The following is a 115,343-nucleotide window of genomic DNA, read 5'->3' on the forward strand; positions in this document are numbered from 1 at the left end:
AACTATACTATAGAATATCGATAATGAGCACCACCTCTATTCATTATCCTGGAAAAGTATAGCGCGATTTCTTTCGTTATATTAAAATAGTATTACCTGATTTTGTTGTTCGTGTGACACGGACAACAAAGACGCTCCCTGGTATCATCCTCTTTTTGCCACCCCGGCATACAAAAGCATTAAAAAAAGCCTGCAGTTTCCGCAGGCTGTAAATCTTAATTTTTTTTAATGTTGGGAAAAGATTGATCTAACTCTTTTAAAATATGGACAATAATAGAAAAGTTTTTGCCCCAATCCCCGGATTTTTTGCGAATGGACGAGACGATATCGATAGCGGTTTCATTCGGTCCCACCTGAACGATAGTCATAATAACATCAAACAAGTCCTTACCGTTGGTCGCCTCGACAAACAGCTCCCCCCGTTCTTCATCTGCTTTAATGACTTTATTAATTTTCCCGCTGGTTTCCTGGAGCTTTTCTGCTTTTCTGAAAACACGGGTGAAACTTGCTGCATAGTACCTTGTTTTTAATTCCTGATGTTTGGGGTTCTCGGATGTTTCTTCTCTTGGTTTAAAGACTCTGCTTATACTGTACCAGACACTCATGTACACCAACCTTTATCCTTTTTTTAAAAGTATACGTGTCTTTCCTGTAAACATCCAGATATTTCTTCGATTATACCTCTTCAAAATAATCCTTTTTGAACCCGCCGATTTTACCGGTATCATCTAGGACAAAGTAAAATTCCTCTGTTTCATTTTTCACATCATAAACGTTTCCGGGTGTGAGAACATTATCTACTTTATATTTTTCAGCATTGGCATGTATACATTTTAATTGCTTTAACGTACTGGTCTCCGTCCAATTTAAATGAATCATGAACGGTCCCTCCTTTTTATAATGATTGGGAAGAAAAAACATAGCTTTTTTTAAAATAGTTCATTTTGTCTTCATAAAACGAATGGGCCTCTGCCCTTTTTAATCCGGAGGATAAAACGACCTTTTGGGCGCCACTCTGCTTGGCGAACCTTTCAATATCGGAAAGAGCCTGTCTCCCTATTCCCCGGGAACGTTTCTTCTCATCTGTGACAAAATCGTCCAGCCAGAGATGAAAGCCGTCATATAAGTTTTCCTGAAATTTTAATCCAGCTGCTGCTGTGTAATGACCGGAATCCTTCCATGCATACAACCGATATCCGTATTCCTGCATCCGCCGGACGGTGTTTATGTATTCCTGTTCTACCAAATACGGACGGAGCTGCTTTATTAAAAAAAATACTTCACGTATCTGCCCTTCTTCGTTCAGCTCTTCCATTGTATGTCCCCCCTCCCCTTATCTTCTAAAAGCATATCAAGAAGATGGGAAGTTCGCAAGAAAAGCAAAAACAACACTATAGAAGTGCTGTTTTTGCTCAGCCGTTTAGACAAACATTCCAGCAATCGACGCACTCAGTAGAGAAGCCAACGCTCCGGCAGCGACTGCTTTTAAGCCGAGCTGGGCCAATTCTCTCCTTCTTTCAGGGACAAGCGATCCGAAACCGCCTAGAATAATGGCCATCGAAGACAGGTTGGCAAATCCGCAAAGAGCGAATGTAATAACGACCTGTGATTTTTCTGTAAATGAATCAATTTCAGGAGCAAAGTTAGCGTAGGCAACAAATTCATTGACTACAAGCTTCTGGCCGATAAAACTTCCAGCCTGCAAAGCTTCCACCCATGGCACCCCGATCATAAAAGCAACAGGGGCAAAGATATAGCCCAGAATCATTTCAAGAGTCAGGTTGTCAACACCAATAGCATTTCCGACGAGACCAAATAAAGAATTAATCACAGCAATCAGCCCGATAAACGCGAGCAGCATCGCCCCTACGTTGAGCGCAAGCTGCACCCCGGTTGACGCTCCCCGTGCGGCAGCGTCAATGACATTCTGGGATTCTGTATCTTTTTCAATTTTGATAGAATCACTCGTGGCAGAGATTTCCGTTTCCGGCATCATCATTTTTGCCATAATCAAGCCGGCGGGAGCAGCCATGAAACTTGCTGCCAGCAGGTTATCCAAAGGAATGCCTAACTGATGATAACCAAACAATACAGAACCGGCAACCGATGCCAGTCCCCCGGTCATAACCGCAAATATTTCAGAACGGGTCATATCCGCGAGATACGGACGCACCACAAGTGGAGCCTCTGTCTGCCCTACAAATATGTTTGCTGCTGCCGACATCGACTCTGCCTTACTTGTCCCTAATACGAAAGATAAAAATCCTCCGATAATTTTGATTAATATCTGCATGATTCCTATATAGTAAAGGACAGCAATTAACGAAGAAAAGAAAATAATGACCGGCAGAACTTCAAAAGCAAAGACGCTGCCTACATTTTCTAAAGCCAGTAAGTCTCCCACAAGAAAGTTAATTCCTTCATAAGCATTGTCAATAATGCTTTGGACCCCGCGCGTTAATTGTTCCAAGGCCCATCGTCCCCATTCCCACTGCAGCACAATAAAAGCAAATAATACCTGGAATCCCAGTCCCCCCAGAATGGTACGGGGATTAATTGCTTTTTTGCGGTTGGACAGAAGAAATGCCAGAAATAAAATAAAAACAATCCCCATCAAACCCCACAAAAAGTTCATACTTACACTCCTTATAATAATTTCGTCTTCCATATGAAAACGCTTTCCGTCCTGTTATAAAAGGACATTGATAACTTATCAAATATCCAGTAAAAAGTAAATATAATTTATAAAAATATGAAGGAGAAAATCTTCCAATTGTTCAAAAATTATTAGGTAATTAGTAAAAAGAGCGAAAGAAAATAAAGCAATTCGTAAAAAATATCATAAAAAGGCCTCCGAATCCTGCACCGGAGGCCTGCCTTTTATTCTACACTTAAACGTAAATCGGGGAGATGGTTTAAAATAAATTGGGATTTATCCGAATCTGATTTTACCGCAAACTGCCGATAATATTTCAACGCTGTTTCAAAATGAGCCGGCATGTTTTCATATTCTTCCAATACTTTGTCAAACGCATTGTAAGCCAGCATTAAAGAAGAAACAAGGTCCGTAAACGGCAGGATATACGTATTGGAATCATGATGCGGGGCGGTGCAGAGAGTCATCTGCTCGACCTGTTCATCAAAAAAGGAAGCTGCTTCTTCAATATAAGGGCGGTAAAGCGGGTGTACATTTCTGGAGGCGTCTTTGAAAAATGTACGCCATTCCCTGCAGAAACTAATTAAATACGGCAGATCACCTTTTGACACTGTCAGATCAAAACCCGCCTGTCTGATTCGATCCATGCTCATTGGTTCTAACGTTTCATTATTTATTCCTAAATAGAAAAACTTGCGACGATACGCTTTCATTCCGCACCCCGTCTTTCAATTATTGTCTAAATATCGAGTTTAAATAATTGTAACATGGATAAAAGCTGTTTCCTACTCTTTTCATGAAAAAAGGCGTTTTCGAGGATAAAAAATAAGCGCACCCTGGAAAGGGTGACGCCTGGTGCGGTATTTGTTTTTTTAGAGGCAGGCCCACCGGCGCACATCACTGACGAGTTCCATAATTTCACTGTTCCGAAATTCAATGGTCTGCAGCTCTTTTGTAAAAAGATAGATCACAATGGTATCTCTATCTCTGTTGTCAATTACTTCCACGGAGCTGGCGTTACCCAAGTCATCCGCGACCGGGAGATCCAGTCGGTGACTAATTTCCGCCTCCTCCACTCTCCCTCTGGGTACATCCAGAACAATTTTGAGGTGGTCGTTCATATCATCGCATATCATGCCCCAGCGCTTTCCAAACCACGCCCGGCATCCTGTCATACTCACCAGTGTATAACCATAAGGAGGAGTTGGTACAAACTTAGTACTTGCCCATCCTCTAAGCTCCATTGCACTGCAGAGCTCTTTCGCTTTCGTACGTACCAGCGTTTCTTGATTCTCCTTAACAGGCATGTTATCCCTCCTTAAAAATTACTTTACACCGTTTCATGAACCATCTCCTCGAGTCAATGTAGAAAATTCTGAACATTACTCCACAAATGTAATATTAGCACAAAATCCATCCATTGTCGAATAATTGAAACAAAATTCTAACTTTTGTCACAGAATAAACGGTGGCAAGTATCTCTTTCTAACATAATAATGTAATTTCCTGACAAGGTCAATGAATATTTAGTGACAGGAAATATATCCGTCATCAGGTTGTTTATTTTCCCCAGATATATTACCCTGTTTTTATAATATTAAACATTTGATTACGATTTTTTATTCGTTTTGACTAATGAAGAGAGGTGACCCTCGATGTCTGCCCATATCCATGGGACTAAGGTTCACGGTGTTAAACCTGATGACAGCAGCAGATGCGCCCACTATCACCAGTCCAATGACATTATTGCCATTCAATTTTATTGCTGCCGTCAATTTTATTGCTGCTATAAGTGTCATGAAGAACTATGCAGCCACCCTCCTTCCCGGTGGCCCGAAGAGCAATTCCATGAAAAAGCCATTTTATGCGGAAATTGCGGAACATTTTTATCCATCAGGGAATACCTGCAGAGTGGATACATCTGCCCCTGCTGCCAGGCTTTGTTCAACCCTGCATGTAAGTATCACTATTCCCTTTACTTTCAAGATCCATCCTGCTAGAAAAAACCAATAAAGCTTCTTACTAAAGAAATCAGAAGGATAATTCCTATAATAATACAAAGAAGGGCAAGTCTTTTTTCGAGCTTATCGTTTTTCAAAGTCGTATACCCTCCTTTTCTATGCGGCTAAAAAAACCAGGTCATAGCAATCATCAACAGTAAACCGCCGGTAAAAGAATACGTGGCGCTTAAGGCAAAGCCGTCTCCGTGACTTTCCGGAATCAATTCTTTGTAGACAATATAAATCATTGAACCAGCGGCAAATGCCAGACCTACCGGGACAAGAGTGCTGGCAAAAGATGTGAGCCAAAATCCCAGAAAAGCTGCTATCCACTCCATGAGACCAGTACATGCCGCAATGACAAATGCGCTTGTTTTCCGAACGCCCTGCTGAACGAGGAAGAATGCAACAATAAACCCTTCTGGAGCATTCTGCACACCGATGGCCAGGGCAATTAAGAAGCCCAGGCCTTCTATTCCGCTGTTGTAACTGACTCCCACCGATAAACCTTCCGGGATATTATGAAGCGTAATTGCCGTAATAACAAGTAATGCTTTTCGATCAATCATATTCATTTCCATACGCCGTCTCGTGTGATTCTGTTCAATATGCTCATGCGGAATGTTCTGTTCTAACATAGTTAACACAAACATCCCGAGAAATATACCAAAAATAACCGCGGAATAGCCTCCAAGCGTTAAGCTTTCAGGAATCAGTTCAAATGTAGAGGCGGCCATCATCATCCCGGCGCTGAAGGCAAGCAGCATGTCTTTAGCCTGGTGAGTCGTATTTTTCAAAATGACAGCCGGAATCGCGCCTATTGCTGTAGCCAAAGCGGAAAGCCCACTCGCTGTAATAAATTCTTCCATGCCGTTCACCTTACCCCTTTGTACCGCTCTGCAGATTTACCAAGCCAGCTGGTTTACATAATTATATTATTTGTAAGAAAAGAAATTTACGAATGAGCTTTTTGGATCCTGCTGCCTCTGCCGCCGGCTTCTGCCTCCGTGACTATGATTTTATTTCCCAGTCGTTCCTGAATATCAGGGACATGGCTGATAATTCCCACGGCTAAATTATCCATTTGCAGTTTCTCCAGCGATGTCATGACTGTATCCAGCAGTTCTTGATCCAGCGTGCCAAACCCTTCATCTAAAAAGAAAAACTCGAGCGGGTACTGCCCTTTTAATTGAATGGAGGACGATAGAGCTAAGGCCAGAGCAAGACTCGTTAAAAATGTTTCGCCGCCCGATAAGGAGGAGACTGGTCTTTTGTAACCGGCATTGGCATTATCTCTAATAATAAACCCGCCTTGGGAATTGACTTCAATTGCATACCTGCCCCGTGTCAAGCCCCGCAGCCATTCCGATGCCGTACGTGTCACCTGAAGCAGCTGCTCTTCCGCTAAAAATTCAATGAACCCCCTGCCTCGAAAGACCTGATCTAATTTATAATACTGAACGGCCTTGCTGTCCCATTCTTTTCGCGTCTTTTCCAGAAATTGATACCGTTCCTGCTTTTTTTGTATTTCCTTAAAGGTTTCAGCAGCGGCTGCCCGTTTTTCCCTTGCCTCGTTTACGATCTCGTGGACTTTTTGTCTTTTTTCCTCAATGTTTGCCCATTCCTCTTCCGATATATGCTGATCTTCGAGCTTCTGTTCCAAATTTTCTTTTGTATTGTGCCATTTAGTTATCAAGTTTTCATGTTCTTCGATCCCTTTCCGGTACTCTTCTTTTTGCGTTTGCGATAACACTATTTCTTTTAAAACGGCGGGATCTTCCGGCATGTCCCTGCATTTTGACAGCTGTTCGTACCATTTTTGAGCCGCACTGTGTACTCGTTTTTCCGCTTCCGCCAGCGCATGTACCGCCACGGAATGTTGATTCTCCGCTTCTTGTTTTTCTTTAGCTGTTTGATCGTTTTCCTTAACGATGTTCTGTTCTTTTGTATCCCATTCTTTCTGCAACTCTTTGACATCCGCCTTTAATTTTTCTACGGAACTGCCGTTAAGCATCTTAGAAAGGTACTTTTGTTTTTCTTCCCGCTGAGCAGATATCTGGTCTAATGTTGCTTTTGTTTCTGTTTGTTCCATTGTTATTGTATACCGCTCATTCCCCAGCTGCTCCAGCTGTCTTTGCAGCTCTTGTATATGGTTGGTGCCTTCTTCTATTCTTTTTTGCAGCTGTTCTTTTTGTTCTTCTTCTTCCCGCATTTTTTTATAATTCTCTTCCAAGGTGTTAAAAGATAAATCAGGATAGGATGTTTTCCAGGCTTCTACAGCCCGCTCGATTTGCTGTTTTAGGTTCCTGCTCTGTTCCTGCTTTTCTTCCCATGCTTTAGCCGCTGCATCCAATTGATAATCGAGTTCTGTTTTCTCGTTTATTAATTGATGATAATATTTTTTTTCTTTTTCTACCTGTTCCTGTAAGTAGGTAATAGTGGGTCTTTCCCGTTCCAACTCTTGATGTTTATGCTGGAGGGTTTTTTCCCATTCCTCTTTATTCCCTATTTCCGGAACATGGCTGTCCTCCTCTTCTGCCAGGGAGGCGGATGCAGAACGAATCGCTTCCTCTGCTTCTTCGGCCAATGAATCAGCAATCTGCTGAAGCAGCCATTCCCGTTGTTTTGCTGCCAGTTCATCTTCTCTTAACGTATGCAGCCAATCTTCCAGCTTCTGTCTTTTCTCTGCAGTTTTCTCCACATTAGAACCTGCTTTTATCTTGCGGGGATAAGGATGATGGTCGGAACCGCAGACAGGACAGGCTTCTCCGTCCGTCAGCTGTACGGCCAGATAGGCAGCCATTTCTTCCCCTTTTAAGCGGTGTTCTTCCTTTTTGCGTTCCTCTGCCCAGTGGTCAAGAAAATCGATTTGCCGCTGTATCCAGCGCAAATCATCCGCCCCTTTGTTATACCAGTACATCAGCTGGCGAAATCGTTCAGAGAGAAGCTGCTGAGACTGGGTTAATTCGGAATCTTTCTCTTTTACTTGCGCAGACAAATGTTCGGTATTCGTTCGATTCTGCCTTTCCTCCTCTTGGATTTGATGGTAGTGATGTTGAAGATGGAGGATATGCTGTTTCTCTTCTTTTGCTGAAAACATTGTATATTTATCTTTTAATGTCTGGGAAAACTCGGACAGCTGATTTTGAAAACGTTGCACGGCTTCTTGATACGTATGCAGATCGGCTTTTAATTTTTCTTCTTTTTGTAAATAATGATCAACACGGGCCTTTATTTTCTCTAATTTTTCCTGGAGAGGGGCCTGCTGTTTGCTGTATTTTTCGATCTCTTGCTTCATCTCCTCCGCTTTTTCCACCACATGCTGCTTTTCCTGCCAAGTTTTTTCCGCTTCCTGTTTCTTTTTTTTAAATTGTTCAAGCCGCTCGGAAGCTTCTTCTTGTTTCGATGCAGCCGTACTCAGCCGCGCTCTGGCTTCTGCTTCTTTTTTATACCAGGTCTGCTGTTCCGACTGAGATTCTAAATAGGTGTCGGCGAAAGGCAGCAATCCTTCGGCCTGTTCAGAAAGAAGAAGAGAATTTTTCCAATCGTTCACAGAACCTTTCTCCTCTTCCAGCTTTTCCAGCTGCCGAACGGCTTCCTTCCATTCTTTCTGCCAGGTTCTCTGTTGTTTCGCATTTTCCCAGCTGTGATCGATTTCTTCTTTATCAGATAGCGCTTTTGTCAGCTGCTTTTCCCAATAATGAACGTCTTTCTCTGCCGTGTGTACGGCTTCGGCAGTGGCTTCCCCCAGCCCCTGCTGTTCTGCTTCCAGCCGCTCTTTTTCGTGGGTCGCTTTCTGCAGTTTGGCCTTTACATTTTTAATTAATCGGTCTCCATACTTTTCTAATTGAAAAATGCGCTGAAGCATTTGTCTCCGCTCATTACCGCGCAGGGTAAGAAACTCTGAAAATTTACCCTGAGGCAGTACGACGGCCCTGGTAAAATCCTCAATAGATAGTCCAAGCATTGTCTCGATTTTTTTGTTGACGTCACTGGCTTTATCAGCAAGCACCACTGGTTGAGCGGTAAGATCATGAAGACGGGTCACGGCTGTTTTAACGTGATTTTCTCCGGATCGTTTATAGGTGCGTTCTACCTTAAACGTAGAATAATTCCCGTCTCCGCCCAGCTTAAAAGTAAAGGCAACAAATAATTCATTTTCCGCCTGATTAATAATTCCTTGTGTATTGTTTGGAGCCCGTTCCACTTTTCCATACAAGGCTAATGTCATCGCATCCAGAAGGGAGGATTTGCCGCTTCCCGTGGGACCGAAAATTCCAAATACTCCATTTTTACATAGATCAGAGAAGTCAACCGTCTGTTCCTCTCTAAAGCTGTGCAGGCCCTTTAATGACAATTCGATCGGGCGCATTATTCATCCTCTCCTTCCTCTGCAATCAATTCCATAAATCGATCGATCAGCTCTTGTTCCGGTTCAGCCCCGCCTGTCTGTTTTTCATAGAATCTTTGAAACAATTCATCAATAGGAAGCTGGTTTCTGTTGGCGGCTGCCGGCTGGGTTTCCTGTTCCGGAAAGACAGGATAAATATGGACAATACCGGGATGGTGTTTCCTTAAGTAATGAATGTCCTCCATGGAGGGAGTTTCGTTCAGGTGAAGATACAGCTCGACCCATGCTTCCCTGTCCCGCTTTGCTTCCAGCCACTGTTTGACCTGGTTCATTCCATGTTCAGCTTCCCACCGAACCAGTGGTTTCCCGCAGGATAACGGAATTTCACGAATAACAGGCTGCTCTTGTTCGGGTGTGATATCGAGTAGCGTGACAGATTTTGCATACCCTGCTTCTGAAAAACTGAAGGCCAGCGGGGAGCCGGCATAACGAATCGTGCGATCGCCATGATGAACAGCTTGCGGACGATGAAGATGACCAAGAGCTGTATATTGTACGTTTTCCGGAAACGCCTCTCCCGTCAGAGAATAAGCGCCCCCCACTTCTATCGGACGTTCCGATTCGCTGGCTGTACCGCCGGCAGCAAAAACATGAGTCATCGCCAGGCGGACATGTTGTTTTTCAAATGAACGGGTCATCATGTGAAATAGAGATTTTATTCTTTCATTATAAGCATTTCGAATAGCTGACTCGTCTGCGGATCTGCTGAATACCGCCTGCAGCCTTGATTCAGAAGGGTATGGAAGCGCAGCTAATTGTAACAGATCCCCGTTCACTGGAATAAATAATGGGCTGGTTTGGGGGTATCCAAGAATATAGATATCGTGCGCTTCAGCCAGTTGGCTGGGAGCTGCCAGGCGTTCAGGATGATCATGATTTCCTGCAATAAGGACGATCGGTATCCGGCAGCGGCTGTTGATTTTCACCATGCTTTCATAGAACAATGATTCTGCATCTGCAGGAGGATTGACCGAATCAAATACATCACCGGCCATGACTAAAACATCAGCTTCCTCTTCTTGTATAATCCTTTCCAGCTCGTCGAAAAAAGCGATGTGTTCCGGAAAACGGCTCCTTCCCTCTAATGTTCTTCCAAGGTGCCAATCAGCTGTGTGTATTATTCGCATTGGACCACTCCTAATTGATCATATCGATGCAGAATCTCCCATCGAATGCATAAATGTACGCTTCTTGTATCTCCCGATTCCATATCGAAGAGATGGCTTCCCGATAAAGATCAATCTGGGTCTGATACCTTTCTTTCATCATCGAAACCGCCTTCCCGCTGTCGTCAGGAAACCGCGATAGAAAAGCATCCGTTTTGTAATCGATCAGTACAAGCGAATGGTCTTTTTCTTGGAAAATACAGTCCACCGCTCCCTGAAGGATTACTATATCCTGTTCGGGATTATCCCGCTTACCGTAACTGAATGGGATTTCTCGATATACTTGAACTGCTTTTTTCATCCTCTCACCTACCGGTGATTGAAAAAAAGCAGCGACTTCAGCTGTATCAATCATTTCCGCCTGTTCCTCGGTTAACAGTTCTTTTTCCACCAGCTCGAAGGCAAAGGCTTCACAAACCGAGGCCGTTATTTTCTGATCCAAAGGCAGGTGTTCCATAAACGTATGAAGAGCGGTCCCTTTTTCTTCTGGCTTTGCCAAGGTTTCCTGCATAAAAAGAGGTCTTTGGGCATATTGGGAACGAAAAGAAGGCTGATAGACAGATTCGCTGTACTCATCCTGCAAGGTTCTTTTATATTCACTTACGGTCTGTTTGGATCGCGTTTGCACGGCCTGGTCATAAGGATACTGCCAGGACATCCGTTCGGAAATGTTATCAAACCTGCCGGAAGCAAGTTCTATTATATCTCTGTTTATCAACTCTTGTTCTGTCTGTTCATTATTCTCCGTTTCCTCTTCTTCTCCTTCTTTCAATTCGGCATGCTCTACCACCTGAATCTGCCAGGGAGCTGCATCTTCATGGACGCGTGGATGACCGGCTGCCTTATTCTCTGGATGCCAGGCCCTGGCTGCCTTATGACGAAAGACAGCCGGCCCCACCCAATCTAAAAATGATTTAGCCTTCCGGCGGTTCCATTCAGGAAGAACCCATTCCGTATGTTCATAAAATGACGCCCATTCCTCCAGTTTTTTCTCCGCCTTGCTTAACGTGCCTACCATAAATAATTTTTCCTTAGCCCTGGTCATAGCAACATATAAAATCCGCATTTCTTCTGCAATGCTTTCCTTGTGATTTCTGACTTTCAGTGCTAAATGAGGAATAGATTCTTTTACCACTCTGTGAGAAGGATCGATATATTTACTTCCCAGTCCCAGATCTTTATGCAACAGGACATGATGGTTGAGATCCTGAAAATTAAACATCTTGTTCATTCCGGCTAAAAATACAACGGGAAACTCCAGTCCTTTGCTTTTATGAATCGTCATTAACCGAATAACGTCTTCTTGTTCTCCAAGGGCCCGGGCGGTCCCTAAATCGTCTCCTCTTTCTTGGATTCTTTCCACGAATCGCAGGAAACGGAAAAGTCCGCGGAAGGACGTTTTTTCATAGGTGCGGGCCCGATCATATAAAGCCAGGAGATTGGCCTGCCGCTGTTTCCCTCCAGGAAGGCCTCCAGCGAAATCATAATATCCTGTTTCCTGCAGAAGATCCCATATAAACTCGGATAAAGCTTCACTACGGGCTCTTTCCCTCCATGCCTTTAATTTCCCGAAAAAATAGAAGGATTTTTCCTGCCAGCTGGCAGCGGCATCACTGATTGCGGCAGCTTTGAAGGCATCATAAAAGGAACCGTGCTTATCCATCGTTCGTATTGCTGCCAATTCTTCTTCATTCATCCCGACAATGGGAGAGCGCAATACCGCTGCCAGCGGAATATCCTGCCTGGGATTATCAATAACTTTTAATAAAGAGAGCATAATATTGATTTCGACTGCTTCAAAATACCCTCCGCTTAATTCTGCATATACCGGCAGTCCTTCTTTTTTACATTCCTCCATAAAAGTAGAGGCCCATGTCATGGAACGCATAAGAATGGTGATATCACGAAATGTAATCTGCCTCATTTGGTTTGTTTCTTTGTCCAGTACTTGATATTTGTCATGAATAAGTTGTTTTATTTTTTGTGCCGTCCATCTTGCTTCCAGCTGAGCCGTCTCCAGCTCGTCCATCTCTTCATTTTCGCCGGGGTCCCCGGCAAGAGGCGCCCCTTTATTAATAAGGATAAGCTCAGGTCCTTGTATGGTATCTGGATAGATATCACTGCCGGTTTTTAGTTCAGCAGTTTTATCATAGGTTATTTCTCCAGTAGAGTCGTCCATCAGCTGTCTAAAAATAAAATTGGCAGCCTGAATAATTTCTTTACGGCTTCTGAAATTCTTATCCAGATGGATCAGCCAGCCGGGAATTCCTTCTGTGCGATTGTATTTCCTGAATTTGTCTAAAAACAGTCCCGGATCTGCCAGGCGGAACCGGTAAACACTCTGTTTCACGTCTCCAACCAGAAACAAATTCTCTTTCCTTGAGATCGTCTGAAGTATGGCCTCCTGGGCATGGTTGGTGTCCTGGTATTCATCTACCATAATTTCTGCAAACCGGCGGCGGTATTCTGCAGCTGCTTCCGATCCTTCAGCGTTTAATATCGCAAGACAAAAATGTTCTAAATCGGAAAAGTCGACTACTCCCTTTTCCTCTTTGGCAGCCTGGTACCGCTTTGAAAATATTTCCACCGTCTCTGCTAAAACGCCGATAGAATCCGCCATGTCCCTGATATCCTGCAGCAGCAAGGACGGCTCTTGATGAAAGGCTTCGGTCTGCAGGGCAGTGATTTCCTTTTTAACCGTATCACGGAGATTTTTCACCCGTTCCTGCAGTGCTTCATCCACATGGTCTTTCTTTTTTATAGATTGCAGCTTACCGAATGTTAACGATTGGAACCGTTCATATAAACTGCCCCAATCCGGGGCCTCCTGTAAATACTGCAGAATCAATTGATCTTCTTCCATATTTTTCAAATACGGATGAGGACCATCAGGGTCAAGGCAAATAGAAGCTGCCTGCTCCACTTTCTGCAGGGCAGCCTTTATTCGTAATTTCGCATCTTTCCAGACTTCTTTCCCCCACTGGGTATTTTCCAGCGGCGAATCTGGAGCCAACTGATAGGCAGATGCCACTCTCTGCAGCCATTCCCCAGGGTCCGGATGCGATCTGGAAAACCGAAATAAACTGCGGAGTACCTGTCTCAATCCTTCGTCGCTGCGATCCCCGCTGAAACGTTCAGCTGCCTCCAGAAAATTATCGTTATTCTGCCTGCTGTATCTTTCTTCCAATACTTCTTCCAAAATTTCTTCCCGCATTAATTCCCCTTCTGTTTCATCTAAAATACGAAATTGAGGATCTATCTCTATTTTGTAATAATATTTTCGTATCACCGTCATACAGAAGGCATGCAGGGTGGAAATCTGAGCTCTGTTTACAAGGGAAAGCTGGCGCTGCAGGTGAAGGGAGCCGGGATGCTTATTAATCTCGCGTACCAAAGCGGCGGAGATCCTGTTTTTCATCTCAGCAGCTGCCGCTTTCGTGAAAGTCACCACCAGCAGTTGATCCACATCTATGTTACGGGAAGGGTCCGTAATGATATGAATGATCCGCTCGACCAGCACTGCGGTTTTCCCGCTTCCTGCTGCAGCGGAAACGAGCAGGTTGTTCCCTGAAACAGAAACCGCTTCCCATTGGGCCTCTGTCCAGCCTGAGTTCTTTGGTTTTTCCGGATGCTGCATGGATTAGTCTTCCTCCTTCCGGCTGGAGAACATGTCAGATAAAATCTCTTCCTTGTTCTTCGTTAATAAACGATATTCATTAGAATCAAACGATGGATCAAATTGACATACAGGCTTAAACGAACAATACGTACAGGCTGTTACTGCTCCGTTTTTAAACGGTCTGATATCCGTCGTTCCCTGCATGATTTTTTCCCCGTCTTTCTGCAATTTCTCCCGAATAAAATGACGCATCGACTCAAACTGGTGATTGGGAAGAACAGACGAGCTGGCGTAAAACGAACCGTCTTTTTTAATAGCGGCCGGCACAATATTTGAATGTCCCGTAGTCAGACCGGCATCCATTAACCGTACGGGCTCCTCTTCTGCCATCAATAAACCTTTCATTTTAAATCGTTTGAAAAATTCATGTTCCATTTCTGCTGCATCCATCTGCTGGTTTGCCTGAATAAATGGATTATGCACATGAAAATACAGAACCCCTGCCGGCTTCACTTCTTTTCCAATCCATTCCTCCGAAAACGACAGGACTACATCTAAATAGACAAGCATTTGCAGAGCGAGTCCAAAATAAACCTCAGAAATGCGGATATCTTTCATACTCGATTTGTAGTCAATAATACGGACAAATACTCCTTCTGATCCTTCGGCTCCATCGACGCGATCAATGCGGCCGGCCACTTCCATGGTGGTTCCGTCAGCCAGTGTGAACTGTAAAGGAGGAAGCGTTTCTCCGGGACCAAATCCCAGTTCCAGTCCCATTGGTGTAAAACCAGCTGCTCCGGCTTGTTTTCTCAGCATTTCAGAAGCACGAACGACAGTGTCCTCCAGCTTTTGTTGGAGATAGCGGTAACGGCTGCTGCTTAATAAGATCTGCCTTTGAATGGTAGGAACTATCCGCCCGACTGATTGTTTAGCATAAGAGCTGCATTCTTCCGGAGAAAGAGAGGACCATTGTCTGCCCTGCTTCTGAATTTGCTCGGTCATGTCTTTCAGGGCACCATGAAACAGCTGGCCGATATCCGGTGCCTCCAGTTTATATATATCTCTTTCCTTCAGGCGGAGACCATAAGAAGCAAATTGAGCAAAGGCACAGGATTCAAACTGTTCTATTCTTGATACACTGGCTTTTAATGTGGGTCCATATAATTGCCGCGAAAGTTCTGAAGAAATGGGAGCCGGCTTGTTTTTATAAAACAAACTGTTCAGCAGCAGGTTTAAAGAAACAGTCTGCTTGTTCAGGACATACCAATTATAAACCTCCCACCACATTGGAGCTACCGGGTAGCCCTGCTTCCAGCGCTGGAGCTGATAGATTAAGAAAGAAAGGGTCTTCCGGTGCCCTCCAATAAATGCTTCCTGCTCTCTTTCTGAGTATTCCTGAGGTTCATTAAACAATAGTTTTTCTTGTATGGAAGGAAACACTTCTTGCAATTGATTAATAACAATGGAAGGCTGCAGGCTTCCTCCTTCTTCATCTGCCAATGGATAACTGACATAGAGTTTTTCTTTTGGAAGCGTCATAGCCCTGTAAATAAGAAATTGTTCATTTACTAAACGGGTTCCGGCATCATCTGCCAATTCTATTCCCTGTTGATAGAACCAGTTTCTGTCTTCATCATCAAGAATGCCGTCCTCTTCAAAGGAGGCCGGGAGTATCCCTTCATTCACCCCCAGTATAAATGCCACGCGGATATTGTCCAGCCGCGAACGTTCCATATCGGCCGCGGTAACCTGATCCACAGCTGGGGGAACGATGGAAAAACTCATGGAACTTAAGCCGGTTTCCACAATGTGATAAAAATGTTCGAACGAGACCGATTCGCTGCCTGCCATTTCAACCATCTGCTCCAGCAGCTCGACAACAGCCCCCCATACTTGTTCATGCTCCCGCGCTTTGGATAGATCATTCCGATCTAACGCTTCATCCCGTATCCTTTCAATTTTTTGTGGAATGTTCAGCTCTTCCAGGAATTCAAAAAGAACAACGCTGTATTCTTTGATCGTGAAAGCTTTCTTCATGCGTTTTTCCAAATGCAGCAGCGGACCGGCCAGTTTGGTCCGTGTTTGATTCAGCTGTCTTTCCGTTTCTGCATCTTCTACCTGTTTCTTATCCGTTTCTGTCTCCGAACGACTTTTCGAGTAGGACCAATCTTCTTTTTGTTTCCAATGTTTTTCCGTCACGCCAAATCCGAGCACGTAATTCTCTAACCGGTCTACCTCTTCTTTCGCTTCTTCCCAGTTTTCGGATAAAGAAAAAAACATATCCGTTTTCCATGCGCGGAACAACGGCTCATATCTCCACCGCTCTGTCAAAGCTTCCAGCGCAGATCTGATGCACTCTACTACTGGATGGTTTAACATGGGTCGTTTCTGGTCCATAAACAAAGGGATATCATAATCAAGAAAAACCGTATGCAGCATCTCCCGATAATCATCCATATTACGTGATACCACGGCAATATCTTTGTAACGGTACCCCTGCCGGACCAGCTCATTCATCTGCCGCGCCACTGCTTCGATTTCTGTTCTTCTGTTAACCGCTGCGTTGATTTGTATATCCTGCCCGGGCTCCCCCTCAAGAACAGGACGTTTTTCAAAATGTTGTTCTAAATGAAGCAATGCACTGCTTTCGTATTTTTTACTTTCCTGAAATAGTACAATCTCCTCTGTACCTTGGGCTGTACTGCTGCTGTAGGTTTTCAATTTTCTATAGGTGCACGCCGGCTGATAAAATAAATCCAGCATGGAAGGCGGCTCCTCCTGATAAGGTTGGTCCAGAGTAAGGGCAACCGTCAGCTGTTCTGCTCTTTCCATCAACATCTCAAGGATATGGAGTTCCTGGGGCGTAAAGGCGTGAAAGCCATCCACATAAACATCCGCTTGTAAAAGAAATGCAGAATCCGGTATTTTTTCAGATAACAGCCGCAAATAATCTTCAGCACCGGCATAACGATCCGCCAACACGTCTTCCATTCTGTCCCATATTATTATCAGGTCATGCAGCTTATCATGCAGTACGTGTTCCTGTCCCGATTTTTCCTCTTTTTCATCCAACTGCTCCCTTTGCTGCTTGATCTGTTCGATAGTTACCGCCTGTCGTTTACATTCAGTAATCAGACGCTGGATCTGTTCGATAAATCCTGTTTTGGAAGATGCTTTATTGTACAAACGAAAGGCGTCTTTGTTTTCTTCTATAATTTTACGGAGCAGCATCTGAATTCCATTTTGCTGCAAATATGTTTTTGTCATACCGCCCGTTTCCTGTAAGACTTTCCAGGCCATTCTGGAAAAGCTTAATACTTGGGCCCGGGTTAGTCCACTGCCTGTTCTTTTCACAAGATCCTGTTCTGCCTGAAACGTCATTTGATCTGGAACCAGATAAATAATTGGCCTGGTATCTGCTGGATCTGCTTGTAATTTACGGGCGATTTCTTTTCGTATGGTATTTGTTTTTCCGGTTCCGGTTCTGCCGAGAAAAAATCTGATCCCCATTTTATTCCTCCCCATGGTTGAGGTCCTCATTTGGTTACAAATCATATGTTCGCCTTTTATTCATTTTATACAAAAACCTTGGAAAGTTAAAGTCTTGACTATGAGGAAACTCATGGCTGCCGGGTTCAGGCCGCTTCCTAAAGCTCCAAACTCTGCTGAAAAATAAAAAGATTGTTAATCCAACAAATGGCTAACAATCTTTTCCATGGAGGACTCATACGAGCCGACCCTCCTTAAAATTATTCTTTTTTATCTGATTTAAATTCCCTTATTTTCAGAAAATTTAAACGGCTGATTTTTTGCCGAAATGCTTAATACCGCTGCAGCTAAGGTGTTGAAATGGCCCAAACCCACTAATACGAAGGCTGAGTTGTCTTTTTATTCGAAGATGACGGTGCACGTAGATAGTTATACCGTTATGGAAAACCGCCTCAAACTCCCCTTCATTTTCTGGAACATCAAAGGATAACATGACATCGACCGGACCCCGCTGTTTATTCTGATTTAATGGATAGAAGGGATTTAAAGTGACCACTCCGCCATTTTTGTTAATCCATGCTGTAGTTCTTCTGTCCATATTGATGTTAGTCATATTTACTGGAACCCCCTTAATAAATATTCACTTTTATCAAGTGCATACCGATTATACCATAAAGATATAGTTACTTATCAATAGATATAACGAGAAATTTATATTTATTTTTATTTTATTTATATTCATGCTTTTATATGGACGTTCATTAAATTATATGACGATTTTTGACGATTTATTCTTTTCAAAATGAATAAGAAAAACGGAGTGTGGAATATTCGTCCAGCTCCGTCCCTGTAAAAGAAGTTTAGATGCTTCCGCTGCAGGGGGAACGGATCGGACAGGGACCTTTCCGGATATTTTTTCCGCTATCCGGGCGCTGGACTATTTTTTTATGCTCAAAAGGAGAAATAACGGAGCAGAGGTCCGAACCTCCCTTCAAAAACGGAATAAATGTCCTCCCCTGAACGAAAAGATGACGCTCAGCCCGTTTTTACGTCACCGGCTCCAGCGAAGATATTTCGTAGAGAAAGGCCCGCTCCTTCAGAACGATTTAACCTGGGTGGGGCTTCCCGTTAAGCCCTTTTAACATAGGTGCGCTTTGATAACGCGGCCGTTGCAAACGAGAGGTGTTGTGCCCTGATAGTTAAAAAAAGGCTGCCCGTTTGGACAGCCTTTTGTTTTACCCTTCTAAAAGCAGGGATTCCGGATCTTCGAGCAGTTCTTTTATTTTGACAAGAAAGCTTACCGCCTCTTTTCCGTCCACGATGCGGTGGTCATAAGAAAGAGCGATATACATCATCGGACGGTTTTCCATGTTTTCCTGATTGACAGCTACCGGACGCCATTGAATTTTATGCATTCCCAGAATACCTACCTGCGGTCCGTTTAGAATCGGTGTGGAAAGAAGCGAACCAAAAACACCGCCGTTGGTAATAGTAAAGGAACCGCCCTGGAGGTCTTTCAAGGTTAATTTATTGTCCCGTGCTTTTAACGACAAATCAATGACTTCCTGTTCTAATTCCGCAAAAGATTTTCTGTCGGCATCACGAACAACAGGAACCACAAGACCATCGTCGGTCGATACGGCCATGCCGATATCATAAAATTGCTTTTGAATAATTTCATTGCCATCGATTTCTGCATTCAGCAGCGGGAAGTGTTTGAGTGCAGCGATAACAGCTTTGGTGAAAAAGGACATAAATCCTAACCGTACATCATGCTGCTCTTGAAATGTCTCTTTCCAGCGCTTGCGGACATCCATGACAGCAGTCATATCAATTTCGTTGAACGTTGTCAGCATAGCTGATGTCTGCTGAACATCAACAAGCCGGTTGGCGATCGTCTGACGGCGTCTGGACATCTTAATCCGCTCAACCGGTTTTCCTTCAAATTCATCCTTTGGAGCCGGAGCACTTTCTTTTTTAGCTTCTTTGCCTTGAGACGAAGCAGCAGCTTTATTTTTTTCGTAATCTTCCACGTCTTCTTTTCTCACTCGACCCATTGGATCTTTCGTTGGAACCTGCGTAAGGTCAAGTCCCTTCTCCCGGGCAAGTTTCCGCGCTGAAGGAGAAGCAACAGGCCGGCCCTCTGAAGTCTCTTCGGAGTCAGATGTCTGCGATTCAGAGGCTTCCTCGGATGTCTTCGGAGCGGTTTCCTGTTTATCTTCTGCCGCACTCTCTTGTTGTTTTTCTTCTGATGAGGCTCCGTCTCCGGCGGCTTGTCCGTTTTCGTCTATATGACCGATAACATCTCCTACTTCCACGGTGTCACCGGCTTCTTTTGATAAATCCTGAATGACACCGGAATGTTCGGATGTGATCTCTACATTAATTTTATCTGTTTCGAGTTCCGCAATATTTTCGCCTTTTTCCACTGCATCACCCGGCTGTTTCAGCCATTCCGCAATGGTCCCTTCGGTAATAGATTCCGCAAGCTCTGGTACTTTGATTTCCGCCATGAATGAGTCCTCCTTATTCTTTTCCTGTCAATGCATTGTTTAAGATACGGCTCTGTTCCTTTTTGTGCGCTTTTGGATCCCCTTCTGATGGACTGGAACGCCGTTTTCTTCCAATATACTCTGTCTTCACTTTTTCCGGCGCGATGCTGCGCAGCAGCGGCTGGATATAACTCCATGCCCCCATATTTTTAGGTTCTTCCTGGACCCACTTAAACTCATTAACATTAGGATAATCTTTTATTATAGTTTGGATCTCCTCCCCTGGAAACGGATATAATTCCTCTACCCGTATAATGTGAAGCCAATCCGGTACATTTTCTTCATCAAGTGCTTCATGTAAATCTACAGCAACTTTGCCGGAAGCAAAAATGAAGCGTGTGACGTTCTCTTTATTGAAACCGGTTAAGGGTTCTTCCAAGACGGCATGAAAATGGTCGTTTGTTAATTCGTCTGGAGAGGATGCCACATTTTGGTTCCGCAGTAGACTTTTCGGAGTCATTAATACGAGCGGACGCATTTCTTCTGTCCCTAAAGTTGCCGCCTGTCTGCGCAAAAGATGGAAATACTGGGCAGAGCTAGTCAGGTTGGCCACATTCCAGTTATTCTCCGCTGCGAGGGTTAAGAAACGTTCCAGTCGCGCGCTGGAATGCTCCGGCCCCTGTCCTTCATAAGCATGAGGAAGCAGGAAGACAATCCCTGATTTCTGTCCCCATTTGGCACGCCCGGCTGAAACAAACTGATCAAAGATAACCTGGGCCGCATTGGCAAAATCACCAAACTGGGCTTCCCATAATACAAGAGTTGTCGGTTCATGAACATTATATCCGTATTCGAATCCAACAATGGAAGCTTCCGATAACGGACTGTTATAAATAGCAAAAGAAGCCTGCGCACTTGATAATGTGTGAAGCGGAGAATAAATATCCCCGTTCTGGTAATCATGGAGGACTAGATGACGGTGGGCAAATGTTCCTCTTTGAGTATCCTGCCCGGTTAGACGAACTGGCGTTCCTTCTGAAATAACCGTTGCGTAGGCAAGTGTTTCGGCGTGGGCCCAGTCTATTTTTCCACCCTCTTCAAGCGCACCTTCTCTTCGTTCCAGAATCTTTTTTAGTTTAGGAAATACACTGAAACCTTCCGGCCACGTAATTAACTCCTGGTTAATCTGTTTTAACCGGCCGGCATCAAAGGAGGTGTCGACGACAGGAAGTCTTCTTTCCACTTCTTCCGGAATTTCTTCTTCCGCCGGTTCTTCCTTATCAATATCAGCCACTTTTTCATACTGGGAGGACAATAGTTGATCTGCATTTTCTTTCATTTCCGAAGCTTCGTCTTCACTCAGTACATTGTCTTTCACCAGTTCATTGGCATATACTTCCCTGACCCTGGAGTGTTGTTTAATAACATCATACATATAAGGCTGAGTAGCTACCGGTTCATCCATTTCGTTATGCCCAAACCTGCGGTACCCAATCAAATCAATCAAGAAGTCCTTACTAAAACGAGTGCGGTATTCATAGGCAAGTTTGACCGCTGCCATACAGGCATCCGGATCATCCGCATTCACATGAACAATCGGGATTTCATAACCTTTTGCGGGATCGCTGGCATAAGTAGTGGATCTGGAATCATGGGTGTCGGTCGTAAAACCAAGCTGATTATTGGCAATAACATGCAGCGTTCCGCCGGTTTGATACCCTTTCAGCCGGCTCATATTCAGGGTTTCCGTTACAATGCCTTCGCCGGGAAATGCTGCATCCCCATGAATAAGAACGGCAACCGCTTTCGATGTATCCTGCTGCGGAAATCCCGCATTCGAACTGTCATCTTGTGCTGCTCTCGCATATCCTTCGACTACGGGGTTCACATACTCAAGATGGCTCGGGTTGTTTGCAAGGGTAATACGAGAGTCAAACGATTCGTGTTCTACTTTTTTATGAGCGCCAAGGTGATATTTTACGTCTCCTGTCCAGCCATAGTTAATCCCGATGGACCCTTCCGAAGGAACCAGGTCTTTGTTTGGAGCATGTTGAAATTCAGAGAAAATCAGATCGTATGGTTTGCCCAGTACATGGGCCAATACACTCAGTCGTCCGCGGTGGGCCATGCCGATCATGACATGGCGCGCCCCGTCCTGAATAGCATCCTGGGAGAAATCATCCAGCATTGGGACAAGGGTATCGACCCCTTCAATCGAAAATCGTTTCTGTCCTACAAATGTTTTATGGACAAACTGTTCAAAACTTTCCACATCCGTTAGACTCTGCAGTGCTTTTTTCCGTTTTTCATCCGACAGCGAACGATAAATATGCCCGGTCTCCACTTGTTTGTTCAACCATTGATGTTCTTCCACATCATGAACGTGATCAAACTCAAAAGCAATGGAGCGGGTATACATTTCCTTTAAATGATTAATTGCTTCGAAACCGTCTTTAATATCATCAGGCGCATCCGGACAAATCATTTCTACAGGAAGCTGTCTCAAATCTTCTTCCGTCAATCCGTATTCGTCAATCTTTAAAAACGAAGTTTCTCCTCCCGGCTCTTGCAAGGGATTAACGTCGGCAGACAGATGGCCGTGAATTCTAATATTATCTGTCAGCTTCACGGCAGCTGCCACTTTTTTAGCCATGTCCATCTCGCCTGAAGCACTAGGGAGTGGAGCTGCAGCGCCATTCGTATGCGTTTTTCCGATTTCCGGCGCCCCGTATTGGTCAAACCACTCCCGCGTTTCTTCATCCAAAGTTTCCGGATTATTTTTGTATTCTTCATAAAGGTCCATTAAATAGCCAAGGTTTGGACCAAAAAATTCCTGCCATGGTTCTTGCTTGGCTGTGTTTTTGCTCATCTGGCTATACCTCCAAATGGTAAGTGATAGTTGGATTTTGGAAAAAATATGTAATTCCCCGAAGACATCGTATGCAATTTACGCTATTTTTCCACTCACCCCTCTCACCATTTACACCTGATTTTTGACAATTTGTTTACGTTCCATTGTATTTTAACATGAGGATACATGCTTCTCAAAAGCTCCGCACATAAATATAACACGTAATCCAGATACATATAAATATGTAGAAACCAGGTATAAAAATAGTTTAAAAAATTTTTGGGGTCTTCTGGATGCTGAAATGAAATACTAATGTTATTGTACAACAATTCCACCATAATAAAAGTGTAAGTTTAAAATTCTTTAATGCTTCCTGACCTATAGAGAGGTATAATAACGGGGAGAAAATGAGAAAGGAGAAAAAGTATGATTAAGGCTCTAATGTTTGATCTTGACGATACCCTTCTGTGGGACAAAAAAAGTGTCAAAGAAGCGTTAAGGGCAGTATGCCTGGAAGCGGAACAAGCGGCTGGTATCCCGGCGGAATCCTTTGAAAATACTGTACGGAAAACAGCTGCTGCGTTATATCAGAACTATGAATCTTACCCATTCACAAAAAAAATCGGGATTAATCCCTTTGAAGGCCTATGGGGAACATTTCCGGATAAAATCAACGTTGGTTTCCAAACTATGCATCAAGAAATGCCTGCTTATCAAGAACAGACCTGGATACAAGCACTGCGAGAACACGGGGTGGAAAATAAAGACCTGGGAAAACAGCTGGCCGTTCGTTTCCCTTATCACCGGAAAAAGCTTCCTTTTATTTATCCCGAGACGTTTGAGGTTTTATCCGAGTTGAAAGATGACTATCAGCTGCTGCTTTTAACAAACGGGGCTCCGTCGCTGCAGAATACAAAACTTGACATGACCCCGCAGCTTGTCCCGTACTTTGACTACATAGTAATATCCGGGGCTTTTGGGTTTGGAAAACCAGATCCGTCCATCTTTTACCATGCATTAAAGCTGTTGGATATCGATGCCTCGGAGGCAGTGATGATCGGGGACAATTTGTTTACAGATATAGACGGGGCAAACCGGTCCGGTGTTTCAAGTATTTGGCTTAATCGGGAGGGGAAAGAAGCTGCGGCTGATATTTCCTTTCACCAGGAAATTTCTAATTTAAATGAGCTGCGAAATGGTCTAAATAGTATTGTTTCCTCATAATTATTTGAAAATAATTTATTTTATTGTTTCCTGCTTTTATCTATTTTATAATTAGCTTTGAAAATTTATACAAAGAATTATGTATTTATGCGTTTAGCATTGGGTTTGTATAATTTTTTGAAAGTAAATTTATCGAACGAGGTGGGACAATGAATGATCAATTAAACAACTCTGAGGAACGCTCCATTCCCCGTTTTCTTTTGTTTTCCTTTATCGGAATATTCCTGTTTATGATTCCGATACAAGTGGACGGAGAAATTACGATTCCGGTAGCTGTCCTGGCAAATACGCTTGAAGGATTGGCCGGTCCTATTCTCCCTGGCGCTGCCGCGCTGTTTATGGGTGTTGCCGTAGCTGGTTCGTTTCGTGCCAGAAGCCGACCGCCCTCTTCTGATCTGCTTCAATCCTTGTTTGAAGTGAATACAGCCTGGCTGATTATTCGTATCCTGGGATTCATTTTTTCCATCCTGGTCTTGTTTAACATAGGACCGGAATGGCTTATCTCCGGTGCAACCGGAGGGTTATTGCTGGAGTCTCTCATCCCTTTGTTGATCACGGTATTTTTATTTGCAGGGCTGTTTCTTCCCTTTTTATTGAACTTTGGATTGCTGGAATTCTGCGGGGCTGTATTTTCCCCCATCATGCGTCCTCTTTTCACTCTTCCGGGACGATCTTCCATTGATTGTGCTGCCTCCTGGCTCGGAGACGGTACAATAGGGGTTTTATTAACCAATCAGCAGTATGAGCAGGGGTATTATTCCAAACGAGAGGCTGCCGTGATTGGGACTACTTTTTCCGTGGTGTCGATTACTTTCAGCATTGTTATTCTATCGGATTTGGGACTGACATCATACATTCTTCCTTATTACGGGACCATTGTAGCTGCCGGTTTTATAGCTGCTCTGATTATTCCAAGAATACCGCCATTATTATGGAAAAAAGATGAGTATTATGAATCCTCTGCCAAAGAAGTTGAACGATCCCGTCCGTCTTCCATGAATGTTTTTCAATGGGGGCTGCAGGAAGCATCTAAAAAAGCTGTCCGGCACGACGTTCTTTCTGTCCTGCGTGGAGGCTTGAAAAACGTTCTCGATATGTGGGTTGGAGTGATTCCGGTGGTGATGGCATTGGGGACCATCGCCGTCGTAATTGCTGAACATACGCCGTTTTTCGCACTCATTGGAACTCCTTTTGTCCCGCTGCTACAACTGCTGCAGGTACCTGAGGCAGTAGAAGCTTCTCAGACGATGCTGGTTGGCTTTGCTGATATGCTGCTGCCTTCCATCTTAGGCGGAGATATTGAAAGTGAACTGACCCGTTTCGTGATAGCGGCTTTATCTGTCACCCAGCTCATTTATATGTCCGAAGTTGGAGGATTGCTGCTTGCTTCGAAGCTCCCGATCAAATTTTCAGATCTGGTCCTTATCTTTTTGGAACGAACTATTATTACACTGCCTGTTATTATAGGCTGTGCTCATCTTATATTTTAAAACCCGGTCTTTCCCGGGTATAAAAAACCGGGTGGCCTTCACCCGGTTTTTTACGCCTCTGTCCGTTTTTTCCCGTACCATTCATCCAGTACTTTTGCATCGAGCACCTTATTTTCAATAAATGTGATTTGGGAGCTTTGGAATTCCTCCCGCCAATCCACTTCCAATTCTTCAGCAAGTCTTATCGTCGTAAGCAGCTCCTGCCAGGCTACATATCGTTTGTACCAGAAAAATTGGGGCTGTTCGTTCATATACGGGTAAAGGTCATCAAATTCTGTGTGTTTACAGTCAATGGTCCGCTCAAACTGTTCTTTGGCTTCCTGGATTTTCTCTATAAAGAAAGCGGGCATTTCTTTCTTCATCTCTCTCCCTCCAGACATATAATAACCGCTGTTTTTATTTTCCCACAGGGGACCCCATACGAAAAGTATTTTGTATCCATATTTTCCGTCCAATGCGCGAAAAAAAGGCAGCGCCTGGATGTCTCCAGCGTCCTGCCTTTTTTATCAGCCGATTTCTCCCATTCTTTTCTCCAAACGGGTGACTTTATAATCTTCCGCATGCTTTTTCTCTAAAGATTTCACCAGCTTTTTCACTTGCTTTTTAGTGCAGTCAGGGGCCAGCAATTCTTTATTAATCAAGTATTTGATAAGAAAATCGAATCGGCCGCTTTCATATTTTTTCTTGTCCTCTGCTTTTTCTAAATATTTGCAGACAGCGTCTTCCAATGTATCTGCATTATTTACAAAATCCCCGTAGCGTTCCAGATAGAAACGGTAATTGTTTTCACTCAATTTATTTAACAGGGCTGTCAAAAACCGTTCTTCGTTTCCTTTCAGCTGAAAGCCTTTTTTCTCTAATAGACGAATAAAAATGGATAAATCCGAATGATAAAAATCAAGGGCAAGGCGGATTTCACTAGTGACATGCAGCGAAAAAGAAAACTTCTCTTCAGAGCGGGCAAGCAATCTATTATGAAGAGCCCGGGCCACATCAGGATTTAATAAAAAGGAAGGATGAATGGTGTGCAAATATTTTTCAATTTCTTGATGCAGTAAATGGTTGGTTTCCTCTTCTCTTTTCATTTTTCTTATAGATTCCTGACGTTCCTTTTCTGCATATTCTTCTATTCGCTGCGCTGTTCCTTCAGCCCAGAGTACTCTTTTTTGGTCCAGCTTTTGTTTCATTGCCTTCAACATTTGAAAGCCTCCCTCCACTTCTTTTTTTCTACTCCCGCCACAGCGGTCATGAAACCGTTCTGTCGATTTCCAATGAGTAGTGTATCACATGATAATTAAAAAGAAAATAGAGTAATTAAAAGTTTTTGCATTTATTTTCGATGTATATGGGTCTCTTTCCATCTGAAAACGTTTCAGGCTTATATATGGACTGTAATGCTTAATATTTGTGTTATAATCACACCCTGTTCCTTTGTTAAACCAACATCAGGAAGATTGCTGCCTAAGAACCGTCTGATGCATTTACCTTTGAGAACCTTCCTCGCCTTTCATTAAAAAGAATTTGGGACAAAACCATCAAAAGATGAAAAAACCCCGAACGATTCTTGGGAAGCTCGTTCGGGGTTTTTGGATCCCCATAAACTCTTTCTATTTCATCATTCTATTAAATGTGCTTTTGCCGACCAGAAATGCCCCTATCGCAAATGCTTCCGCTTCCTCTTTGAAACGGGAAAAACCTGACGGGCCGTTTTGGATGGTTACGTTGTACTCTTTTTTTGCTTTCACTGACGTCGTGTCTGCTTCTTGTAAAAATTCCGCGGAATTCTGCAGTGCGCTGTTTCCACTGGTCATTATTTCAAAGAAAGAGACAAAACCATGCATGACCCCCTTATACCGCACTGTTTCCACCGGAGTGCCTGCTTCGTGAAGTTTTTCCCCGTATAATTCTCCTTCGTCGCGCAGCGGATCGTATTCCGCCGTAATAATCAACGCCGGAGGTAAATCGCTTAGATCTCGGGCGTTCAACGGAGACGTGTAAGGGTTCTGCCACATGCTCTGCTCCGGGGTATAGGCTTCCCTTGCCTTTAACATGACCTGACGGGATAGTAAATAATAGCCGCTGTCATACATTGTTCGTGACTCAAAGTTAGTATCCTTAAACGTAGTAAGCGGATAAAACAGCAGTTGAGCGAATAATTCCGGGCCGTTTTGATCTCTCGATTTTAAGGCAGTAACAGCCGCAAGATTTCCTCCGGCACTATCACCGGCTACCGCGATTTTTTCCGGATTCCCTCCAAATTTTTCAACATGATGGAAGGCCCATTCCAACGCTTTATAACTGTCTTCTACCGCAGCAGGAAAAACATACTCCGGAGCTACCCGGTAGCCTGGGCTGACTACAACGGCTCCAGTCTTTGCCGCAAGGGATCGAATAACATTATCATGGGACTCCAGGTTTCCGTATCCTTCCAGAAAAGCTCCTCCGTGATAATACATAATAACCGGGGCATTTTCGACATTGGAATACCTGTAAATCCGGACAGGAATGTCGTTATTTTTTCCAACATCTATCGTTGTGTCCGTTCTTTTCATTGTTACTTTTTTATCTTTAGCAGCATCCGGCGATAAAAACTCCGGAGCCTTTATATCTGTATCGAGTGTCACTAAATTATTGTTGATGGCATGCAGCACCACCGCTGTTTTAGATGGAAGTTCTCCGTGTGCTGTCTGCGACCAGTTTTCAATGGACCACACTGTAATAAGACTAAATAGTAACGAGGCAATAACGATAAACTTTATTACCTTTTTCCACATCATTGGTTCCTCCCCTTTGCCCGCCAGTGCCTCTATATCTCCATTATAACAGAATTTTTGATAATTTATTTAAAATAACTCATATTTTTTCATATTTTCACACAATTAGAAGAGAGGTCTCCACTCTAAAATGGATTTATCCATACTTTTCCGGAGGGAATTGGATTTTCCCCTCTGTAGGCACAGGACGTGTGCGGTTTTAGGAGATGTCCCTCTCTCTGAGCCGAATCCCCTGTTAACTAAGCGGTCCCTACGCCAAGCGGGGTATTTGACGAAGAGCAGCTGGATGGATAAAAAAATCCCGAACGACTTTTCCATGTATCGTTCGGAACTTTTATTTTAGGGGGTGAAGTTATTTCATAAATCCTTTTTGTGGGACGAATTTGTTTAAATACAGACGTTTGCTTTTTGCCAGGGCAGAAGAAACCTGACTGGTCCACGTTATCTCTTTTTTTGTATTGGCCCGGCTGCGATAGTAGTTGAAAATAGTTTGATCATACGCTCTGAGCTGGGCATGTTTAATTTCATTGTATTCATTCTCATGGAAAATGACGGTTTGAGGTAATCTTGGTTTCTGTTCCTGATAGGAGTCCGGCCATCCGACCGCCATACCGAATAATGGAAGCACATTGTCCGGTGTCTGCAGAAGAGAACTTACGGCTTCCAGGTTATTTCGGAGGCCGCCGATATAACATATTCCAAGACCCATGGATTCCGCGGCGATAGCTGCATTTTGGGCTGCCAGGGCAGCGTCAATCACCGCCACCATAAAACCTTCCGTGCTCTCCACGGAAGCAGAAATATCCTGCTCATGGACGGAGGCCGCCGTTAGATGCCGTGACAAATCTGCGCAAAATACAAAGAAATAACCATTTTCCGAGACATACGTCTGTCCTCCGGCTAATGCAGCAAGCCTGTCCTTTTTTTCTTGACTGGTGACCCCGATAATAGAATAAGCCTGCAAAAAACTTGAGGTCGAAGCCGACTGTGCGGCACGGATTATTTCATTAATATTTGATTCAGGAATCGGATCATTTTTAAAATTACGTACGGAACGGTGGTTAAGAATGGTTTCTATTGCAGGATTCACTCGCGCTCACTTCCTTTGCCTCGATTGTATAAAATATTGTACCAAAATAAGCATGCCTTCCAAAAACAGAAGGCATGCTCTGTGTTAAATATGTATGACTGATTCATGAAGCTGTCCTATTTATAATTCTTCCACCCCGAGACTAATAGCCAGCCCCTTTTTCACCCGTTCCATCGTATCATCATCCAGGTGTGTAATCTTGTCGGTTAACCGCTGTTTGTCGATGGTTCGGATCTGTTCAAGCAGAATAACACTGTCGCGGTCAAACCGGTGTTTGTCCGCATCGATTTCCACGTGGGTTGGCAGTTTTGCTTTCTTTATCTGAGCTGTAATGGCGGCCACAATGACGGTTGGACTAAACCTGTTGCCGATGTCATTTTGTATAATCAGCACAGGTCTCACACCGCCTTGTTCCGACCCAACCACCGGTGAAAGATCAGCAAAAAAAACGTCTCCACGCTTTACAACTTTTTTGGTTTGGTGATGATTATGACTCGTATCGCTCAAATCATCCATTCACCTCCTTCACCGGTCCCAATAACAGGATATGCCGAACAGGAGAGCTTTATTCATATGTTGGAGAATGAATTAATCTTTCTCCTTCCCTTAAAGCTTCCTCTTCTGCATCTTCAAATTCCTTACATAGCTGCATATTAATTTGAGCCATTTCTAAATAACCTTGTTTCATTTGATTATGAAAATCAGATGTTTTTCTTTGATCAATCTGCTCTTGTAACACTTCACGAAATAGAGAATCCTTCTCTTCTTCCGTTAGGTGCTCAATTTCAGAATATAAGTCTTCTGGAAGTTCTAGTGCAATCTGCTGAAATTGAGACATTTCCAGACAGCCCCCCATGCATGGTTTATTCCCAATCACCATTATAAAGGAAAAAGCTCTTAAAATAAAATGGATTTTAAAAAAAATTAATGACAGAGGTCATATATTCTGCACTCCCGCCTAATTTTTACGAGAAATAGGAAAAATAAATTGCATTCCGGGCTGTCCTTTGATAAAGTTATACGTAACAACAATTATATATCCTGCTTCTATTTAGAAGTGAGGTTAGAGGTGCAGTGACCATTAGTAGGCAGTAGGAGGAGCATGAGATCCTTTGAATACTGCGGAAAGGGGAAACTGCCGAAGCAGAAAGCTTCTCATAAGCTTGAAGCTGGTTTCGTATTGAACAAATGCGAAACTGTCATATAACGTTATCGCGATGTGACGTTATATGGAGGGCTATCTCACGCATAAACGGTTCTGTTTATAACTGAAACGTTCATGCAGCAATGGGAACCCTCCCATTGCTGCTTTTTGTGCGCGAAAGCATGTTGCAAAAACAGGCCCTCATCCATCTGTTATAACATTTTTTTAATCTAATGCGGAGGGTGATGGAAATAATGAACGTGGGAAGAATAAGCACAGCGATGGTAACTCCTTTTGATGAACAGGAGGAAGTCGATTACAGTGCCGTCACAAAATTAGTGAATCATCTTATTTCAAATGGCTCAGACAGTCTTGTCGTTGCTGGCACAACGGGAGAATCGCCGACGTTGTCTGTGGAAGAAAAAGTAACTCTGTTTGAACATGTCGTAAAGACGGCCAACGGGAGAGTCCCTGTTATTGCCGGAACCGGCAGCAATAACACGAAGGCCTCTATCGACCTTACTAAAAAAGCAGAACAGGCTGGTGTAGATGCAGTTATGCTTGTTACGCCATATTACAGTAAACCTTCTCAGGAAGGCATGTATCTTCATTTTAAAAAAATTGCAGAATCCACCCGTTTACCTGTGATGCTGTATAATATTCCCGGCCGCAGCGCTGCCGGTTTAAATCCGGAAACCATTGTAGAGCTTTCGTTCGTTGAAAATATTACGGCCGTTAAAGAAGCTAGCGGAGACTTGGACGCCATTGCCTATATTATCGAGAACACCCCCGAAGATTTTCACCTCTACAGTGGAGATGATACATTGACGCTCCCTATTATGGCTGTCGGGGGGACCGGAGTCGTTTCTGTCGCCTCTCATGTTCTTGGGAATGAAATGCAGGAGATGGTGCAAAGCTTTGTCCACGGACATCCGCAATATGCTTCCAAGCGTCACCGGGAACTTCTCCCAACTATGAAAACATTTACGATCGCTCCAAGTCCTGCTCCGATTAAAGCGGCATTGGAGCTTCAGGGTATTATCTCTGCAGATGTACGGCTTCCAATGATTCGACTGAACGAGGAAGAAATGAGTCTACTGCGCTCTACTCTGCAACCTAAAACTACATTCTTTGTAAGTTAAATAAAAAGCTGCGGGTCCTTCCCATTGGACCGCAGCTTTTTTCTGTTATGGAGACAATGAAGCATTATAAGGAGACGATTGGAATGAAAAAATTGCTGCTGCTTATCATACGAGGATACCGCACATTTATTTCGCCCTTCACTCCTCCGTCCTGCCGGTTTTACCCAACCTGCTCCCAGTACGGAAAAGAAGCGATTGAAACACATGGTCCCTGGAAAGGCCTGTGGCTGACAGTAAAAAGAATCAGCAAATGTCATCCTCTGCATCCTGGAGGGGTGGATCCGGTGCCCCCGCCAAAAAATAAAGAGCACGGTCCGTCGTGACTTTCTGTTACCGGGTTCTTTTCAAAGATGGCCGGTTTCTTTGTCTTTGCAGCCATTTATACTCAATATACCCCGTTCCGCAGAGGACCCCGATGACGATAAAAACAAAACCAGCTAATTGGCCCGGATAAACCGTTTCGTTTAAAAAATAAGCAGAACTCACCATACCAAAGAAGGGGACAAGATTATTAAACACGGCGGTTTCTCCTGCTCCGATTTTTTGAATAGAACTGTTAAATATTTGATGACCAAGTGCAGTAGCGAGTACCGCAGAACCTATAAATATCCACCATACGTAAGCCGGTGCAGAAAACGCTGATAATATACCGTTTGGTTCCAGAATCAGGCTTATTATCACCAGGCCCGCCGCCCCGCTGATAAACATGTATCCGGTTAGTTCCCGGGGCCCTATAGAACTTGTCGCTTTCTTTATATATACAAAGCTTACGGCTTGTGCGAGCATAGCTAAAAATACAAAGAAGTCCCCGCTGGAAAATCCGCTGACTTCAGCATCTGCCCCTGCCGCCGTAATCAAAAAAACCCCGGCTAACCCTGAAAACACACCTAAAAGCCGCAGTTTCGTGACAGGATCTCCCAGCAGAATCATCGCCAGAAGAGAGGTAGTTAACGGGACAAGTGCCATAATCAGGGAAGTATTTACTGCTGTTGCAGTAGTTAGCCCAATAGCAAGAAAAAGATGGTGCAGAATGACGCCAAACAACGAGGCGACGGCAATATGTTTCCATTCGTGGAAGGAAAATCGGCGCCATTCCTTTTTTATGCCTATAATGGCCATCAGGACAAGTCCAGCTGTAAAAATCCGAAGGGCCTGCATGCTTGCTGGTTCGATATATTCTACGAGGATCTTCAATCCAACGACATTTAATCCCCAGAACATCATAACGGCAATGACTAATAAATAATTCAACCATAACGCTGAAGAATGTTTCATATTACCCCTTCTATCTGCCTGATTATGTTATTACCCGGTACTAAGTCTGGTTTCCAAGCTTTATCATAGGGAAAGCCAGTGTATGATGCTTAAGACAATCGTCATCACTATAGTTAAGGAACCAATGAAAACAGCATTTTTTTGAATAACCTTCCATGGAGATACTTTCATAAGGTTGGATGCCATCAAGACAGATCCGGAAAAGGGAGAAATCTGTACGGCAATCATCCATGCGGTTAATAACAGAAGGCCCATAAAAGGCGGGTGAACCCCAAACTGTTCAGGGTTTAAAGAGCTTCCCAGTCCCAGTACGATAATAACCGGGTGTATTCCGACAAAGGCAAGAAGCATAGCTGTTCCTATTAATAATAAAATCAAAATCGGTATAATACCGTGTGACCCCTTCATCATAACAACAGAAAGCCATTCGCCGGCCTGGCTGGAGAAAGAGCTTCTCCAAAAAAGCCGGCAGTTATAAATATTCCGATCTCATTATACAACCGGTCAAAGGAAGATAAGACGTGTTGTACTCCTCCCTGAACATAGGTTTGGAATAAACCGGTACACCCAGCCCATAAGAGTGGGTATAAAAGAGCGGTAATAGACACCGAAGTCAGCATGTTAATGGGTAGAGACAGTTCTAAGAGAAAAGAAAGCAGAAGCAGAATTATAATATAAGCTAATAGCCTGTGTAAAGAATGTTTGATGGCTGCCCGACTCTGAAGAACCGGCTGCTTATTTGAAATCCATTCTTCCCTGGAAAATCGGGTGAAACGAAAAAAGCACCATACAATAATGGTATATATGACTGCCAGCAAAAGCCCGTATCCGCCAATTTGACTCCAGGAAAGATCATATAATATGAGAATCAGCCCAACATTAACAAAATAAGGAGACCACAGCATGCAAAAACCAAATCCTCTTAAAAGCGTCAGGCCGAATGTCTTATTTTCAAAGGTTGAAAAACTTTCATATCCAATATTATAAACCAGAGGCATGGAACCAAGATTTAATATGGAGCCCATCGACGCCGTTAACAGATACCCTGTTCGATAGGGATGAGAAGGCCGATTTTTCTCTCTTTCTAAAAAAAACGTTTGGAGGGCTTGTAAATAACCTGCTTCTGACATCAGTATTCCGAGGAATGGAATCAACAAAAACAGACCAATTAAATTGAGATTTTCTCCAAAACTCTGCAGTACATTGGAGAAGGAGGTATTGTAGTATAAAAAAAGACTGCTTCCAATCAGGAGAAGAAGCCCCACTACGATACGATTTAATGTACGCATTCTAAAAAGGGAGAAAAACAATAACAGAGCTGCAATTCCCCTGTAGGCCGTCTCCATCCACAGCGGAGAATAAAATACACTGATCAAGTACAGGAACACAGCACTAAAGGCTAGGACTCCTAAATATGTATGTTTCACGTGTTTCCCTTCTTTCCGCCAGCCTTTCTTTATCCTATCATGTTTAACCATTTTCGAGCCATTGGAAGGTCTTATTTTCTCCATAAGAGAGGGACAAATCCACACCACAAGACACAAAATTTCCGAACGCTCTATAGCAGACTCGTTCGGAAATTTTGTGCGTCTTTCGATTGCTGCTTCATAACAGGCAGGATGAAACATTCGTTTTTTGCTTTATCCCATCTATTGCAATATTGTTCAGGTAGCCGATTCTTCCCCATTAAACGTTGTGAACGAAGACACCTCGGAGGGATCCTTGATATAAAGTTCCCGGGGAACATTGGCAAACGTTTCACAGCCGTTCTCCGTAATACGGATGGATTCTGTAATCTCCACGCCATAATTATCAAGCCAGATACCGGGCATTAAGTGAAAGGTCATATTCGGCTGCATGATTGTCCGGTCCCCTTTACGGAAACTAACCGTGTGTTCCCCCCAATCCGGAGGATAACTTAACCCAATTGAATAACCAAGTCGGGATTCTTTAAAATACCCTCGTTTTGCTATGGTTTTGCTCCAAATGTCTTCCACTTCCTCGGCAGTGATCCCCGGTCTGATATGTTCCATCGTCGTTTCTATTCCTTCCACTACTACATCCGCTAAATCGCGTACTTTATCAGGTGCCTCTCCAATAGCCATCGTCCGGGCCATCGGCGTGTGATATCTTTTATAAGCCCCTGCTATTTCAATGGTTAAATAATCACCATAATCATATCTCTTGTCTGTCCAGGTTAAATGGGGGCTTGCAGTATTCTCATTGGAAGGAATCATCGGAACTATGGAGGTGTAATCTCCGCCAAAATCTGCCGTCCCGCTTATTTGTGCCTGATATATAGCCGCCGCTACATCATTTTCACGGATTCCTATATCGGCTGTGTCATAGGCAGCATTCATGGCGTTTTCCAGAATCCTGGAAGCTTTTTTCATGCATTCTATTTCACTGTCGGATTTGATTAACCTTACCCAATTTACCAATGTGCTAAAATTGCGGAACTCCGCATTTGGAAGTCCCTGGGTGATACGCTCATAACACATCGCTGTAAAGTAGAAGGCGTCCATTTCAAGGCCAATTTTTCGGTTGCCCTGCCCGATTTCTGTTAATATGTTAGCTACAAAATCCATGGGGTGTTTAATAGTGGATTGGACAAATTCATCCGGATAGGGGATGATATGATTGTCATCTAACCAGGTGGTCACCTGTGCACTGTGTGCATCCATTTCTCTCCCGATCCATATCGGCTGCTCTTCATCTATCATTACTACTAAAATCTGGTGTACATAAAAGGACCATGCATTATATCCAGTTAGATAAAACATGTTGGATGGATTCGAAACCAGAAGTACTTCGATCCCGTATTCCATCATTTTTTGTTTTGTATGGTTCATTCTCAATAAATATTCTTCATTGGAAAACATATTTCCACCCCTCTCCGCCAATTAACTGTTTGAATAGGAAAGGCAGGGCTGCATCACAACTCCCTTAATTGGAAGTGGTGCTGAGGCGGATGGACGGTCATTTATTCCTTCATTTAGCTGCCCTGCCGGTCTTATCATCGACAACATGCTTCTATACGGAATATGTGCCCATAACCCCCGTCCAGTTTCCATCGTTTGAGGCAAGGAATACCCCTTTTTTGGGAGAGCCCCCTTCCTTTTATTAGAAGACGAGAACGTATAAATTTCGGGGGTTTTCAAGAGTCAGCGTCAGCGCCCAGCCAATCAGAGGTCCGCATGAAGCGGGTCAGTTCGGCGTTGCCACAAGACGCGGCGTTCTTAGCCGAACTTCCTCGTTCAGGGCGCTTGCGCCTTTCCTATTCATCTATTAGTTTAAATGCTACAATGCGTTCTTCAGACATTTCTTTAATGGTATACTCGACTCCTTCTCTTCCCAGCCCTGAACCTTTTACTCCACCAAAAGGCATCGCATCTATACGGAAATCGCTGCTGTCATTAATCATGACTCCTCCGACATGGAGTCGTCTGGAAGCTTTTAGAGCAGCATTAATATTAGTGGTAAAGATGCCGGCTTGAAGGCCGTAATTTACGTCGTTGGCTCGTTCTATTGCTTCATCCAGATTTTTAACGTTGAAAAGAAGAACCACAGGACCGAATACTTCTTCTGTAACGATGGTTGCGTCACTCGGAACTTCTTCCAGCACCGTTGGTTCATAATGGGCCCCGTTCCTATTTCCTCCGGCAAGCAGGAGAGCTCCCGCATCGATTGCTTCCTTTACCCAATCTTCTACCCGGATAGCTTCTTTTTCATTGATAAGCGGACCCATGTCTGTGGCTTCCGATAGTTTATTTCCTGTTTTCACTTCTTTTACTTTCTGTAAAAAGAGATCTTTAAAGGAGTCATATACTCCCTCTTCCACATAAATTCTCTGCACGGAAAGACAGTTTTGACCGGCAGCAGCAAAAGCACCTGATACGGTGGAGGCGGCAGCAAGATGTAAATCTGCATCTGTGCGGACAATCGCCGGGGAATTCGATCCGAGTTCCATGGAAAGCCGTTTAAGGCCGGCTTTTTTTGCTATTTTCTCTCCTGTCTCCATTCCCCCGGTAAAGCTGATCATATTTATATCTTTACTTTCAATCAGAACATCCCCAATATCTCTGGCACGTCCAGTGATAACACTGAGTACTTTAGGCGGGAGTCCTGCGCTTACAAAGGCCTCTGCCAATTTGACCGCGCTTAATGGAGTTTCGGTAGCAGGTTTAATGATCACCGCATTGCCTGCTGCAATCCCCGGGCCTATTTTATGGGCAATTAAATTCAGCGGATCATTAAATGGAGTGATAGCAGCGATAATGCCTACAGGAAAACGAAAGTAATACCCCATCCTATCCGTATTACCCGGCATCTGATCGAAATTTATAGACTCGCCCGTCAAACGTCTGGCCTCTTCTGCGCTAAGTCTGATTGTTTCTGCTGCACGGGTGGTTTCACTTCTCGCTTCATTAATGGTTTTACTTCCCTCGAGGGCAATAGTTCTGGCGAAGTCTTCCAGGTGATCTTCTATATAGTCTGCTGCCTTGGTTAAAATGTCCATTCTTTCACGCACCGACAAGTTTGCAGCAATTTCAGCTCCATCCTTAGCCGAAGAAATAGCATTTTTCACATCTTCCTCTGTACCAGCGGGAACAGAGCCTATTTTTTCGTTATTTTCAGGGTTATACACTTCAATCTGGTCTGATTTTTCGACCCATTCCCCTGCTAACAACATTTTTCCTCCTGCTAATTCTGTTGCCATCTTACCCGCCACCTTTCTATCGTAAATTACTTATAACGAAGCACGTTCCATGTTTATTAAGTCAATCAGCAGCGCAAATCCAGTCTCAGGAATGCCGGCTCCTGCTCCAATAAGCGTTACAGGCCCTGATAAATCACATTCATACGTTACAGCATTCAAAGCTCCGGATATGCCGGCAAGCGGATCTTCTTCCGATATTTTTTCCGGGCCTACAGAAGCATGGATCGTTCCGTTTTCCTTTTTTATTCTTCCAATTAACTTCCATTTTTTTCCTTCCTCCCGGGCCTGGTCTATATCCTTCGCTGTTACATTCGAAATACCTTTACAACTGACATCCTCTTTTGTTATATCTCCGTTCATAATCACATTGGCTAAAATAATGACTTTATAGAGAACATCATATCCTTCTACATCACTTGTTGGATCAGCTTCGGCAAATCCTTTGTCCTGTGCTTCTTTTAAGGCATCTTTAAATTCCATGCCTGTTTCCATCCTGGTAAGCACATAGTTTGTCGTACCATTTAAAATACCGCGTATTTCCCTTACGTCATTTCCTGCCAGGGATGTCAAAGGCATTCGAATTGCCGGTGTTCCGCTCATGACAGTGCCCTCAAACATGAACTGGACATTATGTTTTTCAGCCATGTTTTTTAATTCTTTATAGGCCAGAGCGACTGGTCCCTTATTTGTTAACACCGCATTTTTTCCAGAAACAAATGCCTTTTTGCAGTGGTCAATGGCCGGTTGTCCCGTATTCACATCTGTAAACGTGATTTCCACCATCGTATCGGCATTGGACCGCTCAATCGTTGTTAAACTGTCCCAGTCTCGGATAAGTCCATCCCGGGCAGGATAACTGTCCAATGTACCATCTTTATTCAAGGTTTCCAGAACCGCTTGTATGTCCAGCCCCTCCGGATGATGGAGCGACCCTTTATACAAATCAGCAATGGATACGATTTTAAAATCCACGCCGAACGTTTCCTTCAGCCAGCTTCCCTTGTTCTTGATGATCTCTGCCAGACCTTGACCTACTCCACCGAAACCAACAAAAGCGAGTTTATGCGCCATTTCTATCCCTCCTGTTTTATGCATTGCGTAAATAATGAAGGGCGGCTCCGGCCAGGAGAGAGGCTCCAGCCGGCAGCATTTCTTCCTGTATATCAAAACGAGGCATGTGAAGTCCTCTGTTTTCTTTTTCTGAAAAGCCGGCACCCAGAAAAAGCATAGCGGCCGGTATAGTATCTGCCATATACCCAAAATCTTCGCCGCCTAATCCATATGGCTCATTTCTAACAGAAAAATCCGGCAAGATCTCGTTTATCGTCTTCGCTAAAATCTTCACCGCTTCCGGGTGATTATAGAGGGCTGGTTCTCCCTTTTCTATATTAAGCTCATAAGACCCCCCCAAGGATTCCGCTATAGAAAACGCCTGCTGCAATTCCGTTTCAAGATGCCTCCGGGTATCCTTATCATAACTTCTCATTGTACCTTGAACGGTTACATGATCCGGGATGACATTAGTTGAGGATCCGGCTTTCACCTCCCCGATGCTAATAACTGCTGGAACTAAAGGTGATGTTCTTCGGGAGCAGATCCCCTGGATAGCCTGAATGACAAAAGACAGCATCCAGACCGGATCTGTTCCTAAGTGCGGATAAGCGCCATGACCCCCCGTTCCCTTGATTTTTGCTTCAAAGGTATCGACATTTGCCATGCTGGCACCTGCGTGCAGCCTGACCGTGCCCGGCGTATATTCTGGATCCATATGGAGAGCGAAGGCGATAGATACATCATCTAAAATACCGTGTTGAATCATATAGGGAGCGCCTGATAATCCCTCTTCATTGGTCATTTCCTCCGCCGGCTGAAATATAAACTTAATCGTCCCGTTGACGTGTTCGTCATCCGCCAGAAGATGAGCTGCCCCCAATAACATGGTAGTGTGTGCATCATGGCCGCAGGCATGCATCACCCCATGATGCTCAGACTTGTAATATATTTGATTTTCTTCTTCAATCGGTAAAGCGTCCATATCAGCCCTCAGTGCAGTAACCGGCCCCTCTCCCTTTCGTAATCTCCCAACTACTCCTGTTTCCATTCCAGTTTCCTGCTGGCCTGAAAAAATTTCCATACCGGGTATTTTTTCAAGTTCCCGTTGAACAAAATCGGATGTCTTCTTCTCGCGGAAACTTAATTCAGGATAACGGTGAAGATACCGGCGCCATTCCGATAATTGGGACTGCATGGATAAAGCTTTTTTGAATAAGGCGTGATCGGAATGCATGCTGGTCCCCCTCCTTCCCGGGCTATCCTTTCGTGATTGGAGTTTTTGATAATTCAGCAAAAGCGTACTCAAGATCATTAATTAAATCCTCTGTTTCTTCAATACCCACTGAGTAACGGACTAAACTTTCCGGAATACCTAATGCTGCCCTTTCCTCCGGCGTATTTTCCACGTGGCTTGTCGTTCTGGCAGGTCCGACCGTCGTTTCTACGGCCCCAAGGTTAGCTGCGCGGTTGGCAAATTCCAATTTAGGCAGGAAATCTCTGACGGCTTCCAGACCGCCTTTCATGGAGAAGCTGAGCATTCCGCCAAACTGACGCATTTGTTTCTTTGCAATGTCATGACCGGGATGGTCCGGTAACCCCGGATAAAATACCTGATCTACCAGTTCATGGGACTGCAGGTATTCCGCTATTTTCATTGCAGAGTCACAAGACTGTTTTAAACGCAGATGCAGTGTTTTCATCCCCCGCAGCAGGAGGTATGCTGCCATTGGATCCATCGTTGCGCCATTAATTTCCCGGTAGTGAAATATCTTTTCTACCAGCTCGCTCCTGCCGCACACAGCTCCTCCAAGGGCGTCTGCGTGCCCGCCTAAAAATTTAGTAGCACTATGAATAACAAGATCTACCCCGTAATCTAGAGGATTTTGGTTAATAGGGGTTGCAAACGTGTTATCGACAAACACTAGTGCTCCAGCTTCTTTTGCGGCTTTTACCATTCTCGCCAGATCTGTAATTTTTACAGTAGGATTGGTGGGAGTCTCCAGATAAAGGATCTTGCATCCTTTTTTGACTTCCTTTTCGATTTCTTCATGATTTCCGGTTTCACACAAGGTTACATCGATATTCAGTCTTGGAAGAAATTCGCTGAATATCTTATTAGTCCCCCCATAGGTATCATTCATGGAGACAATTCTGTCCCCCGGCTTCAGAAACGTCGATAATGAATTACTAATTGCTGCCATCCCTGTAGAAAAACTTGTTGCTGCTTCTGCCCCTTCAAGTTCTTTCATTTTCTGTTCAAACGATTCTACGGTCGGGTTTGTATTTCGTCCATAAATATGACCTTTTTCGTTTCCTACCGCCACCTCATACCAATGATCCAAATCATCATACGTATATGCTACACTGTGTACCACCGGAACCTGGGTGGCACCATGCACTCTGTATTCTTTTTCTCCAGCCCACACAGCTTTAGTAGATGGGTGTACATAACGTTCCCTGAGATTTCTCATGCCAAACACTCCCTTTTTCCAACGTACTTTCCTTTTGGTATATTTTTATCATATGATAATAAAGACGGGATTCCATTCACCAATTTGTATGAAAGTATAATACAGTATTCTGACAGGATGGATAAAAGGTTTTCTGACAGAACATAGCTGTAATATAAAGACACTGGCCCGGGGACGGTTGGGAGGAATGACAATGTTTACGGTTCAGGATATGCTGCAGCTTCCGATTTTAAAGCAGGCGGAAGCAAAAACAGAAATAAAATCCGGGATGGAAAGTCCTGTCGAATGGGTATCCATCATTGAATTGCCGGTTGAAAATTTTGTGCGTGATAACGAAGTGGTTTTGACAGCTGCCATCGGGTGCGAGGATGATGAGAATAAACTGCTTGACTTTACACAGGAAGTAATGGAATCAGGAGCCGCTGCCTTAATTATAGCAACGGGACGATATTTATTAGACATCCCCCCGCAAGTAGTGCAATTCTGTGAGGGTCATGACTTCCCGTTAATTGAGATTCCCTGGGAGATTCGATTTGCAGATGTCAGTCATGCGATTTCCACTGCTTTGCATAACCAGGAACGAAGTTTTGTAGAGCATTCCGACAAAGTACGAAAAGAATTATTGGAAATTATTTTAAATGGAGAAGGAACTCCTCAAATCGCAGCGTATTTAGAGAAATCCTTATCTATGCCGGTTATCATCACGGACCGCAGGGGCAACTTGAAAACAAAGAGCAAAAAAGCCGGAACCCTTGAAGAAAAATGGAATGCTCATCTGCTGCAGCATGGGGACCCTTTGTATTTTCAAATGGAAGAAGACGAGGGAGCTTCTCTCCCCAATAAAATGCACTGGATTACAATAGACCAGACAGAGGTGCTGCAGCTTACCGTACAAAGCGCCCGGGAGATACAGGGTTTTATATTGATAGAATGGCCGGAGTATCTTCCGGAGGATGATATATTTCGAGAACATACATTGATTTTACTGGAGCATGCTGTCACGACGTCTGCATTGTGCTTTCTGCACGACCAGGCCGCACTGGAAACAGAAATGAGATTGAAAGATGATTTTGTCTGGAGTCTGGCAAAAGGAAAATTTGAATCTAAGGATAACGCATTATCCCGTGCAAAATCATTGGGATATAACCTTAATATTCCATATTTATGTATCGCGGCCCAGCCAGATAATTTTAAGCAGCTCTATGATAAATCAACGTCCAGCAGTTTGTCCTATGAAAAGTGGCAGAAACAGATTGGGGATTTCATGGAAGAAGAGGTACTGCATGCCGGAAGGACGATGCAATTAAAGACCATGTCTACCTTTCAGAAAAACGAATTAATTATATTTGTGGAACTGCAGTCCGAAAAAGGAGTAGAAACCGCCTACCCTTTTATTGAACTGTTGGAATACAGAATGAACCAAAAACGTCCGGGGCTTGTTATTTCATGGGGAATTGCTAAAACGTTTGGCGAAGACTTCTTTCATACCGGGTACCAGGAAGCTCACTCTGCCCTGGATATTGGCAGAAGACAAAAAGGAGAAGGTTTTGTCACGACGTATGCCAATACAAGATTCGACCGCGCCCTGCTGGCGCTCACAGAGAATGAAGAGCTTCGTAACATTACGGATGTCATCATTTCTCCCCTGCAGCATTATTCAAAAGAACGAAAAATAGATTTGGTGCATACGTTTATTGTTTATAACCGGCACAAAGGGAATGTCAGCCAAACCGCCAGAGAATTAAATTTGCACAGGCAATCGCTGTTGTACCGGCTTAGAAAAATTGAATTATTGACTGGATGCAGCTTAGACGACTCGGACGAAATATTTTTAATTGATCTATCTATCAGGCTTCATACAATTAGTGCTGATACGAGTAAAAAAACCCATAACCCGTCTATTTAAATAAAAAGCCGCCATCGTCTTTCATAAGATGGCGGTTTCTTTCTGTCATACTCAGTCTAATTTGTAATCGTGTTTGAGACCTTCCAGTGTTTCTAACGATTTTAAGGAATATTCATCGTTTTTGGCGTGAAGATCGCGTTTTAAATCTTCGTAGGCCTCTAGTAGAGATTCCCTGTAGTCAGGAAGTGCGTCCTCATACTGCTTTACATTTGGAGTCGGGACCCAGACTTTTTCGTTTTCAGCTAATGCTTTTCTTTCATGAAATAGAGGAACGTCTACCTGCCTGGGATTGTGAAGGTCTCCCTGCATTGGATGCTTTAATACAGCTAATATTTTGATTAACGTTTTATCCCCTTTTTCCTGCAGCTTTTCCCCGGCATATACTCCTGTTTTATGTGAAGCTTTCACAACATGGTCTGTCACATTATTTCACCTGCTCTTTCACGCATTGTATACTGTCTGTATTTTAACATGGAATTTTTTATTGTTCATTATATATATAAGTACGGTACGTGAAATTTTTAAAGAAAAGAGTTAGTGAGACGGGAAACATCCCGTCATCACATGGATATGGCGATACTTTATGGCAGGTTTGTGGATCCCATTAAAAATCGATCGCATTCGCGGGCTGCTTCTCTTCCTTCGTGAATAGCCCATACGACAAGGCTCTGCCCTCTTCTGTTATCTCCCGCCGCAAATATATTCTCTTTATTTGTCTGATATATACCATATTCCGCATTCACATTGCTGCCTTCGTCTGTTTCAATCTCCATTTTTTCCAGAAGATCCTGTTCCGGACCAGTGAAGCCGACTGCAAGAAATACAAGATCCGTTTTCCATACCCTTTCCGTACCGGGTATTTCTTTTCTGATTTTCTTTCCGTCTTCATATACTGTATCTACATCGATGGTGTGCAGTTCTTTCACACGGCCGTTTTTATCTCCAACGAATTTCTTCGTCATCACTTTATAAGCTCTTGGATCTTCCCCAAATAATGCTTCCGCTTCCTTGTGGCCTTCCTCCTGTCCGTATACTACCGGGTACAGGGGCCAAGGGTTGTCTTCGGAACGCTGGGCATCTTTTTCCGGATGAATATCAAACTGGACTAACGAATTGCAGCCATGTCTTATGGAAGTTGTAATGCAGTCCACACCGGTATCCCCGCCGCCGATAACGATAACATCACGGCCTTCCGCTGAAATGAAGTTTCCATCGTGGTGGCCTGAATCCAGCAGTGATTTTGTATTCGGACGGAGAAAATCCATCGCATAGTAAATACCATCCAATCCTCTTCCCTCTGCAGGCACATCACGGTGTACCTGTGCCCCTGTACAGAGGATAACCGAGTCATACTGCTTGTTCAGTTCTTCTTCCGGGTAGTTTACACCAATTTCCGTATTGGTAACGAATTCTACACCTTCCTCCTCCATTATATCCAGCCGGCGCTTTATAATGTGGTAGGAGAGCTTTACATCCGGAATACCATACGTTAATAACCCGCCGATTCTGTCATCCTTTTCAAAAACTGTCACCAGGTGGCCCGCTTTATTTAACTGGGCTGCTGCAGCCAGCCCAGCGGGTCCAGATCCGACCACAGCCACTTTTTTCCCAGTTCTCCGGGCAGGTGGTTCTGCTGTGATCCAGCCTTCTTTAAAACCCTTTTCAACGATATTAAATTCAATCGATTTAATCGTTACCGGATCATCATTCAGTGCGACCGTACAGGAACCTTCACATGGTGCAGGACACACCCTGCCTGTAAACTCAGGAAAGTTATTTGTTTTATGAAGCCTGATAAGCGCTTCTTTCCATTGACCGCGGTAAACGAGGTCATTCCATTCCGGAATTAAATTATATACAGGGCATCCAATTTCTCCTGATCCATCCATCGTCGTGCCGGCCTGGCAGAAAGGGATGGCGCAGTCCATACAGCGTGCTCCCTGTTTCTGTAATTTTTCTTCCGGCATAACAAGCTGGAATTCCTGCCAGTTCTTTATTCGTTCCATCGGTTTTATTTTCGGAGGGGCTTCCCTTTCATATTCCATAAAACCTGTTGTTTTCCCCATTCCACTCACTCCAAACGTTTTAAATCTTGGTGCCGTTCCTTCTATTTACCGCCTACTCTGGCTTTGTTTGTTTTTGTTTCATTGAAAGCACTCATGATCGCTTCTTCTTCCGTTAAGCCTTCCTTTTTGGCATTTTCAATAGAAGCCAGCATATGCTTGTAATCATACGGAATAACCTTTACAAACTTCGAAAGTGCCGCTTTCCACTGCTGCAGAATACTTTCTGCCAGAGAGCTTTCTGTATAGCTGGCATGGCGATCGATCAAGGACTTAAGCCGCTTAATGTCCTCTGGATCTTCAACAGGTTCTAAGTTCACCATTTCCTTGTTACAGAGGGAGTCAAAATTCCCTTCTCGATCCAGTACATAGGCTACACCACCGGACATACCTGCTGCAAAGTTTTTCCCGGTTCCTCCAAGGTTAACTACCGTGCCGCCGGTCATGTATTCACAGCCGTGATCGCCAAGTCCTTCCACAACAATATCCACACCGCTGTTACGTACCGCAAACCGTTCCCCGGCTACTCCGCGTATATAAGCTTCTCCGGAAGTCGCTCCATAAAACGTTGTATTACCGATCAATATACTTTCCTCAGGAGCAAATGTGGAATTCTCAGGAGGATAGGCGATAATCTTTCCTCCTGACAAGCCTTTTCCAAAATAATCGTTGGCATCCCCGACCAGGGTATGGGTCATGCCTTTTGGAAGAAAGGCACCGAAACTCTGGCCGGCAGATCCTCTGAATGTAAACCGGATGGTGTCCTCCGGGAGACCTTCCCGGCCATATCGTTTTGTCACTTCACTGCCGACTATCGTTCCAGTTACTCTGTCTGTATTTCGGATGGCAAATTCGCCAAACACCGGCTCTTTACGCTGGAGGGCATTATCCGCCGCTTTTAGCAGCGTGGTCGCGTCCATTGACTGTTCCAGCTGGTGATCCTGTTCTGTATGTCCAAAGTGTTTTGACTGATCGAGCTTCTTTGGACGATACAGTAAATTGGTTAGATCCACAGAGTTTGCTTTCCAATTGTCCACATAGTCTTTCTGAGTTAATAAATCTGTTCTTCCCACCATTTCGTTCAAGGTCGTAAACCCTAATTCAGCCATTACTTCCCGCAATTCTTCGGCAATGAAATGCATGAAGTTCACTACATGGTCGGGACTTCCCATAAACTTTTTCCGTAACTCAGGATTCTGAGTTGCCACTCCTACCGGACAGGTGTCGAGATGACATACTCTCATGATCACACATCCGAGGACAACAAGCGGCGCAGTGGAAAAAGCATATTCTTCAGCCCCGAGAAGAGCTGCAATTGCAACATCCCGGCCTGTCATTAATTTACCGTCGGTTTCAACTTTAATCCGGTCCCGCAGATTGTTTTCCACTAATGTCTGGTGTGTTTCGGACAGTCCAATTTCCCACGGAAGCCCGGCGTGTTTAATACTTGTTTTCGCAGCAGCTCCTGTTCCTCCATCATAGCCGCTGATGACCAGACCATCTGCCCGGCCCTTTGCTACACCTGCGGCAATCGTTCCTACACCCGTTCCGGAGACAAGCTTTACACTAACCGTAGCAGACGGGTTGGCATTTTTCAGATCATGAATCAACTGGGCGAGATCTTCAATTGAATAAATATCATGATGCGGAGGAGGAGAAATTAACCCGACACCGGCAGTTGTTCCCCGTACTTTTGCAATCCAGGGGTATACTTTATTTCCTGGAAGCTGTCCGCCTTCTCCCGGTTTTGCTCCCTGGGCAATCTTAATTTGAATTTCATCTGCATTCACTAAATAATGGCTCGTTGCTCCAAAGCGTCCGGAAGCAATCTGTTTAATGGAACTTCGCCGTGAATCTCCGTTAGCATCCGGAGTAAAACGATCGGGGTCTTCCCCGCCTTCCCCGGAATTCGATTTCCCGCCGATTTTATTCATGGCAATCGCCAGGGCCTCATGCGCTTCTTCTGAAATGGCGCCAAACGACATGCCGCCGGTTTTAAACCGTTTCACAATATCCTCTGCGGGCTCCACTTCGTTCAGGGATACTGGGTTCCTGTCTTTCGTTTTAAACGTCAGCATCCCGCGCAGGGACGTCTGCTTTTCTTCCTGGTCGTTAATAGCATTTGAGTATTTTTTAAATAATTCATAATCATTCTTCTTGGCAGCATGCTGCAGCATATGAATAGTATGCGGATTGTACTGATGAGGCTCCCCATTACGTCTCCATTGCAGATCGTCGCCGGGATCCAGTGTTTTATCCTGGCCTTCCTGGTCTGTATAAGCCTTCTCGTGACGGATTAAAACTTCTCTGGCGATCATGTCCAGCGTAACTCCGCCAATTCTGGACGGCGTCCAGGTAAAGTATTTTTCCACCACTTCCGGAGCGATCCCGACCGCTTCAAAAATCTGTGCACCCCGGTAACTTTGGAAGGTGGAAATTCCGATTTTGGAAAGTACCTTCATGATACCCTTTGTGGCTGCTTTAATATAATGCTGGACAGACTCAACATAGGAAGTATCTTCCAGCCAGTTATCCTTAATCATTCCATCTATGGTGTCAAAGACGAGGTATGGGTTAATCGCTTCAGCTCCATACCCGAGCAATACAGCAAAATGATGGACTTCTCTCGGCTCCGCTGTTTCTACAGCGATACTCACCTGGGTTCTCATCCCATTACGGATAAAATGGTGATGAAGTCCGCCTACAGCCAATAAGGCCGGGATTGGCGCATATTGTCTGCTGACGTTTCTATCACTCAAAATAATGAGAGCGGCTCCTTCTTCGACCGCATTATCCGCCGATTCAAACAGCTCATCGAGAGCAGATTCCAGACCGCTTTCTCCTTTAGAGGCATCAAATACCATCGGCAGCGTCACAGACTGGAAGCCTTTTATTTTATTGGAACGAAGCTTGGCGAAATCTTCATTATTCAACAGCGGCGTTTTTAAATATAAGTGCCGTGCGCTCTCGGGCTCCGGATGAAGAAGATTGCCTTCTGTCCCCAGAGTAGTTCCTACAGCTGTCACCAGTTCTTCACGAATAGCGTCAATGGACGGATTGGTTACCTGGGCAAATAATTGTTTGAAATAATTATACAGCAGCTGAGGATTTTTTGATAATACCGCGAGCGGGGAATCGTAGCCCATCGAGCCAACCGGATCTGCGCCGCCGGCCGCCATTGGTTTAATCATTTTATCGAGTTCTTCAAAGGTGTAGCCGAAGGCCAGCTGACGTTCGGTCAACTGGTCAAAGTCCGTATTATATACTTCCCGGCTTTCCAGTACATCCTCCAGATCCGTCAGGCACTCCTCCACCCATTGTTTATATGGTTTTTCCGTAATAATATCATGTTTAATTTCTTCGTCCGGAACAATACGGCCGTCTTCCATATCCACCACCAGCATATGGCCGGGGTGCAGACGTTCTTTATACAGAATATCCTCCGGATCTATATCAAGGACACCCACTTCCGATGACATTAAAATATGATCATCTTTGGTCACATAATACCTTGCCGGTCTGAGCCCGTTACGGTCCAGACAGGCGCCGACTTTCCGGCCGTCCGTGTAAGCAATGGCTGTGGGTCCGTCCCATGGTTCCATCAGTGTGCTGTTAAATTGATAAAAAGCTTTTTTCTCTTCTGACATGTGCTCGTTATTCTGCCATGGTTCCGGGATCATCATCATCGCTGCATGCGGCATGGAACGCCCGGCAAGCGTTAGAAATTCAAACGTATTGTCAAACATGGAGGAATCGCTGCCGTGGTGATCGACAATAGGATGCACTTTATCAAGGTCTTCCTTGAATTTTTCCGAGCGGATGACGGCTTCCCGCGCATGCATCCAGTTTACGTTCCCTTTAATTGTATTAATTTCTCCGTTATGAATAAGATAACGGTTCGGATGAGCCCGCTCCCAGCTTGGGAATGTATTAGTCGAAAAACGGGAGTGCACAAGTGCCACGGATGTTTCAAAAGCAGGGTCATGCAGTTCGGAATAAAACTGAGGCAGCTGTTCGGTAGTGAGCATACCTTTGTAAACGATGGTGCGTGAAGAAAGACTGGCGAAGTAAAAGGAATCTCCTTCTTCCACACTTGTCCCTGCTTCATTTTCAATCCGCTTTCGGATCACATACAGCTTTCTTTCAAAATCATCTCGTGTTTGCAAAGAAGGATGACGTTCAATAAATACCTGAAAAACCGCCGGTTTGGATTTCATGGCGGCATTTCCAATCATGCTGTCATCCACGGGAACTTCTCTCCAGCCTAATAATGTTTGGTTTTCTTCTCCAATTAACCTGTTAATCTCTTCTATACTCTGAGTCCGTCTTGTTTCATCTGTCGGGAGAAACATCATCCCAACGCCGTAATTACCTTCTTCCGGCACAACAAACGACAGCTCAGATTCATATTTTTTAAAAAATCGATGCGGAATCTGCAAAAGCATCCCTGCACCGTCTCCTGTATTTGGTTCATCTCCCTGGCCGCCTCTATGCTCCAGGTTGGCAAGAATTGTAAGGGCATTTTCTACAATATCATGGGATCTCTTTCCCTTTATATTGGCTAAAAACCCGATTCCACAGTTATCGTGTTCAAACTCGGAATTGTACAGGCCGGCTTTCTGTGAAATATAAGGTTGTGTCATTACCTTTTCCACCTCTCTCCATCTTTCTAGCAGTAGATAACTCTCTCTTTCAAAGTAATATACAAAAGCATATCATTTTTCTGACATTTCGGCAAATTATATAACAAAGAATTTTTTGTTTGTAAACGCTTTCTGTGCGCTTTTTCTGCCATTTTTGAAAAAATGAATCCAAAAAGACGATAGTATAATTATAATATATAGCGTAAAAATATACATCATCACATGCTCTTCACCCGTTCTCAAGGTTCCAGTTCAGCGTTGTGTGCTCTTTTAAACGGCCGTTTTCCAGATATGTTTTTTCTTCCATCGTCCCTTCGTTTTTATTGGATATAAACAGCACGGTTTGGGAACGTGTTCCATAACCGCTCATTTTTATAAAGGCAGGTGACAATTTTTTTTCAAGGCTGTATCCTACTCCTGTATCCGGAAGTGTATCATCGTCCGCTTCCTTTTCATCAGATAAAATATCAAAAAGAGTTTCCGGCGATAGCTTATCGGCCTTATGATTCAGTAAATGGCGAAGTCTGGACTTTGTTTTAACCACTTTCGGCCACGGTGTATCTAAATAAGCATTACTGATCCCATAAATGCCGTTCCCTAGTGTGGTTTGTACCTTTTTTTCCTGATTCGTTGCATACAAAAGGCTGCCGGTGTCTCCTCCTATAAAATTATATCCTCCAAATTCGAGCTGCCGGTTATTTAATCTTTCCAAAAAATTTTCTTTGTTTTCAGATTCTAAAAAGCCTTTCACAATTTCCCCGCGGGATTTTTCGGCTGTTGTTTCACCTGGATCCCTGACATTGGTTATAGCAGCAAATCGTCCGCTTTTTGTGGCTCCCATCCATGTTCCGCCTTTATTCATATCCTTTCCGGCAATAACCGGGGAGCCGGGCCAGCGGTGTAGCGGCAATGCAGGTCTATCGTAAAATTCATCGCGATTTGCTGCGACAATCAATGGATAATCCGGGTGGGCGTTGTATGCGATTACGATAAGGCACATCTTTTCTCCTCCTGTCAGTCATCATCCGTAACTGATAGACTTTTTCTGTTTTCCACGGATTCAAACCATTCATGATAATGGGAAATATATTCTTCCCCCTGCTGCCATGTTAAAAATATCGACTTGCCATGCAGCCTCGCCGGAAAATCGACCAGCCCCTCCTCAATACTTTTCACATAGATACTATACGTTTCAAGCTGCTGAATGAGGTGCTGGGCCTGCATTTCCAGAAAATCAATGGACGATTCCAGAATAAAAATATCTTCCTTGTATTTCACCTCTTCTTCCAATCTCCCCTTTTTCACGGCCTGGAGGTGATAATACGCTGTTTTATATTCTTTCTGCAGATATTGGAGATGAGCCATTTCTTCTCTCACATCGGGCAGTAGACCGTTCGCTTCATTTAAACCGAAATATTTCGTGAACACGCCGTCATCCCTCCCCTGAAAAAATAATTATATGCTGAATCTAATTGTAAATTACATCGTATCTAAATTATATAAGAATGAAAAGCAATATGCTACGAAGGATGTCAAAAAATGATATAATACCAGTATATGAAGAATATGAGCGCAGCCAGCTTTTATATAGAAACAGGTATTGGGAGGGAACGCACAAATGAATGATGAAAACAGAGAACAAGCTGCACACATTTCATATGAAAAAAAAGAAACCACACAGGAAGCTGAGAAGTTTCTGGAGCGGTTCAAAAACGAAACAGATTCTGATGAACTGCTTGCCGCTATCGGGGGACTCGGAGAAACGGAGCAAAAAAAAGCGGGCGATTCCCTCGAAGCGCTGAAAAGACCGGTACGCGAAATGATGAATCAAAAAGATAATGAACTTCCGGATAAACTGCATGAACTAAAAGGCATGGTCAGCGAACTGGAACCGGATTATCTTAAGGAAGGGAAATGGAAAAAAACCTGGAACAAAATTCTAAGAAAAAGCCCGATGGAACAGTATGCCCAAAAATATGAAACGGTGGAGGCGCAGGTAGAAAATATTATTGAAGCGCTCCTGGCCGGCCGTGATAAACTGCAGGAAGACAATGTCATGCTCGAGCAGCTGAAAGAAACAGCCAAAGAACGGATAACCGAGCTGGAAAAACAAATTGACACCGGAAGCCAGCTTAATGACATGCTGGAACAGGAAATGACAAAGGAAGAATGGAAGGATAACCCGGCCGCCCTGCAGAAAGGCCAGGAAAAAGTCATTTCACGTGTGAAGAATATGCATCAGGCTGTCATGGTTCTTCAGCAGTCCCTTGCTTCTGTAGATCTTATATTAGATAACAACGAAAAGCTGGAAGAAGCAATCTTTAACGCCATCACTATGACAAAAAACATTATCACTGTTACAGCCTCCATTCAACTTGCGCTCGGCAACCAGCGTAAAGTCATCAACGCCGTACAGAATGTTAATGAAGCCACCGAAAACATGATTTTAAGCAATGCTCAAATGCTTAAATCCAACACGGAAGATACACTAAAAACTTTGGAAGAGCCGGCGGTGGCCATTGAAACGTTCCGAAAAGCCTATGAAGATGTTTATGCTGCCATCCAAATGACGGAACAGTCTAATGAAAGAATAGTGCAATCCGGCAAAGAATTCATTCATGAGCTGGACGAATTAAATCAGCAGATGAAAACCAAATTATTGGAATAAAACAACGCCATTTCCATGAAGTTTAGTTAAGAGAAGCACAAGGCGTCCGCCTAGTGCACATCCTGTGACAGGCGTTAAAGCCGCGACATCGGCCTTCGAGCGGACGGCGCCTGGAGCTGGATCTTGAAAACGCCCGAAATTTATACTTTCTTATCTTCCGAGAAAAGGTGATGAACGTTGGCAAAAGATTGGCTTATGCATCCATGGCTGGAACGATTTTTGCCGGACCACCTGCGCCCAGTGGACGATCATATATTTTCCGATGCCCACGGCCTGGTCATTGTCCAGGAAACCGAAGCAGCTCTGGACCGCCTGATTGATTACGGAAAACAAGTGAAGTCCGCACAGACATTTAAGAAAAACGGGAAAACCTTTCACTTCCGTTTGAAAATTAACCAAAAACGAATGAAGGTATTAAGTTACGAAACCCATAAATCAGAAGCTGCCATAAAAAAAAGAATAGTTATTGAGTATATACGCAAAGCTTATCTCCCAAAAAGCAGGCAGAACCGATGTAAGGAAGCGACGGTTCAATATATAAAAAATGGACAGACCTTTGTCCGCAGCATTCAAAAATCCAGCTATTTTCAAGGAGTGTTTGATAAGCTGGAATTACTGGATGAAGCACTGCTGGGAGGTTTGATCGAGAAAAAAACAAACCATGACCTTTCCGTCTCTGCTCCTTCTCCCGAACCAACGGAAGACAAAGATCTGATTCACTCTTCAGAAGAACCATTTTATTACATCCGGGAACTTGAAGAAAAACGAGAAAGATCATGGGGGGCTCTTCCTTCTATGATAGACAATCGTCTGAAACTTTTATTGGAAGAAACACAGGAAGCCGGATCTGTTTATGATTCGCTCGATATTGAAGAACGCTATACAGTCAAGCGGATGCTGACCAGGGATATTCCATCCTTACTGGATACTTATCTATCCCTGTCCGAAGAAAACCGGCAGCAGCAGACAGAACAGCTTTACGAAGCACTGGTAAAAATGGAAGTCAATATACGTACACTGCGTGAAAAAGCAGAAGTGACAAAAGTTGACAAGATGGAACAGCTGTTAGAACTCAGTGAACGAAGATATCCTGTACGTAAAAGAAACAATGCTCCTGAATAATATGTACATTTGCTTGCCGAACCCCCTTCTTTTTTCGTATAATGAAAATATTAAAAACGACAAGCACATGTTAAAGTGAGGGTTTTCATGAATCGTCAAGAAGCTTCTAAGAATATAGGCAGCACCGTTCTTATTGATCAGGGAAAGGAAGGTATGTATTACGGAACACTGGAAGAAGTTTATACACCGCCCCAAAAAACGTGGTCGGGAGAAGTAAAGGTGTCGGGACTGTTCGAACTGCCGGCCATTGAACATGCTAAAGTACTCGATGAGATGAAAAACCGCTCTGTCGTGGTACCGGGTACGAAAATACATCTGCTGCCGGCACCATCACGGAGCCTGGATTATAATGCGTCTGTACACTCAGCAGCAGAGAGTGCTGCAGATGAGCTTCAGTCCTATATCGATGATTATTCGGGTTATGCGGAACAATGGAGAGAAATAGCAGCCCGGTTCGGCGGTGCATCCAAAAAAACAGAGAGTACAAATAAAGCGGGCAATAACGAAAAAAATCAGTACGTTTACTACCGGATAGAAAGAAAAGATAGGACTCCATTTCTGCATGAGCCTACTTACGGAGATGAGCTTGAACTGGAAGGCTGTCCCTTTGAGTTTGAAGTCCAGAAAGACAGCAGCTGGATAACGGTATCTCACGACCACGGATTCGTATTCAAGGATGCCAAAAAGCGGACCATCTCCCTGCAGACAGGTGATTTTGTCCGAATTCATCAGGAACAGTTTCAGCCGTTCACAATTCTTTTAAATGAACTGGAGCACCCTTCCCGGAAAAGCTTCCTGCAGGACATCGAGGATTTTGGATTCACCAAAACGGATTTGGCTGACTGCCACAACAGGCTGTTGTATGAACTGCTTCAGGCAGAAGGAAATTCTTCCTTCAAAGGAGTTAATTTTCTTACCTTCCAGAAACCAGGAAAAACACTGCTTGTTCAGCATCATTATGAGCGCAAGTTAAAATCACAGGCTCAAGACTATGTTTACGACCGGTTCGAATATACTGCCGATAACGGAGAACGGCGGATTTCCACCTATACCAGTGCTTATACCAAAGATCATGAATCTTAAAGATAACGAGTCTGGGACAAAACATTATCAAGGACAAAAACCCGAACGATTTTTCCATAAATCGTTCGGGTTTTTGTGTATTGTTCTATCGCTGCGTCAAAATAGGTCGCTTTCCGCGGGAGTCGACCTCATTTTGACTCCGCTGAATGGACGTTATAAACCCTAAGATGTCCGTTTTACCACTTTTTCTTTCGTTTGGCCCAACCTCCCTCTCTATTCAGCCGAGGCCGGCCACGGAGACTCCTATGGGACGAAGACGAACGGAAGATTCACTTGGTAATGCGATCTTCTTTACCAAGTGAGCTGAAGCCGTCCCTATGGAAAGCGCAGGGACCGGGTGCAGCGATCTCATCGTCATTATTTTGTTCGGGTTTTCGGCCAGCTCCTATCCTTCTCTCCCGGCCTCGTTGCTGTGATTAGGAATGAAAAGGGGAACGCAGCCAGCGCAGAATATTATTTTCGGCTCGGGATTCTAGGTCTTTTAGTTGGAAGTGACGGCCCCCGGACGTCGTTAACACTGTTGCGGAAATGCTGCATAAATTTCTTCTCCTCTGAAAATAAGACTGTTGTACCGCTGTGGACTGAAGACATGAATGCGGGATTACGTTGCAATACAAATTCACTCCCCTGTTCTGCAGAACAAGATGCTGCGTCGTAAAATAAATTCCACCGTCTTTGTACCGCTGCCATCCAAGCCAGGTAAAAAGAGCAGGAACCCCAATAAATACCCAGCCTATGGGAAGCAGCCACACGGCAGGAACAAGCAACAGCCACCAGAAAATAGACGTACGGAAAATATATCTTCGGGCAGCTCTTCCAGGCAGCGGTCGGACCTCTTCCGGGTAAATCATATTCGGAAGAAGTTGATTTGTTAACTTCTGAAGCTGGTGTTTATTCCCTAACGGCAGCAGTATCGTAGAAAGCTGTTCTTCTTGTAAGCCTCCCCCTGCACTGTCTACATAAATGCTCCACAGTCCAAAACCCTGTCTGACAGGGTTTGTGATATAGCGGACACTAGTGATTCTGTCCAGCTTCAGCGTCAGCTGACGCCTTTCCAGCAGCCCCCGTGTAATCGTGAGTTCATTATCTGCCTTTTTAATCTCAAAGTTACCATATTGAATAAAGGTAACGGCAATCGAAATAAGCCAGGTCACAGCAGCCAATCCAAGAAAAAGCGCCGTAAGAACAAAGGCTCCCATCGAAACAAGGGCGCCATAAGAATCTTCATATACCTCTGCAGGAATAAACTGATCCATTTGAGAGAAAAGGGCTGCGGCTGCAGAAAATACGATTCCAATTTTGCCGGAAGTCGCCCCTGCTGCAATAATGTGGTTCCAGGGTACAGTATATACAAGGTTCTCTTCATTACAGTGTGAATTCCATAATTTTGTTTCTCCAGATTGTGAGATGTCCGAAAAATTCATGTCCTCCTTGGAACCAAAATGTGCTTGAATCATTTTTGCAGCCTCTGGAGACACAGCCGTTAATTCTGCTTCAGCCTCCAACCCTCCTCCGGCTGTTTCAAGTTTTACTTTTACAGTGTGAAACAGACGGTGGATGACTGTCGTGTGAACAGCTACGGACTGAACCTGCCTGCTCTGAATATAGCGGTTCTTTTTTATGAAAATCCCCTTTTTAATTCTCAATTCTTGTTCTTCCAGTGAAAATTGGAAAAAGATCCAGTACAGCACACAATAGCCGAACAAGGTGAGGAGAAGGAGGGGGAACAGCCAGACGGTATACCCCGAGCCATACCCTCCTGCGAATAAGGAAAGAAACAAAGGCACAATGAACTCTTTTATCTTGGATAAGAACAAAATGAGGATGGAACTTGGCTGCATCCTTTTCCAGTTAGTCACCATGATCCTCCGTCCCTGCCAGCGCAGCAATCTGATTTCGTAACTCAATACCAGTTTCCTCTGTTAATGCTGGTATCTCATGAGTGCCGGCTGCTGTCGAAATCATAACTGCGGTTAGTCCAAAACGTTTATAAATCGGCCCCTGTTCCGTATCCACATGCTGAACGCGCGCCATCGGAATCAAAGTATGTTTGATAATGAAAATTCCCCGGTAAACCTCAATTTCTTTATCATGAAGTTGATAACGCCAGATTTTCCATCTAATCCACGGAAGGTATACAATATTCCACACTCCCAGCAACACATACAAGGCGCTGCCAAGGAAAAAATAAACCCAGGACACTTGGTATAGATACGATAAAACAAACAAGCCTGCTGGGACCAGTAAAAGTATGCCTGTGAACAAGGCTCCTTTTATCCGCCACACTGAAACCGCCTGTCTTGAGATAAACTGATTTGGTTTTGCTTTCATCCTGCTTTTCTGCCTTTCTTCTTATTCTTCCGCCGGAATGTAAGTGATTTTCACCCCTTCTTCCTGCAGCGCTTGAATTAATGCGTCATTCAGCTTCTCGTCCCGCAGTAATCCAAGAGATTCTACCAGTTCCAGTTCCGAAAGTCCGCCTTCCTCTGCTTCTTCCAATAATTCCAGCGCTTCCTCCATCTGTTTATCCTCTAGTACCTGTTTTAATTCTGATTTGGTCATGGGCATCCGCCCCCTTTCAGCCAGGATCGCTTCATTCTCAGGTGATCTTCCCACGGTAAATCCGATGTCTTTTTCTTCCAGCAGTATGATGCCGCTTATTATGCGTCCGGGGAGAATGTACTGTCACTCTTTTTCCCTTTTCCAGGATCTTTTAGAGCAGCAGATTCGGCAGTTTTAAAAACCAGGTTTTCAGGTTTTGTTTTTATCCTGCTGCATCCTTTCTGTCATCTGTTTCCATACCGATCCTTTTGCTTTTTCTCCGCCTTCAATCCGTTCTAACGCCAATTTTGCCTGGAGTGCGACCTCAAAAGCTGGATCTTCTGCTGTCTCACGGAGAGCTTCTACTGCCGTTTCATCCCCTGCCTCATAGAGGAACATGGCTGCCCTCCACCTTACTAATTTATTTTTATCTTTTAGTGCTTCGATCATCGCCGGTATACCCGCAGGATCCCCAAGGTCGGAAAAACAGTCGGCAGCGGTGCGCCGGACCGTAACTGATTTATCCTGCATTGCCTGCCTTAAGAGCGGGAGAATAACAGGTTTTTCAATCATACCGATATAGACGACCGCAAGCCTGCGCACAGAGGACTTTTCATCGTGCAGGGCTTTTTCCAATACGGGAAGGTCTTTTTCTTTCGGATTCATTTTGTCAAGAGCGGCATAGCGTTTTTTCCAATCCGGGTCATCCAGCATTTCCTCTGTTACTTCTATGAACCGTTCTTCAAACTGCTGGGCGTTTTCTTCTCCGGAAAGAGAAAGCTGAATAAGCGTATCTAAACGTTCCGGAGGATAAGCCGCAGATAGTTCTTCTGCTGCTTCTTCCGCTATCTCTTCCAGATCATCCCCATAACGGCGGCTGTGATCTTCCCACTGCCGCTGCATCACGATATTGTCCTCTTTGGTCTGTGCTTTAAATGCGGCTTCCTGAAAACGCTCCGGCAGACCTTGGCGTTTTTCTTCGTCCGCTGAGCTTACTTTAATCTGCATCGGAATATGCTTAAACATCTGAACCTGAACCTGCACCTCTCCAAATGCATCATCCATCCGGGAGATGTCCCCTTCTGTTTCTGTATCTTCTCCAAATAAGGCTCGCACCTGGGCAAGCAGCCCTTCCCATTCGGACTTAGGATGGCGCTCCAATGCCATAAAATCAGAAACATGATAAATTCCCGTGATACCGTCAATTTGTAGAATGGATTTTATAAATTCCGGAGCTTCCTCCACATTTTCCGCTGTATAATTATTACTTTTTCCTGAAGGCAGGGATTCATCCATTATTAATTTCATTGTATTGGGACTTGGGGTGGGTTCAATAGAAACAATATTCATCTATTATCCTCTCCTTTTATCTCGTACGTATGCTGAAATACTGCTTTACCGCTTCATCCGTAGTTATGAATGATTGTAACACAAGTCAAGATCCTTCATCCAATTGGCACTAAAGGAAGAAAGAAATGGGTTATGGCCAATTTCATTCTATTGTATAATGGAATCGAAGACAAAGAAAAACAGTTCTGTTTCACAGAAGGAGGTTTATACCTATGGATATAGCTCTGCTATCAGACATACACGGCAATGCCAGAGCATTAAAAGCAGTATTAAACGAGCTGAAAAACACCAGTATTGATCAAATATATATACTGGGAGACCTCTGCTACCGGGGGCCGGAACCGAAAAATGCGTTAGAAACAGTCCGCTCGACCCCTGCGAAAGTATTAAAAGGAAATGCGGATGAGTGGGTCGTCCGCGGAATCAAGCAGGGAGAGGTACCGGATTCCGCTCTTGCCCTCATGAATCAGGAACAGGAATGGACCGTCGAGCGATTGTCTACCGATGATATTCATTACCTGGAGCAGCTTCCAGCTTCCTTTCTGGATACATTTGAAGAATCAGTGACTATGCACGCCATTCACGCCACACCGGAAAGTTTGTTTGAAGTCGTTTCTTCCGATGCAACAGAGGAAGAACTGCAGCAGAAACTGGGGATTGAAAAAACGGCTGATATTGTTGTCTACGGCCACATCCATACACCTTATATAAAATCGGCCGGCGGAAAAACATTTATAAATACTGGAAGTGTCGGTCTCCCGTTTGACGGGGATCCCCGCCCGTCTTATGTTCTTCTTCACATCGAAAACGGGGCTTTTCATGCCGGGATTCATCGTGTGGACTATGATTTAGATAGAGTCATGGACCAATATGACGCAAATGATTACCCGAACAGCCAGCAGATGAAACAAGTTATAAAAACCGGAAAAAAACCTTAAAAAACGTGACCCGTGTTACACAGCCGGGTCACGTTTCAAGAACTTCTTTCATACCATTTATGATTTCTATAAACGCCGCTTTATCATTAAAACGGTTTACGATGTTGAGCTCTTCATCCAGTATAAACGTAGTGGGGACCCCCATACATTGATACCGGTCATATGTTTTTGTTTTTTCATCCAAAAGAACCGGAAACGTATACTGGTTCTTCTCCATAAAATAAAAGGGGTCTTCCGTCCGCCCTTCCCGGCCTGTTACATTTATCGTTAAAAACGTGAGCTGGTCTGAATCAAGATGTTCATAAAACGTCTGTTTCTGCGCCAGGTCCTTCTGAGAATCCGGACACCAGGACGCCCAAAAAGTCAACATCAGTGGTTTTCCTCTGAAATCCTGGAGTCTGACTTTTTCTTCTCCACTCATCTCATAAAGTTCAAAATCAGGGGCATCCATACTGCTCCTCCTTTCTTCTATTCCATCGAAAACGTAAATAAACCATGAAGCCTCTTCAGCAAAGACGGTACAGATTCAAAGGCATAGATGGTAAGAATGTTTGCGCCCTGCTGGTAAACTTTCAGGCATGGTACGCTTTTTATTCTCTCTTCTCTGGCAATGGCAGGCATTTGATTTATGTCAGCCTGAAAAAAAGAAGAGTCTCCATATATTTTTTCCAAATGCTCCATCATCCGCCCTGCCCATTTACACGTTCCGCAAAGCGGGGTATAGAAAAAAACGGCTTCTGGTTCTTCTCGATGTTTTAGGCCTTCAACGTCCTCTGCTGTAATCTCCTTCATCTGCCATCCTCCATTCCAGGCCAAAATCTATGCACATCAGCACCTCCGATTGATCCCATTAATAAAAAGAACCTGTCTTCCCCAATATATCACAAAAAACCTGGTTCCTTAAGAACCAGGCTCTCTTACAGCTTTCGAACTTCATCGTTCCAGACTGTAATATCTTCCACCACGTCCGGCAGATCTTTATGAAATGGATATTGTTTTAAATACTGTTTTTTCTCCACTTCAGGAAGACGGTTCCATATCGCTTTTAATTCTGTAGCTGTTTGTGTGAATTCCTGCAGTTTTCTCTGCACTTCCGCCATACCGGTTCCTCCTTCCCGGCAGGAGCTGTCTCAGCTGTCTGCAAAAGCCTGAACCAGTTCCCTGCAGTAGGCAGGAATATCAGGGGGACGGCGGCTCGAAATCACATGGCCGTCCACGATCACTTCTTCATCATGCCAGACGGCTCCCGCATTTTTTAAATCGTCTTTTATTCCAGGGGTGCTGGTCACTTGTTTACCCTGAAGAATGTCAGCTGAAACCAGAACCCAGCCGGCATGACAAATCTGGCCGATAATCTTTTTATTCTCCTCCATATGCTTTACCATATGGATGACGTCGTCATACCGCCGCAGTTTATCCGGGGCCCAGCCCCCAGGAACGAGAATGCCGTCAAATTCTTCTGCATTTATCTCTTCAAAAGCGGCTTCCGCTTCAACTGGGACACCATGTTTACCGTAATAGGTTTTCCCCTGCTCCTTCCCGGTAAGAACAACAGTAGCTCCTTCTTCCCGCAGCCTCATGACCGGAACCCACAGTTCCAGATCCTCAAAATCTTCTTCTACCAAAGCGATTACTTTTTTCCCCCGTAATGTCATCGTACACTATACCCCTTTCTTTTACATTTTTTGAATGGAATTTTTATTCTATCAAGGAACAAACCGAATAGGTCGGACAGAAGGTTCCCCGTTCTGCAAAATCTTGTGCGCCGTTGTTTTCGTTATATCTTTCTTTTCCACTTTCACCCCATGAACAGCACATTTAAGTTCGGTCTGAAGAGGAAACGGGTGCAATTGAATGGATTCCTTTGTTTTAAATCGGGCCTGTATGGTTTCATTATTGAGGAACGCAAAGGAATGGCGGAACCCATTTTGAAACCATTCTATTTCCTCGTCTTTTGAAACACCGGGTGTATTCATACATGCATACAAAGACACATCATCACAAAATTGGAGAAGTTTCAAATGATCCTCTTCCTGGGCCGGATACCCCAGTTCTTCTCTTAATTTTTGCTGCCGTTCCTTTTCCAGTCGGAAGAAATTCTGTCCCTCTTCCGTGGTGCTGGAAGCAAAAAAGGCCGCGTAATGTCTGCTGACAAGCAGTCCGCTGTAAATATGGAGGCTTGCTGCCGCTTCAATTCCATGTTGATAGGCAGTGATCTTTTCCGGTTCAGGATAATGTGTAAAGGAATACGGGATTTGTCTTTCATTTAACCACGGACTCGCATCCAGCGGAATCCACGCTCTATCATGCTCTCTCACGGCTGTCCACAATGCATTCCAAAGCGGATTTGCTCTTACCCCCGGCTCCTTCCAATTCTTTAAAATTTCTGCCGATATTCTGGCGTGCTCATGCTGGGGAATCAGCTCAACCACGGCATCCGCCTCGTTTACAATCATGGCATCCCCTCCTTTGCTCTTCTTACCCTCCTCTGTTTTTATATTAAACACGAAGAGAAAAAAACCTTCCTTTTGGAGGAAGGTTAAATAAGAAAATGAAATAAACTTTCTTCTTTATTTATTTCATTATAATGAAATTTCTTTTTCTCCAGCCTTTCAATCAATGTATGATAATCTGCCGGGTCCGTCAATTCGATGCCAACGAGAGCAGGGCCGTTTGCTTTATTATTTTTCTTTGTGTATTCAAAACGGGTAATATCATCTTCTGGTCCGAGCACCTCATGCAGAAACTCCCGTAACGCCCCCGCCCGCTGAGGAAAATCAATCAAAAAATAATGCTGAAGGCCTTCATAACGCAAGGATTTTTCACGCATTTCCTCCATCCGGCCAATATCATTGTTTCCTCCACTGACCACACAAACTACCGTTTTTCCTTTAATTTCATCCCTGTAGAAATCCAGAGCAGAAATCGGCATTGCTCCCGCAGGCTCCGCCACAATCGCATTTTCATTATATAATTCCAGAATAGTGGTGCAGATTTTGCCTTCCGGGACCAGAGATATATCATCAAGGATTTGCTGACAGACATCAAATGTAATATCTCCCACTCTTTTAACAGCTGCGCCATCTACAAACTTATCCATCTTTTTCAGTTCTGTTACTTCATTTTTACCAAGCGATTCCTTCATCCCGGGAGCTCCTCCCGGCTCTGTGCCGACCAATTTTGTTTCCGGTGAAATAGATTTAACATACGTGCCGATACCTGAAATTAATCCGCCCCCGCCTATCGAGCAGAACAGATAATCAATTTGTTCCTCGATATCGTTCATTATTTCCATTCCAACGGTTCCCTGTCCCGCAATTATTTTCTCGTTATTAAAGGGATGGATGAAGGCCATATTATTTTCTTCACAATACGCCATCGCCTCACGATAGGAATCATCAAAGGTGTCTCCGGTTATGACTACTTCAATATACTCTTTTCCAAATAATTTAACCTGTCCAATCTTCTGTCTTGGCGTGGTTGTCGGCATAAAAATCTTGCCCTTTACTTTTAAGGAATGGCAGGAATACGCGACTCCCTGCGCATGATTGCCGGCACTTGCACAAACGACACCATTTTTCAGGGTCTCCTTTGATAAACTGTGCATTAAATGATAGGCTCCCCTTATCTTAAAAGAGCGCACCACCTGCAGGTCTTCCCGTTTTAAGTAAACATTAGCCCCAAAGCGCTCCGATAACACCTGGTTCTTTTGAAGCGGGGTATGCGTTACAACATCTTTTAAAGTTTGATTAGCAATGATAATGTCTTCAATGTGAATCCTCGTCATAATCATTTTCCTTTCTATTCCTTCCATGAACATGTATCCGGTTTTTCCGAGTGCCGTATCCCAAAAGCCGGTACTATTATAACATGTTTTCCTGCCGTGAAAACTGATTTGTTCCCTTCTTCATCTGCTGAATTTCTTCCTCCGTAGATCATTCATCCTCATTGATAATTTACCGTCACAGGGATATAATATATGTGGCCTGCCTATTGTTTTTTAGAAGTTCTCCAGTGTATGATTAGAATATCCCCGCCTCAGGGAGTATGCCATTGCCGTACTACATAACAGAAAAAGACCAAAGGAGGGAAATTTATGAAAAGACTGGCAGTGCTTCTTGCCGCTCTCGCTGTATTCATTCTGCCGTCAAGTGCCTATGCTTCATCTGTGAACGCATGGAACGATGCAGAACCAGCTTTTGTCACTGGACTGACTGTTATATCCATAATCGCTATTCTGTTGTTTATATACCTTATGATCAGGGATAATGGCTGAAGATGCAAATTATACTTTTAAAAATCCGGCTTGCCTGAATAGACTTTTCTATTTACAGGGAAGCCTTTTTTCAAAACCGTATCTTCCATTGGAGGAAGCACTTATCCTGAAATAAAGTGGAAAGGGGTATCATGATGAACGATAGGTTAAAAAAAGGATTTTTTCTTGGACTCGGAGCAGCCGCTTACGGAAAAGAAAAAGTACAAACGTATGTAGATGACCTCGTCTCCAAAGGAAAAATAACTCCAAGAGAAGCAGAACAATGGAAAGAAGAACTTATTCAGCGCGGTCAGGCTGCTGAATCTGAATGGAGCGGCCAGGCCAAAGAAAAAGTTCAAGATTCTTTCAGGGATTTAGGGTTGGCTACCGAAAATGATATCGAACAACTGCAGGAAAAACTGGAGATCATTGAAAAAAAACTGGAGCGTTTAGAACAACCGGGAACAGATAGCGAAACAGAGTAATCTGTCCTTTTTAACTATTATAGGTTATTATTCCTGAAAGGAATTTTAAGATGGAATTAACACGCGGTCTAAAACATGCCAATCGTTACAGGAAAATAGCAGCTGTTCTGGCCCGTCATGGATTTGGTTATATACTGCAGGAAGTCGGACTATTTCATATATTGTCTCTTCCTAAACGGCTGGCTTCTGATCCAAATGACTTTAATATGCACTCCATCGGGGAAAGAATCCGGCTTGTTTTAGAGGACCTAGGGCCGACATTTATCAAATTGGGACAATTAATTAGTACACGGGAAGATATTTTCCCTCCTTCCATCATAGAAGAAATGGAAAAGCTGCAGGACGAAGTTCCTCCTTTTCCGTTTGAGCAGGCGCGCCAGATCATTGAAAACGATCTCGGCCGCCCCCTCGATGACATCTATTATACTTTTTCGGAAGAACCTATTGCCGCGGCCTCCATCGGCCAGGTGCATCAGGCCGTTCTTCATGATGGTCACCGTGTGGCTGTAAAAGTTTCCAGGCCGCATATTAAAGAAACGATCGAAAAAGACATAGATATTTTAAGAGATCTGGCCAGATTGTTTAGTCAGCGTTTCCATTGGGCGCGGTATTACCGGCTCCAGGATGTCATTGAAGAATATGTCGATGCGATTCGTGATGAAGTGGATTACTACGTGGAAGCACGCAATACGGAAAAAATGCGAACCAACATGGCCTCTTTTCCTGCCCTAGAGATCCCGGCTGTTTTTGAAAAATATTCCAGCCGAAGAGTGCTTACAATTACCTTTCTGGAAGGTACCAAATTGGCTGAACTAGGCAGTTCGAATAAAGATTTTCATAAAAAAGAGCTGGCACGCTCTCTTACCGATGCATTTCTTCATCAAGTGCTGATAGACGGCTTTTTTCACAGTGATCCCCATCCCGGCAATATCATATTTACGGATTCAGATAGAGCAGGCTTTATCGATTTCGGCCAGGTCGGACGTCTCAATAAAGCCATGCGCAGACAGTTTATCAATTATGTTATTGCCATGACCCGGAAAAAACCAGACCAGGTGGCGGATGCTATTTATGGAATGGCTGATATTCCGGAAACAATCGATCATGATCAATTTGCCGAAGATGTATATTACTTACTGGCCAAATATTATGAAATCCCGTTTCATGAAATTCGTTTCGGCGAAGCGATCAATGATATATTTGCTACTTCCCATCGTTATGAAATACAAATTTATAAGGAATATACGATGCTTGCCAAGGCTTTTATTACATTTGAAGGAATTATTGAACACCTCGATCCCGACCTCAGCATTGTAGAAATTGCCGAACCATACGGAAGAAGACTGGCAAAAGAACAAATGGATCCCCGTAAGATTGCAAAGGATTGGCTGAAGGAAGGAATGCGTCAGCGTAACTATTTGCTTGATATTCCAAAAGAGTTCAGGGATGCTTTGTCAAAATTAAATAACAGCCATGTCGGCGTGGAAATGAAAATCCCAAAAATAAATATTTTTCTCAATAAACTGGACCGGATAAGTAATAGAGTTTCGTTTAGTATTATTCTTCTTGCCTTCAGTATTATTATGGTTGGCCTTATTATCGGCTCGACCTTCGGGGATTCTTCTTCCCCGCTTGTGAGACTGCCGGTTATTGAGATTAGTTTTATCATTTCCTTTTTTATGTTTTTATGGCTTCTTTACGCTATATTTAAATCAGGACGATTTTAACCCATTCCCGCCCTGCTAAGGGGGCGGGTTTTTTAGGAGAAGGTGAACCATAATCATCACTAGAAAAGGAGACAATTTGCTGTGACCTGGGATATTTTAAATATGGTTGGGACGATCGCTTTCGCCCTAAGCGGGGTGTTTGTTGCCATGGAAGAAGATTACGATTTAATGGGGATCTATATATTAGGCTTTGTAACGGCGTTTGGCGGCGGGGCAATCCGTAATTTATTGATCGGGGTGCCGGTCACCGCATTATGGGAGCAGGGTTCTCTTTTTTTCATCGCGTTTATTATTATGACGTTTGCGTTTTTACTGCCTTCTTTTTTGTTTGAAACGTGGATGAAATGGGGCCTTCTTTTTGATGCGGCAGGCCTCGGTTCGTTTGCCGTGCAGGGGGCGATTTTCGCCGCAGAAATGGACCTTCCTTTAAGTGCCGCCATTGCGGCTGCAGCTCTGACGGGGACTGGGGGAGGAATGATAAGAGATGTATTAGCGGGAAGAAAACCAATCTTTCTTCGCAACGAAATTTATATTGCATGGACGATGCTGGCAGGTATAAGTGTTGGAACGGGATGGATTCAATCCATGCCCGGCTATCTTCTCGTTCTCGGGATGATTGTAGTCTGCCGCATGCTCTCCGTTCATTACGGCTGGCGTCTCCCAAAAAGCAGATGGCACCAAATAAAAAAAGAAGACAGAAGTTAATCCCCCTGCCCTCTGCTTATCGGAAGATCATCATAGGAGATCCAGTCACTCCAACTCCCCGCATAAAGTCTCGCCTGATCAAAACCAGCCTCTTTTAAAGCGAGAATGTTCACACAGGCCGTGACACCAGAACCGCAGTAGGAAATGATTTTCTCCTGTTTTGAAAGTTCCCGGAAATGCTCCTCAAGCGCTTTGGTAGTTTTCCATCTGCCCTTCTTGTCAAGCACTTCTTTCCAGTAATAATGTTCAGCTCCTGGAATACGGCCGGCAGTATGGTCGACCTTGTCCTGTTCTCCGTCGTAACGTTTGGCATCTCTTCCATCCATTAGAGAGGTGTCTTTATCATGAAGCGCAAGTTTCACCTCTTCCAACGGGGCCAGCATATTGGGCTGAAGCTGTGGTATAAATCGTTTAAAGCTGAATTCCGGTTTCCTTGATTCCACCGGTCTGCCTTCCTTCTCCCATTCCGAAAAAGAACGATCGAGGACAAACGTTTTATCATGCCCCATATACCGGAGCATCCACCAAAATCTCGCCGCCATAGCGCCGCTCTGATCATCATAGGCAATGATCTCTGTATTCTGATCTATCCCTGCTTTGGACAATTTCTCCGCAAATTCTTCCATATTGGGAAGCGGGTGCCTCCCACCATGAGTATTTACAGTTCCGGAGAGGTCCTTTTCCAAATCAAAATAAACGGCACCGGGTATATGGCTTTCCTGGTACCCGGTTCTTCCGGCATCTGGGTTATCTAATTGAAACCGACAGTCCACGATACGGACATTGTCCTCTTTCTTTCTTTTATCCAGCCAGGCCGGTGCTGCAATATATTTCATCTTTTTTCCTTCCCCTCTATTATTTCTGCAGGTTCAGCTCATTTTCCATGCCCGATAGGATATAATCAATGGATTGAATCATTTCCCGGAATCGTTTCTGCTTAGTATCCGATTGAAAGGAGGTTACAGATGAAATTAATAGATTATCATGCGTATCTTCAATCTGTTTTAGATAAAAATAAGGAGGTTTCTCCTCTATAACCCATTTTTCTGCCAATGGCTTCCATTCATCCGCCCAGGCTTTCACCTGATCAGCAAAGGGTTTTACTTCCTCATAGAAATCCGGAGAATATTCAGGTTCCCGGGCTATGGTGGTATAATTCTGCAATGCCTGATTATTCAATTGTTTTAAAGCATTTGTTTTGTCATAAAGTTCTTTTTTCTGCTCTTGAAGCATAAAAGATCCCCCTCTTAACTTCCATCATATCAGGGGTGATGGCGTTCAATCAAATAGAAACAGGCTGGCAAGCAGGTTCCTTGCTTTTTTTGTCTGTTTGTTTGGAGCTTTGGGGGGAGTCTGTTGATATTGATACTGTTCCTCCATCCTCTGCACTTTCTGCTCCATCTTATCCAGCTGTTTGCTTAAGGCCTCCACTTTTTTCCGGTGTTCCACCAATTGAAATGTAACGATATCATCCGCTTTATTCACAATCATTCTTTCCAGCATATGCAGTTTATTTTCCGTTTCAGCCAGCCTGTCCATTACCGCGGCGGAAGATACCGTTTCCCCAGACTCCCGTTCACGCGCGTACAATTTTTGATTTTCCCGTTTTATTTCAAAAAAGTCTGCTACCGTTTCTTCTTTAAAGCAATAATGCCCGTACCCGTTCTCCGTATACGGAATATGATGTTTTTTCACCCATTTTAACACCGTGGCAGGAGAAACATTCAGCTGATTAGCGATGTCCTTTGTTTTTAACCATTGTTCTGTCATCTCAGATCCTCCTCCTTATTCGTTGTACCTGTTGAATTCTCAGCAGGGAAGGAGGATCCCTGCCCCGTTGACAGAACTAGTGTGTATTCGAGCAAGGTAGTCCAATTATTGAAGGATTCAACAAAAAAAGCTCCGGCTCAGGCCGAAGCTGTTTTTTAATTATTGCTGTCATTTTCATTCAACCGCTGCGCCACTGTTTCCGGCTGAATAGCAGAAAGCAGTACATGATCACTGTCTGCCAGTATGATACTTCTCGTTTTTCTTCCATTTGTTACATCAATCAGCATTTTTCTTTCTCTGGCTTCCTGAATCAGTCGTTTGGTAGGAGCGGAATCAGAGCTGACAATAGATACAATCCTCTCAGGAGGCATCATATTGCCAAATCCGAGATTAACCGGCTTTTCATTCATCAAATCCCTCACTTTCTCTATCCTCCTTATCGTAACATGAGTATCCCCTCTATTGTCTACTTTCAACCCTATTCCTACTTTCAGACGGTTCTTTCCTGCGATAAGATATGCTAAGATGTAGGAATGAAATATAAGACAAGCGCAAGGCGCCCGCCTAAATAAAGGTTCTTCTACTAAAACCGTGCACGTCCTGGGACGGGCGTTGAAGCCGCCGCCTTCTGTGGCAACGACGATCTGACCTGCCTCCTGCAGGCCTTCGAGCCGATGTCGCCTGGAGCTGGAACTTAAAAACGCCCGAAATTTATATTTTTGTATATATGAGAAAAGGAAGATGTTATATGGCCTTTCGTTACCCGGGAGGGAAGAAATATACAGGTTCTGCTGCTTCTCAAAAAGGAAAAAGTTCTCCCTCCTTGTTTGGCAACCGCGGGATGTCATTGGAACACGACCTGAATGAAACAAATCAATATTATAAAGCAGAAGGACTGGCTGTTATCCATAAAAAGCCCACTCCTGTCCAGATCGTAAACGTTGATTATCCCAAACGAAGTGCTGCCAAAATAACAGAAGCTTATTTTAAACAACCCTCGACAACAGACTACAATGGGATTTATCGTGGGAAATACATTGACTTCGAAGCAAAAGAGACAAGAAGTAAAACCTCTTTTCCTTTTGGAAATATCCATGCCCATCAGGTAGAACATATGAAACAAATCCTTCACCACAAGGGGATCGCTTTTCTGATCATTCGTTTTTCTTTATTGGAGGAAACGTATTTATATGATGCTTCTCATTTTATATGGTGGTACACTCAGCAGCAGCAGCGAAAATCGATTCCAAAACAGCACATTGAGGAGAAAGGGCATATCATACGCGTAAAATATGCCCCGCGCCTTGATTACCTGGAAACCGCTGATAATGTGTACTTTAGCTGATGTAACCTTTTTGCACTCCCGCCGACTAATAAGTCAGACTTCAAAGAAACATTGGATTTATTGTTACAGAAAGGAAGAAATGAGTCATGAGTGAAAATTACCGCTCCAGACAGGAACGACGTAAAGCACAGGAAACTTCCAAAAAGAAAAATAAAACAACCTCTTCCAATTCCAATAAGAAATCAAAACGCTCGATCTTTAAATATATTGTTCTTATTACTTTAATTACTGGTTTTCTATTAGTCCTGGGAGGAGGCATCGCAGCGGCATTCATGATTAGTAACGCCCCTGCCCTCGATCCCGAAGAGCTGGTCTTTTCCCAGGCTGCTGAAATATATGATCAAAACGGGGAAGAAGTCACGCAGCTGCAGGCCGGAGAAAATCGCGACCTGATTGATATAGCCGATCTTCCCGAGCATGCAAAATCTGCCTTCGTTGCAGTGGAAGACGTCCGGTTTTATGATCACTTTGGCGTAGATATTCAGCGTATGTTCGGAGCTCTCGCCGCCAATTTCACGGAAGGCTTTGGAGCGGAAGGGGCCAGTACCATTACCCAGCAGGTCGTCAAAAACGCCTTTTTATCACCCGATAAAACAATTACAAGAAAAGTCCAGGAACAGTATCTGGCTGTCCGGCTGGAACAGCAGTACTCCAAAGAGCAGATCCTGGAAATGTATTTAAACTTGATCTATTTTGAACAGGGAGCTTACGGCATCGGAGAGGCAGCCAGTATCTATTTTAATAAATCGGTAGATGAATTAACGATTGAAGATGCAGCCCTCCTCGCTGCCATCCCGAGAAGACCAAATCATTATGAACCGATCCAGAATCCAGAAACCGCTAAAGAAAGAAGAAACATGATTATTAACTTGATGGCAGAACATGATTTTATTTCAAAGGAAGAAGCAGATCAGGCTAAAGCTGTGAATATAAATGAACAAATCGATTATAATCCGACACAGGAAGGGGTGGTGTACGATTCGTTCATGACCCATGTCCAAAAGGAGCTGGAGGATGTAGACGGAATTTCTTCCAACGAATTGTATTCCGCAGGATTAAAAATATATACAACGCTTGACACAGAGGCACAGGAATATGCGGAAGAAGTCATTCAGACCAACCAGCATATCAGCAATTACCCAGACAATGAAGACTTTCAGGTCGGTTTCACCCTGCTGGATACAGAGACCGGTGCGATTAAAGCCATGGTAGGGAACAGACAGAGCCGTGACGTTGCGAAAGGATTTAATTATGCAAGCAACGGCAGCGCCCAGCCCGGTTCCACCATTAAACCGCTGCTTGATTACGGCCCTGCCATTGAGTACAATCAGTGGTCAACTTACCATCAACTCGTGGATGAACCGCATACCTACACAGAAAATGGAGATAATCAAATACAGAACTATTCGGGCACCTACCGGGGCTCTGTCAGCATGAGGGAAGCCTTGATTGACTCCATTAACGTTCCTGCTGTCAAAGCACTGCAGCAAACCGGTCTGGAACAGGCTGGAGAATTTGCACGCGGTCTTGGACTGCCCTTGGAGAATGTGAATCCCGCTGCGGCTCTCGGCGGTGTGAATCCCGGCTTTTCCAGTTTGGAAATGGCAGGTGCTTACGCGGCGTTTGGAAATGAAGGAACCTATTCGGAGCCGTACGCCGTCCGCAGCATTGAATTCCGTGATGGAAGAGAAATGACGCTCGAGCATGACTCCAGGCAGGCCATGAATGATTATACCGCCTACATGATCACTGACATGTTAAAAGATGTAGTGGATGAGGGGACAGGCACCGGAGCAAATATTCCAAGCCTGCCGCTTGCCGGAAAAACAGGGACTACCAATTTCACCGAATCCGAACATCAACAGTACGGTATCCCGGCCGGAGGAGATCCTGATGTCTGGTTTGCCGGCTATACCCCCCGGTACACGGCCGCTATCTGGACCGGTTTCAGCGGAAATCGGGGCGAAAATTATTTAATCAACGGGGAAAGTAATATTGCAAAAGAAATCTTCAGGCTTGTGATGGGCAATGTCTCAGAAGGGGTGGATACGCCGGATTTCACGCAGCCTGATTCGGTGGAATCTATTGATATTGAACGAAGTACCGGACAGCGGGCAAGTCAATATACGCCTCAAAGTGAAATTATTACAGAGCTGTTCGTTCAAGGCACCGGACCGGAAGATGTTTCTGATGAATTTGCCACCCCTGAACAGATTAATGAATTAAATGCTGTATATAACGAAGAAGACGACGAAATTCAGCTCAGCTGGAATTATGACGAAAACGAAATGCAAGGGCGTACCTTTGAAATTGAACATCGGTCCGAAGAAGGTTCCTATGAGTCATTAACAACCCAGTCGAACATGGAATATGTTCTGTCGGCCCCTGAAAAAGGGACGACTCACAGCTTTCGGGTAACGGTCATAAATGAAGAAGGACCTGATCAATCCAGTGATTCTGCAGAAGTTCAAGTGAATGTTCCAGACGAAGATGATCTGGAGGAGGAAGACGAAGAAAGTGAAGAAGAAGAAAATGAAGACGGCCCTGGTTTAGATGAGCCGGGGGACAATCTGCCTCCGGATGAGGACGATGATAATGAAGGTCCGTCCGACAATGATAACAATACGGACCCTGATAATAACAATGATAATAATGGGAATCAAAACGGTAATAACAACAATGACAATGGCAATGGAAATGGAAATAATGATTCCGACGACAGTACCGACGATGATACTGACGACGAGGCACAATCCAGTTCCACCGATGAGGAGGAGTCAAACAATGATGACTCCGGCGGTAATGAATAACAACCGTTATCTTAATTTTTCAGCCGATCCTCTACGCAATCGAAGTATGTTGACACGGCAATAAACAGGGCTACCTAAAAAATCCCGAACGATTTAAAGTCGTTCGGGATTTTTTAATTTTTATTGGTCTTGTCACAAGGAATGTTCAATAAACAAGAACTCTTCCTCTACCTCTTTTTTTCTTGAAGTATCAAACAGCCAGCGGCCACGTTCTTTTTCACTATCTATTTTCTCATGGAACTCCTTTATGATCGAGGAGGTTGTTTCGTTTAAAAATATCTGGATTTTTTCTTTTACTTGCTCTTCAAAGGAGGATGCCGCTGCTGTTGTTTCCAATTGGACGGCTTCCGCAAAAGCCTCCTTCAACTGCCTGCTTTTCTTATTTTCAAAGAAATCTTTGCTTGATTGATAAAAAGATAAAAAATCTTCTTTATTCAGAGAGAAACTATTATTCATATCAACAAAACGATGAAAATGGCATCCGCCGTCCCAGCCTTCCATCGTGAGCTCTTTCGGTTTATTTTCTTCAAGAAATTGCTGCACATATTGATAAATATGGTTTTTCATTTTCTCTTCCAGCCGGATCATTATTGTTTGTTGTTCTTGATGTAAATAAGTTTTTGCTAAACCTTCCAATTCCTGTAAAGCTCCAAGTAATTGCGATTTTTGTTTTCCTTTCGTTGAACCAGTTAGAACAGCCGGATTTACCGCCTGAGAGAAATAATCATGAATAATAAATTTGGTTCTTTCCTGCAGATACGTACACTGCTGCTGCAGTTCTTCCTGAAGTCCTGAAACAAAAGAATTCATAGTAAATGCCGGCAGCTGATTTCGAAAGGCTTCCGCCGCATTCAGTCTTTTTTGAAGCCGTTTTTCTAATTCATGTTCCCCTGCGTCTAACGCAGAAACGAGCGACTTCAACAGTTTGTAAATATGACTCCAATATTCTTTTATTTTTTCAAGGTGCGCGGCTTTCAATTCAGCTGACGTGGAGGAAGCAAAGAAGCTTTCAAACTCGGAAAAAGAATCTTGTGCCAGCGTGTTGTTCTTTTTCGCTTCCAAGCGTTGCTTGCTGGAAAGAGTAAACAATCTTGGATGGTCCACGCCATTTTGAATGAGCTGCTCCCTCACATGATTTTTCACTCCTTGCAGCTCATCATTCGCAGCCGCCAGGTCAGCGGCATTAATAATAAAATACAATTTATTAGAGTGGAAGTGTTGATTAACCCGCGCCATCTGCTGGAGAAAAACATGATCGGCTTTTGAAAATGCATGGTTGTAATAAGTTACGTACAATACCGCATCTGATTTTCGGAGCTGCTCAAATGCAACATTTGTATGGCGCCCATGAATAGAATTAACCCCCGGTGTATCCACCAGAACGAGACCATCTAAGGTCCATCGGCAATCATAATAAATGGTAACTTCTTTAACCAGACAGGCTTTTTCTTCCTCTGCCACCCATTCATGGAGCTCATGAAGTCCGCATTCCAACTGCTGCCCTGGTTCTGCCATTCTTTTTTTCAAGCTTTGCTGCAACGTGAATAAATAATCGGAATAGGTGCGCTGATACTCATTTAAGCTCGCTTGAGCAGGTTTTTTCCAGTTTTGAAGCTGTTTCCTATCAAGTTCTGTCCCCAATTCTCTGGATGCCGCCCGAATTTCACCTTCCAAAAACGCTTCGTTTTTTATTTCCAGGAGGACGGTGCCGTGCCTGAAGCTGTCATTGCTTTTTTCAATCCGGTTTACCGCAGAAGTGGTCGGATAAGGAGCAACCGGCAGAATGGAATCACCAAGCATGGCATTGATAAAACTTGATTTTCCGGCACTGAAGGCACCAAATAGAGATACAATAGTTCTGTTCTGATCGTACTGCTTTAAAAGAGAGGCCAGCTTTTCTTTCTCAGCCTGGAACAAATCCCTCTCACGGTACGTATTTAAGTATTCGCGCAGTGGTTCTAAAAACGTGTCATCTGCTTTTTCAACCTGGACGGGTTCCTCATAAATTTCTTCTGCCGCTATCATACTGTTCTCCTGTTCGGTTACAGCAATCGGCGGAGCAGCTTCTGCCGGGTACTCTTTGAAGGCTGTCTCCTGTAGTTGTTCCTGAAAAAAGGACGACCCGTCTCGTTCTTCTAAAAACTTCCGGCATGCCTCTATTTTCTGGTCGAGCGGTTCTGCCGCAGTGATCCACCGCTGCCACTCTTCTTTCATATCTGCACTCTGTTCCAGTTTTTCTTGGAGCTGGTCTTCTTTTTCCTGAAATTGTTTTTCTACTGCTTCTACATAGTACGCAAATAACCAATCTGTTTTTGTTTTAATCTGCTTTACAATATCTGAGCTAACATTATCTGTGAAAGTATATACAAAATGACGGTCAAATTCAGACGTCGGTGCGTAACGATCAAGAAGTTCCTCCTGTACCGTATAGGATAATTGCTGGACGTTTTGTTCATACGTTTCAGGCTCTTTTAAATACGACCAGTCCATGTCGGAAAGGATATTTTTTATATGAAACAACAGCTGTGTTTTTATTTTTTCATTCAATTCTTCCAGCAGTGCGTCCTTTCTCTTTTTACGTTCTTCAGCAGTTTTTTGTCTGGTAAACAACCAGCCTGTCTTGAAATTCTTGTGACAGCTTTCCAGCCAGTGTCTTGCCTTTTCTGTTGTCGTATAAGGAAATAAAGTGACATCTTTTAGTAACTTATTCCTTTGCTCGTATAATGCTTTTCTTGTATTCTTTTTTTCTCCTTCTATATCATGCAAAGCTTGTACTATTTTTTCGTGATTTTCGGCATCGTCCGGGGATAACCCTTTCGCTGCTGCTTCCTCTCTCCATTTCTCATAGGTTTCCTGTTTTTCTTCCAATAATTTTTCTTTTAATTGTTTCACTGCACCCCGTTCCAACATGGGCAGGCTGCTGCTGTACAGGGTGGATCCATGATATAAAATTGGTTTTAAATAAGAAGCAAGTTCCAAAAACTGATTATAGGAGTGCTGTTCGTTTTTCATTGATGTAAAAAACAGCCGCAGCGGTTGTATACCAGCTGTTGCCAATGTCGTCCACAGGCCATTTTCAAAGGCTCGAAGACTTAACTCCCTCTCGTCATGCTTATCAATTTGATTAACAACCAGGATAATCGGTTTTTCTTCATTAGCCATCTGCTTTAGGAATCGAAGGTTTGTTTCAGACTGAACATGGTTATAATCGGACACATATACAATACAATCCGTCGTATGAAGCTGATCCACTGTGATTTGCTGATGACTGGGATCGGTTGAATCTACACCGGGCGTATCAAGAATTCTTGTATATTTCGACAAAAAGGGCAGGGGGGCATGGATGGATATTTGTTTTATTTCTTCTCCGTTCATGCCCCAATTTTTCACTTGATCCCATGGAATTTCTTCTTCCCATTTCCATGTTTCTGCTTGCTCATTTGTTACCTCCAGGCCGACTGGTCCGTCTTGTATGGAGATAACATTGGCACTGGTTGGTATTGGGCTGGTTGGCAGTAATTCATTTCCCAGCAGACGATTTAAAAGCGTGGATTTTCCAGCTGAGAAATGACCGCAGAACGCCACTTCAAAGGCAGGGTGGTTTCGCTTCGTTTCAATCGCCTGCAGCCGCCTTTCATCTTCCTCATAAAAAGGTAATCCGTGTAAGGAGCTTTCCGTTTTGACTGTCGTTTGCACCATCATATTTCCCTCCGTGAATCATTGAAGCTGCCGGATTTTCTTTTTTTCTCTTCCAATTTTACAATAGCAAATTGTTTTCGGTTTTCGATCATGAGACTTTGAAGCTGCTTAAAACTGTGATGATGATCTGGTTTTGCTGTCACAAATACGATTCTGTCTCCTATGTTGGACGGGCTCCGTTTTAACTCTTCCAGTTCTTTTCCTATTGACGGCGCGGAAACATCAGGAACCCTCGTGTGATTCATCCATGAAATAATACTTATAACACTGGCTATATGGTATATCATATAAGGATACGCTGTTTTCCTATCTTTCTTGGAAAAACAAGTCTCGACGTAAGAAAAATCTTCGTCCCATTCCTTGAAAAGGACCGGTATATACTGCAGGGGCGCCTCCCATGGGGGAAGTTCAGCCACTCCGTTATGCCATAGTATTTCATCTATAAATGGGTATTTGCTTTTCCGCGGATTTTCATCTCTAATTAAGGCTGTGTTATAAAAAGGAGAGACCGCCAAATGACCGGGGATGTCAAGCTCATCCATGTTTAACCTCCTGATGCCGCATTCGTTTTTTCCCTTCCCTGCATAAATCCAATAATGGGCAGACCGGGCACTGCGGATCTCGTGCTTTGCAGTGGTAACGCCCGAAAAAAATAAAACGATGATGAGAATCCGCCCACTCTTCTTCGGGAATTTTTTTCATCAGGGTATCCTCTACTTCCCGGACATTGTCCTTCCATCTGCAGATCCCCAGGCGCTTTGTCACTCTTTCAACATGTGTATCGACTGCAATAGCAGGAGTTTTAAAAGCGACAGATACCACCACGTTTGCAGTTTTTCGTCCTACGCCGGCAAGACTCATTAGTTCTTCTCGGGTACGCGGGACTTCTCCGTCAAACTGTTCCATCAACGACGCGGAGAGTTTTTTGATATTTTTCGCTTTGTTACGATACAACCCTATCGAGCGAATATCCTGTTCCAATTCTTCCTGCGGCACCGCTGCATAATCTTCCGGGGATTTGTACTTTTCAAACAAACCGGGAGTTACCTTATTTACCAGAGCATCTGTACACTGCGCGGACAGCACCACCGCAATCAATAATTCAAAAGGATTGGAATGATAAAGCTCACATTCCGCCTCCGGGAACATTTCTTTTATAGTCTGAAGTACTTCCTCTACCTGCGATTTTGTTAACATACTATCAATCCCCCGTCATTAAGACTCATCAAGCCAGTTTATATTCGGATAATGCGGCAGTTTTTGTTTGGAGGAAGGTTTTGCTGAAGTAGGGGACTTACGGAACTTCTCACTATACGTTCTTGCTTCCTTTTTTGTCCTAACCCCATTTTTGTGCCATTCAAACAAAATCCTGTCAATATATCTGAGGTTTAGTTTTCCTGATAACACCGCTTCATGTAATGCTGTTTTGATCAACTCCGGACTGTATTTGTCCTGATCGAGCCAAACGTTGATCGTTTCACACTCCATTGGAGACAAAGGACGGGAAAACTCTTGTTCAAATAATTCATATAGTTCTCCTTCTGTGTTTGTTTCTGTTATTTCATCCTGCTCCGGACGGTAGTGTTCCTGTACTATCCTGCGGAACAGCGGGGCCAGAGAGTAGGTCTCATACATCACCTGGTTCTCGTCCTGTTTCTTCTGCATTTCCAAAAAATCATTGCTGATCAAGGAGCGGAGCAATGCAGAACATTCGCTTTCGGTCACCGACATACGCTCCGCCAGTTGAACAGGTGTTGGAAAGGGATGGTGATCTTCAATAAAACGATAAATATGCAGAAGCATCATCATTTCTTGATCTTTCAACCCTATTTTAGCATAGTAATCAAATAACAGGTTGGAAACAGAAGTATGTCCATATTGCATCAAATGCAGGGCCTGCTCTTGATCCATTCTGTTCCCTCCTTTCGAAAGACAGCTGAATCCCGTCAAGGGAAGCGCTTCGTAATAGAAAATCCCCCAAAAAGGGGGCAGGCTTCGACGATATTAAGGATACAGACGGTTAAGCAGACGCGGAAACGGAATCGTTTCTCTCACATGTTCTATCCCCGCTATCCAGGCCACTGTTCGTTCTAAACCAAGACCAAATCCGGAATGGGGAACCGATCCGTATTTCCGTAATTCAAGATACCAGCTGTATGCCTCTTTGGATAGTTGATGTTCCTCATAGCGCTGCTGCAGCAATTCCAGATCATCAATTCTCTGACTCCCTCCGATAATTTCACCATACCCTTCAGGGGCTATTAAATCTGCGCACAGTGCAAGATTTGGATTTTCAGGATCAGGTTTCATATAAAACGCTTTAATCGCCACGGGAAAATGGGTAATAAACACTGGTTTATCGTACTGCTTTGCGATGGCTGTCTCATGAGGAGCCCCAAAATCTTCTCCCCACTCTATTTCATAGCCTTCCTGCTGCAAAAACGTAATTGCTTGATTATATGTTATCCGCGGAAATGGTGTTTTTATATTTTCAAGAATAGGGACATCCCGGTTTAATGCTGCCAATTCGAGCTTGCATTTTTGAAGCACGGACTGAACCACCCACGTTAAATAGTTTTCCTGCACCGTCAGATTTTCTTCATGATCGGTGAACGCCATTTCTGGTTCAATCATCCAAAACTCGATTAAGTGGCGCCTCGTTTTAGATTTCTCAGCTCGAAATGTAGGCCCGAAAGAAAACACTTTATTAAAAGCCATGGCCGCCGCTTCCATGTATAATTGTCCCGATTGGGAGAGATAAGCGTCCTCATCAAAATATTTTGTATGAAATAAATCGGTGGTGCCTTCTGCGGAACTGCCGGTCAGAATCGGAGGGTCTATTTTAACAAAGCCTTCCTTCTCAAAAAACGCATAGGTAGCCTGGATAATTTCATTTCTTATCCGTAACACCGCATGCTGTTTATTGGAGCGAATCCATAGGTGGCGGTGGTCCATTAAAAACTCGGTACCGTGTTCTTTTGGAGTGATGGGGTAATCCCCCGCTTCATGAATGACGGTAAGATCTGTGATTTGCAGCTCAAAGCCGGAGGGGGCTCTCTTATCTTCTTTTACCGTCCCCTTTACATATAAAGAGCTTTCCTGGGGAAGATTGACCGCCCTGTTGAACATTTCTTCCCCTGCGTCGCTTTTTACAAGCACGCCCTGAATAAAGCCGGTTCCGTCACGCAGCTGCAAAAAAGCAATCTTGCCGCTGGACCTCTTATTTGTAATCCAACAGCCCAGAGTCACCTCTTGTTCAACATAGCTGCCAATAAATTGAATGGTTGTCTCCAAGAAAAAGCCTCCTTTGTTTATTAAAATAAACGAATCATGGCCTATTTCTCCTTAAAAGGAGGCCTGTTTCCCAATGAAAGCTTCCATCCGTTCGAGCGCGCGTTCCAGCTGCTCCAGTGATGTAGCGTAAGACAGACGGATATTATCCGGCGAACCAAATCCGCTTCCAGGGACGACTGCTACTTTTTCTTCTTCCAGAAACGCTTCCACCCACTCATCAACAGAGGAATATCCAGCTTTATCCGCTGCTTCTTTTACATTCGGAAACAGATAAAAAGCTCCTTTCGGCTTGACACAAGTAACCCCGGGAATTTGAATTAATTTATCATATACCTGATTTAGCCTATGTTCAAAGGCCTGGCGCATCTTTTCCACCGAGCCGTCTTCTTCGGTATAAGCAGCAATGGCTCCAAATTGAGAACTGGATGTGGGGTTGGAGGTGGAATGACTGGCCAGATTCGTCATCGCCTTTACTAATGTTTGATCTCCGGCAGCATAGCCGATCCGCCAGCCCGTCATCGAATGGGACTTGGATACTCCGTTAATTACAATAGTCTGGGCTTTTAATTCCGGAGATATTTGCGCGATGGAATAGTGATGGGCTCCATCATAAATAAGTTTTTCATAAATTTCATCCGACACTATTAAAAGGTTGTGCTTCCGTGCTGTTTCACCAATCTCTCTGAGTTCGTCCCAGCTGTACATACTTCCCGTAGGGTTACTTGGGGAGTTGATAATGACCGCTTTCGTTCTCGCGGTTACCGCTCGTTCCAGCTGCTCAGGCGTAATTTTAAAATGATTCTCTTCTGCTCCTTTGAGATAAACCGGCGAGCCTCCTGCCAGTTTCACCTGCTCCGGATAACTGACCCAGTAGGGAGCAGGAATAATGACTTCATCTCCTTCATCAAGGAAAGCCTGAAAAAGAGTGAACAGGATATGTTTTGCTCCGGTTCCTACAATAATTTCATCCAGGGAGTAGTCCAGCTGCTGGTCAGCCTGAAATTTATCAACAATTGCCTGCTTCAATGCAGGAAGTCCTCCTGAAGGGGTATACTTCGTATATCCTTCTCTCATCGAAGCAGCTGCAGCCTCAATTATGTAAGATGGGGTATTGAAATCCGGTTCTCCGGCTCCGAGACCGATCACATCATGTCCCTGCTCCCTTAATTCCTTTGCTTTTGCCGTTATGGCAAGTGTGGACGACGGGGTAAGAGCCGATACTCTTTTTGATAGCTCCATGTTCTGGAATCCTCCTTCATTTTGACTAGACTGACTAATTTAACGTAAGTGTATTAAAAACCCTTCCTGAATTCAAGATTGGTTTTCTGTTTTAAGAAGAAGTTAGTTGTGATATCAAAACCCCTGCTTCACCGATGTATTTTTTTGTTACGATTTCTGAAGACTATACCTTTTAATAAAGTTTCCATCCTCCATCGACAAGTAATAATACTGCAGGGTGTTATCCACCTCAAATGTCACTTCATATAAAGGTTCACCATCCTGCATTCCAGGCTTCACACTGCGGATGCTGTTCCTGTCAAATTGCTCCATGACAATTTTTTCTGCTTCCTCTGGAGTTATGCTCTCGTCATAAGGAAGGTGATCAATAATGCTTTCATCCTGTAGAAAGAACCATTCCCGGGAACCGTCGCTGCGTTCTGCATTCACGGTATAAACAGGTTCATTTCCGAAATAATAATAGGTGTTGTGCACTGCTTCCATATCCTTTTCCGACATAACTGTTTGTTCAGCAGCTTCGAGCTGGTCTGCCAGCGGCGTACGAACAGCCGCATAAAGAATCACGAATAAACCGACAAGAAGGAGAAGGGCAAGACCCGCTCCTAAAATCCAACGCTGCAACGCAAGACTTCCTTTCTTTTTAAAGTTCCCTCACTTCATTCTGTATAAGATATTATCCGGCAATTATCTCGTTATAGCAAGCATTGGCTTCAAATCTGATTCGTTCTTCATCGAGTGTCAATAGTTCTCTGTCTTTCATGAGCTGCTTTCCCTCAACAAAAACATCGGTGACATCCTGCCCATTCATGGCATATACAAGATGAGACAATATATTCTGTTCCGGATGAAGGTGTATTGCTTCCGGGTTCACCATGATAAAATCGGCGCGTGCCCCTTCTGTCAGCAGTCCGTTTTCGGCAAACCCAAGCGTTTTTGCTCCATGAATGGTTGCCATGTTCACAATATCTGCTGCCCGAACAGCGGAAGGATTTTCCCGTTTCCCTTTTTGCAGCAGAGAAGCAAACCGCATTTCCTCGAACATATCGAGATTATTGTTGGAGGCTGTACTGTCCGTTCCAAGCGTGAGATGGAGCCCTGCTGCCGCCATCTCATCGACCGGGGCGATTCCTGATCCAAGCTTTGCATTGCTCATTGGATTATGAGAAACAGAAACCGGTTTGTTTTGCAGCATTTCCAGTTCCTTTTTTGTTACATGGACAAGGTGGGTTAATACAGATGGCTGCTCGTAGAAACCAAGCTGTTCCAGATGAAACAGAGGCGTCACCCCATACTGCTGCCTGTGGTCTTCTACTTCAGCTGCTGTTTCCGCTACATGAGTGCCAAGGGAAAGCTGATGACGCTTTGCTTCCTTTATAATTTCCCTTAAAAAATCCGGGGGACACGTATAAGGGGCATGTGGAAACAACATCCCTTTCACCCGACCTTTCCCCGATTCATTCCAGGTTAGTGCCAGCTGCACCGCTTCATCAAGTTTAGCCGATAATTCCTCCGTTGAGCCAAATCCGATCATACCTCTGCTGAGTACAGCTTTCATCCCGGCTTCCATCGTTAATTGAAAAACGGAGTCCATATGGAGGTGATACATATCTAAAAAAGCGACTGTACCTGAACGGATCATCTCTGCCAGAGCAAGAGAAGTTCCAGCTTCCACTTTTTTCTTATCCAGTCTTGCTTCTCGCGGCCAAATTTCCTGTTCGAGCCACTTCTTCAAAGGAAGATCATCCGCCACTCCTCTCAGCAGAGACATCGGTGTATGAGCATGGGTATTGTAAAAACCGGGCATCACCCATTTTCCACCTCCATCTAAACACCTGCCATGTTCTTTCTTTTTATTCGGAACCGGAAGATTTCCAATTTCTACAATTTCTCCGTTCTGGACTTCGACATAGCTGTTCTTTTGTACCAACCTTGATGTCCCGGGGCGAACAAGATGAATATTTTCCATAATAAAATGTGTCATAACTACTTCCCCCTACCCCTTTTGAAAAAATAAGGCTATTTCATTCAGCAAATGGTCTACCGGTTTATGCAAAACAGGCAATGCTGGAAGGGAATCGATAAAGTCTTTGCCATATCTGTTTTGAAAAATCCGTTTGTCCAGGACAATAACAACCCCTCGATCGTTTTTATGCCGCAGCAGTCTTCCGAATCCCTGCTTAAATCGCAGCACGGCCTGTGGAAGAGAAACTTCTGTAAACGGGTTGCCGCCAGCTTGTTTCACCTGCTCCATTCGTGCCTGGGTAATTGGTTCATCCGGCGGCGGAAAAGGGAGCCTCACGATGATTAAACAGCTTAAATCTTCTCCGGGAATATCGATTCCTTCCCAAAACGCATTCGTCCCCAGCAATACCGCCTGCTCATACTGTTTAAATGTTTTCATCAATTTAGAACGGCTCCCGCTTTTCACGCCCTGGGCAATAAACGTAAATATGTTTTCCTCATCCCATCTCTTCAGCTGGTCGTAAGTCTGCCGGAGCATTTCAAATGATGTAAACAAAACGAGCATCTTCCCCTCCGTTATAGAGGCAGCATGGTAGATAAATTCAGCGGTATCCCATATAAAATCTTTTTCTTTCTGTTTTATCGAACGAATATCTTCCGGCACCATCAGCTTTGCTCTGTTTTCTATCGAAAAGGAAGAGCCCAGCTGCAGGGTTTTGGGTCCAAAATCCTGAAGTCCCCACCTGCGTATTACATAGGAAAACGAATTTTTCATGGTGAGGGCAGCTGAAGTAAGGATGACGCTGTCTTTGCGGGCGAAAAACTGATCGGCGAGCTGTTCTGAAACATCCACCGGTCTATTGTATAGATAAGCGGCATTGGCCGCTCCTTTTTTGTCAATTTCCATCCAATAAACGTAGTTGTCTTTCTCCTCTAACAGCAGCGATTCGAGACGAAGACACATCCCTTCGATATCTTCGGCAGCAGATTTAAAATCATGCAGCAAACCCTCTTCATTCGTACCCTGCGGCACCACGGAGGACAGCTGATGGTAAAACGAAAGCCAGGCCCTTTCTTCCTCTTCGAAAATGTAGAGGATACGCTGAAGGGAGTCTTTCACTGCCGTCCATTCCGGATCGGCGTTTTGGGCTGGAAAATACCGCAGGGACAATCTTCCCACATCCGTACGTTTTGGAATCGAATGCTTTCTGCAGTAATGATGAATCATTCGAAACAATTCATCTATTTCATACTTTAATAAGGTGAAATAGTCTCCCCGTTTTTGGTACCAGGACGACGAAAAATGTCCTATGGAAGACTGTTCAAACACAAGCAGCCGTTGAAATATCCCAATTTCCTCCAGCATACCGATCCGGTTCAAGACCTGGTTGAAGTAGAAATAACTGACTTCCTCCCCTAAATGCTTAGATGCCAAATCATCTAAATGATGTGCTTCATCTATGACGACATGCTTATTCTCGGGAAGAAGCTGGTCCCCTCTCTTCATTTCCGTGAATAACAGAGCATGATTGGTAATTAAAATATCTGCAGTTTCTGCGCGTGCCTTCGCTCGTTCATAAAAATTATAATCCGCCCACTGCCCCGAAGCCCTGGAACCATAGGAATCATCTGTACACACTTTTTCCCAGAAAAGGCTGTTAGCGCCGCCCGGCAGATTTATTTCTTCTACGTCTCCGGTCTCTGTTTCCAGAATCCAGATTAAAATTTGAGCCAGTCCGAGTACTTCCTCGTAGGAAGCGGGGGCGGTCCCAAGCATCTGTTTGAACTTTCGCAGGCATAAATAATGGCTTTTCCCTTTGAGTAAAAAAACAGATATTGAAAATGGCACTGCTTTTTTTAAAAGGGGAATTTCTTTTTGGATCAACTGTTCCTGCAGCGTAATTGTATGAGTAGAAACGATGACCCGTTTTCCAGTATGTTTGCTGAAATAAAGACTTGGTACGAGATAAGCCAGGGTCTTTCCAATTCCGGTTCCTGCTTCGACCAGTAAATGACGACGGTTTTTCATCGCAGTTTCAACTTCCTCCGCCATTTTCTCCTGTCCTTCTCTGTAATCGTAGTCTTTCCATACAGTGGAGAGAAGTCCTCCCGGCGCAAAAAAACGTCCGCTTCCTTCTTCTGCCTTCTTCGTTCGTTCTCCTGCGGCAGGTCTTTTCGGTCTTTTTAAGGCAATACCTTTATACTCTACGATATCATATTTTTCTGACCAAGCCGGATTGTTCTCCCATGATTTCGTTAACGGCAATATATCACTTTCCAAATGGGACGCAAGGGAACGTAATCCTTTCCATGCCGGCGCCGGAAGCTGGGAGAACTTATCAAAAAGCAAAAGGAGCAGATCTGCTGTAACCTGGGCATCGCTGTCCGCCTGATGCGGGCGGCTGTGGGAAATCTGCAGCCACTCCGCCAGCTGGGATAATTGATAGCCGGGAGCCCGCGGGTATAAGATTCGGGAGCATTCCACGGTATCGATGACTTTCCCTTTAAAAGCAGGAAAACCAGCTTCCTCCAGTTCATTGTTAATAAAATGCAAATCAAACCGCACATTGTGCGCAACAAAAAAAGCATTTTCCAATTTTTCCAATAATAGTGGGGCAATCTCCAAAAACTCCGGGGCCGTTTGCACATCTTCCTGCTCTATACCGGTTAACTGCTGGATAAAAGCAGGGATGGGACGATGAGGCTGGATAAAAGAAGAAAAGGTTTCGGTAACACTTCCATCTTCGATAACAGCCAGTCCAATCTGAATTATTTTATCTCCTTTTTTCGGAGCATTTCCTGTCGTTTCTGTATCGACAACGACAAACTTCCTTGACATAGATTTTCACCCCGGCCTGTTCATTAATTTCCAAGATTGATTAAACCATTGTGGATGGAGATTCCTGCGGCAGCATTTGCTTAATTCGATTTCCCCCGCCCAGCACTGCTATATTTGGCTGGAAATTCCGGCACTTTTGTTCTTCCACCTGCGCATAGGCAATGATAATAATAGTATCCCCCGGCTGTGCCATTCTTGCGGCAGCACCGTTTAAACAAACCGTACCGCTGTGGCGTCTGCCGGCAATAACATACGTTTCCAGCCTCGTTCCGTTGTTATTATTCACTACCTGAACTTTCTCATTTTCTATGATATCAACGGCTTCGAGCAGAGCAGCATCAATAGTGATACTGCCGACGTAATGTAAATCTGCTTCCGTCACTTCCGCACGATGCAGTTTAGATTTCATCAAGGTCCGGTACATCCTGTTTTTCTCCTTTCTTTGTGTCACGCAAAGGAACGATGATATTGTCTATTAACCTTGCTTTGGAAAAGCGAATAGCAGCGGCTAAAATAATTTGTCCGCTGGAAGACGAAAAGGTTTCTAATTCCGGGTAGGCCAACACTTCTGCGTAATCAATCTCAGCATCCGTATGGTTTACCAGACTATTATGGATAACCTTCTCCAATACAGAGACATCCCTTTCCCCCTGATGTACTTTTTCTTCAGCGGTCAGCAGGCTTTTGTACAACTGCGGAGCCTGCTTTCGTTCCTTTTCCGTTAAATAAATGTTGCGGGAACTTACTGCCAGCCCATCCGTTTCCCGGATTGTCCGGCAGGTGACAATGTCGATAGAAAGGTTAAAATCATCTGCCATGTTCTGGACCACAGCTGCCTGCTGCGCATCTTTTCGTCCAAAATAGGCGTTATCAGGATGGATAATCTGAAATAACTTCATTACCACCGTAGCAACGCCGTCAAAATGACCGGGTCTGTTTCTGCCGCAGAGTACCTGAACCCCCTTTTCCACGTGTACTATGGTGCGAACGGGTCTTGGATAGAGTTCATCCACCGGGGGAGCAAATATTACATCCACGTTTGCCATCCCGGCTGTTTCTGCGTCTGCTTCTATATTTTTTGGATACGTATCATAATCTTCATCTGCACCGAATTGAAGCGGGTTTACAAAAATGCTGACCACTACTTTGTCATTTTTTTGTCTTGCTTCATTCATTAAGGATAAATGTCCGCCATGAAGAGCTCCCATGGTTGGCACAAACCCTGTCGAACAACCTTGCTGCTTCCATTCTTCTGTCTTTTTCCTCATGGCAGAAGCACGGGTTATTATCATCATTTTTTGATACCCCCGAACAACCTGTCGTCCATTTCTTCTTCCATGGAAAAAGAATGGCGGTTTTCCGGGAAAATGGATTGTTTTACATCATAGACATATTGACTGACTGCTGTTTCAGCTTCTTTCTGGAGGGAAGCATACTGTTTCACAAAAGAAGGAATAAACCCATCGGTCAGACCTACCAGATCGTGAAAGACGAGTACCTGCCCATCCGTGGCTCCGCCTGCTCCGATACCTATCACAGGAATCGTCAACGTTTTTGTCACAGCGGCAGCCAATTGGTGAGGTACACATTCAAGTACAAGTGCAAATGCCCCGCTTTGCTGAATGGCGCGGGCATCGTCCATGAGTTTAGCAGCCGCTGCCTCAGATTTTCCCTGAACGCTGTATCCCCCAAGAACGCCAACAGATTGAGGGGTTAAACCAAGATGACCCATAACCGGGACACCACTTTCCGTTAAACGTTCGATAACAGTTAAAGTACGTCCGGAACCTTCTACTTTCACCGCTTGTACGCCTGCTTCCTGCATTAGTCGTCTTACAGCTTGAATCGTATCAGAAAACGGCCCATTATAAGATAAAAACGGAAGGTCGGTAACTGTAAATACATCCGGAGCCCCTCTTTTTACTGCTTTGGAATGCATCAGCATATCCTCCACTGTGACAGGAATAGTAGAATCATATCCATGAACAACCATCCCCGCCGAGTCACCTACCAGCAGCATATCTACTTCTGCTTTTGCTGCCGCTTTTGCCGAAGGGGCATCATAAGCGGTCACCATAGCAATAGGCTCACTGCCGGCTTTCATCTTCAGGAAAGCTTTACTCGTTTTCAATTTTTCTCCTCCTTTTTGTGGAGAAAAGGAAATATACTGCCCGTAGGCAGACTTCCTTCTCCGTCCCTGTCCTGTTCGGATCAAGGCAGAATTCTGTCATCATACGATTTGTGCAATTCCAGCTGGATATCGCCTCTTTTAGTATATCACATCAAATCACTAGTCTATATCGGCACTGTATATTTGTTCTATACTGCCATCCGCTTTTTTGATTAATAACACGCCATCGTCAGTGATTCCTTCTGCAAGCCCTGTTACCGTTTTGGAAACAGATATAGCTGTTATCTGGCTTCCAATGGTCACCGCAAGTTCTTCCCAGCGTCTGCGTATATCAGAAAATCCATAGTCGAGATAATGATAGTACCAGTATTCCATTCTCTCCAATACAGCAGCGATGATATCGGCTCGATAAAAAGAGCCCCCGCCGTTTTCTTCTGCAAGAGAAGTTGCTTTGTCTCTCAACTCCTCCGGAAACTGATCCTTCCGCTGGTTAATGTTTAAACCAATCCCGATAATAACTGCCTGCACCCTGTCCGGTTCCGACTGCATTTCTGTCAATATGCCAGCAGTTTTCTTCCCTTCCATTAGGATATCATTGGGCCATTTTATTTGTGGATGCAGGCCGGTCGCTGCATGAATTCCTTCTGTGACTGCCACCGCCGTCATTAAGGTCAGCTGGGGGGCCCGCTGCGGTATGATATCAGGTCTAAGGATTAGACTGAACCACAGACCGGTTCCTGAAGGAGAATACCATTCTCTATTGAGCCGGCCTTTTCCTTTTATTTGAGTGTCTGCAGCAACAACGGTCCCTTCCGGCGCCCCTTCTCTGGAAAGCTGATGGGCCACTTCCTGGGTAGAAGCCACTTCCTGCTTATAAGTAATAAACGTCCCCAGACGGGATGTCGTTAGTCGGGCTTTTATCTCATCCGCGCTGGCCAGATTGGGGGTGTGGGTTAGACGATATCCCTTGCGCGGAACAGCTTCCACTTCATACCCATTTTTCCTGAGCTCTTCCATATGCTTCCATACCGCTGTCCGTGTTATACCAAGCTGCCGGCTGATCTCCTGGCCGGAGATAAATGTGTCTGATGCACCTTCCAATAATTGCAGTAGTTTATCTCTCATTTCAATGTTTCTCCTTTAAAAAGGAAAGTAGTTCCTTTTTGGAATTAGATACTCGGTGGTGAAGCACTGCTTCTTCCAGTAAGTGAAGAAGCCATCCGATTCTATCCTTTGATATATCCGGGAAAAGATGAATAATATCTGCCCCGTTTATTTCTAAATCTCGGAGGGAGGTGAGAGCAAGCGATTGATAGATCTGTGTAATTGTCTGCAATGTTTCTGCTGAGGACTGTTGAGACAGCCATTGATACACTCTTTCTGTCTCCAGCGCCAGCGTTTCCCCGGTTTGATAGATCATGTCTATATCCCAAGGTATGCCTTCCGAATAAGTAAAACAGGTGTTTAGAATGTAATACAGTTTTTTTCGTGTTTTTTTAGACAGGGGCCAGGCGTTGACATATGCTTCCGCTTTCCTTTCATACAACAGCAGGAAAAAGGCCGCCCATCTTTCTGCGATGGAATGTAACGAATTCAGTTCATAGTGATTGACCGAAACATGCTGCGGATTGGAACGGAGACGATCCGGAAAATTCTGTGGTATGCTGTACCTGAAAAGAAGGTCAAGCGCCTTCGCATGATACGTCCCCTCCAATAGTTTTTCCAGTTCTCTCTGAATCCGTTCGACAGCAATATCGGCTAAACCTCTATTATGGGTGAGCAATCCATTCCACGTTTGGTCCTCAATAGAAAAGCCAAGCTGCGAAACAAAACGAAGCGCCCGCAGGGTACGAAGCGGGTCTTCTTTCATTCGTTCGTCCGGGAAAATAGAACGAATCAGGCCCTTCTCCACATCCTTTCGTCCCCCCCACGGGTCCAGCATTTTCCCTGCCTGATCCACAGCAATCGCATTCATTGTAAAATCGCGCAGCTGCAGGTCAGCTTTTAATGTCTGCCCGCTGGATCGATACGGCGATATTTCAAATACCGCGCCTTTCCAGGGTACAATGAACGTGGAAAATGCCTGCGACGGCAGTACCGCACCGGGAAATAATGAAGAAATATCAACAGAGGAAGCGTCCGTTACAATATCAAAATCATGAACCGGGACCCCCAACAGATAATTTCTGGCCGCTCCTCCCACAATATAACTTCTGTGTCCTGCATTTTCCATGTGCTGCAGAACCTGAAAGGCCGTCTCCCATTCCTTATCATCCATGTTTCAACCGCCTTCCATAAGTGTCGAGGATCGATAAGCCGCTTCATACACCGCTTCGTACTGTTCAACGATCTTAACGGTGGAGAATACCTCTGTAGCTCTTTGCTTACTATTATCTGAAAAGGCCTGGTATTGTTCAGGCTTCTGCAACATCTCCAGTCCAGCTTTTCCAGCCTTATCCGGCTCCCCTACAGGAGTGATACGCCCAGTTTTTTGATCAACAATGACTTCCGGAATGCCGCCGGCGTCTGTGCCAACTACAGGCACGCCGCAGGCCATAGCCTCAAGCGCAGACAGCCCAAAACTTTCCTTCTCTGAAAGCAGCAGCATGAGATCGGAAATATTTAAGAAATCAACAACCTGTTTCTGGTTACCAAGGAAAATCACTTGATTTGTCAATCCAAGCTCTTCCGCCTTTTGACAGGCCAGGGTTTTTTCCGGTCCATCACCTATCATTAATAAAACGGAGGGCAGCTTTTCCTGAATAACAGAAAAAGCCTGCACCACATCGAGGACTCTTTTGACGGGTCGGAAATTTGATATATGAATGATGATGCGGTGATCCTCCGGAATATGATAGGATCCGCGTAAATCCTCCTGAAAACTGTCCTCTCTGTACACCCGCTCATCCACGAAGTTATAAATCGTTTCTATCGGAGCTGTCGTTTGAAGCATTTCCCTTGTTTCTCCAGCCAGAGCCTTGGACACTGCTGTGACTTTGTCCGAACGGTTAATGGCGTAACGAATGATGTCCTTTAGGGAAGGATCATGCCCAAGAACGGTAATGTCCGTCCCATGAAGAGTGGTCACCACTTTGATGTCCTTATCCACCATGTCCTTTGCCAGCAGCGCACAGACAGCATGGGGAACGGCGTAGTGAACATGCAGGATATCCAGATTTTCTCTATTGATAACTTCCGCCATTTTGCTGGCTAACGTAAGAGAGTATGGGGGATATTGAAAAACCTCATACTGATTGACCTCTACTTCATGATAGTAAATATTAGAATATGTTTGATTTAAACGAAAAGGGAGACTGGTTGATATAAAATGTACTTCGTGGCCTCTTTCCGCCAATAACTTTCCAAGTTCTGTCGCCACAACTCCCGACCCGCCGACGGTCGGGTAACACGTAATGCCAATTTTATAAGTCATATTGTTCTCCTTTACGGTATAGAAGATAAAACGAGCGGAGAGGCGTTTTTAAACCCTTCCGCAAAGCGGGTGCCGGCTTGTTTTCCAAATACAGCGTCTCTGGCCCGGACACTTTCTATGTACCCTTCTGTCAAGGGAGTCCTTACGCTGTCAGAGGTTTTTACAAATTGACTTTGATAACAGGACAATGCTTCTTCTTTACACTGCTGCCATGTCGTGATATCGACATAAAAATCAGGCTGCCCAATCCCATTAATAAAATAATAAAAAAAAGACGCTGTTTTATGCGGAGGAAAAGACAAATCCGGATATTTTAGTATTCCGGCATCAAACACTGCCTCTCTCACCGTTATGCTGCAGGCTGCATGGTCCGGATGCCTGTCTTCGAAAAACGGCGCGGAAATAGTATCCGGCTGAATCTCGCGGATAAGATCAACAAGCATATGATATTGAGTATGCGAGGAGCTGATCCCTCGGTCCGGAAAGTCCAGCTGATACCTTTTTGCCTTTAATTTACGGGCGGAGGCCTGAGCTTCCTGCTGCCTGCTCTCGACCGTTCCGTTTGATGAAAGCTCTCCTTTTGTCAGAGAACAAATATACACAGATCCGCCGTTATGAGCATGCAGCGCAGCAGTCCCCCCCATCCCAATTTCCACGTCATCCGGATGGGCACCGATACAAAGCAGTCGTTTCCTACTCATGAGAAGATCTCCTCTGTTGGTGTTGCACTTCTCTAAAATCAAGCAGTCCGCCTTCCAGCCCCTTCACTAATACTTCGGCAGTTGCCATGTTTGTAGCAAGAGGAATCGCCTGGACATCACATAACCTTAACAAAGCAGTGATGTCCGGCTCATGAGGCTGGGCTGTCAACGGATCCCGGAAAAATAAAACCATGTCCACCACGTTTTCCGCCACCAAAGCGCCGATTTGCTGGTCTCCTCCAAGCGGGCCAGATAAATGCTTATGAATCCGCAGCTCTGTTTCCGATTCTATTCTGCTGCCTGTCGTTCCGGTAGCGTGCAGTTCATGGTGTTTCAGCACCGGTTCATATGCCTGAACAAACCGAATCATATCTTCTTTCTTTTTATCATGGGCAATTAACGCAATATTCAACGACAGCCTCCCCCTATTCGATTATATTTTCAAGTCCGTAGACAAGTGTTTTGACCTGCATGACCTGTTCTACTGCTAATTTCACCCCTGGCATAAACGATTGCCGGTTATACGAATCATGACGGATTTTCAACGTCTGCCCGGAGCCTCCAAACAGAACTTCCTGATGGGCCACCAGGCCGGGAAGACGGACACTGTGTATGCGGAGACCGTCTGTTTCAGCCCCTCGTGCCCCTTCCTGCTGTTCTTTCTCCTCCGGATGTCCCTGTAATTTATGAGGACGAATTTCATTAATCATCGAAGCCGTTTTTGCTGCCGTGCCGGACGGAGCATCAAGCTTATTGTCGTGATGCATTTCAATAATTTCCGCATCTGAAAAATATTTCGCTGCTATTTGGGAAAGCTTCATCATTAAAATGGCCCCAACTGCAAAATTTGGAGCAATGATGGCGCCGAGCTCTTTTTCTTCTGCTTTTTCCCGCAATCTCTCAATATCGGCGTCTGTAAAACCGGTAGTCCCTACTACAGGCCGGACATGATGATCTAATGCAAGCTCGAGATGCTGTTTTCCAGCAGAGGGAGTAGTCAGATCAACTAAGACGTCGGCTTCTGCTTCCTCCAGGCATGTCCTCATATCATCATACACAAGAGCTTGTTCATCCGGCATCCCGGGAAGTTCCGCCAATTGTTTTCCTGCATTTTTTGAATCAACGGCGGCGGCCAGTTCAAATGTTTCTGTTTCCCGTATCAGCTGCACAGCCTCCCTCCCCATTTTACCACGCGGTCCTGCAAGGATAATGCTTGTCATATTTATCGGTCTCCTTCTTCTATTTTTGTCCATCGATCCACATCTCGTGTACGAAACTTATTCATGACCAGATCAAACGCCTCATCCAGATTAATATGTAAGGAATTTGCAAAACAGATTAGTACAAATAAAATATCGCCCATTTCCTGTTCCAGCGTTTTAAACTGTTCGGTTTCTTTTTTAGGTTTTTCTCCGTAATAATGATTAATTTCCCTTGCCAGTTCCCCCGTTTCTTCACTTAAACGAGCCATCATGGCCAAAGGACTGAAATAACCTTCTTTGTATTGTCCTATATGTTTTTCCACTTCCTGCTGCATTTCTTCCATTCGTTTCGAGTCCATGTATCCATCCCCCGCTTTCTTCTTTATCGTATCGAATTCCAACCTATTTGACAATCGTCTTACACCTTGTACTAGACATGTACTTTTCATTATAATAAGTGGGACTTCCATTTATCGGCAGGGAAAGGAGTTCTTTATGATTTGGCATCTTAAAAATAGTTTATTTATTCTGCTTGGTTCTGCCATCATGTCATTCGGGCTTGTATATTTCAATATGCAGAACAACTTGGCAGACGGGGGCTTCACCGGGATTACACTGCTTCTTTATTTTTTATTTAATGTGGACCCCGCCGTTTCAAACATTGTCCTAAACATTCCTTTTTTCATCATAGGATGGAAAGTTCTTGGCAGAACCGTTTTCATGTATACCATTATTGGTACGATCGGGCTGTCGTTCTTTTTATGGCTTTTTCAGGCTTATCCGCTTCTGCAGGTGGGACTGGAAGAAGATATGACCCTTGCCGCCTTATTTGCAGGTGTACTCATCGGAAGCGGCCTGGGAATGGTGTTTCGGTACGGGGGAACTACCGGCGGGTCAGATATTATTGGAAAGCTTGGAGTGAAATATCTGGGCTGGAGTATGGGTCGGACATTATTTGTTTTTGATGCTGCTGTCATTACCTCTTCTCTCGTCTACCTTGATTATAGAGAAGCCATGTATACATTGGTTGCTGTGTTCACAGCCGCGAAAGTTATTGATTTTATCCAAAAGGGGGCATACTCTGCCAAAGCTGCATTTATTATATCCGAAAGACCGGAAGAGATTGCTGATGTCGTCCTAAAAGAAATGAACCGTGGCGCCACGCTTTTCCAGGGAAAAGGTTCTTTCACCGGAATTGAAAAAGAAGTTTTGTACTGTGTCGTAGCCCGAAATGAACTGGTCCGGCTGAAAAATTTAGTTGAAAAAACAGACCCCGCCGCCTTTGTAACCGTGAATGACGTACAGGACGTACGGGGAGAAGGCTTCACGCTCGATGAAAATAAAAATCCGCTGCATACGACGTAAGAAAAAGCGGGTCTTGGGCTTGTTAACTCCTCCAATAAAGAAAAGGACTGCCGTTACACATGCAGTCCTTTTCTTTATTTTCATTTATTCATTTACCGCAAAATACATCATCACAAACCGGACGAGTTCGAGAACGGCTACGAGCGCGGCCGCGACATAGGTAAGGGCTGCGGCATCGAGTACTTTTTTCGTCTCTTTTTCTTCATTGTTTCGAATGATGCCGGTGGTAACAATCTGCTGCATGGCGCGGCTGCTGGCATTAAATTCTACCGGGAGCGTGACCAGCTGGAACAGCACGGCGGCTGACATAAATACAATACCGACTAGAATTAAATCAGCCATTCCTATAATGGCACCGGCTATTATTAACATAAACGACATGTTGGAACCAAGGTTGGCAGCAGGCGCCAGCGTACTGCGGAAACGTAGAAAAGCATAATCCTGCGCATCCTGTATGGCATGGCCGACTTCGTGAGATGCAATCGCCTGCGCCGCCACGCTTGTACCATAATAATTATCTTCTGACAATCGGACCATTTTCTTTCTGGGATCATAATGATCCGAAAGCTGTCCTTTTACCGGTTCCACCCCTACATCAAAAATCCGGTTATCCTGTAAAATCTTTTTAGCCACTTCCGCTCCGGTCATACCGGAAGAATTGGAAATCTTTGAATATTTTTTATACGATTTTTTTACTTTGGACTGAGCCCAAAGCGGGATAGCCAAAAGCGCGACAATATAGATAATCCAAAAACCCATTGGAATCCCTCCATTCTCCTATTCTGATTAATATTTTATTTAAAACGTCAAAGAAAGTCAATAAAACGGACTCCATATATTTGACGGTTCTATGAAGATTAATCACGCATTTGATGCCTTTCCTTTTCTCCTTTATATTTTTTCCATCCAGTATAGGTTAAAGAAACGAACAGCACACTTCCAATGGAAAGGATAATCGTCCATAAGGAAGGATCTGCAGCAGAATTCTGCGTTTTCCCCATGGCCTGCTGTAGATGTTCTTTTAATTTTTCGACCTCCGATATTTTGTCTGACTTGTCCCATCCCTCTTTCTCCATATAACGAACATAGGAAACGAGCGGCATGTACTCCTCTTCCTCTTTTCCCGTATACAATGCAGGGCGGATCACTTCAAACTCTTTCTGCCAATGATAGAATAACTGCCTTGCCTGCTGCTCGTCCTCCTGTTCCAGGGTTTGTTTTATCTCATCTAAAAGAAGAAGCAGCTGCTCCCCTGATTTTTTCCATAAAGGATGCTTTTCACTGATGGAAGCGTCCACTGCAAGGCGAAATGAAAAAATGTACTGCACCCGCTGGCGTTCATCCATATCGACATTCGTTACCGCTTCCCCTGCTCTGTCAAAAGCCCGGAATATTTCAGTAAGCTGTCTGGTCGTCAAGTTGTAGTCATCAAAGGAAACAGCGGGAAACCGCCGCACCAGCCATCCATGTATACGTTTGGCTTCTTCATATTCACCATTCAGCACCAGATCATGCATTGTTTTTGCTTTATCATTCACGGTTTCCATCGAAATTGTATCATCGTCTTCTGCCATAGTTTGTCCTATATGGATTAAAAATAATGCGGCGGCCACACAAATGATCAGAACCGAGCGCCGGCCTTTTATATTAGAAGTAATGCTCTTGGTTTTCATAAATAAACCCCTCCTTCTCCTTGTCCATTCTATGAAGAGAGGGACAAGAGTAGACCGGAGAGGCGGCAGGTTTTTATAAATTCAAAAATCGGCGCCGTCTGACATTGAATAAGTAAATCAGCAGGACAGACAACATGCTCAGCCAAAATGTGAAATAACCAATATGCATGATTTGATCAGATATAGCGTGGGAAACCCACGGAAACATTCCATAAACGTAATCAATAATATCATTATGAACGGTCCACACCGCAGCTGCAGTCAGGTGCCATGGTTTTATCCGGTAATATGGTGTAAACAAGATACCCTGTACCGCCATCCCAAAATGGGACACAATCAGCATATAATTCGTCCAATGAAGGGTATCCCCCGCTGCGCCGCCTGCGATGTTCATTACAACAGCCCATAGTCCATATTTAATGAGGGTAACGCCCGCCAAAGCTTCCAGAAGACCACAATTTTTCCTAAATAGAAAAAAAATCAATACAAAACAAAAAAACAAACTGGCAGTCGGGCTGTCCGGAACAAACACATAAAACAAAGGCGGAGTCTGTTCCAGCTGAACCTTATACCACCAATATCCATATATGGTTCCCAATATGTTAACAATAAGCAGTACAGCTATCATAGAAGGCATGCCCAGTATTCGAAGAAACCATCCCACCGTAATCCACCACCATTTATCTTAAAATAACGCGGCTCCCCTTCGTTATAGGCCGGACTGCCGCATGTGTCATCCATAATATTCTATTTATGTCTATGTAAGTAAAAAGCTGCCCCCGTTATCAGGGACAGCCGCAAACCGCGAATAACATTTATTCTTCAACATCTCCGGTGTTTTCTCCTGCTTCTTCTTCAGTGGAGTCTTCTGATTCTCCTCCACCGCTGTCCGGATTTCCACCGCTGGCAATGTATTCAGCAAGTGTTTCAAGTTCTTCATCACTGCCGTCAAACTGACCGGCCGGCATTTCTCCAATACCTTCTACAGCGATCTCCTGAATGGTTTCTGCATCATACTGGGTATCATATAACGATGGTCCGGCTGCCCCCGTACCCTGAAGTTGATCCCCATGACAGCTGATACAGCCTTGATCTGAAAAGATTTGATACCCTTCTGCGTCTGTATCTACTTCCTCCATGGCTTCCTGTTCCTCTTCGTCGAGCATTTCTCCTTGTTCGGCCGCCGCTTCCCAATCGTGATGATCCACGGACTCCCAGGTAAGATAAACTGTAGCAAGTACTCCAAGAATCATCAGTCCGGAAGCAATGGGGCGGCGTGAAGCTTTCCGCTCCGGACCGTTATCCAGCCACGGCGCCAGCATCAGTGCTCCAAAAGCCAGTCCCGGAATGATTACGGCTCCTATTACCGTAAATTCACTCGAGGCATATTCATATTTCAACAACTGATACAAGAATAAGAAATACCAGTCCGGCAACGGTATGTAACCGGAGTCTGTCGGGTCCGCCATTCTTTCAAGCGGTGATGGATGGGCCACCGTCAGACATAAATAACCAATGAGAAACACGGCACCCACGAGCCACTCTTTTAACAGAAAGTTAGGCCAGAATGCTTCGGTCTTCCCTGGAAATTCCGAATAGTCTTTTGGAATATTCGGTTTGCGTCCGGCGGGAACCCGTGAATCCCCGACAAATTTCATACCTTTTCCACGATGCATCGGTTTCCCTCCTTCATTCCTCTCATATAAGCGCTTATGCGGGGTTTAAAGCGGTCCAGAGATACCCTGCCTTCGGATCATAATAAAATGAGCCGCTAATAAACCAAGTAATGCTCCCGGAAGGAAAAACACATGGATGGCGAAAAACCTGGTCAATGTCTGGGCTCCGATGATTTCCGGATCACCGGCCAGCAGCGTCTTTGCCAAAGTTCCCACCAACGGAACACTTTCTGCAATCTGCAGACCAACAACAGTCGCAAAATAGGCTTTCATGTCCCATGGAAGCAAATACCCGGTAAATCCTAAACCAAGCATAACAAAAAAGATAAGTACACCTACGACCCAGTTTAGTTCACGCGGCTTTTTATAAGCACCGGTGAAAAATACGCGTAATGTATGTAGGAATATCATTACAATAACAAGACTGGCTCCCCAGTGGTGCATTCCACGCACAATGGTTCCATACGCCACATCACCCTGCAGATAGCGTACCGATTCATAGGCGTTGACGATATCAGGTACATAATACATGGTTAAAAACATGCCGGACAATATTTGGATGACTGTAATAAAAAACGTCAAACCTCCAAAACAGTAAACGAACGCTGAAAAATGATGTGCCGGATTCACGTGTTCTGGCACTTCATGGTCAGCGATATCCCGCCACATCGGAGTTATGTCCAGGCGTTCATCAACCCATTCATACACTCGTTGTAACATAAATGACGCCCCTCCTAAACTTGTGGTTCTGCCTTGCCAACGTAAACAGTGCCATCACGGACTTCAACTTCATATTTATGAAGCGGTTCTGTCGGCGGTGTCCCTTCAATATTTGTACCGTCTTTCTCATAACGGCCGCCATGGCAGGGGCAGAAAAATTCATCGGGGTACTCCTCATTCGTAGCCCAGCTCACCGTGCATCCCAAATGGGTACAGGTGGAGGAGAGTGCTACGACTTCGTCCCCGCTTTGATAAATATACGCCGTCTCCGTTGTCTCCGAGGTCACCCAGGCATCCTCCTGGTCATAAGAAAAATCAAATCGCTGCGGCTCTTCCGTGAGTTCCGACACATCTGTCACCGCTTTCATATCCCCTTCCGACTCCGCCTGGAGAACCGGATCAATGGCAAAACGGGCCATTGGCAAAATGATTCCTGCAGCCATAAAGCCGCCAACGCCGGTAAGCGTATAGGTCAGAAATTGCCGTCTTGAAACATTGTGATTTTGCTCATCACTCACCAGTATCCCCCCTACTATATAAGTTCAGTCCTCCCGGACATTTATGACACACACACTTTACAAAACTAGGACATACTCATGATAGCCTAGCGGACAATTGCCTGTCAATCTTTTATTCATGCATTTGAGAGGAATTTCGCACGGTCTGCTATTCTTTCCATTTATCCATCACTAACGGCAGCAGCTGTTTAATCTGTTCTGATATAACCTGCTTTTTATAAGCTGTATCCATGTTTTCAAGCGGAACCAGCGGCATCCACACCAGCAGACCATCCAGTTCGCTTTCAACCTTCTTCCATGAGGAGTCCGCGGTGATAAGAATAATATGTTTCATTTTTTCCTTTTTCATTTCCTGAATCCATTCTTCTACTTCACGTCTGCATTCTTTAATATCGCGTTGAGCCAGGTAAGTGAAAGAAGGTACCAACAGCATTCTGCCGCGGAACTGCTTTTCAATTTCGGCTGACATCACCGTTATAAATTCCGTCATCGCACCACTTTGTCTGATTCCATCTCCAAAATCAATGGGGAGAAGCGGCAGCACAGCTGTATCTACATACTCTCTTTCTTTTACAAACAATGGAATATCGTCTGTGGACCATTTCATAAGTAGTATTACCTCTCTTCACAAAAACTATAAGGATTCCCCGGCCATTTCACGTTACAGCCGGGGAATTATTTAATCTGTCTCCCTGTTTTCCAGATCTGCTACCAGTTCCATCAGCTCTTCATTATCCGGTTCAAGCACCAGTGCCTGCCGGAAATAATTCAATGCCTGGCGTTGATAACCCAATTCAAGAAGCAGTCGTCCGTAGTCTTCCTGAAATGTTTCGTTTCCGGTGTATTCATTTCGGATGCTTTCATAAATCTCCAGCGCTTTTTCCAGTTCTTCCGACTCCCATCTGGCTTTTGCGATATACCACTCAAAACGCGGGTCCTCTTCCCCAACCTCATTTAAATAGGAGACCAGTTCAATAATGGAGTCATAATCTTCTTGAGTGTACCACAGCTCCAGAAGCGCAAAAGCCGCTTCTCTGTTTCCCGGGTTAAGGGAAAGCGCCTGTCGCAGCCTATCTTCGGCGGCAGAGGAAGCATCCAGCGCCATCTGCAGTTTCCCTGCTTCCAGGTACAACTGATCGTTGTATTCATCAACAGAGAGACCATCTTCTGCTGTTTTCAAAGCTTGTTCAAAATTTTCCACCCCTTCATAAGCCCGGACGAGGTAAGGATACAAAGTAACAAATTCCGGGTCCATTGCTTTCAGTTCTTCCAGCTGCCTTACCGCGGTATGATAATCGCTTACCTGCAGTGCGGTGTAGCCATAGCCAAACAAAGCATGCGGCTCTTGTTTTTCTTTTATCCCTTTTTCATAGTAGGCCAGAGCATCTTCGAAGGCCCCGGTTGAGCTGTAGGCTTCGGCAAGCCGCAGGTCAAGGCTTCCTTCTGGAAATTTGAACCCTTGCCTCTCTGCCTGTTTTAAATAGGGGATGCTTTTGGAAAAATCTCCACGTTCCAAATAATAATCCCCCAGCCCAGCTAACAGCACAGGCTCTTCCGGAGCTTCCTGTAAAGCTGTTTTTAATTTTGATTCCGCCACTTCATCCAGCCCCTGAAGCTGATACAAATCAGCAAGAAGCATTTGCGCACGTAAAAAGGATTCATCCTTCTTTTTTACTTCCTGGAGCCATTCGATCGCTTCCTCTTCCTTGTCCATGTCAATGGCTATTTCAGCTGCTGTTGTCAGTAATTCTCCTTCATCCGGATATAAATGAATCAATTCTTCAATTAAAGGCTGCGCCTTATCCGGTCTGCCCAGCTCATCATAAAGTTGTACCAGATCATACTTTTCCTGGTGGTCAGCTTGTCCTTCAAATTCGTCTAAAAGCTGCAGTCCCTTTTCCGTATTACCCTGCTGGATCAATTCCATGATTTGTTCAAGATTATATTTCAACTCTTTACCTCCGTCACTGCTCTGCATAATTAATGGAACGAAGCCGTCCCGGGAGAATTTGATCACAATAATATCCCAATTCTTGCGGATGCTGAAATTCAGGTCCGGCTTTTAGAACATTCCCCCTCATGACTACAATATCAGGATATCTGTCTCGAAAAGCCTGTCCCTGTTCATCGTGGTTTGTATATTCCGATTTATAGTATAACAAATAATCTGCATCTCCTCGAACAAGAGAGCCTTTTTTTGGGTAAAGGCCTGCCATCTGCATTTCATTTTTGTTTAAAATCGGACCGTTTTGAAAGGAAATTACTGGAAAAAGTGCAGACAACTGCTTTTCCCATTCCATTTTTTTAAGTCGTTCTTTATTTACCGCCGGTGCCGGAAAACGAAATATGAAGCTTATCGTTGATGGCCCGACAGCCTGCCTGATCCAATCCCATGGCACCTGCTTACATTCTTCCAGAGAAGAAAAGGAGATTTCTATTACCGGGTATTTTTTTAAAATGATAAATTGAATAAAAGCGGGTGACAGTTTCCGGGAGGGTATCGATGGAACGAGGATATAATCAATAGGAGAGGACAGCTGCTTTTGTACTTCCGCTTCCCCCTGGGTTACATCTTGTTTTTTTTGAACCGGCAGCAATAATAAAGCGGTGGTAATTCCTTTTTCTATCATGGATTTCCACCTATGGTGTGCCTTTTCATCCATGAATTTTCTTACATTTCCACCTAGAGCAACTTTGGCTGGTTCTATGGCAAAGCCTTCTGCATTCATGCGCATCGCCGTTTCAAATCGGCAGCGGTCCCGGTATACGATGGATTGATTTTGTATTTTAATAGGAAGCTTTTTGCTTCGATCTTCAGCAGAGACAAGCCAGTAATTCATCCACATTCTCCCCTTTGCTTGTAGTTATGCAAGAATATGAGGAGAAAGGAGATTTTATGAACAGGCACCTAAGAAAAACATGGACCCGGGGAGGAACCCTCCCGGCAAATTCTTGTTCAAGGAGACGGAACAGTCTTCGCTCCTGGCGGAAGCATTCCTCTAAGAACGTTTTGGAAGACACTAACCCCCTTGTTACATAACTTCTCCTAAGTCCCTCTCCCGCTGGTAAAAGCAGCAGGGGGGCAGAAACCATTCCTGAAAGTACAAAAAAGACCCGGTAAGTAAACGCTTACAAACCGGGTTAGCCAAAATGCTATTCCATTATGAGTATGGATAGGAGTGGAGAGAAACCATACGCTACAGTTTATTATAACGAAAGTTTAATATTTGTCAATCTTTTATTAAAAATTTTATCAGGGGGATAAAACATCCCCCCGCCTGCTAAGCGGATTATTCCATAATATAAGCCTCATATAACGCATTTTCCAGACTGATCTTCCCTTCCGATCTATCGTTATCCGAACGGAACGAAAGCTGTAATACTCCCATAATATCTTCTCTTGTTTCGATAATTCTTATATTAGTGATGCTGATCCCTGCTTTCCCCAAAATACCGGTTACATCGGAAATGACTCCAGGGTGGTCGGGTACGTCAACAAACAGATCGTAATATGAAGGAAGAGCGCCTTTTTCTTTTACAGGCAGGCCGTCGCGGAATGACTTGGCTTCCCCGAAATAGTCAAGGATCGAAGCACTATCTTCCAGCTGAAGCATATTTTCCATACGTTCCATTTCCTTCTGCCACTGCTTAAGAAGATCAAGCATGACTTGCTTGTTGTGTAATAAAATATCTCTCCACATCACCGGGTTCGCTGACGCGATCCGGGTAATATCCCGAAAGCCTCCTGCTGCCATTCTTGTCACCAGACCGTCTTCTGTTTCCATATGTTTGACCTGATGCACCAAGGCAGCTGAAATAATATGGGGGAAATGACTGATAAGGCCGGCCAGCTTATCATGCTGAGTGGCAGACAGCTCCATAAAACGTGCATTTGTCCCTTTCAGCCAATTTTGCAGTTGAATAATTTTATTGGCAGGAGTACCTTCCGCCGGGGTTAAAATATAAAAAGCATTCTCAAATAAATGAGCTTTTGCAGCCTGAACACCGCTTTTATGCGATCCAGCCATCGGGTGTCCGCCAATGAATACAACCCCCTGCTCCTGCAATCCTTTGGCTTTTTCCACAATCCGGGTCTTCGTGCTTCCAACATCTGTTACGATCGTCCCCGTTTGCAGATTCTTATTCTCCAATTCTTCCAGGATCACTTCCGTTTTCGTTACCGGTACAGCAAGAATGATAAATTCTGCATCTGCAATCCCCTGATCCAGTTCTGTTGTTCCTTCATCAATGACGCGCAGAGACCTGGCTAATTTTAACTGATTTTCATCAATATCAACGCCCGTAATATGTACTTGATGTTCTTTTTTTATAGATAAGGCGATGGATCCACCGATCAATCCCATTCCTACTACACAAATTTTTTTGGACAAAGCTTTGCTCCTCCTTCATTTCTCTCCTGTCGAGGCAGCACAGCAGCACAATATACTGCATAAAAACGGCCGGCCTGCTCCCAGGCAGGACGGCAGTAAAGCGAACCTTCCATCCTTGGGTTTACCCACCCAAAAACGCTAAGAACACAGCATTCTGCACCTGCGGTTTCCCGGTGCAACACAGCAGCAAGGCTGTTCTATAAAGATGCCATGCTGCAACACCTTTGTGATCTGCGCCGTGAAAATCAATCGTCGACTATTATTTATTCCCTAACCCCGGCTTACGGGAAGCAGGAGTTTTGCAGATGCCCGCCGCCAGGATCATAAAGATTAATGTTCAGCAAACGTGCTGTTTTCTTTTATGCTTTCCTCGAGGGCCTGCAGGAATAAGTGATTTTGTTCGTCCTTGCCGGCTGTTACTCTGATGGAAGTCGGAAAACCTAGTGCTTCCCCGGAACGAACAATAATTCCTTTCCTTAATAGGGCCTCGAACATTTTATTGCCGGGGATGCCAGTATCCAGCAGTAAAAAATTAGTTTGTGAAGGCAGATAGGACAAACCGTGTTTTTTACAAAAATCTACGAATTGATCTAATGCTTTTCTGTTCCGGTCCCGGCAGTTTTTAATATACTCCTGGTCGTCTAAAGCAGCAATGGCTGCAGACTGAGCGATCGTCGTTGTATTGAAAGGAGGACGCACAGGATCAAGAACCTCAATTAAATCTGGCGATGCCACGCCGTAGCCGATTCGAAGAGATGCCAGCCCGTAGGCTTTCGAAAATGTTCGCAGTACCATCAGATTCGGATAATCCGAAAGGCGGGAGAGGGTATCCGGGTAATCCGGCGCTGTTACATACTCGAAGTATGCTTCATCCGAGACCACCAGAACATCCGAAGGTACTTGTTTGATAAAGGCATCGAATTCTTCCGCGGTAGTGTACGTGCCCGTCGGATTATTGGGATTGCACACCCACACAATTCTGGTATTTTCATCTATCTGCTGCAGCATTGCCGGCAGGTCATGGGAGCCGTTTTTCAACGGAACCTCCCGAATTTCCGCTCCTTCAATCACCGCATTGTGTTTATACTGTGAAAAGGAAGGAGCTGCCATCACCGTATTAGTTTCCGGCGTTAAAAAAGCGCGGCACAGCATAAGAATCACTTCGTCCGAACCAGCGCCGAAAATTAGTTGCGAAGGGTGGACATCCAGGCAGGCTGCAACTGCTCCGCGAATTTCGGCAGCATAACCATCCGGATAAACCTCTGCACGCTTTGCTGCTTCAAATACAGCCTTCGGTACAGCCGGAGAAGGACCGTACGGATTTTCATTAGAAGCTAACTTATGGACTTCAGACAAGCCGAGTTCCCGTTTTACTTCTTCCATCGGCTTTCCTGGTTTATATGGTTCCATTCCAATAATCTGGGATTTAGGTTTCATCTTTTTGCACCTCACAAGAGTCCAAATAAATTCTCTCTCTATATTACGACGAAATGAGAGAGGACACAAACGATTTTATATCAGCCAATGCTTTTGTTCTTTTTTCCGGATCTTGCATAAGGGATGTGCATTCCTCTACTTTTCTCATTATCGCACTGCCGACAATAACCCCGTCGCACACACCATGAAGGTTGTCCACCTGCTCAGGGGTTGAAATCCCAAATCCGACTGCTACTGGGGCCTTACTGTTTGCTTTTACTTTCTCAATGAACGTATAGGCTTCCGGGGGGAAGGAATCCCGCGTGCCGGTTACTCCAAGACTGGAGACACAGTAGAGAAATCCTTCAGCCTCCTGGGCTATTTTTTCAATTCTCGCTCCGGACGTTGGAGCCACCAGGGATATATTGGCAAGCCCTCTTTCTGCAGCCTTTTTCTCTATATCCCTGCTTTCTTCATATGGGAGATCCGGTATTAACACGCCATCGGCTCCCATTTCATTCACCTGGTCCAGGAATAATTCCTCTCCCATTCGCATGACAGGGTTAAAATAAGTAAAAATAATAACCGGAATCGTCACACCCTTATCTCTCATTTTTGGAACTAATTGCATCGCGCGCTGCAGACTCATTCCCTGCTCTAATGCTCTGGCAGCCGATCGTTGTAAGAGCGGGCCATCTGCTAATGGATCCGAATACGGAATTCCAAGCTCCAATATGTGAGCCCCCGCTTCCTGCAGCTGCATAGCCAGCTCCACTGTAATATCGGGATCAGGATCTCCTGCCATAATAAAAGGAATAAACAAAGGGTATTCTGCGTTTCTTGCAGCTTCTTCGACTTTTGTTTTTACCATCATTCAGACTCCCTTTCCATAAAAGCTTTAATGGAATGGACATCTTTATCGCCTCTGCCGGACAAACAAATGACCACCGCTTCTTCTTTTTTCATATGTTTCGCTTTTTCAAAAGCGATATGAAGGGCGTGTGCAGATTCAATGGCAGGCAGAATACCTTCGGTTTTAGTAAGGTAAGAAAGAGCTTCAATCGCCTCTTTATCTGTTACTCCTTCGTATGACACTCTTCCGGATTCCGCCAGATGCGCATGCTCCGGGCCGATACCCGGATAATCCAGACCTGCAGAAATGGAATAGGGTTCAATGATCTGGCCGTTTTCATCCTGTATCAAATACGTGAGGGAACCGTGGATGACCCCTTTTGTACCTTTACTGATCGTGGCCGCATGTTTTTCTGTGTTTAATCCCTGTCCTGCCGCTTCCGCTCCGTAAAGTTTTACCTCATCCTCAAGAAACGGATAAAACATACCAATCGCATTGCTTCCGCCGCCGACACAGGCACAAACGGCCTCCGGCAGGCGGTTTGTCAACTGTTGAAACTGAGATTTAGTTTCCTCTCCGATGATTCTTTGAAAATCCCTCACCATTCTTGGGTACGGATGCGGACCAACAACTGACCCAATAAGGTAAAAGGTGTCTTCTACATTAGCCACCCAATATCTAATGGCTTCATTCGTTGCGTCCTTCAATGTTTTACTTCCGGAGTCCACCGGTACTACTTCAGCACCAAGCAATTCCATCCGGAACACATTGAGTTCCTGTCTGCGCGTGTCTTCTTCTCCCATAAATACTTTGCATTCCAGACCAAGCCTGGCACACACGGTGGCAGTTGCTACCCCGTGCTGGCCGGCTCCTGTTTCTGCTACAATTTTTTTCTTGCCCATGCGTTTTGCAAGAAGAGCCTGTCCAATTGCATTATTTAATTTGTGGGCGCCTGTATGAAGGAGGTCTTCCCGTTTTAAATATACTGATGCCCCTCCAAGTTCTTTTGTCAATCTCTCTGCATAAGTTAAAGGAGTCGGCCTGCCGGCATACTCCTGCAGTGTGTCATGATACTCTTTCAGAAACGCAGAATCTTCCAGTGCATCATTTAAAGAATTTTCTAATTCTTCCAGCGCATACATTAATGTCTCAGGGACAAATTTCCCTCCAAAGTTTCCAAATCTTCCTTTACCGTCCGGATACATAGTCTGCATCATTACTCAACCTCTTTTCCAATTCCATCACCAGGCTCTCCTCTTTTTTGCCGTTCTTTTCAATTCCGCTGGATATGTCTATACCCCAGGGGCTGTACGAAAGCAGATCTTCAACGTTATATGGCGTTATCCCTCCGGCAATTAAGACAGGAAGCCGCGCCTTTGATCCAAAGCTTACATACTGCGGAACATGAGACCAGTCAAATCGCTGTCCTGTCCCGCCCCAGGCTCCTTTTACCTTAGCATCTATCACAAAACCGTCCACCACACCGGCGTACTCCTTCATTTTATTCAATGCTTCCTCATCATGAGGGATCGCTTTCCAGACTTTCAGGCTGGTCCCGGATTTTATATCTTCCACCTCTTGACAGGTCTCTGTGCCATGACATTGGATAATATCCGGAGAGAGCACATCCACCGCTGTTTGAATGTCCGTTAAAGGAGCATTTACAAATAATGCAGCAATTTTTTTACCAGGGAGGGGGTGGGCTTCCAGCCAGCTTTTTGCCGCTTCCGGGGAAACCCTTCGTTTACTTTCCGCCATTACAAAACCTGCGAAATCCGCATTAGAACGGGAAGCTGTGATGACATCCTCTTCAGATTGCAGGCCGCATAATTTTACCATTGGCCGTTTCATGCTATTAAGCCCCTTTCAGCTTTTTCAACGCCTGTTCGACATTTTCCTGTCTCATTAAAGATTCCCCTACCAGTACAGCTTTGGCCCCCTCATTCTGAACATAATCGATATCTGCCGGTGTATGAATTCCGCTTTCACTAACAATCAGACTTTGGGGCGGCACATGCCCGCTTAGATTATGTGTCACCTGAAGCGACGTTTTAAAAGTATCTAAATCACGGTTATTAATCCCAATCAGGGACGGTTCAAAAAGGCGGAGTACCTCCTCCAGTTCACGGACAGAATGAAATTCGACCAATACTTCCAGGCCTCGCTGTACCGCAGATTGGTATAAATAATGGAGTTTTTCAGGTTCGAGCGCAGCTGCAATCAATAGAAGGGCGTCCGCTCCTATGCGGCTGCTTTCTTCTACCTGCACTTCTTCTATGATAAAATCTTTTCGCAGAACTGGCAATCCAACTTCTTTTTTCACATCCGTTAAATAATCCCTGCTTCCCTGAAAATAGGTCTCATCCGTCAGCACAGATAACGCTGCCGCCCCTCCGCTCTGGTAGCTTTTTGCTATTTGTACCGGATGGAAAGGACTGCGGATCAGTCCTTTGGAAGGGGAGGCTTTCTTTACTTCCGCTATCACCTGGATGGTTCCGCTTTTTTCAGCTAAGGCGTGCTGCAGAGAATAATGAGGGACATCGGCTGTTTCCGGCATCGTCAATCGGCTTATTTCGTCTTTTTTTGTAGAGAGAATGTTATTAAGCATAAAAGGTTTCCACCTCAATATTACGCAGCGTTTCAAGCTGCTGCTTTACCGTGCCGTTTTCCAATGCTTCGCTGGCAATGACCGCTCCTTCTTTTAAGGTGGTGCATTGGTTGGCGACATATAAGCCGGCTGCCATATTCATGATAAGAATATCTTTGGCTGCCCCCTTCTTTTCTCCTTCAAATATTGCTTGAATAAGCGTAGCACTTTCCTCAGCATTTTGTACTTGAGCATTTTTTATGCTCGTTTTTTGAAGCCCGAAATCTTCCGGACAAATGGTATACTGCTGGACCCTGCCGTCTTTCAATTCGGTTATATACGTCGTGCCGGAGGTAGTAATCTCATCCATTCCGTCCTCTCCCGTAACAAAAAGTGCCCGTTCAGTGCCCAGACGGTTTAACGTTTCTGCCATCATCTTACCGTAATCTTTATGAAAGACACCGATCACCTGTGCCTTTGCGTTTGCTGGATTCGTCAGCGGTCCGAGCAAATTAAAAATGGTGCGGAAGCCAATTTCTTTTCTGGGTGCCACTGCATGTTTCATTGCAACATGGTACAGCGGAGCAAACAAAAAGGCCATGTGATAGCGGCGCAAAGACTCTACTGCTGTTTCAGGCGTCGTCTGAACGGGGACCCCCAATTTCTCCAATACATCTGCACTGCCGCTTTTGGACGAAACCGAACGGTTCCCGTGCTTGGCTACCTTCACCCCAAGAGAAGACAGGCCGATCGCTGAGGCGGTGGAAATGTTATACGTAGAACTTAAATCCCCGCCAGTTCCGCAAGTATCAATAACACCTTCTTCCCCGTGCTCCATACGGATGACATGATCACGCATCGACGCAGCAAAACCGGTCATTTCATCGATCGTCTCTCCCCGATAACGAAGCACTGTCAATAGACTTGCGATCTGACTTTCTGTCGCGTTTCCTTCCATTATTTCATCCATCGCTGCTTTTGCTTCCTGTTCGGTTAAAAAATCCCCATCCATGCATTTTCTTAGAATTTGCTTAAACACCCTGATTCTCCTCCTTTTCTGAGAACATAGTCTCTGCCGCTTCAATGGCCTTTAAAAGAGCTGCCGCTTTATTTTGAGTTTCTTCATACTCATTTTCCGGGATGGAATCTGCGACAATACCTGCTCCGGCCTGTATTTTTGCTTTTCCACCCTCTACAATCATCGTTCTGATTGCTATACACGAATCGATATTGCCATCATATCCAAGATAACAGACGGCTCCGGCGTAAATGCCGCGGCGGTGGGGTTCCAATTCCTTCAGAATTTCCATGGCACGAAATTTAGGGGCACCTGACACTGTTCCGGCCGGAAACGAAGCCTGAAGAGCCTCTATCGGAGTCACCCCTTCCTGAAGCCTCCCAGTGACCTTGGAAATAATGTGCATAACATGAGAAAACTTTCCTATTTCAAGCAGAACAGGTGTATCAACCGAACCATATTCAGCAACTCTGCCTACATCATTTCTCGCAAGATCAACAAGCATATAGTGTTCCGCTCGTTCTTTTTCATCCTGCAGCAGTTCGTCAATGAGTCCCTCATCTTCTTCCATTGAGTTCCCCCGTTTTCTGGTTCCTGCAATGGGGTGAATTTCCACATGACTGTCCTGCACCTGAATCAGCCTTTCCGGCGAGCTGCCGACAACTTCCTGAGTACCCAGCTTTAAATAAAACAGGTACGGGGAGGGATTGATCATCCGTAATGCCCTGTATATATCAAAGGCCGAAACGGAAACAGTACGTTCAAACCGCTGTGACAATACAGCCTGAAAAATATCTCCGGCTTTAATGTAGTCCTTAATCCGTTCCACGTCCTGTTTAAACTTTTCCTTAGGATATAGGGAATTCACTTCTCTGAAATTCACGGTTGTCTGTTTTGCAGCCGGTGCCGAGAAAAGGTCATCCCGCCCGCCTCTGGTCAGCTTCTGCATAAATCGGGCTACACTCGATCTGGCATTTTCAAATCGATCCGCCGCCGCGAATGCTGTCTCTGTATCATAATGAATGAAGGTCAATTCTTTTGTCACATGATCGAGGGCAATGATCGTTTCACAAAATTGAAGGGTAATGTTATCTTCTCTCGGCTTTTCATTTTCTGTCTTCAGGTCTGGTTCAAAATCTTCTACGCTGTCATAAGGAACGACCCCTACAGCACCACCTCTAAACGGTATATCTACTTCCGCCGGGGCCGGCTGCAAATATTGGATCGCCTGCTCCACCAGCTGCGATAAGGACTGATTTTTTTGTATCACTTCCCCAGCCCTGTTCACAAATTCATAACTTCTGCTGCGGTCCCGGATGGTATATTGCGGGTTCAGTCCAATAAAGGAGTATCTGGACCAAGGCGACGCCTCATCTTTGCTTTCAAGCAAAAACACAGCATATTCCCGAAGTTTTTGAAATACTTCAATCGGGGTCAAAGTATCAGAAAAAAATGTACGGACATAAGGGATCATACGATATTCAGCAGTCTGTTCCTGAAAAATTTGAAGGGACGTTTCAGACATGCGCTCACCTCTTTCATCTGTGGAAGAAGAGAGCAAATAGACGGGGATGCTTAGAAGGGCACTACCACTACTGGGACAGGGAATATGGTTTCCCCGTGCTTCAATATAAAAAGCCTGAAACGGAAAAGTTTCAGGCATACGTAACCTACAGCCGCTCCGCTCCGCTAATCTCCTCTATTCTCTCTGCTCTCCGCTCTTCTCCATAACTATAACCACACTAAACTAGAACTACTTTTATATTACAAGGAATCTCTCTTTTTTGTCAACTCCAGATCGGGGCGGAGACTGACAGCATCATTGAGGTATACATGATGGACTTCGTCCTGTGCTGCTTCCGTTTCAGCTGTCAGCATTATTCTTATACAGAGCGGCAGGCTTTGGGGGACAGGAATTTCCCGGGCACACATTACCGGAACAAACTGCCAGCCGTCTATCAGTCTTGTCGCTTTTGCCGGAAAGGCAGCATCCAGATCAGACGTGACAGTAAACCATATATGGGAGACATTTTCAGGAAAAATATTATTTTCTTTAATCATTTTTTCTAACAATCTTTTTGTACTGTTGACGATTTGTTCTTCTGTATTTTTTTTTACCGTGGTTGCCCCTCGAAAACCTCTAATCATATTTCACGCCCCCCTTCTTCATTTCTGTAAGCAAGTCAAGCACGTCGCTTTCCCGGACTTTTTGGAGAAAAGGGCGGCCCGGACTTTCAACCAGAACAAAGGCAAGCTCTCCCGCCTGAACTTTCTTGTCGTTTTTAATTGCTTCCATCAGCTCTGCCGGAGAGAAGGCAGACGGAGCTTCCACGTCATATCCCAGCTTTTCCAGCCAGGATGCTTCTTCTTTAATATTCCAATCGGACAGCTGCAGGTAATTGCTTAGCTTCATCGAAAAAATCATGCCGGCTGCTACCGCTTCCCCATGGGTCATATCTCCATAACCCGACACTTTTTCCAGCGCATGTCCCAGAGTATGCCCAAAGTTTAAAAACGCACGTACGCCGGATTCTTTTTCATCTTCTTTTACAATATCCGCTTTTATAGCAATGGAACGTTTGAGAAAACGCCTTAATGTATCTTTTTTCATAGCGTCGACACTTTGCACATTTTCTTTTAGCCAGGCAAGAAATTCCGGATCTTTTATATACGCATGTTTTATCATTTCAGCAAACCCGGACCGCCATTCTTTGTCCGGGAGGGAAACCAGCGTTTCCGTGTCGTAAATAACAGCTTCCGGCTGGTAGAAAGCACCGATTAGATTTTTTCCAAGCGGGTGATTGATCCCCGTCTTCCCGCCTACACTGCTGTCCTGGGCAAGCAAAGTGGTCGGCATCTGCACAAATGCTATTCCTCTCATATAGGTGGCTGCTACAAATCCTGCCAAATCCCCTATAACTCCTCCGCCAAGCGCGATGATAACAGACTGACGGTCCAGATGCTCTTCCATACAGGCAGTCAGTCCTTTTTCATATCCTTCCAGAGACTTGGAGCTTTCTCCCGCTTCTATGGAAAAAAAGCTGACCGGGTGAAAGGCTTCCAGGGCGGCTTTCACCTCGGCCCCATAAAGGGAAGCTACATTGGCATCACTGAATATCAGCACTCGACTTTTTCCTTTTAAAACCGGTTCAAGCAGACGAACAGCCTGATGCCGGATCCCTTCTCCTATATATACAGGGTACGAACGGCTGGGTGTCTCCACATGTAACTGTTCCATTAAAATTCCCTCGCCCAATCCGTGTGTTCTTTTATATTTCGTTCAACCGCCTCCACTCTGTCGGACCCAAACATATCCAGAAGGGCGTCCGCAACTTCAAACGAAATGACATTTTCCATGACGACCGATGCCGCCGGAACCGCACAGCTGTCCGAACGTTCTATGCTCGCGTTAAATGGTTCCTTTGATTCAATATCGACACTCTGCAGCGGTTTATACAGTGTTGGGATTGGTTTCATTACCCCCTGGATTACAATCGGCATTCCATTGGTCATGCCGCCTTCAAAACCGCCCAGGTTATTTGATTTTCTATAATAGCCCTTTTCATTATCCCAGGCAATTTCATCATGAACCTGACTCCCCGGGAGACCGGCAGCGTCAAAACCAATCCCGACTTCCACTCCTTTAAAGGCATTAATACTCACAACGGCGCCTGCGATCTTAGAGTCCAGTTTCCTGTCATACTGGACGTGACTTCCCATACCGATCGGCACTCCGCTGATCACTGTCTGGACGACTCCGCCGATGGAATCGCCATTCGCCTTGGCGTCGTCGATCGCCTGTTTCATTTTCTCTTCTGCTTCCTGATCGAGACAGCGGACCGGAGATTCTTCTGTTCGTTCCTTTAAATCATGAATGTCTTTATATTCTGTATTCTCGGCCTTAATTCCGCCTATTTCAAGCACCTGTCCGCCAACCTCCATGCCAAACGTTTTCAGTACTTTTTTGGCCAGTGCCCCTGCACAAACCCGCGCTGTCGTTTCACGCGCCGAGGAACGCTCGAGCACATTCCTCATATCACGGTGGCCGTACTTAATCGCCCCGTTTAAATCTGCATGTCCTGGCCGCGGCCGGCTGATCTGGCGTTTTACGTCTTTTTCTTCTTCCTCAGTCAGTGGTTCCGAGCCCATTATTTTTGTCCAGGACTTAAAATCATTATTTTCGACCACCATTGTAATCGGGGCACCTGTTGTTCTCCCATGACGCACGCCGCTTTTAAACTGGACCTTGTCCTTTTCTATCTGCATACGCCGGCCTCTGCCGTATCCCCCCTGACGACGCCGCAATTCGCGATTGATGTCTTCTTCCAGGAGTTCCATATTTGCAGGTACGCCTTCCACAATCGTGGTCAACTGCGGCCCGTGTGATTCTCCCGCTGTTAAGTATCTCATGTCTTTCCACTCCTTTATAGATAACCTCTCTCTTTAGTGCTTTTATGCATTAAATGATAACATATTATACGGGTGTATGGGGAAGCAAACAGCAGAAATTACAATCCTCCTTACAGGTTCTTGACTTTTTTGTAGAAAAACGTATCTTCCGTTTTAAACCCAAACCGATCCGGATTAAATATCTGTTCCGTGCTTCCCACAAACAACACTCCGCCTAGGTTTAACGCTTTATTGAATTTCTCATATATGCTCTGCTTTGCTTCTTCCGTAAAATATATAAGGACATTGCGGCAAATAATTAAATCAAACCCGGCTTCATATGTATCAGCAAGTAGATTGTGACGGCGGTAGGTTACCTTATCCTTTATTTCCTCCGAGATACGATATCCTGTCTCTTCTTTATGGAAATAACGCTGCACCACCTGGTTTGAGAATTCCTTTAATGCCCGCTCCGGATATAAACCGGTCCGGGCGCGTTTCAAAATAATTTCATCTATATCTGTAGCCAGAATAGAGTAATGCGGAACTAGTTTTTTTTCTTTCAAAAGAATTGCCAGCGTATATGGTTCCTCCCCGGTTGAACAGGCGGCCGACCATATTTTCAACCTGGAAGTGTCGCTTGATAAACGGGGCAGAATAATGTCACTCAATACGTCCCACCGTTTCGGATTTCTATAAAACTCCGACACATTGATTGTCATTCTTTCTAAAAACTCTTCGAGTACCCCCTCGTCCTTTGTAATTCCCTCATTGAAAAACTCCTGAAAACTATAAAAGCCCCGTTTTTCATAAAATGATGTCAGGCGCCTTTTCATTTGAGCTTCTTTGTATAGAGATAGGTCAATCCCGGTTTTTCGTTTTATGTTTTCTTTAAAACTTTCATAATCCGAAGAGGCTGCCTCTTCTCTCTGTTCGTAACTCCTGTTTCTGTTCATTTCATTTTCCTCTCCTGCAACCAATTCATTTTTTCATTATATCATGAGTAATAAGGGGTGAATAGTCTGTAAGAAAGCATTAAAACGCTGTAGAAAGAAGCCTCTGGCAAAAGTCTGTTAACAGCCCGGATACACGGCGGTCGGACGCTTTCAGACCTGGACAATAGGGCGGCACCGGGTCTCCTGCGGATCGCCGTGTCTTCTAGGCTGCGGACGCGCTTCAGCTTCTCGCCGCCTTCCGTCCCTGTCCGTCCATTGTTATAGAAAAAAGAGCAGGACATAACCGTCCAGAAATAAAAATTCCGAACGATTCGCGAAAGAATCGTTCGGAATTTTTTGTACATCTATACTACCACCGCGTCAACACTTCGCTTCCCGCGGGAGAAATCCCCTCCCTGCGGGTCTCGAGACACAGACTGTTCCCACTGGCAGCCTTCGCATGTTCGTTGTATCTTTACCATAAACGAAGGAATGCTCGCTTGTTCTTACTTGAAGTTAGACCCACTCTGTAATCAGTTTTTCGTAAGACTGGATTTCTTTTTCCTCGAAAAATAAACGGATTTCCCGTTCCGCGCTTTCCGGTGAATCAGAGCCGTGAATCACATTCATGCCAACCTGTACGGCATAGTCTCCTCGAATGGTCCCCGGAGCAGCTTCCGCCGGGTTTGTTTCGCCCATCATTTTACGGGCTTCCGCGATCACATTTTCTCCTTCCCACACCATGGCAAACACGGGGCCGGAAGTTATAAAGGAGATTAAATCGTTGAAGAAAGGCTTGTCCTTCAGTTCGGCATAGTGTT

105 protein-coding genes and 1 riboswitch (1 of these 106 cut by a window edge) are annotated in these 115,343 nt (G+C 44.5%); of the genes, 17 read left to right on the forward strand and 88 right to left on the reverse strand.

Annotated features, from left to right (window positions below; genetic code table 11):
• Nucleotides 1-215: 215 nt before the first annotated feature.
• The 6 genes from G475_RS0108180 to G475_RS0108205 form a co-directional block, all read right to left on the reverse strand.
• A complete protein-coding gene (locus G475_RS0108180) occupies nt 216-605 on the reverse strand; it encodes a hypothetical protein (RefSeq protein ID WP_026700858.1) in 390 nt (129 codons plus the stop codon).
• 70 nt (nt 606-675) lie between these two features.
• Nucleotides 676-879: a DUF6501 family protein gene (locus G475_RS0108185; protein WP_026700859.1), complete on the reverse strand. Its 204-nt coding sequence runs from the start codon at nt 877-879 to the stop codon at nt 676-678.
• A gap of 16 nt (nt 880-895) precedes the next feature.
• Nucleotides 896-1,315, reverse strand: a complete 420-nt coding sequence (locus G475_RS0108190) for a GNAT family N-acetyltransferase (protein ID WP_026700860.1) — start codon at nt 1,313-1,315, stop codon at nt 896-898.
• A gap of 105 nt (nt 1,316-1,420) precedes the next feature.
• On the reverse strand, nt 1,421-2,635 hold the full coding sequence (locus G475_RS0108195) for a NupC/NupG family nucleoside CNT transporter (protein ID WP_026700861.1): 1,215 nt from the start codon (nt 2,633-2,635) through the stop codon (nt 1,421-1,423).
• Nucleotides 2,636-2,880: 245 nt separating this feature from the next.
• On the reverse strand, nt 2,881-3,369 hold the full coding sequence (locus tag G475_RS0108200) for a hypothetical protein (RefSeq protein ID WP_026700862.1): 489 nt from the start codon (nt 3,367-3,369) through the stop codon (nt 2,881-2,883).
• A 159-nt stretch (nt 3,370-3,528) separates the two neighbouring features.
• Nucleotides 3,529-3,963 carry a hypothetical protein gene (locus G475_RS0108205; RefSeq protein WP_026700863.1) on the reverse strand — a complete coding sequence of 145 codons (435 nt, stop codon included), beginning with the start codon at nt 3,961-3,963 and terminating at the stop codon, nt 3,529-3,531.
• 348 nt (nt 3,964-4,311) lie between these two features.
• On the opposite strand from G475_RS0108205, the gene G475_RS26765 reads away from it, so the two are divergent.
• Nucleotides 4,312-4,656 (forward strand): CHY zinc finger protein, encoded by a 345-nt coding sequence (locus G475_RS26765; protein WP_084414052.1) that lies wholly within the window; start codon nt 4,312-4,314, stop codon nt 4,654-4,656.
• A gap of 125 nt (nt 4,657-4,781) precedes the next feature.
• Here G475_RS26765 and G475_RS0108220 read toward each other — a convergent pair whose 3' ends face one another.
• The 8 genes from G475_RS0108220 to G475_RS0108260 form a co-directional block, all read right to left on the reverse strand.
• Nucleotides 4,782-5,525, reverse strand: coding sequence for a ZIP family metal transporter (locus G475_RS0108220; RefSeq protein ID WP_026700865.1), 744 nt, complete (start codon nt 5,523-5,525; stop codon nt 4,782-4,784).
• A gap of 86 nt (nt 5,526-5,611) precedes the next feature.
• On the reverse strand, nt 5,612-9,028 hold the full coding sequence (locus G475_RS0108225) for an AAA family ATPase (protein WP_026700866.1): 3,417 nt from the start codon (nt 9,026-9,028) through the stop codon (nt 5,612-5,614).
• The gene (locus G475_RS0108230) at nt 9,028-10,194 is read right to left on the reverse strand and encodes an exonuclease SbcCD subunit D (RefSeq protein WP_026700867.1); all 1,167 of its coding nucleotides are present in this window, start codon (nt 10,192-10,194) and stop codon (nt 9,028-9,030) included. The genes G475_RS0108225 and G475_RS0108230 overlap by 1 nt, the downstream gene beginning before the upstream one ends.
• Before the next feature lie 10 nt (nt 10,195-10,204).
• Nucleotides 10,205-13,870 (reverse strand): helicase-exonuclease AddAB subunit AddA, encoded by a 3,666-nt coding sequence (addA, locus tag G475_RS0108235; RefSeq protein ID WP_026700868.1) that lies wholly within the window; start codon nt 13,868-13,870, stop codon nt 10,205-10,207.
• 3 nt (nt 13,871-13,873) lie between these two features.
• Nucleotides 13,874-17,365, reverse strand: coding sequence for a helicase-exonuclease AddAB subunit AddB (addB, locus tag G475_RS0108240; RefSeq protein WP_026700869.1), 3,492 nt, complete (start codon nt 17,363-17,365; stop codon nt 13,874-13,876).
• 283 nt (nt 17,366-17,648) lie between these two features.
• Complete coding sequence (locus G475_RS0108245) at nt 17,649-17,957, reverse strand: hypothetical protein (protein ID WP_026700870.1); 309 nt, start codon at nt 17,955-17,957, stop codon at nt 17,649-17,651.
• 622 nt (nt 17,958-18,579) lie between these two features.
• The gene (odhB, locus tag G475_RS0108255; protein ID WP_026700871.1) at nt 18,580-19,857 is read right to left on the reverse strand and encodes a 2-oxoglutarate dehydrogenase complex dihydrolipoyllysine-residue succinyltransferase; all 1,278 of its coding nucleotides are present in this window, start codon (nt 19,855-19,857) and stop codon (nt 18,580-18,582) included.
• 13 nt (nt 19,858-19,870) lie between these two features.
• Complete coding sequence (locus G475_RS0108260) at nt 19,871-22,705, reverse strand: 2-oxoglutarate dehydrogenase E1 component (RefSeq protein WP_026700872.1); 2,835 nt, start codon at nt 22,703-22,705, stop codon at nt 19,871-19,873.
• A gap of 408 nt (nt 22,706-23,113) precedes the next feature.
• Between G475_RS0108260 and G475_RS0108270 the strand changes: the two genes are divergently transcribed.
• Both G475_RS0108270 and G475_RS0108275 read left to right on the forward strand, forming a co-directional pair.
• Nucleotides 23,114-23,911: an HAD family hydrolase gene (locus G475_RS0108270; protein ID WP_026700874.1), complete on the forward strand. Its 798-nt coding sequence runs from the start codon at nt 23,114-23,116 to the stop codon at nt 23,909-23,911.
• 149 nt (nt 23,912-24,060) lie between these two features.
• On the forward strand, nt 24,061-25,401 hold the full coding sequence (locus G475_RS0108275; RefSeq protein ID WP_026700875.1) for a YjiH family protein: 1,341 nt from the start codon (nt 24,061-24,063) through the stop codon (nt 25,399-25,401).
• Between the two features lie 50 nt (nt 25,402-25,451).
• Here the strand turns inward: G475_RS0108275 and G475_RS0108280 are convergent, their stop codons facing one another.
• The 6 genes from G475_RS0108280 to G475_RS0108305 all read right to left on the reverse strand — a co-directional run bounded on the left by G475_RS0108280 (nt 25,452) and on the right by G475_RS0108305 (nt 30,103).
• The gene (locus G475_RS0108280; protein WP_156911654.1) at nt 25,452-25,763 is read right to left on the reverse strand and encodes a hypothetical protein; all 312 of its coding nucleotides are present in this window, start codon (nt 25,761-25,763) and stop codon (nt 25,452-25,454) included.
• Nucleotides 25,764-25,907: 144 nt separating this feature from the next.
• Nucleotides 25,908-26,600: a hypothetical protein gene (locus G475_RS0108285; RefSeq protein ID WP_026700877.1), complete on the reverse strand. Its 693-nt coding sequence runs from the start codon at nt 26,598-26,600 to the stop codon at nt 25,908-25,910.
• 408 nt (nt 26,601-27,008) lie between these two features.
• Nucleotides 27,009-28,178, reverse strand: a complete 1,170-nt coding sequence (locus G475_RS0108290; RefSeq protein WP_169728514.1) for an alpha/beta hydrolase — start codon at nt 28,176-28,178, stop codon at nt 27,009-27,011.
• 349 nt (nt 28,179-28,527) lie between these two features.
• Entirely contained in the window at nt 28,528-29,265 is a 738-nt protein-coding gene (gene nfsA / locus G475_RS0108295; RefSeq protein WP_026700879.1) for an oxygen-insensitive NADPH nitroreductase, read from the reverse strand.
• A gap of 120 nt (nt 29,266-29,385) precedes the next feature.
• Complete coding sequence (locus tag G475_RS0108300) at nt 29,386-29,781, reverse strand: type II toxin-antitoxin system PemK/MazF family toxin (RefSeq protein WP_051302331.1); 396 nt, start codon at nt 29,779-29,781, stop codon at nt 29,386-29,388.
• A 49-nt stretch (nt 29,782-29,830) separates the two neighbouring features.
• On the reverse strand, nt 29,831-30,103 hold the full coding sequence (locus G475_RS0108305) for a hypothetical protein (RefSeq protein WP_026700881.1): 273 nt from the start codon (nt 30,101-30,103) through the stop codon (nt 29,831-29,833).
• 218 nt (nt 30,104-30,321) lie between these two features.
• Nucleotides 30,322-30,513: riboswitch (Lysine riboswitch) on the forward strand.
• Nucleotides 30,514-30,663: 150 nt separating this feature from the next.
• Here G475_RS0108305 and dapA point away from each other — a divergent pair.
• Together dapA and yidD are read left to right on the forward strand one after the other, a co-directional pair.
• Complete coding sequence (dapA, locus tag G475_RS0108315; RefSeq protein WP_026700882.1) at nt 30,664-31,551, forward strand: 4-hydroxy-tetrahydrodipicolinate synthase; 888 nt, start codon at nt 30,664-30,666, stop codon at nt 31,549-31,551.
• 83 nt (nt 31,552-31,634) lie between these two features.
• Nucleotides 31,635-31,874 carry a membrane protein insertion efficiency factor YidD gene (yidD, locus tag G475_RS0108320; RefSeq protein WP_026700883.1) on the forward strand — a complete coding sequence of 80 codons (240 nt, stop codon included), beginning with the start codon at nt 31,635-31,637 and terminating at the stop codon, nt 31,872-31,874.
• 7 nt (nt 31,875-31,881) lie between these two features.
• Here the strand turns inward: yidD and G475_RS0108325 are convergent, their stop codons facing one another.
• The 8 genes from G475_RS0108325 to G475_RS24570 form a co-directional block, all read right to left on the reverse strand.
• Nucleotides 31,882-32,826: a DMT family transporter gene (locus tag G475_RS0108325; protein ID WP_026700884.1), complete on the reverse strand. Its 945-nt coding sequence runs from the start codon at nt 32,824-32,826 to the stop codon at nt 31,882-31,884.
• Between the two features lie 63 nt (nt 32,827-32,889).
• Complete coding sequence (locus G475_RS0108330; RefSeq protein WP_156911655.1) at nt 32,890-33,237, reverse strand: hypothetical protein; 348 nt, start codon at nt 33,235-33,237, stop codon at nt 32,890-32,892.
• Nucleotides 33,234-34,253, reverse strand: a complete 1,020-nt coding sequence (locus G475_RS0108335; protein ID WP_156911656.1) for a hypothetical protein — start codon at nt 34,251-34,253, stop codon at nt 33,234-33,236. Before G475_RS0108335 ends, G475_RS0108330 begins: the two co-directional genes overlap by 4 nt.
• A gap of 237 nt (nt 34,254-34,490) precedes the next feature.
• Nucleotides 34,491-35,708: a M24 family metallopeptidase gene (locus G475_RS24565; protein WP_051302334.1), complete on the reverse strand. Its 1,218-nt coding sequence runs from the start codon at nt 35,706-35,708 to the stop codon at nt 34,491-34,493.
• Nucleotides 35,709-36,103: 395 nt separating this feature from the next.
• Nucleotides 36,104-37,546 carry an aldehyde dehydrogenase family protein gene (locus G475_RS0108345; protein ID WP_026700887.1) on the reverse strand — a complete coding sequence of 481 codons (1,443 nt, stop codon included), beginning with the start codon at nt 37,544-37,546 and terminating at the stop codon, nt 36,104-36,106.
• 30 nt (nt 37,547-37,576) lie between these two features.
• On the reverse strand, nt 37,577-38,617 hold the full coding sequence (locus G475_RS0108350) for a homoserine dehydrogenase (RefSeq protein ID WP_026700888.1): 1,041 nt from the start codon (nt 38,615-38,617) through the stop codon (nt 37,577-37,579).
• 16 nt (nt 38,618-38,633) lie between these two features.
• Nucleotides 38,634-39,833 (reverse strand): M20 metallopeptidase family protein, encoded by a 1,200-nt coding sequence (locus G475_RS0108355; protein WP_026700889.1) that lies wholly within the window; start codon nt 39,831-39,833, stop codon nt 38,634-38,636.
• Between the two features lie 22 nt (nt 39,834-39,855).
• Nucleotides 39,856-41,070 (reverse strand): cystathionine gamma-synthase family protein, encoded by a 1,215-nt coding sequence (locus tag G475_RS24570; RefSeq protein WP_035710575.1) that lies wholly within the window; start codon nt 41,068-41,070, stop codon nt 39,856-39,858.
• 193 nt (nt 41,071-41,263) lie between these two features.
• Between G475_RS24570 and G475_RS24575 the strand changes: the two genes are divergently transcribed.
• Nucleotides 41,264-42,976, forward strand: coding sequence for a PucR family transcriptional regulator (locus G475_RS24575; RefSeq protein WP_051302336.1), 1,713 nt, complete (start codon nt 41,264-41,266; stop codon nt 42,974-42,976).
• Nucleotides 42,977-43,027: 51 nt separating this feature from the next.
• Here the strand turns inward: G475_RS24575 and kapB are convergent, their stop codons facing one another.
• The 5 genes from kapB to G475_RS24580 form a co-directional block, all read right to left on the reverse strand.
• Entirely contained in the window at nt 43,028-43,399 is a 372-nt protein-coding gene (gene kapB, locus G475_RS0108370; RefSeq protein WP_026700890.1) for a sporulation phosphorelay system protein KapB, read from the reverse strand.
• Nucleotides 43,400-43,557: 158 nt separating this feature from the next.
• A complete protein-coding gene (locus G475_RS0108375; protein ID WP_026700891.1) occupies nt 43,558-45,042 on the reverse strand; it encodes a glutamate synthase subunit beta in 1,485 nt (494 codons plus the stop codon).
• Between the two features lie 41 nt (nt 45,043-45,083).
• Entirely contained in the window at nt 45,084-49,682 is a 4,599-nt protein-coding gene (gltB, locus tag G475_RS0108380; protein ID WP_026700892.1) for a glutamate synthase large subunit, read from the reverse strand.
• A gap of 229 nt (nt 49,683-49,911) precedes the next feature.
• A complete protein-coding gene (locus tag G475_RS0108385; RefSeq protein ID WP_026700893.1) occupies nt 49,912-50,682 on the reverse strand; it encodes an NRDE family protein in 771 nt (256 codons plus the stop codon).
• Nucleotides 50,683-50,696: 14 nt separating this feature from the next.
• On the reverse strand, nt 50,697-51,110 hold the full coding sequence (locus tag G475_RS24580) for a DUF2203 domain-containing protein (RefSeq protein WP_051302338.1): 414 nt from the start codon (nt 51,108-51,110) through the stop codon (nt 50,697-50,699).
• 190 nt (nt 51,111-51,300) lie between these two features.
• Here G475_RS24580 and G475_RS0108395 point away from each other — a divergent pair, with 190 nt between their 5' ends.
• The 3 genes from G475_RS0108395 to G475_RS0108405 all read left to right on the forward strand — a co-directional run bounded on the left by G475_RS0108395 (nt 51,301) and on the right by G475_RS0108405 (nt 54,555).
• Nucleotides 51,301-52,350 carry a toxic anion resistance protein gene (locus G475_RS0108395; protein ID WP_035710579.1) on the forward strand — a complete coding sequence of 350 codons (1,050 nt, stop codon included), beginning with the start codon at nt 51,301-51,303 and terminating at the stop codon, nt 52,348-52,350.
• 177 nt (nt 52,351-52,527) lie between these two features.
• Nucleotides 52,528-53,472: a hypothetical protein gene (locus G475_RS0108400; protein ID WP_026700895.1), complete on the forward strand. Its 945-nt coding sequence runs from the start codon at nt 52,528-52,530 to the stop codon at nt 53,470-53,472.
• Nucleotides 53,473-53,559: 87 nt separating this feature from the next.
• A complete protein-coding gene (locus G475_RS0108405; protein WP_026700896.1) occupies nt 53,560-54,555 on the forward strand; it encodes a DUF2777 family protein in 996 nt (331 codons plus the stop codon).
• A 416-nt stretch (nt 54,556-54,971) separates the two neighbouring features.
• On the opposite strand, the gene G475_RS0108410 is transcribed toward G475_RS0108405, so the two are convergent.
• The 4 genes from G475_RS0108410 to G475_RS0108425 form a co-directional block, all read right to left on the reverse strand.
• Nucleotides 54,972-56,414 carry a PH domain-containing protein gene (locus tag G475_RS0108410; protein ID WP_026700897.1) on the reverse strand — a complete coding sequence of 481 codons (1,443 nt, stop codon included), beginning with the start codon at nt 56,412-56,414 and terminating at the stop codon, nt 54,972-54,974.
• Entirely contained in the window at nt 56,407-56,886 is a 480-nt protein-coding gene (locus G475_RS0108415) for a PH domain-containing protein (protein ID WP_026700898.1), read from the reverse strand. Before G475_RS0108415 ends, G475_RS0108410 begins: the two co-directional genes overlap by 8 nt.
• A gap of 21 nt (nt 56,887-56,907) precedes the next feature.
• Entirely contained in the window at nt 56,908-57,117 is a 210-nt protein-coding gene (locus G475_RS0108420; protein ID WP_026700899.1) for a hypothetical protein, read from the reverse strand.
• 189 nt (nt 57,118-57,306) lie between these two features.
• The gene (locus G475_RS0108425; protein WP_026700900.1) at nt 57,307-58,446 is read right to left on the reverse strand and encodes a conserved virulence factor C family protein; all 1,140 of its coding nucleotides are present in this window, start codon (nt 58,444-58,446) and stop codon (nt 57,307-57,309) included.
• A 212-nt stretch (nt 58,447-58,658) separates the two neighbouring features.
• Here G475_RS0108425 and G475_RS0108430 point away from each other — a divergent pair, with 212 nt between their 5' ends.
• Nucleotides 58,659-59,384: a metallophosphoesterase family protein gene (locus tag G475_RS0108430; protein ID WP_026700901.1), complete on the forward strand. Its 726-nt coding sequence runs from the start codon at nt 58,659-58,661 to the stop codon at nt 59,382-59,384.
• 28 nt (nt 59,385-59,412) lie between these two features.
• On the opposite strand, the gene G475_RS0108435 is transcribed toward G475_RS0108430, so the two are convergent.
• The 6 genes from G475_RS0108435 to ilvA all read right to left on the reverse strand — a co-directional run bounded on the left by G475_RS0108435 (nt 59,413) and on the right by ilvA (nt 63,171).
• Nucleotides 59,413-59,835: a TlpA disulfide reductase family protein gene (locus G475_RS0108435; protein WP_026700902.1), complete on the reverse strand. Its 423-nt coding sequence runs from the start codon at nt 59,833-59,835 to the stop codon at nt 59,413-59,415.
• A 17-nt stretch (nt 59,836-59,852) separates the two neighbouring features.
• Nucleotides 59,853-60,176: a thioredoxin family protein gene (locus G475_RS0108440; protein ID WP_026700903.1), complete on the reverse strand. Its 324-nt coding sequence runs from the start codon at nt 60,174-60,176 to the stop codon at nt 59,853-59,855.
• Between the two features lie 125 nt (nt 60,177-60,301).
• Complete coding sequence (locus tag G475_RS0108445; RefSeq protein WP_026700904.1) at nt 60,302-60,484, reverse strand: hypothetical protein; 183 nt, start codon at nt 60,482-60,484, stop codon at nt 60,302-60,304.
• A 30-nt stretch (nt 60,485-60,514) separates the two neighbouring features.
• Nucleotides 60,515-61,039 carry a type 1 glutamine amidotransferase domain-containing protein gene (locus G475_RS0108450; protein WP_026700905.1) on the reverse strand — a complete coding sequence of 175 codons (525 nt, stop codon included), beginning with the start codon at nt 61,037-61,039 and terminating at the stop codon, nt 60,515-60,517.
• 51 nt (nt 61,040-61,090) lie between these two features.
• On the reverse strand, nt 61,091-61,840 hold the full coding sequence (locus tag G475_RS24585; protein WP_051302340.1) for a DUF3891 family protein: 750 nt from the start codon (nt 61,838-61,840) through the stop codon (nt 61,091-61,093).
• Nucleotides 61,841-61,923: 83 nt separating this feature from the next.
• Nucleotides 61,924-63,171, reverse strand: coding sequence for a threonine ammonia-lyase IlvA (gene ilvA, locus G475_RS0108460; RefSeq protein WP_026700906.1), 1,248 nt, complete (start codon nt 63,169-63,171; stop codon nt 61,924-61,926).
• A gap of 309 nt (nt 63,172-63,480) precedes the next feature.
• Here ilvA and G475_RS0108470 point away from each other — a divergent pair, with 309 nt between their 5' ends.
• From G475_RS0108470 to G475_RS0108485, 4 genes are all read left to right on the forward strand, one after another.
• Complete coding sequence (locus G475_RS0108470; protein WP_026700907.1) at nt 63,481-63,660, forward strand: hypothetical protein; 180 nt, start codon at nt 63,481-63,483, stop codon at nt 63,658-63,660.
• 134 nt (nt 63,661-63,794) lie between these two features.
• Complete coding sequence (locus G475_RS24590; RefSeq protein WP_051302341.1) at nt 63,795-64,124, forward strand: phasin family protein; 330 nt, start codon at nt 63,795-63,797, stop codon at nt 64,122-64,124.
• Nucleotides 64,125-64,174: 50 nt separating this feature from the next.
• Nucleotides 64,175-65,851 (forward strand): ABC1 kinase family protein, encoded by a 1,677-nt coding sequence (locus G475_RS0108480; protein WP_026700908.1) that lies wholly within the window; start codon nt 64,175-64,177, stop codon nt 65,849-65,851.
• An 81-nt stretch (nt 65,852-65,932) separates the two neighbouring features.
• Nucleotides 65,933-66,556, forward strand: a complete 624-nt coding sequence (locus tag G475_RS0108485) for a trimeric intracellular cation channel family protein (protein ID WP_026700909.1) — start codon at nt 65,933-65,935, stop codon at nt 66,554-66,556.
• On the opposite strand, the gene G475_RS0108490 is transcribed toward G475_RS0108485, so the two are convergent.
• The 4 genes from G475_RS0108490 to G475_RS0108505 form a co-directional block, all read right to left on the reverse strand.
• Complete coding sequence (locus G475_RS0108490) at nt 66,553-67,392, reverse strand: sulfurtransferase (RefSeq protein WP_026700910.1); 840 nt, start codon at nt 67,390-67,392, stop codon at nt 66,553-66,555. The two genes, G475_RS0108485 and G475_RS0108490, sit on opposite strands and share 4 nt — an antisense overlap.
• A 19-nt stretch (nt 67,393-67,411) precedes the next feature.
• Nucleotides 67,412-67,789 (reverse strand): YppE family protein, encoded by a 378-nt coding sequence (locus G475_RS0108495; protein WP_026700911.1) that lies wholly within the window; start codon nt 67,787-67,789, stop codon nt 67,412-67,414.
• 45 nt (nt 67,790-67,834) lie between these two features.
• On the reverse strand, nt 67,835-68,326 hold the full coding sequence (locus G475_RS0108500) for an excisionase family DNA-binding protein (protein ID WP_026700912.1): 492 nt from the start codon (nt 68,324-68,326) through the stop codon (nt 67,835-67,837).
• 155 nt (nt 68,327-68,481) lie between these two features.
• The gene (locus tag G475_RS0108505) at nt 68,482-68,736 is read right to left on the reverse strand and encodes a DUF370 domain-containing protein (RefSeq protein ID WP_026700913.1); all 255 of its coding nucleotides are present in this window, start codon (nt 68,734-68,736) and stop codon (nt 68,482-68,484) included.
• Between the two features lie 338 nt (nt 68,737-69,074).
• On the opposite strand from G475_RS0108505, the gene recU reads away from it, so the two are divergent.
• Nucleotides 69,075-69,671 carry a Holliday junction resolvase RecU gene (recU, locus tag G475_RS0108510; RefSeq protein ID WP_026700914.1) on the forward strand — a complete coding sequence of 199 codons (597 nt, stop codon included), beginning with the start codon at nt 69,075-69,077 and terminating at the stop codon, nt 69,669-69,671.
• An 86-nt stretch (nt 69,672-69,757) separates the two neighbouring features.
• Complete coding sequence (locus tag G475_RS0108515) at nt 69,758-72,481, forward strand: transglycosylase domain-containing protein (protein WP_026700915.1); 2,724 nt, start codon at nt 69,758-69,760, stop codon at nt 72,479-72,481.
• A 132-nt stretch (nt 72,482-72,613) separates the two neighbouring features.
• Here the strand turns inward: G475_RS0108515 and G475_RS0108520 are convergent, their stop codons facing one another.
• The 19 genes from G475_RS0108520 to G475_RS0108610 all read right to left on the reverse strand — a co-directional run bounded on the left by G475_RS0108520 (nt 72,614) and on the right by G475_RS0108610 (nt 93,394).
• Complete coding sequence (locus G475_RS0108520) at nt 72,614-76,183, reverse strand: dynamin family protein (protein WP_084414055.1); 3,570 nt, start codon at nt 76,181-76,183, stop codon at nt 72,614-72,616.
• Complete coding sequence (locus G475_RS26305) at nt 76,180-76,722, reverse strand: YpoC family protein (RefSeq protein WP_026700917.1); 543 nt, start codon at nt 76,720-76,722, stop codon at nt 76,180-76,182. The genes G475_RS0108520 and G475_RS26305 overlap by 4 nt, the downstream gene beginning before the upstream one ends.
• Nucleotides 76,715-77,377 carry an endonuclease III gene (gene nth, locus G475_RS0108530; protein ID WP_026700918.1) on the reverse strand — a complete coding sequence of 221 codons (663 nt, stop codon included), beginning with the start codon at nt 77,375-77,377 and terminating at the stop codon, nt 76,715-76,717. Before nth ends, G475_RS26305 begins: the two co-directional genes overlap by 8 nt.
• Nucleotides 77,378-77,395: 18 nt before the next feature.
• Nucleotides 77,396-78,091, reverse strand: coding sequence for a DnaD domain-containing protein (locus tag G475_RS0108535; RefSeq protein WP_026700919.1), 696 nt, complete (start codon nt 78,089-78,091; stop codon nt 77,396-77,398).
• A gap of 93 nt (nt 78,092-78,184) precedes the next feature.
• Nucleotides 78,185-79,474 (reverse strand): asparagine--tRNA ligase, encoded by a 1,290-nt coding sequence (asnS, locus tag G475_RS0108540; RefSeq protein WP_026700920.1) that lies wholly within the window; start codon nt 79,472-79,474, stop codon nt 78,185-78,187.
• Nucleotides 79,475-79,525: 51 nt separating this feature from the next.
• A complete protein-coding gene (locus G475_RS0108545; protein ID WP_026700921.1) occupies nt 79,526-80,713 on the reverse strand; it encodes a pyridoxal phosphate-dependent aminotransferase in 1,188 nt (395 codons plus the stop codon).
• A gap of 147 nt (nt 80,714-80,860) precedes the next feature.
• Nucleotides 80,861-81,334 carry a PepSY domain-containing protein gene (locus G475_RS26310; protein WP_026700922.1) on the reverse strand — a complete coding sequence of 158 codons (474 nt, stop codon included), beginning with the start codon at nt 81,332-81,334 and terminating at the stop codon, nt 80,861-80,863.
• Nucleotides 81,335-81,386: 52 nt separating this feature from the next.
• Entirely contained in the window at nt 81,387-82,694 is a 1,308-nt protein-coding gene (locus G475_RS0108555; RefSeq protein ID WP_035710585.1) for an amidohydrolase, read from the reverse strand.
• Nucleotides 82,695-82,706: 12 nt separating this feature from the next.
• Entirely contained in the window at nt 82,707-85,514 is a 2,808-nt protein-coding gene (gene dinG, locus G475_RS0108560) for an ATP-dependent DNA helicase DinG (RefSeq protein WP_026700924.1), read from the reverse strand.
• Nucleotides 85,515-85,554: 40 nt separating this feature from the next.
• Entirely contained in the window at nt 85,555-85,938 is a 384-nt protein-coding gene (gene panD / locus G475_RS0108565; RefSeq protein WP_026700925.1) for an aspartate 1-decarboxylase, read from the reverse strand.
• A complete protein-coding gene (panC, locus tag G475_RS24605) occupies nt 85,913-86,809 on the reverse strand; it encodes a pantoate--beta-alanine ligase (RefSeq protein WP_051302343.1) in 897 nt (298 codons plus the stop codon). Before panC ends, panD begins: the two co-directional genes overlap by 26 nt.
• The gene (gene panB / locus G475_RS0108575) at nt 86,806-87,645 is read right to left on the reverse strand and encodes a 3-methyl-2-oxobutanoate hydroxymethyltransferase (RefSeq protein ID WP_026700926.1); all 840 of its coding nucleotides are present in this window, start codon (nt 87,643-87,645) and stop codon (nt 86,806-86,808) included. Before panB ends, panC begins: the two co-directional genes overlap by 4 nt.
• 159 nt (nt 87,646-87,804) lie before the next feature.
• Entirely contained in the window at nt 87,805-88,770 is a 966-nt protein-coding gene (locus tag G475_RS0108580) for a biotin--[acetyl-CoA-carboxylase] ligase (RefSeq protein ID WP_035710588.1), read from the reverse strand.
• A 1-nt stretch (nt 88,771) separates the two neighbouring features.
• Entirely contained in the window at nt 88,772-89,923 is a 1,152-nt protein-coding gene (locus tag G475_RS0108585; RefSeq protein WP_026700928.1) for a [cytidine(C)-cytidine(C)-adenosine (A)]-adding enzyme, read from the reverse strand.
• Between the two features lie 3 nt (nt 89,924-89,926).
• Nucleotides 89,927-91,078 carry an N-acetyl-alpha-D-glucosaminyl L-malate synthase BshA gene (gene bshA, locus G475_RS0108590; RefSeq protein WP_026700929.1) on the reverse strand — a complete coding sequence of 384 codons (1,152 nt, stop codon included), beginning with the start codon at nt 91,076-91,078 and terminating at the stop codon, nt 89,927-89,929.
• Nucleotides 91,079-91,089: 11 nt separating this feature from the next.
• Nucleotides 91,090-91,779 carry a bacillithiol biosynthesis deacetylase BshB1 gene (gene bshB1, locus G475_RS0108595; RefSeq protein ID WP_026700930.1) on the reverse strand — a complete coding sequence of 230 codons (690 nt, stop codon included), beginning with the start codon at nt 91,777-91,779 and terminating at the stop codon, nt 91,090-91,092.
• Nucleotides 91,772-92,191 carry a methylglyoxal synthase gene (gene mgsA / locus G475_RS0108600; protein ID WP_026700931.1) on the reverse strand — a complete coding sequence of 140 codons (420 nt, stop codon included), beginning with the start codon at nt 92,189-92,191 and terminating at the stop codon, nt 91,772-91,774. Before mgsA ends, bshB1 begins: the two co-directional genes overlap by 8 nt.
• A 13-nt stretch (nt 92,192-92,204) precedes the next feature.
• The gene (gene dapB / locus G475_RS0108605; protein WP_026700932.1) at nt 92,205-92,999 is read right to left on the reverse strand and encodes a 4-hydroxy-tetrahydrodipicolinate reductase; all 795 of its coding nucleotides are present in this window, start codon (nt 92,997-92,999) and stop codon (nt 92,205-92,207) included.
• A 2-nt stretch (nt 93,000-93,001) separates the two neighbouring features.
• Entirely contained in the window at nt 93,002-93,394 is a 393-nt protein-coding gene (locus G475_RS0108610) for a nucleotide pyrophosphohydrolase (protein ID WP_026700933.1), read from the reverse strand.
• An 82-nt stretch (nt 93,395-93,476) separates the two neighbouring features.
• On the opposite strand from G475_RS0108610, the gene G475_RS0108615 reads away from it, so the two are divergent.
• Nucleotides 93,477-94,346 (forward strand): YitT family protein, encoded by an 870-nt coding sequence (locus tag G475_RS0108615; protein ID WP_026700934.1) that lies wholly within the window; start codon nt 93,477-93,479, stop codon nt 94,344-94,346.
• An 84-nt stretch (nt 94,347-94,430) separates the two neighbouring features.
• On the opposite strand, the gene G475_RS0108620 is transcribed toward G475_RS0108615, so the two are convergent.
• The 22 genes from G475_RS0108620 to ndk form a co-directional block, all read right to left on the reverse strand.
• Nucleotides 94,431-95,105 carry a zinc metallopeptidase gene (locus G475_RS0108620; RefSeq protein ID WP_026700935.1) on the reverse strand — a complete coding sequence of 225 codons (675 nt, stop codon included), beginning with the start codon at nt 95,103-95,105 and terminating at the stop codon, nt 94,431-94,433.
• A gap of 98 nt (nt 95,106-95,203) precedes the next feature.
• Entirely contained in the window at nt 95,204-96,019 is an 816-nt protein-coding gene (locus G475_RS0108625) for a sporulation protein YpjB (protein ID WP_026700936.1), read from the reverse strand.
• 73 nt (nt 96,020-96,092) lie between these two features.
• Entirely contained in the window at nt 96,093-96,683 is a 591-nt protein-coding gene (gene lhaT / locus G475_RS0108630; protein ID WP_026700937.1) for a lipoprotein heptaprenylglyceryl N-acetyltransferase LhaT, read from the reverse strand.
• A gap of 151 nt (nt 96,684-96,834) precedes the next feature.
• Complete coding sequence (locus G475_RS0108635) at nt 96,835-97,695, reverse strand: menaquinol-cytochrome c reductase cytochrome b/c subunit (RefSeq protein ID WP_026700938.1); 861 nt, start codon at nt 97,693-97,695, stop codon at nt 96,835-96,837.
• A 45-nt stretch (nt 97,696-97,740) separates the two neighbouring features.
• Nucleotides 97,741-98,415 carry a menaquinol-cytochrome c reductase cytochrome b subunit gene (qcrB, locus tag G475_RS0108640; RefSeq protein WP_026700939.1) on the reverse strand — a complete coding sequence of 225 codons (675 nt, stop codon included), beginning with the start codon at nt 98,413-98,415 and terminating at the stop codon, nt 97,741-97,743.
• A gap of 14 nt (nt 98,416-98,429) precedes the next feature.
• Nucleotides 98,430-98,936, reverse strand: a complete 507-nt coding sequence (locus G475_RS0108645; protein WP_233275756.1) for a QcrA and Rieske domain-containing protein — start codon at nt 98,934-98,936, stop codon at nt 98,430-98,432.
• Nucleotides 98,937-99,081: 145 nt separating this feature from the next.
• The gene (locus tag G475_RS0108650; RefSeq protein WP_026700941.1) at nt 99,082-99,540 is read right to left on the reverse strand and encodes a YpiF family protein; all 459 of its coding nucleotides are present in this window, start codon (nt 99,538-99,540) and stop codon (nt 99,082-99,084) included.
• 72 nt (nt 99,541-99,612) lie between these two features.
• Entirely contained in the window at nt 99,613-100,884 is a 1,272-nt protein-coding gene (locus tag G475_RS0108655) for a tetratricopeptide repeat protein (protein WP_026700942.1), read from the reverse strand.
• Between the two features lie 13 nt (nt 100,885-100,897).
• Nucleotides 100,898-101,773 carry a hypothetical protein gene (locus G475_RS0108660; RefSeq protein WP_026700943.1) on the reverse strand — a complete coding sequence of 292 codons (876 nt, stop codon included), beginning with the start codon at nt 101,771-101,773 and terminating at the stop codon, nt 100,898-100,900.
• Between the two features lie 450 nt (nt 101,774-102,223).
• Nucleotides 102,224-103,324 carry a prephenate dehydrogenase gene (locus tag G475_RS0108665; protein WP_026700944.1) on the reverse strand — a complete coding sequence of 367 codons (1,101 nt, stop codon included), beginning with the start codon at nt 103,322-103,324 and terminating at the stop codon, nt 102,224-102,226.
• A gap of 330 nt (nt 103,325-103,654) precedes the next feature.
• Complete coding sequence (gene hisC, locus G475_RS0108675; RefSeq protein WP_026700945.1) at nt 103,655-104,761, reverse strand: histidinol-phosphate transaminase; 1,107 nt, start codon at nt 104,759-104,761, stop codon at nt 103,655-103,657.
• A 43-nt stretch (nt 104,762-104,804) separates the two neighbouring features.
• Nucleotides 104,805-105,611 carry a tryptophan synthase subunit alpha gene (gene trpA, locus G475_RS0108680; RefSeq protein ID WP_051302345.1) on the reverse strand — a complete coding sequence of 269 codons (807 nt, stop codon included), beginning with the start codon at nt 105,609-105,611 and terminating at the stop codon, nt 104,805-104,807.
• Nucleotides 105,611-106,807 (reverse strand): tryptophan synthase subunit beta, encoded by a 1,197-nt coding sequence (gene trpB / locus G475_RS0108685; protein WP_026700947.1) that lies wholly within the window; start codon nt 106,805-106,807, stop codon nt 105,611-105,613. Before trpB ends, trpA begins: the two co-directional genes overlap by 1 nt.
• Nucleotides 106,782-107,444, reverse strand: a complete 663-nt coding sequence (locus tag G475_RS0108690; RefSeq protein WP_026700948.1) for a phosphoribosylanthranilate isomerase — start codon at nt 107,442-107,444, stop codon at nt 106,782-106,784. The genes trpB and G475_RS0108690 overlap by 26 nt, the downstream gene beginning before the upstream one ends.
• A 4-nt stretch (nt 107,445-107,448) precedes the next feature.
• Nucleotides 107,449-108,201 carry an indole-3-glycerol phosphate synthase TrpC gene (gene trpC, locus G475_RS0108695; RefSeq protein WP_026700949.1) on the reverse strand — a complete coding sequence of 251 codons (753 nt, stop codon included), beginning with the start codon at nt 108,199-108,201 and terminating at the stop codon, nt 107,449-107,451.
• Complete coding sequence (gene trpD / locus G475_RS0108700; RefSeq protein ID WP_026700950.1) at nt 108,194-109,219, reverse strand: anthranilate phosphoribosyltransferase; 1,026 nt, start codon at nt 109,217-109,219, stop codon at nt 108,194-108,196. Before trpD ends, trpC begins: the two co-directional genes overlap by 8 nt.
• Nucleotides 109,212-110,723, reverse strand: a complete 1,512-nt coding sequence (trpE, locus tag G475_RS0108705; RefSeq protein ID WP_026700951.1) for an anthranilate synthase component I — start codon at nt 110,721-110,723, stop codon at nt 109,212-109,214. Before trpE ends, trpD begins: the two co-directional genes overlap by 8 nt.
• Nucleotides 110,724-110,962: 239 nt before the next feature.
• A complete protein-coding gene (gene aroH, locus G475_RS0108710) occupies nt 110,963-111,346 on the reverse strand; it encodes a chorismate mutase (RefSeq protein ID WP_026700952.1) in 384 nt (127 codons plus the stop codon).
• Nucleotides 111,339-112,436 carry a 3-dehydroquinate synthase gene (gene aroB, locus G475_RS0108715; RefSeq protein ID WP_026700953.1) on the reverse strand — a complete coding sequence of 366 codons (1,098 nt, stop codon included), beginning with the start codon at nt 112,434-112,436 and terminating at the stop codon, nt 111,339-111,341. Before aroB ends, aroH begins: the two co-directional genes overlap by 8 nt.
• Nucleotides 112,436-113,608 carry a chorismate synthase gene (gene aroC, locus G475_RS0108720; RefSeq protein ID WP_026700954.1) on the reverse strand — a complete coding sequence of 391 codons (1,173 nt, stop codon included), beginning with the start codon at nt 113,606-113,608 and terminating at the stop codon, nt 112,436-112,438. The genes aroB and aroC overlap by 1 nt, the downstream gene beginning before the upstream one ends.
• Before the next feature lie 110 nt (nt 113,609-113,718).
• Complete coding sequence (locus tag G475_RS0108725; protein WP_051302347.1) at nt 113,719-114,543, reverse strand: CheR family methyltransferase; 825 nt, start codon at nt 114,541-114,543, stop codon at nt 113,719-113,721.
• A 495-nt stretch (nt 114,544-115,038) separates the two neighbouring features.
• Nucleotides 115,039-115,343, reverse strand: partial view of a nucleoside-diphosphate kinase gene (gene ndk, locus G475_RS0108730; protein ID WP_026700956.1) — the 3' portion only. It continues 139 nt past the right edge of the window; only the last 305 of its 444 coding nucleotides appear in the window; its start codon lies off the right edge, out of view; it ends in the stop codon at nt 115,039-115,041.

It is taken from the genome of Salibacterium aidingense DSM 18341, assembly GCF_000429685.1.
GTDB lineage: Bacteria > Bacillota > Bacilli > Bacillales > Marinococcaceae > Salibacterium > Salibacterium aidingense.

Coding starts and splice junctions, on each gene's coding strand:
- G475_RS0108180 (WP_026700858.1), bottom strand. CDS start 605: ATGAGTGTCTGGTACAGTATAAGCAGAGTCTTTAAACCAAGAGAAGAA.
- G475_RS0108185 (WP_026700859.1), bottom strand. CDS start 879: ATGATTCATTTAAATTGGACGGAGACCAGTACGTTAAAGCAATTAAAA.
- G475_RS0108190 (WP_026700860.1), bottom strand. CDS start 1,315: ATGGAAGAGCTGAACGAAGAAGGGCAGATACGTGAAGTATTTTTTTTA.
- G475_RS0108195 (WP_026700861.1), bottom strand. CDS start 2,635: ATGAACTTTTTGTGGGGTTTGATGGGGATTGTTTTTATTTTATTTCTG.
- G475_RS0108200 (WP_026700862.1), bottom strand. CDS start 3,369: ATGAAAGCGTATCGTCGCAAGTTTTTCTATTTAGGAATAAATAATGAA.
- G475_RS0108205 (WP_026700863.1), bottom strand. CDS start 3,963: ATGCCTGTTAAGGAGAATCAAGAAACGCTGGTACGTACGAAAGCGAAA.
- G475_RS26765 (WP_084414052.1), top strand. CDS start 4,312: ATGTCTGCCCATATCCATGGGACTAAGGTTCACGGTGTTAAACCTGAT.
- G475_RS0108220 (WP_026700865.1), bottom strand. CDS start 5,525: ATGGAAGAATTTATTACAGCGAGTGGGCTTTCCGCTTTGGCTACAGCA.
- G475_RS0108225 (WP_026700866.1), bottom strand. CDS start 9,028: ATGCGCCCGATCGAATTGTCATTAAAGGGCCTGCACAGCTTTAGAGAG.
- G475_RS0108230 (WP_026700867.1), bottom strand. CDS start 10,194: ATGCGAATAATACACACAGCTGATTGGCACCTTGGAAGAACATTAGAG.
- addA (WP_026700868.1), bottom strand. CDS start 13,870: ATGCAGCATCCGGAAAAACCAAAGAACTCAGGCTGGACAGAGGCCCAA.
- addB (WP_026700869.1), bottom strand. CDS start 17,365: ATGGGGATCAGATTTTTTCTCGGCAGAACCGGAACCGGAAAAACAAAT.
- G475_RS0108245 (WP_026700870.1), bottom strand. CDS start 17,957: ATGACTAACATCAATATGGACAGAAGAACTACAGCATGGATTAACAAA.
- odhB (WP_026700871.1), bottom strand. CDS start 19,857: ATGGCGGAAATCAAAGTACCAGAGCTTGCGGAATCTATTACCGAAGGG.
- G475_RS0108260 (WP_026700872.1), bottom strand. CDS start 22,705: ATGAGCAAAAACACAGCCAAGCAAGAACCATGGCAGGAATTTTTTGGT.
- G475_RS0108270 (WP_026700874.1), top strand. CDS start 23,114: ATGATTAAGGCTCTAATGTTTGATCTTGACGATACCCTTCTGTGGGAC.
- G475_RS0108275 (WP_026700875.1), top strand. CDS start 24,061: ATGAATGATCAATTAAACAACTCTGAGGAACGCTCCATTCCCCGTTTT.
- G475_RS0108280 (WP_156911654.1), bottom strand. CDS start 25,763: ATGAAGAAAGAAATGCCCGCTTTCTTTATAGAGAAAATCCAGGAAGCC.
- G475_RS0108285 (WP_026700877.1), bottom strand. CDS start 26,600: ATGTTGAAGGCAATGAAACAAAAGCTGGACCAAAAAAGAGTACTCTGG.
- G475_RS0108290 (WP_169728514.1), bottom strand. CDS start 28,178: ATGATGTGGAAAAAGGTAATAAAGTTTATCGTTATTGCCTCGTTACTA.
- G475_RS0108300 (WP_051302331.1), bottom strand. CDS start 29,781: ATGGATGATTTGAGCGATACGAGTCATAATCATCACCAAACCAAAAAA.
- G475_RS0108305 (WP_026700881.1), bottom strand. CDS start 30,103: ATGTCTCAATTTCAGCAGATTGCACTAGAACTTCCAGAAGACTTATAT.
- dapA (WP_026700882.1), top strand. CDS start 30,664: ATGAACGTGGGAAGAATAAGCACAGCGATGGTAACTCCTTTTGATGAA.
- yidD (WP_026700883.1), top strand. CDS start 31,635: ATGAAAAAATTGCTGCTGCTTATCATACGAGGATACCGCACATTTATT.
- G475_RS0108325 (WP_026700884.1), bottom strand. CDS start 32,826: ATGAAACATTCTTCAGCGTTATGGTTGAATTATTTATTAGTCATTGCC.
- G475_RS0108330 (WP_156911655.1), bottom strand. CDS start 33,237: ATGATGAAGGGGTCACACGGTATTATACCGATTTTGATTTTATTATTA.
- G475_RS24565 (WP_051302334.1), bottom strand. CDS start 35,708: ATGTTTTCCAATGAAGAATATTTATTGAGAATGAACCATACAAAACAA.
- G475_RS0108345 (WP_026700887.1), bottom strand. CDS start 37,546: ATGGCAACAGAATTAGCAGGAGGAAAAATGTTGTTAGCAGGGGAATGG.
- G475_RS0108350 (WP_026700888.1), bottom strand. CDS start 38,617: ATGGCGCATAAACTCGCTTTTGTTGGTTTCGGTGGAGTAGGTCAAGGT.
- G475_RS0108355 (WP_026700889.1), bottom strand. CDS start 39,833: ATGCATTCCGATCACGCCTTATTCAAAAAAGCTTTATCCATGCAGTCC.
- G475_RS24570 (WP_035710575.1), bottom strand. CDS start 41,070: ATGAGAAATCTCAGGGAACGTTATGTACACCCATCTACTAAAGCTGTG.
- G475_RS24575 (WP_051302336.1), top strand. CDS start 41,264: ATGTTTACGGTTCAGGATATGCTGCAGCTTCCGATTTTAAAGCAGGCG.
- G475_RS0108375 (WP_026700891.1), bottom strand. CDS start 45,042: ATGGGGAAAACAACAGGTTTTATGGAATATGAAAGGGAAGCCCCTCCG.
- gltB (WP_026700892.1), bottom strand. CDS start 49,682: ATGACACAACCTTATATTTCACAGAAAGCCGGCCTGTACAATTCCGAG.
- G475_RS0108385 (WP_026700893.1), bottom strand. CDS start 50,682: ATGTGCCTTATCGTAATCGCATACAACGCCCACCCGGATTATCCATTG.
- G475_RS0108395 (WP_035710579.1), top strand. CDS start 51,301: ATGAATGATGAAAACAGAGAACAAGCTGCACACATTTCATATGAAAAA.
- G475_RS0108405 (WP_026700896.1), top strand. CDS start 53,560: ATGAATCGTCAAGAAGCTTCTAAGAATATAGGCAGCACCGTTCTTATT.
- G475_RS0108415 (WP_026700898.1), bottom strand. CDS start 56,886: ATGAAAGCAAAACCAAATCAGTTTATCTCAAGACAGGCGGTTTCAGTG.
- G475_RS0108420 (WP_026700899.1), bottom strand. CDS start 57,117: ATGACCAAATCAGAATTAAAACAGGTACTAGAGGATAAACAGATGGAG.
- G475_RS0108425 (WP_026700900.1), bottom strand. CDS start 58,446: ATGAATATTGTTTCTATTGAACCCACCCCAAGTCCCAATACAATGAAA.
- G475_RS0108430 (WP_026700901.1), top strand. CDS start 58,659: ATGGATATAGCTCTGCTATCAGACATACACGGCAATGCCAGAGCATTA.
- G475_RS0108435 (WP_026700902.1), bottom strand. CDS start 59,835: ATGGATGCCCCTGATTTTGAACTTTATGAGATGAGTGGAGAAGAAAAA.
- G475_RS0108440 (WP_026700903.1), bottom strand. CDS start 60,176: ATGAAGGAGATTACAGCAGAGGACGTTGAAGGCCTAAAACATCGAGAA.
- G475_RS0108445 (WP_026700904.1), bottom strand. CDS start 60,484: ATGGCGGAAGTGCAGAGAAAACTGCAGGAATTCACACAAACAGCTACA.
- G475_RS0108450 (WP_026700905.1), bottom strand. CDS start 61,039: ATGACATTACGGGGGAAAAAAGTAATCGCTTTGGTAGAAGAAGATTTT.
- G475_RS24585 (WP_051302340.1), bottom strand. CDS start 61,840: ATGATTGTAAACGAGGCGGATGCCGTGGTTGAGCTGATTCCCCAGCAT.
- ilvA (WP_026700906.1), bottom strand. CDS start 63,171: ATGACGAGGATTCACATTGAAGACATTATCATTGCTAATCAAACTTTA.
- G475_RS0108470 (WP_026700907.1), top strand. CDS start 63,481: ATGAAAAGACTGGCAGTGCTTCTTGCCGCTCTCGCTGTATTCATTCTG.
- G475_RS24590 (WP_051302341.1), top strand. CDS start 63,795: ATGAACGATAGGTTAAAAAAAGGATTTTTTCTTGGACTCGGAGCAGCC.
- G475_RS0108480 (WP_026700908.1), top strand. CDS start 64,175: ATGGAATTAACACGCGGTCTAAAACATGCCAATCGTTACAGGAAAATA.
- G475_RS0108490 (WP_026700910.1), bottom strand. CDS start 67,392: ATGAAATATATTGCAGCACCGGCCTGGCTGGATAAAAGAAAGAAAGAG.
- G475_RS0108495 (WP_026700911.1), bottom strand. CDS start 67,789: ATGCTTCAAGAGCAGAAAAAAGAACTTTATGACAAAACAAATGCTTTA.
- G475_RS0108500 (WP_026700912.1), bottom strand. CDS start 68,326: ATGACAGAACAATGGTTAAAAACAAAGGACATCGCTAATCAGCTGAAT.
- G475_RS0108505 (WP_026700913.1), bottom strand. CDS start 68,736: ATGAATGAAAAGCCGGTTAATCTCGGATTTGGCAATATGATGCCTCCT.
- recU (WP_026700914.1), top strand. CDS start 69,075: ATGGCCTTTCGTTACCCGGGAGGGAAGAAATATACAGGTTCTGCTGCT.
- G475_RS0108515 (WP_026700915.1), top strand. CDS start 69,758: ATGAGTGAAAATTACCGCTCCAGACAGGAACGACGTAAAGCACAGGAA.
- G475_RS0108520 (WP_084414055.1), bottom strand. CDS start 76,183: ATGATGGTGCAAACGACAGTCAAAACGGAAAGCTCCTTACACGGATTA.
- G475_RS26305 (WP_026700917.1), bottom strand. CDS start 76,722: ATGGATGAGCTTGACATCCCCGGTCATTTGGCGGTCTCTCCTTTTTAT.
- nth (WP_026700918.1), bottom strand. CDS start 77,377: ATGTTAACAAAATCGCAGGTAGAGGAAGTACTTCAGACTATAAAAGAA.
- G475_RS0108535 (WP_026700919.1), bottom strand. CDS start 78,091: ATGGATCAAGAGCAGGCCCTGCATTTGATGCAATATGGACATACTTCT.
- G475_RS0108545 (WP_026700921.1), bottom strand. CDS start 80,713: ATGGAGCTATCAAAAAGAGTATCGGCTCTTACCCCGTCGTCCACACTT.
- G475_RS0108555 (WP_035710585.1), bottom strand. CDS start 82,694: ATGACACATTTTATTATGGAAAATATTCATCTTGTTCGCCCCGGGACA.
- dinG (WP_026700924.1), bottom strand. CDS start 85,514: ATGTCAAGGAAGTTTGTCGTTGTCGATACAGAAACGACAGGAAATGCT.
- panD (WP_026700925.1), bottom strand. CDS start 85,938: ATGTACCGGACCTTGATGAAATCTAAACTGCATCGTGCGGAAGTGACG.
- panC (WP_051302343.1), bottom strand. CDS start 86,809: ATGATGATAATAACCCGTGCTTCTGCCATGAGGAAAAAGACAGAAGAA.
- G475_RS0108580 (WP_035710588.1), bottom strand. CDS start 88,770: ATGAGAGATAAACTACTGCAATTATTGGAAGGTGCATCAGACACATTT.
- G475_RS0108585 (WP_026700928.1), bottom strand. CDS start 89,923: ATGGATGATAAGGAATGGGAGACGGCCTTTCAGGTTCTGCAGCACATG.
- bshA (WP_026700929.1), bottom strand. CDS start 91,078: ATGACTTATAAAATTGGCATTACGTGTTACCCGACCGTCGGCGGGTCG.
- bshB1 (WP_026700930.1), bottom strand. CDS start 91,779: ATGAGTAGGAAACGACTGCTTTGTATCGGTGCCCATCCGGATGACGTG.
- dapB (WP_026700932.1), bottom strand. CDS start 92,999: ATGACAAGCATTATCCTTGCAGGACCGCGTGGTAAAATGGGGAGGGAG.
- G475_RS0108615 (WP_026700934.1), top strand. CDS start 93,477: ATGATTTGGCATCTTAAAAATAGTTTATTTATTCTGCTTGGTTCTGCC.
- G475_RS0108620 (WP_026700935.1), bottom strand. CDS start 95,105: ATGGGTTTTTGGATTATCTATATTGTCGCGCTTTTGGCTATCCCGCTT.
- G475_RS0108625 (WP_026700936.1), bottom strand. CDS start 96,019: ATGAAAACCAAGAGCATTACTTCTAATATAAAAGGCCGGCGCTCGGTT.
- G475_RS0108635 (WP_026700938.1), bottom strand. CDS start 97,695: ATGCATCGTGGAAAAGGTATGAAATTTGTCGGGGATTCACGGGTTCCC.
- qcrB (WP_026700939.1), bottom strand. CDS start 98,415: ATGTTACAACGAGTGTATGAATGGGTTGATGAACGCCTGGACATAACT.
- G475_RS0108650 (WP_026700941.1), bottom strand. CDS start 99,540: ATGAAATGGTCCACAGACGATATTCCATTGTTTGTAAAAGAAAGAGAG.
- G475_RS0108660 (WP_026700943.1), bottom strand. CDS start 101,773: ATGAATTACTGGCTTGTCTCTGCTGAAGATCGAAGCAAAAAGCTTCCT.
- hisC (WP_026700945.1), bottom strand. CDS start 104,761: ATGAAACCTAAATCCCAGATTATTGGAATGGAACCATATAAACCAGGA.
- trpA (WP_051302345.1), bottom strand. CDS start 105,611: ATGGTAAAAACAAAAGTCGAAGAAGCTGCAAGAAACGCAGAATACCCT.
- trpB (WP_026700947.1), bottom strand. CDS start 106,807: ATGCAGACTATGTATCCGGACGGTAAAGGAAGATTTGGAAACTTTGGA.
- G475_RS0108690 (WP_026700948.1), bottom strand. CDS start 107,444: ATGAAACGGCCAATGGTAAAATTATGCGGCCTGCAATCTGAAGAGGAT.
- trpC (WP_026700949.1), bottom strand. CDS start 108,201: ATGCTTAATAACATTCTCTCTACAAAAAAAGACGAAATAAGCCGATTG.
- trpE (WP_026700951.1), bottom strand. CDS start 110,723: ATGTCTGAAACGTCCCTTCAAATTTTTCAGGAACAGACTGCTGAATAT.
- aroH (WP_026700952.1), bottom strand. CDS start 111,346: ATGATTAGAGGTTTTCGAGGGGCAACCACGGTAAAAAAAAATACAGAA.
- aroB (WP_026700953.1), bottom strand. CDS start 112,436: ATGGAACAGTTACATGTGGAGACACCCAGCCGTTCGTACCCTGTATAT.
- aroC (WP_026700954.1), bottom strand. CDS start 113,608: ATGAGATACTTAACAGCGGGAGAATCACACGGGCCGCAGTTGACCACG.
- G475_RS0108725 (WP_051302347.1), bottom strand. CDS start 114,543: ATGAACAGAAACAGGAGTTACGAACAGAGAGAAGAGGCAGCCTCTTCG.